102 protein-coding genes and 2 pseudogenes (1 of these 104 only partly in view) are annotated in these 114,720 nt (G+C 60.4%); 60 read left to right on the top strand and 44 right to left on the bottom strand.

The features are described from left to right. Positions 1-669, bottom strand: the 5' portion of a protein-coding gene (locus BTE54_RS14360; RefSeq protein WP_245316591.1) for a ferric iron reductase. 141 nt of this gene lie to the left of the window's left edge; 669 of the gene's 810 nt are visible here — the first part of the coding sequence; its start codon is at positions 667-669; its stop codon lies off the left edge, out of view. Between the two features lie 510 nt (positions 670-1,179). Here BTE54_RS14360 and BTE54_RS14355 point away from each other — a divergent pair. Continuing rightward, positions 1,180-1,860 (top strand): 4'-phosphopantetheinyl transferase superfamily protein, encoded by a 681-nt coding sequence (locus tag BTE54_RS14355; protein ID WP_078052907.1) that lies wholly within the window; start codon positions 1,180-1,182, stop codon positions 1,858-1,860. An 89-nt stretch (positions 1,861-1,949) separates the two neighbouring features. Here BTE54_RS14355 and BTE54_RS14350 read toward each other — a convergent pair whose 3' ends face one another. Both BTE54_RS14350 and BTE54_RS14345 read right to left on the bottom strand, forming a co-directional pair. After that, on the bottom strand, positions 1,950-2,570 hold the full coding sequence (locus BTE54_RS14350; RefSeq protein WP_143240719.1) for a GDSL-type esterase/lipase family protein: 621 nt from the start codon (positions 2,568-2,570) through the stop codon (positions 1,950-1,952). Between the two features lie 68 nt (positions 2,571-2,638). Continuing rightward, on the bottom strand, positions 2,639-3,550 hold the full coding sequence (locus BTE54_RS14345; protein ID WP_078052938.1) for a 2-dehydro-3-deoxygalactonokinase: 912 nt from the start codon (positions 3,548-3,550) through the stop codon (positions 2,639-2,641). Between the two features lie 115 nt (positions 3,551-3,665). Here BTE54_RS14345 and BTE54_RS14340 point away from each other — a divergent pair, with 115 nt between their 5' ends. The 9 genes from BTE54_RS14340 (at position 3,666) to BTE54_RS14300 (ending at position 13,393) form a co-directional block, all read left to right on the top strand. After that, the gene (locus BTE54_RS14340) at positions 3,666-4,574 is read left to right on the top strand and encodes a dihydrodipicolinate synthase family protein (protein WP_078052906.1); all 909 of its coding nucleotides are present in this window, start codon (positions 3,666-3,668) and stop codon (positions 4,572-4,574) included. Further along, a complete protein-coding gene (locus BTE54_RS14335; RefSeq protein WP_078052905.1) occupies positions 4,571-5,737 on the top strand; it encodes a mandelate racemase/muconate lactonizing enzyme family protein in 1,167 nt (388 codons plus the stop codon). Before BTE54_RS14340 ends, BTE54_RS14335 begins: the two co-directional genes overlap by 4 nt. A 24-nt stretch (positions 5,738-5,761) precedes the next feature. Further along, a complete protein-coding gene (locus tag BTE54_RS14330) occupies positions 5,762-7,033 on the top strand; it encodes a sugar ABC transporter substrate-binding protein (RefSeq protein ID WP_078052904.1) in 1,272 nt (423 codons plus the stop codon). Between the two features lie 83 nt (positions 7,034-7,116). Beyond that, on the top strand, positions 7,117-8,043 hold the full coding sequence (locus BTE54_RS14325; RefSeq protein WP_065116467.1) for a sugar ABC transporter permease: 927 nt from the start codon (positions 7,117-7,119) through the stop codon (positions 8,041-8,043). A 10-nt stretch (positions 8,044-8,053) separates the two neighbouring features. Then, complete coding sequence (locus BTE54_RS14320) at positions 8,054-8,884, top strand: carbohydrate ABC transporter permease (protein ID WP_078052903.1); 831 nt, start codon at positions 8,054-8,056, stop codon at positions 8,882-8,884. A 2-nt stretch (positions 8,885-8,886) separates the two neighbouring features. Beyond that, positions 8,887-9,969 (top strand): sn-glycerol-3-phosphate ABC transporter ATP-binding protein UgpC, encoded by a 1,083-nt coding sequence (ugpC, locus tag BTE54_RS14315; RefSeq protein ID WP_078052902.1) that lies wholly within the window; start codon positions 8,887-8,889, stop codon positions 9,967-9,969. Continuing rightward, a complete protein-coding gene (locus BTE54_RS14310; protein WP_078052901.1) occupies positions 9,966-10,949 on the top strand; it encodes an NAD(P)-dependent oxidoreductase in 984 nt (327 codons plus the stop codon). The genes ugpC and BTE54_RS14310 overlap by 4 nt, the downstream gene beginning before the upstream one ends. Beyond that, a complete protein-coding gene (locus BTE54_RS14305) occupies positions 10,946-12,628 on the top strand; it encodes an SMP-30/gluconolactonase/LRE family protein (RefSeq protein WP_078052900.1) in 1,683 nt (560 codons plus the stop codon). Before BTE54_RS14310 ends, BTE54_RS14305 begins: the two co-directional genes overlap by 4 nt. Before the next feature lie 3 nt (positions 12,629-12,631). Next, on the top strand, positions 12,632-13,393 hold the full coding sequence (locus BTE54_RS14300) for an SDR family oxidoreductase (protein WP_078052899.1): 762 nt from the start codon (positions 12,632-12,634) through the stop codon (positions 13,391-13,393). A 382-nt stretch (positions 13,394-13,775) separates the two neighbouring features. Here BTE54_RS14300 and gst read toward each other — a convergent pair whose 3' ends face one another. The 9 genes from gst to BTE54_RS14250 form a co-directional block, all read right to left on the bottom strand. Continuing rightward, positions 13,776-14,474, bottom strand: coding sequence for a glutathione S-transferase (gene gst, locus BTE54_RS14290; RefSeq protein ID WP_078052898.1), 699 nt, complete (start codon positions 14,472-14,474; stop codon positions 13,776-13,778). A gap of 266 nt (positions 14,475-14,740) precedes the next feature. Next, complete coding sequence (gene ggt / locus BTE54_RS14285; RefSeq protein ID WP_078052897.1) at positions 14,741-16,498, bottom strand: gamma-glutamyltransferase; 1,758 nt, start codon at positions 16,496-16,498, stop codon at positions 14,741-14,743. A gap of 307 nt (positions 16,499-16,805) precedes the next feature. Next, the gene (locus BTE54_RS14280) at positions 16,806-17,687 is read right to left on the bottom strand and encodes a carbohydrate ABC transporter permease (RefSeq protein ID WP_078052896.1); all 882 of its coding nucleotides are present in this window, start codon (positions 17,685-17,687) and stop codon (positions 16,806-16,808) included. Continuing rightward, entirely contained in the window at positions 17,684-18,772 is a 1,089-nt protein-coding gene (locus BTE54_RS14275) for a sugar ABC transporter permease (protein ID WP_078052895.1), read from the bottom strand. The genes BTE54_RS14280 and BTE54_RS14275 overlap by 4 nt, the downstream gene beginning before the upstream one ends. Before the next feature lie 13 nt (positions 18,773-18,785). Beyond that, on the bottom strand, positions 18,786-20,054 hold the full coding sequence (locus BTE54_RS14270; protein WP_078052894.1) for an extracellular solute-binding protein: 1,269 nt from the start codon (positions 20,052-20,054) through the stop codon (positions 18,786-18,788). An 83-nt stretch (positions 20,055-20,137) separates the two neighbouring features. Further along, on the bottom strand, positions 20,138-20,515 hold the full coding sequence (locus BTE54_RS14265) for an EAL domain-containing protein (RefSeq protein WP_245316590.1): 378 nt from the start codon (positions 20,513-20,515) through the stop codon (positions 20,138-20,140). A 17-nt stretch (positions 20,516-20,532) separates the two neighbouring features. Further along, entirely contained in the window at positions 20,533-20,838 is a 306-nt protein-coding gene (locus tag BTE54_RS14260; protein ID WP_078052937.1) for a hypothetical protein, read from the bottom strand. A 120-nt stretch (positions 20,839-20,958) separates the two neighbouring features. After that, on the bottom strand, positions 20,959-21,351 hold the full coding sequence (locus BTE54_RS14255) for a GFA family protein (protein ID WP_078052893.1): 393 nt from the start codon (positions 21,349-21,351) through the stop codon (positions 20,959-20,961). 84 nt (positions 21,352-21,435) lie between these two features. Further along, positions 21,436-21,798, bottom strand: a complete 363-nt coding sequence (locus BTE54_RS14250) for a hypothetical protein (protein ID WP_065654901.1) — start codon at positions 21,796-21,798, stop codon at positions 21,436-21,438. Positions 21,799-22,033: 235 nt separating this feature from the next. Between BTE54_RS14250 and BTE54_RS14240 the strand changes: the two genes are divergently transcribed. Then, positions 22,034-23,722, top strand: coding sequence for a dihydroxyacetone kinase family protein (locus tag BTE54_RS14240; protein ID WP_078052891.1), 1,689 nt, complete (start codon positions 22,034-22,036; stop codon positions 23,720-23,722). 55 nt (positions 23,723-23,777) lie between these two features. Here BTE54_RS14240 and BTE54_RS14235 read toward each other — a convergent pair whose 3' ends face one another. Then, a complete protein-coding gene (locus BTE54_RS14235; protein WP_245316589.1) occupies positions 23,778-24,254 on the bottom strand; it encodes an Lrp/AsnC family transcriptional regulator in 477 nt (158 codons plus the stop codon). A 104-nt stretch (positions 24,255-24,358) separates the two neighbouring features. Here BTE54_RS14235 and BTE54_RS14230 point away from each other — a divergent pair, with 104 nt between their 5' ends. From BTE54_RS14230 to BTE54_RS14220, 3 genes are all read left to right on the top strand, one after another. Beyond that, positions 24,359-25,642: a cystathionine gamma-synthase family protein gene (locus BTE54_RS14230; protein WP_065654904.1), complete on the top strand. Its 1,284-nt coding sequence runs from the start codon at positions 24,359-24,361 to the stop codon at positions 25,640-25,642. Positions 25,643-25,817: 175 nt separating this feature from the next. Further along, positions 25,818-27,215 carry a cache domain-containing protein gene (locus BTE54_RS14225; RefSeq protein WP_078052889.1) on the top strand — a complete coding sequence of 466 codons (1,398 nt, stop codon included), beginning with the start codon at positions 25,818-25,820 and terminating at the stop codon, positions 27,213-27,215. Then, positions 27,212-27,844, top strand: coding sequence for a response regulator transcription factor (locus tag BTE54_RS14220; RefSeq protein ID WP_059761235.1), 633 nt, complete (start codon positions 27,212-27,214; stop codon positions 27,842-27,844). The genes BTE54_RS14225 and BTE54_RS14220 overlap by 4 nt, the downstream gene beginning before the upstream one ends. Before the next feature lie 63 nt (positions 27,845-27,907). On the opposite strand, the gene BTE54_RS14215 is transcribed toward BTE54_RS14220, so the two are convergent. From BTE54_RS14215 to BTE54_RS14190, 6 genes and pseudogenes are all read right to left on the bottom strand, one after another. Beyond that, the gene (locus tag BTE54_RS14215; RefSeq protein ID WP_065654906.1) at positions 27,908-29,020 is read right to left on the bottom strand and encodes a TRAP transporter substrate-binding protein; all 1,113 of its coding nucleotides are present in this window, start codon (positions 29,018-29,020) and stop codon (positions 27,908-27,910) included. A gap of 68 nt (positions 29,021-29,088) precedes the next feature. After that, positions 29,089-30,594: a TRAP transporter large permease subunit gene (locus tag BTE54_RS14210; protein ID WP_174037429.1), complete on the bottom strand. Its 1,506-nt coding sequence runs from the start codon at positions 30,592-30,594 to the stop codon at positions 29,089-29,091. Between the two features lie 18 nt (positions 30,595-30,612). After that, entirely contained in the window at positions 30,613-31,161 is a 549-nt protein-coding gene (locus tag BTE54_RS14205) for a TRAP transporter small permease subunit (protein ID WP_059761233.1), read from the bottom strand. Between the two features lie 219 nt (positions 31,162-31,380). After that, positions 31,381-32,310: an MYG1 family protein gene (locus tag BTE54_RS14200; RefSeq protein WP_078052887.1), complete on the bottom strand. Its 930-nt coding sequence runs from the start codon at positions 32,308-32,310 to the stop codon at positions 31,381-31,383. A 265-nt stretch (positions 32,311-32,575) separates the two neighbouring features. Then, positions 32,576-32,734: pseudogene (locus BTE54_RS24705) on the bottom strand (ketopantoate reductase family protein); the annotation flags it as partial. Between the two features lie 10 nt (positions 32,735-32,744). After that, a complete protein-coding gene (locus tag BTE54_RS14190) occupies positions 32,745-33,995 on the bottom strand; it encodes an MFS transporter (protein ID WP_078052883.1) in 1,251 nt (416 codons plus the stop codon). Between the two features lie 91 nt (positions 33,996-34,086). Here BTE54_RS14190 and BTE54_RS14185 point away from each other — a divergent pair, with 91 nt between their 5' ends. Beyond that, positions 34,087-34,944, top strand: coding sequence for a LysR family transcriptional regulator (locus tag BTE54_RS14185; RefSeq protein WP_078052881.1), 858 nt, complete (start codon positions 34,087-34,089; stop codon positions 34,942-34,944). 101 nt (positions 34,945-35,045) lie between these two features. Beyond that, a complete protein-coding gene (locus tag BTE54_RS14180; protein ID WP_078052879.1) occupies positions 35,046-35,969 on the top strand; it encodes a dihydrodipicolinate synthase family protein in 924 nt (307 codons plus the stop codon). Between the two features lie 61 nt (positions 35,970-36,030). Here the strand turns inward: BTE54_RS14180 and BTE54_RS14175 are convergent, their stop codons facing one another. After that, positions 36,031-37,164 carry an ROK family transcriptional regulator gene (locus tag BTE54_RS14175; protein WP_078052878.1) on the bottom strand — a complete coding sequence of 378 codons (1,134 nt, stop codon included), beginning with the start codon at positions 37,162-37,164 and terminating at the stop codon, positions 36,031-36,033. 288 nt (positions 37,165-37,452) lie between these two features. Here BTE54_RS14175 and BTE54_RS14170 point away from each other — a divergent pair, with 288 nt between their 5' ends. The 4 genes from BTE54_RS14170 to BTE54_RS14155 all read left to right on the top strand — a co-directional run bounded on the left by BTE54_RS14170 (position 37,453) and on the right by BTE54_RS14155 (position 42,371). Next, a complete protein-coding gene (locus BTE54_RS14170; protein WP_065654914.1) occupies positions 37,453-38,445 on the top strand; it encodes an ABC transporter substrate-binding protein in 993 nt (330 codons plus the stop codon). 102 nt (positions 38,446-38,547) lie between these two features. Then, a complete protein-coding gene (locus BTE54_RS14165; RefSeq protein ID WP_245316588.1) occupies positions 38,548-39,645 on the top strand; it encodes an ABC transporter ATP-binding protein in 1,098 nt (365 codons plus the stop codon). Further along, positions 39,642-41,327, top strand: a complete 1,686-nt coding sequence (locus tag BTE54_RS14160; protein WP_078052877.1) for an iron ABC transporter permease — start codon at positions 39,642-39,644, stop codon at positions 41,325-41,327. The genes BTE54_RS14165 and BTE54_RS14160 overlap by 4 nt, the downstream gene beginning before the upstream one ends. A gap of 81 nt (positions 41,328-41,408) precedes the next feature. Then, on the top strand, positions 41,409-42,371 hold the full coding sequence (locus BTE54_RS14155; protein ID WP_078052875.1) for a hypothetical protein: 963 nt from the start codon (positions 41,409-41,411) through the stop codon (positions 42,369-42,371). A 53-nt stretch (positions 42,372-42,424) separates the two neighbouring features. On the opposite strand, the gene BTE54_RS25285 is transcribed toward BTE54_RS14155, so the two are convergent. Beyond that, on the bottom strand, positions 42,425-42,595 hold the full coding sequence (locus BTE54_RS25285; protein WP_244926241.1) for a helix-turn-helix transcriptional regulator: 171 nt from the start codon (positions 42,593-42,595) through the stop codon (positions 42,425-42,427). Positions 42,596-42,797: 202 nt separating this feature from the next. On the opposite strand from BTE54_RS25285, the pseudogene BTE54_RS25495 reads away from it, so the two are divergent. The 18 genes and pseudogenes from BTE54_RS25495 to BTE54_RS14055 all read left to right on the top strand — a co-directional run. After that, a pseudogene (locus BTE54_RS25495) lies at positions 42,798-42,965 on the top strand (phenazine biosynthesis protein PhzF); the annotation flags it as partial. Between the two features lie 28 nt (positions 42,966-42,993). Next, positions 42,994-43,590, top strand: a complete 597-nt coding sequence (locus BTE54_RS14140; RefSeq protein WP_078052933.1) for an NUDIX domain-containing protein — start codon at positions 42,994-42,996, stop codon at positions 43,588-43,590. A gap of 186 nt (positions 43,591-43,776) precedes the next feature. Next, a complete protein-coding gene (locus tag BTE54_RS14135) occupies positions 43,777-44,685 on the top strand; it encodes a LysR family transcriptional regulator (RefSeq protein ID WP_065654919.1) in 909 nt (302 codons plus the stop codon). Between the two features lie 147 nt (positions 44,686-44,832). Continuing rightward, the gene (locus tag BTE54_RS14130; RefSeq protein ID WP_059761162.1) at positions 44,833-45,615 is read left to right on the top strand and encodes a carbon-nitrogen hydrolase family protein; all 783 of its coding nucleotides are present in this window, start codon (positions 44,833-44,835) and stop codon (positions 45,613-45,615) included. Between the two features lie 15 nt (positions 45,616-45,630). Next, positions 45,631-46,296 carry an RraA family protein gene (locus tag BTE54_RS14125; RefSeq protein ID WP_003521976.1) on the top strand — a complete coding sequence of 222 codons (666 nt, stop codon included), beginning with the start codon at positions 45,631-45,633 and terminating at the stop codon, positions 46,294-46,296. A 62-nt stretch (positions 46,297-46,358) separates the two neighbouring features. Next, positions 46,359-47,399 carry an ABC transporter substrate-binding protein gene (locus BTE54_RS14120; protein WP_078052873.1) on the top strand — a complete coding sequence of 347 codons (1,041 nt, stop codon included), beginning with the start codon at positions 46,359-46,361 and terminating at the stop codon, positions 47,397-47,399. 277 nt (positions 47,400-47,676) lie between these two features. Then, positions 47,677-48,750 carry an ABC transporter ATP-binding protein gene (locus BTE54_RS14115; RefSeq protein WP_065654921.1) on the top strand — a complete coding sequence of 358 codons (1,074 nt, stop codon included), beginning with the start codon at positions 47,677-47,679 and terminating at the stop codon, positions 48,748-48,750. Beyond that, positions 48,747-49,625, top strand: coding sequence for an ABC transporter permease (locus BTE54_RS14110; protein ID WP_003521979.1), 879 nt, complete (start codon positions 48,747-48,749; stop codon positions 49,623-49,625). Before BTE54_RS14115 ends, BTE54_RS14110 begins: the two co-directional genes overlap by 4 nt. A 12-nt stretch (positions 49,626-49,637) precedes the next feature. Beyond that, positions 49,638-50,432 carry an ABC transporter permease gene (locus BTE54_RS14105; protein ID WP_078052872.1) on the top strand — a complete coding sequence of 265 codons (795 nt, stop codon included), beginning with the start codon at positions 49,638-49,640 and terminating at the stop codon, positions 50,430-50,432. Between the two features lie 144 nt (positions 50,433-50,576). Beyond that, positions 50,577-51,974 (top strand): NAD(P)/FAD-dependent oxidoreductase, encoded by a 1,398-nt coding sequence (locus tag BTE54_RS14100; RefSeq protein WP_078052932.1) that lies wholly within the window; start codon positions 50,577-50,579, stop codon positions 51,972-51,974. After that, on the top strand, positions 51,971-53,191 hold the full coding sequence (locus tag BTE54_RS14095) for an FAD-dependent oxidoreductase (RefSeq protein WP_078052871.1): 1,221 nt from the start codon (positions 51,971-51,973) through the stop codon (positions 53,189-53,191). Before BTE54_RS14100 ends, BTE54_RS14095 begins: the two co-directional genes overlap by 4 nt. Beyond that, the gene (locus tag BTE54_RS14090; RefSeq protein ID WP_078052870.1) at positions 53,191-54,636 is read left to right on the top strand and encodes an FGGY family carbohydrate kinase; all 1,446 of its coding nucleotides are present in this window, start codon (positions 53,191-53,193) and stop codon (positions 54,634-54,636) included. The genes BTE54_RS14095 and BTE54_RS14090 overlap by 1 nt, the downstream gene beginning before the upstream one ends. Before the next feature lie 142 nt (positions 54,637-54,778). Further along, positions 54,779-55,594 (top strand): DUF2189 domain-containing protein, encoded by an 816-nt coding sequence (locus BTE54_RS14085; RefSeq protein ID WP_078052869.1) that lies wholly within the window; start codon positions 54,779-54,781, stop codon positions 55,592-55,594. Between the two features lie 290 nt (positions 55,595-55,884). Continuing rightward, on the top strand, positions 55,885-56,700 hold the full coding sequence (locus tag BTE54_RS14075) for a cytochrome c oxidase subunit II (RefSeq protein WP_078052868.1): 816 nt from the start codon (positions 55,885-55,887) through the stop codon (positions 56,698-56,700). Between the two features lie 54 nt (positions 56,701-56,754). Further along, complete coding sequence (locus BTE54_RS14070; protein WP_078052867.1) at positions 56,755-58,533, top strand: cytochrome c oxidase subunit I; 1,779 nt, start codon at positions 56,755-56,757, stop codon at positions 58,531-58,533. After that, positions 58,530-59,234: a cytochrome c oxidase subunit 3 gene (locus BTE54_RS14065; protein WP_078052866.1), complete on the top strand. Its 705-nt coding sequence runs from the start codon at positions 58,530-58,532 to the stop codon at positions 59,232-59,234. Before BTE54_RS14070 ends, BTE54_RS14065 begins: the two co-directional genes overlap by 4 nt. Before the next feature lie 12 nt (positions 59,235-59,246). Further along, complete coding sequence (locus BTE54_RS14060; protein ID WP_078052865.1) at positions 59,247-59,972, top strand: heme-copper oxidase subunit III family protein; 726 nt, start codon at positions 59,247-59,249, stop codon at positions 59,970-59,972. A gap of 14 nt (positions 59,973-59,986) precedes the next feature. Then, on the top strand, positions 59,987-60,319 hold the full coding sequence (locus BTE54_RS14055) for a cytochrome C oxidase subunit IV family protein (RefSeq protein ID WP_065654931.1): 333 nt from the start codon (positions 59,987-59,989) through the stop codon (positions 60,317-60,319). Between the two features lie 16 nt (positions 60,320-60,335). On the opposite strand, the gene BTE54_RS14050 is transcribed toward BTE54_RS14055, so the two are convergent. Beyond that, positions 60,336-61,382: a GlxA family transcriptional regulator gene (locus tag BTE54_RS14050; protein WP_174040300.1), complete on the bottom strand. Its 1,047-nt coding sequence runs from the start codon at positions 61,380-61,382 to the stop codon at positions 60,336-60,338. Between the two features lie 85 nt (positions 61,383-61,467). Here BTE54_RS14050 and BTE54_RS14045 point away from each other — a divergent pair, with 85 nt between their 5' ends. The 6 genes from BTE54_RS14045 to purU all read left to right on the top strand — a co-directional run bounded on the left by BTE54_RS14045 (position 61,468) and on the right by purU (position 69,003). Then, positions 61,468-62,721 (top strand): sarcosine oxidase subunit beta family protein, encoded by a 1,254-nt coding sequence (locus tag BTE54_RS14045; protein ID WP_078052863.1) that lies wholly within the window; start codon positions 61,468-61,470, stop codon positions 62,719-62,721. Positions 62,722-62,731: 10 nt separating this feature from the next. Beyond that, complete coding sequence (locus BTE54_RS14040) at positions 62,732-63,052, top strand: sarcosine oxidase subunit delta (protein WP_003504489.1); 321 nt, start codon at positions 62,732-62,734, stop codon at positions 63,050-63,052. After that, positions 63,049-66,039, top strand: coding sequence for a sarcosine oxidase subunit alpha (locus BTE54_RS14035; RefSeq protein ID WP_078052862.1), 2,991 nt, complete (start codon positions 63,049-63,051; stop codon positions 66,037-66,039). The genes BTE54_RS14040 and BTE54_RS14035 overlap by 4 nt, the downstream gene beginning before the upstream one ends. A 116-nt stretch (positions 66,040-66,155) precedes the next feature. Next, the gene (gene soxG, locus BTE54_RS14030; protein ID WP_174040304.1) at positions 66,156-66,710 is read left to right on the top strand and encodes a sarcosine oxidase subunit gamma family protein; all 555 of its coding nucleotides are present in this window, start codon (positions 66,156-66,158) and stop codon (positions 66,708-66,710) included. A gap of 17 nt (positions 66,711-66,727) precedes the next feature. Further along, on the top strand, positions 66,728-67,996 hold the full coding sequence (glyA, locus tag BTE54_RS14025) for a serine hydroxymethyltransferase (protein ID WP_078052860.1): 1,269 nt from the start codon (positions 66,728-66,730) through the stop codon (positions 67,994-67,996). A 122-nt stretch (positions 67,997-68,118) separates the two neighbouring features. Continuing rightward, entirely contained in the window at positions 68,119-69,003 is an 885-nt protein-coding gene (gene purU, locus BTE54_RS14020) for a formyltetrahydrofolate deformylase (RefSeq protein ID WP_078052859.1), read from the top strand. A 37-nt stretch (positions 69,004-69,040) separates the two neighbouring features. On the opposite strand, the gene BTE54_RS14015 is transcribed toward purU, so the two are convergent. The 7 genes from BTE54_RS14015 to BTE54_RS13985 all read right to left on the bottom strand — a co-directional run bounded on the left by BTE54_RS14015 (position 69,041) and on the right by BTE54_RS13985 (position 78,322). Next, positions 69,041-69,790 (bottom strand): siderophore-interacting protein, encoded by a 750-nt coding sequence (locus BTE54_RS14015; RefSeq protein ID WP_078052858.1) that lies wholly within the window; start codon positions 69,788-69,790, stop codon positions 69,041-69,043. Continuing rightward, positions 69,787-71,757: a Fe(3+)-hydroxamate ABC transporter permease FhuB gene (fhuB, locus tag BTE54_RS14010; RefSeq protein WP_078052857.1), complete on the bottom strand. Its 1,971-nt coding sequence runs from the start codon at positions 71,755-71,757 to the stop codon at positions 69,787-69,789. The genes BTE54_RS14015 and fhuB overlap by 4 nt, the downstream gene beginning before the upstream one ends. Further along, the gene (locus BTE54_RS14005) at positions 71,754-72,644 is read right to left on the bottom strand and encodes an ABC transporter substrate-binding protein (protein ID WP_078052856.1); all 891 of its coding nucleotides are present in this window, start codon (positions 72,642-72,644) and stop codon (positions 71,754-71,756) included. The genes fhuB and BTE54_RS14005 overlap by 4 nt, the downstream gene beginning before the upstream one ends. Continuing rightward, positions 72,644-75,064 carry a TonB-dependent receptor gene (locus tag BTE54_RS14000; RefSeq protein WP_078052855.1) on the bottom strand — a complete coding sequence of 807 codons (2,421 nt, stop codon included), beginning with the start codon at positions 75,062-75,064 and terminating at the stop codon, positions 72,644-72,646. Before BTE54_RS14000 ends, BTE54_RS14005 begins: the two co-directional genes overlap by 1 nt. Positions 75,065-75,180: 116 nt before the next feature. Further along, the gene (locus BTE54_RS13995) at positions 75,181-76,137 is read right to left on the bottom strand and encodes a FecR domain-containing protein (protein ID WP_078052854.1); all 957 of its coding nucleotides are present in this window, start codon (positions 76,135-76,137) and stop codon (positions 75,181-75,183) included. Between the two features lie 151 nt (positions 76,138-76,288). Continuing rightward, a complete protein-coding gene (locus BTE54_RS13990; RefSeq protein ID WP_020812324.1) occupies positions 76,289-76,792 on the bottom strand; it encodes an RNA polymerase sigma factor in 504 nt (167 codons plus the stop codon). A 303-nt stretch (positions 76,793-77,095) separates the two neighbouring features. Further along, positions 77,096-78,322: an MFS transporter gene (locus tag BTE54_RS13985; RefSeq protein ID WP_078052853.1), complete on the bottom strand. Its 1,227-nt coding sequence runs from the start codon at positions 78,320-78,322 to the stop codon at positions 77,096-77,098. A 121-nt stretch (positions 78,323-78,443) separates the two neighbouring features. On the opposite strand from BTE54_RS13985, the gene BTE54_RS13980 reads away from it, so the two are divergent. The 10 genes from BTE54_RS13980 (at position 78,444) to BTE54_RS13935 (ending at position 88,988) form a co-directional block, all read left to right on the top strand. Further along, positions 78,444-79,037, top strand: coding sequence for a TetR/AcrR family transcriptional regulator (locus BTE54_RS13980; RefSeq protein WP_020812322.1), 594 nt, complete (start codon positions 78,444-78,446; stop codon positions 79,035-79,037). Between the two features lie 129 nt (positions 79,038-79,166). Then, complete coding sequence (locus BTE54_RS13975; RefSeq protein ID WP_078052851.1) at positions 79,167-79,616, top strand: DUF1801 domain-containing protein; 450 nt, start codon at positions 79,167-79,169, stop codon at positions 79,614-79,616. Positions 79,617-79,876: 260 nt separating this feature from the next. Next, positions 79,877-80,929 carry an NAD(P)-dependent alcohol dehydrogenase gene (locus tag BTE54_RS13970; protein WP_078052850.1) on the top strand — a complete coding sequence of 351 codons (1,053 nt, stop codon included), beginning with the start codon at positions 79,877-79,879 and terminating at the stop codon, positions 80,927-80,929. Between the two features lie 369 nt (positions 80,930-81,298). Further along, positions 81,299-82,183 (top strand): AraC family transcriptional regulator, encoded by an 885-nt coding sequence (locus tag BTE54_RS13965; protein ID WP_078052931.1) that lies wholly within the window; start codon positions 81,299-81,301, stop codon positions 82,181-82,183. 97 nt (positions 82,184-82,280) lie between these two features. Further along, positions 82,281-83,192: an ABC transporter substrate-binding protein gene (locus BTE54_RS13960; RefSeq protein WP_078052849.1), complete on the top strand. Its 912-nt coding sequence runs from the start codon at positions 82,281-82,283 to the stop codon at positions 83,190-83,192. 72 nt (positions 83,193-83,264) lie between these two features. After that, entirely contained in the window at positions 83,265-84,767 is a 1,503-nt protein-coding gene (locus BTE54_RS13955; RefSeq protein ID WP_078052848.1) for a sugar ABC transporter ATP-binding protein, read from the top strand. After that, positions 84,757-85,734: a ribose ABC transporter permease gene (locus tag BTE54_RS13950; protein ID WP_065654941.1), complete on the top strand. Its 978-nt coding sequence runs from the start codon at positions 84,757-84,759 to the stop codon at positions 85,732-85,734. The genes BTE54_RS13955 and BTE54_RS13950 overlap by 11 nt, the downstream gene beginning before the upstream one ends. Before the next feature lie 39 nt (positions 85,735-85,773). Further along, a complete protein-coding gene (locus BTE54_RS13945; RefSeq protein WP_059761100.1) occupies positions 85,774-86,505 on the top strand; it encodes an SDR family oxidoreductase in 732 nt (243 codons plus the stop codon). 89 nt (positions 86,506-86,594) lie between these two features. Next, the gene (locus BTE54_RS13940; protein WP_078052847.1) at positions 86,595-88,205 is read left to right on the top strand and encodes an FGGY-family carbohydrate kinase; all 1,611 of its coding nucleotides are present in this window, start codon (positions 86,595-86,597) and stop codon (positions 88,203-88,205) included. Between the two features lie 57 nt (positions 88,206-88,262). After that, positions 88,263-88,988, top strand: a complete 726-nt coding sequence (locus BTE54_RS13935) for an SDR family oxidoreductase (protein ID WP_078052846.1) — start codon at positions 88,263-88,265, stop codon at positions 88,986-88,988. A 91-nt stretch (positions 88,989-89,079) separates the two neighbouring features. Here BTE54_RS13935 and BTE54_RS13930 read toward each other — a convergent pair whose 3' ends face one another. Further along, positions 89,080-89,376 (bottom strand): PRC-barrel domain-containing protein, encoded by a 297-nt coding sequence (locus tag BTE54_RS13930; protein WP_078052845.1) that lies wholly within the window; start codon positions 89,374-89,376, stop codon positions 89,080-89,082. 275 nt (positions 89,377-89,651) lie between these two features. Between BTE54_RS13930 and BTE54_RS13925 the strand changes: the two genes are divergently transcribed. Then, the gene (locus BTE54_RS13925; protein ID WP_078052844.1) at positions 89,652-90,788 is read left to right on the top strand and encodes a polysaccharide biosynthesis/export family protein; all 1,137 of its coding nucleotides are present in this window, start codon (positions 89,652-89,654) and stop codon (positions 90,786-90,788) included. A gap of 11 nt (positions 90,789-90,799) precedes the next feature. Here BTE54_RS13925 and BTE54_RS13920 read toward each other — a convergent pair whose 3' ends face one another. The 14 genes from BTE54_RS13920 to tssA form a co-directional block, all read right to left on the bottom strand. Continuing rightward, positions 90,800-91,705, bottom strand: coding sequence for a protein kinase (locus BTE54_RS13920; protein ID WP_078052843.1), 906 nt, complete (start codon positions 91,703-91,705; stop codon positions 90,800-90,802). Continuing rightward, positions 91,692-93,098 (bottom strand): type VI secretion system-associated protein TagF, encoded by a 1,407-nt coding sequence (gene tagF / locus BTE54_RS13915; RefSeq protein WP_078052842.1) that lies wholly within the window; start codon positions 93,096-93,098, stop codon positions 91,692-91,694. The genes BTE54_RS13920 and tagF overlap by 14 nt, the downstream gene beginning before the upstream one ends. Positions 93,099-93,180: 82 nt before the next feature. Further along, on the bottom strand, positions 93,181-96,660 hold the full coding sequence (gene tssM / locus BTE54_RS13910) for a type VI secretion system membrane subunit TssM (RefSeq protein WP_078052841.1): 3,480 nt from the start codon (positions 96,658-96,660) through the stop codon (positions 93,181-93,183). After that, positions 96,657-98,159 (bottom strand): type VI secretion system protein TssL, long form, encoded by a 1,503-nt coding sequence (gene tssL / locus BTE54_RS13905; RefSeq protein ID WP_078052840.1) that lies wholly within the window; start codon positions 98,157-98,159, stop codon positions 96,657-96,659. Before tssL ends, tssM begins: the two co-directional genes overlap by 4 nt. Beyond that, positions 98,156-99,496 carry a type VI secretion system baseplate subunit TssK gene (gene tssK, locus BTE54_RS13900; RefSeq protein ID WP_078052839.1) on the bottom strand — a complete coding sequence of 447 codons (1,341 nt, stop codon included), beginning with the start codon at positions 99,494-99,496 and terminating at the stop codon, positions 98,156-98,158. Before tssK ends, tssL begins: the two co-directional genes overlap by 4 nt. After that, positions 99,486-100,691, bottom strand: coding sequence for an FHA domain-containing protein (locus BTE54_RS13895; RefSeq protein WP_198939148.1), 1,206 nt, complete (start codon positions 100,689-100,691; stop codon positions 99,486-99,488). The genes tssK and BTE54_RS13895 overlap by 11 nt, the downstream gene beginning before the upstream one ends. 4 nt (positions 100,692-100,695) lie before the next feature. Beyond that, the gene (tssG, locus tag BTE54_RS13890; protein WP_078052838.1) at positions 100,696-101,700 is read right to left on the bottom strand and encodes a type VI secretion system baseplate subunit TssG; all 1,005 of its coding nucleotides are present in this window, start codon (positions 101,698-101,700) and stop codon (positions 100,696-100,698) included. 9 nt (positions 101,701-101,709) lie between these two features. Next, on the bottom strand, positions 101,710-103,491 hold the full coding sequence (gene tssF, locus BTE54_RS13885; protein ID WP_078052837.1) for a type VI secretion system baseplate subunit TssF: 1,782 nt from the start codon (positions 103,489-103,491) through the stop codon (positions 101,710-101,712). Continuing rightward, positions 103,484-103,993 (bottom strand): type VI secretion system baseplate subunit TssE, encoded by a 510-nt coding sequence (tssE, locus tag BTE54_RS13880; protein WP_078052836.1) that lies wholly within the window; start codon positions 103,991-103,993, stop codon positions 103,484-103,486. The genes tssF and tssE overlap by 8 nt, the downstream gene beginning before the upstream one ends. After that, positions 103,986-104,810: a type VI secretion system accessory protein TagJ gene (locus tag BTE54_RS13875; protein ID WP_078052835.1), complete on the bottom strand. Its 825-nt coding sequence runs from the start codon at positions 104,808-104,810 to the stop codon at positions 103,986-103,988. The genes tssE and BTE54_RS13875 overlap by 8 nt, the downstream gene beginning before the upstream one ends. Beyond that, complete coding sequence (gene tssC, locus BTE54_RS13870) at positions 104,807-106,201, bottom strand: type VI secretion system contractile sheath large subunit (RefSeq protein WP_078052834.1); 1,395 nt, start codon at positions 106,199-106,201, stop codon at positions 104,807-104,809. The genes BTE54_RS13875 and tssC (BTE54_RS13870) overlap by 4 nt, the downstream gene beginning before the upstream one ends. A gap of 55 nt (positions 106,202-106,256) precedes the next feature. Next, on the bottom strand, positions 106,257-107,738 hold the full coding sequence (tssC, locus tag BTE54_RS13865; protein ID WP_078052833.1) for a type VI secretion system contractile sheath large subunit: 1,482 nt from the start codon (positions 107,736-107,738) through the stop codon (positions 106,257-106,259). 98 nt (positions 107,739-107,836) lie between these two features. After that, entirely contained in the window at positions 107,837-108,346 is a 510-nt protein-coding gene (gene tssB, locus BTE54_RS13860; RefSeq protein ID WP_078052929.1) for a type VI secretion system contractile sheath small subunit, read from the bottom strand. Positions 108,347-108,412: 66 nt separating this feature from the next. Beyond that, the gene (tssA, locus tag BTE54_RS13855; RefSeq protein WP_078052832.1) at positions 108,413-109,468 is read right to left on the bottom strand and encodes a type VI secretion system protein TssA; all 1,056 of its coding nucleotides are present in this window, start codon (positions 109,466-109,468) and stop codon (positions 108,413-108,415) included. A gap of 220 nt (positions 109,469-109,688) precedes the next feature. Here tssA and tssH point away from each other — a divergent pair, with 220 nt between their 5' ends. From tssH to tssI, 5 genes are all read left to right on the top strand, one after another. Continuing rightward, a complete protein-coding gene (gene tssH, locus BTE54_RS13850) occupies positions 109,689-112,343 on the top strand; it encodes a type VI secretion system ATPase TssH (protein ID WP_078052831.1) in 2,655 nt (884 codons plus the stop codon). A 57-nt stretch (positions 112,344-112,400) separates the two neighbouring features. After that, the gene (locus tag BTE54_RS13845) at positions 112,401-112,877 is read left to right on the top strand and encodes an Hcp family type VI secretion system effector (RefSeq protein ID WP_003504561.1); all 477 of its coding nucleotides are present in this window, start codon (positions 112,401-112,403) and stop codon (positions 112,875-112,877) included. 109 nt (positions 112,878-112,986) lie between these two features. After that, positions 112,987-113,376 carry a Rap1a/Tai family immunity protein gene (locus BTE54_RS13840; protein ID WP_078052928.1) on the top strand — a complete coding sequence of 130 codons (390 nt, stop codon included), beginning with the start codon at positions 112,987-112,989 and terminating at the stop codon, positions 113,374-113,376. 11 nt (positions 113,377-113,387) lie between these two features. Then, the gene (locus BTE54_RS13835) at positions 113,388-113,888 is read left to right on the top strand and encodes a type VI secretion system amidase effector protein Tae4 (protein WP_078052826.1); all 501 of its coding nucleotides are present in this window, start codon (positions 113,388-113,390) and stop codon (positions 113,886-113,888) included. A gap of 13 nt (positions 113,889-113,901) precedes the next feature. After that, positions 113,902-114,720 (top strand): type VI secretion system tip protein TssI/VgrG (tssI, locus tag BTE54_RS13830; RefSeq protein WP_143240718.1); only part of this gene is annotated, 819 nt, incomplete at its 3' end.

Raw genomic sequence — 114,720 nt, 5'->3', positions numbered from 1 at the left:
GTAGGTGAATGGTTCCTTCAATGCGATGTCGTGCAGGGTGAGGTCAAAATACCCCAGCTGGCGGTTGTTCAGCGGCGATCCCTGTACCTTGACGATCGCCATTGCTGTTGCAATTGCATCGGCGAGACAGCCGAACCGTCTTCCAACGTCGAGAAATCTGCCGGCGATGGCGTCTCCCACCAGCCGCCACTGCGCATTCTTCGAAAAGCCGGTTCTTTTTGCCAATGCTTCCACCAGCGGATGGAAATGTTGCTCGACGCCCATCCTGAAATGCTCGCACAGGCCTGCGTGGTCCGTGACCGTCGAATGCGGCCCGTCATCCCGATCCGCAAAAATCTGCGGCGACAACAGCCTCACGCGGGCACGCCGCACTGTCATCGGCTCCCCGTCATGCTCGCCATGATGGGTATAGAACTGCAGCGAAAAGGCATCAGGCGACATATCAGGCACAATGCCGCGGCTAACCAGCAACGGCACGGTGGCCATGAAGAAGATGTAGCAATAGTCGCTCATCAGAAATGCGGCGCGGCTTTTGAGATCTACGCCGGGATCGAACGACCCCTCATAATCAAGGAATTCCTGCAATGCCGAAGGGCTGGAAAACAGTTCGGCAGCGGTTGTCCAGCCGTGAAGCAATGCGCCGGTGCTGCACGGCACTTCGGGCCACATGGTCTGCTGGAGAACGGTCGCTTCCGTCAGAATATCGCTGGCTTCGGGGACGCCGGCAGTTTCAAGATGTCTCATCGTCTGCCGCATCCATCAGGTTCGCATCTCAAATCAGGCTCATGCCTCTCTCGCTGAAATAGCCCTTGCCTGCACCGCATCGGTTTGCCAAAGCTGGCCCAGTTTGCCGATGAAGCGCGCAAACGCTTGCGGGGCAAGCATATGCGACCCTTCGATCCGATGCATGGTGACACCGAGAAACGGAACATGCGAATTTCTTCTCGTTGTTTAGACGAACAGGATCGGCTCTTTAGGACTTGTCATGAAAAATATTGATGGACACCGGTGTTGGGGCGCTGACGTTTAGGGTTGATCGTCGCTGCCAAAAACTGTGATGACTGTTCTAGTGGAAGGGGGAGAATGATGATGATCTCGATTGTCTATTCTGCGATAGAAGCAAAAGAGCTTCTTCCGAAAAGAGATGCGCAAAAGTGGATGGTATGACCGACTTTGAAAATGTTTGATAAGGGTGAGGCCGACGCAGGTATTGTCGTTGCAATCCCTGTCTCCGAAATTCTTGCAGTTTACGATGCGGCTGCGGTTCTCAACGACGTCGAGTGGGCCCAAGCGCAGCGCTTCCATAAGTTGGAGGATAGTCTCCGTTTTCAAGGAGCGCATGTCCTCAAGCGCTTACTGGTCGGTGCGGCCGTCGGAATGGAAACCGCAGACCTTCATTTTTCGCGCGCAGCGGGTGGCAAGCCTTTCCTGGTAAACGCCGGCCCTCTGGATTTTAATCTCTCGCATGGCGGCAACTGGGTTGTCGTAGCGTTTTCGCGGTCGGGTCGTATCGGTGTTGATGTCGAATCCGAGAGGGAGGAAGATTTCTGGAAGGAAATTACCTCAGCTTTCCTCGCGCCAATGGATGCGAAAAACGTCGGATTTTTGAAGATGTGGACCGCGAAGGAGGCCGCTGTCAAAGCCAATGGGGCAGGTCTCGTGATTCCGCTCACGGAGGTTGTGATCGACACAGAAGATTCCGAGACCTTTATCGCGGCACTTCCGATTGAACGTTTATATGGACGATGGCGTCAACTTGATGCGACTCATGTTCTGGCCGTGGCTACTGAAAAGAATCCACCCGCGATTTGTGTATGTACCAGCGTCAGCATCTTAAAGCGTATTTTGGAGGTGATTTGAATTTCGTATCTCCTGTTCCCGGCATCTAAGCCGAAGTCAGGCAGAAATTCCACTTCTCCCCCCGTTCAAATTTCCCGAGCCAGCTCTGTTCAGCAGACCGACGTTTTTCTGAGCGCTTCCGACCAGACTGCATAGCCTGCTGCATTCAGATGAACCAGATCTGGCAAATAATAACGGAACATCGGCAGACCATTTTCACCGATGAGGCCGGCGTTCGGATTAAGCCATGTCGTGCGTTCGCGACCGTTGCACCAGTCGCGCGCCGTCTGGTTGAAAAGATCGAATTCATGACGGTAAATCCAGCGCGCCGGACTGTGCTTGATCGCCAGAACAAACACGTCCGCCTGCGGGAGCGCTCGAGAGACGCTGTCGCGCAAATCTTGCAGGTGCCGAAACGTCGTCTGAGCCTTGAGGCCGTCACTGGCAATATCGTTTTCGCCGAAATAAAGCACCACTCTGCCTGGCTTTAAGGGAACCAGGAGCTGGTGCAGGTAGTGGCTGGCGGAGAGGTAGGTGCCGCCGCCAAATCCCAGATTGACGATATCCAGCGAGCCGAGATCCTCGGTGACGGAGCTCCAGATTCGAAACGAGGATGAGCCATAAAAGGCTATCGGATTGTCTGGAAGGCCGATGCGCTGAAGGCGGGCCAGAATGGCAATGATATCGTTTTCGTGACGGCTGGTGCCGATATTGGCCGGGAAGTCGTACATGACGGTCCTAAAAACATGTGGGCTGAAATGCGGATGCCGCCATTTCGGCATCCCGCGGTCGGCTGAGGTTACGAAAGCGCTTGGTGCAGGACGGTCAGGGCCCCTTTCGTCAGGACGTCGTCCGCGCCAATCGATGTCCTGAGCGCGAACACATCTGCGGCAACCAGATAGAGATCGTTCAGCCCGTCATTGCCGACGATAGCTGCCTCGTCTCCTTCCGCATACCATCCAGCCTCACGGGCCTGCCTAAACTCCTGCCCGATGACCAGTCCCCGAACATAGGAGCGCAGCTGATCCGGCGAAAGCCGGCCGGCAAGCCCGCCGGTTCGCGCCGAAAACATGAGAGACAGCATGGCGGCGGATCGTTTTGCCTCTTTCAGACCCCAGCGATAGGCCTCCGGATCGTCGACCGGCGGCTGCGTGGAGCCGCGCGCGATGAAGGAATGATTGATGAGCAGGTTGAAGACTTCGCCGGTGACGAATGTCTGGAAACCGTCAAGCCGCCCCGCCTTCACCCGCGCCCATTTGCTGTGGGTTCCGGGGATGATGAGGGTGGCGTCTTCGCAGAGGCCGTGGCCGACGATCTGGGTTTCTTCGCCGCGCATCACGTCCGGAAAGGGCTGGCGCGCGGGGTCGTTTAGACCCGGCAGGAAGACGAGATCGGAGCCGTTCGGCAGCGACCTGCGCACAGTGCCGGCGGCAAGTTCCGTCGGGCCTGCCGGGCACGGCACATAAGCGACTTCGACCCAGCCGTTGCGGCTGGTGATCATGCCGAGCGCGGCGACGGGCAGGGGCCCGTGGCGCGAGAACCAGGGTGCGAGTGCCGCCATCAGCGCCGCCTCGTGCTCACCCTTGCCAAGGCTCGAAATACCGTCGGCGGTTTCCAGATGATCGAGTTCTTCGCCGTCTTCACCAACGAGCGTCGCCCTCAGTGATGTCGTTCCCCAATCAACGATGATCGATGCCGCCGCTGCTGCCATGCCTTGAACCTCCTCGTTCATTTCATCTTGGGGCTTGTCATAAGGTGCAAGTCTATGTAGTGTCAATTAGTGAATTCAAGGTATCAAAATATGATACTTAATTGGGAGGAGAAAGATGGTGGCTGGCCTCAAGGGGATTTTGCCTGTTCTGCCCACGCCGTTTCTGGCGGATGGCGGCATTGACGAAGCAGGTATGAAGCGGCTGGTGGTCTTTGCGCTCGACAAGGGCGTGGATGGTGTCGTGTTTCCCGGTTTCGCCAGCGAGGTGGAGGCTTTGAATGCCGCCGAGCGCGCAACGCTGCTGAAGATCGTCGTGGATGCGGTGGCCGGTCGGGTGCCGGTCGTGGCCGGCGCCAGTGCGGCCGACTGGCGTGAGGTGGTCGAGCACGGACGGACGGCATCGGCGCTCGGCATTCGCCACCTGATGGTGCAGCCACCCAAATCGGTCGGCACAGATGCGGCGGCGCTGATCGAATTCCTCGGCCGGATCGTTGAGGCACTGCCCGAGGTTGAAATCATCCTGCAGAATGCGCCTGCGCCGCGCGGCTCCGACCTCTCGCCGCAGGCGATCGTGGAAATCGTGCGGGCGTTGCCGCAGGTGGCCTATGTCAAGGAAGAGACCCTTCCGGCCGGCCCGGCCATCAGCCATATCATCGCCCATGCGCCTTCGACCCTGAAGGGCGTCATCGGTGGCGGCGGCGCGCGTTATATTCTCGACGAATATGCCCGAGGTGCTACGGCAGCCATGCCGGCGCTGGAGATCGCCGAGGAACATGTGGCCATCGACCGGGCGCTTGTTGCCGGGCGGCAGGAAGAGGCGCGTCGGATTTATGTCCGCACCCTGCCGCTTCTGGTGTTGCAGGCGGTCTATCGCATGCGGCTGACCAAATATGTGCTCGCCCGTCGCGGCGTGATCGAAGGCGTCGCTGTGCGTGCGCCGACACCCGAGCTTGATGCGGCGGCCATTGCCGATATTGACGCCAATCTGGTCGAACTCGGCCTTGTTGCCGCGGAGGCCGCATGAACAGCCCCATCGCAACAGTCGAAGTCTTCACACTGACCCAGCCGCGCAAGGTTCCCTATCTCGGCGCGCTCAGGGAAGGCGAGGTGGTCAATCCCAACGGCTACATCGTGCGCAAGGGCAATCGCACGGTCTATCCCACTTTCGACCGCAGCGTGCTGGTGCGCATGACCACCGGGGCCGGCACTGTCGGCTGGGGCGAGACCTATGGCATCGTCGCCCCCGGCGCGGTCGCCGCCCTCATTAATGATCTTCTCGCCGGTTTCGTGATCGGCCGCGATGCGTCCGATCCTTCGGCTGTTTATGACGACCTTTACGACATGATGCGGGTACGTGGTTATACCGGCGGCTTTTATGTCGATGCGCTTGCCGCGCTTGATATCGCGCTATGGGACATTGCCGGGCAGGAAGCCGGAAAATCCATCCGCGACCTTCTCGGCGGCGGGGTCGACAGCTTCTCGGCCTATGTTTCAGGCCTGCCCGAAAAGACACTGAAAGCGCGCGGGGAATTGGCGAAATATTGGCAGGATCGCGGTTTTGATGCTTTCAAATTCGCAACGCCGGTGGCTGACGATGGCCCGGCGGCGGAAATCGCCAATCTGCGGCAGGTGCTTGGGCCTCAGGCGAAGATTGCCGCCGACATGCACTGGAACCAGACGCCGGAGCGGGCGCTGGAACTCATTGCCGAAATGAAACCCTCCGACCCGTGGTTTGCCGAAGCGCCGGTCTGGACGGAGGATATCGCAGGGCTGGAAAAGGTTTCGAAGGGAACAGACGTCCCGATCGCTGTTGGTGAGGAATGGCGCACCCATTGGGACATGCGCGCCCGCATCGAACGCTGCCGCATCGCGATCGTGCAGCCGGAAATGGGCCACAAGGGCATTACCAATTTCATCCGCATCGGCGCTCTTGCCGCCGAGCACGGCATTGACGTGATCCCGCACGCAACCGTCGGTGCGGGCATCTTCCTCGCTGCGAGCCTGCAGGCGTCGTCGACATTGCCGACCCTGAAGGGTCACGAGTTCCAGCACTCGATTTTCGAGCCCAACCGCCGCCTGCTCGCCGGCGACATGGATTGCCGAGAGGGGAGATATCACCTGCCATCCGGCCCGGGACTTGGCGTCAAGCCGTCGGAGGCGGCGCTCGCCGTTATTGAACGTATCTGAACTGGTTTTCTGGAGGAGGAACCCATGACCAAAAGAATAAAAAAGCTGGCGCTTGGCACAGCGACCGCGATGCTGATGACCGTGGGGGGATTAGCGCCCGCCATGGCCGATACGGTGTTGAAATTCATTTCCTGGCAGACGGATGATGCCGGCACAGGCGAATGGTGGCGCTCCGCCATCGCCGCCTTCGAGAAACAGCATCCGGGCGTGAAAATCGAATTCACCAAGGCCGAGCGCAGCTCCTATGCCGACACGATGACGACGCTTTTTGCGGCCAACCAGCCGCCGCAGATCGTGCATCTGGCGTCGTTCGAATTCCAGATGTTTGCCGATAGCGGCTGGCTCGAGCCTCTCGACCCGTGGCTGAAGAAGGACGGCATCGACATGACCGGCTGGGCCGGCCAGCAGAAATGCGAATGGAACGGCGAAACCGTCTGCATCATGACCAACTATTTCGGTTTCGTCATGGCCTATAACAAGAAGATTTTGGAAGAGGCGGGCGTTGCGGTTCCGAAGACCTATGACGAGTTCCTGGCCGCTGCCAAAGCGACGACCAAGGATCTGAACGGCGATGGCATTATCGACCAGTTTGGTACAGGCCATGAAACCAAGGGTGGTCCGGGGCAATATCTGACGGAAATGCTGAACTACATCCTCGACGCCGGCGCCTACTGGACCGACAAGGACGGCAACATCACCATCGACACGCCACAGATGGTGGAGGGGTTGACCCGCTGGAAGACTGTGATGAAGAGCGGGATCAGTCCGGTGGACATGAGCGCCAGCGACGTGCGCAAGCTGTTTGCCGATGGCAAGATGGCCATGCGGCTAGATGGACCGTGGCTTTATGGCACGACCGAAAAGGGTTCGGCCAAGAGTGACATCGTTTATGTCGCGCCGCCGCTTCATCCGCCGCTTGGCGGGTCTTCCAACGTGCTTGCCATGCCGGCAGATATTCCCGACGACCAGAAGGCATTGGTCTGGGATTTCATCAAGCTAACGATGACGCCGGAATTCCAGCGCAGCTATGCCACCCTTGGCGGCAACACCCCGCCAGGCCCGAAGGCCGACGTCTCGGGTGTTGAAAAGACCATCCCTCATTTTCCGGTGCTGATCGAGACGATGAAGGCCGCGTCGGAAGCCGGTATCGACCGCATTCCGACCGGGCTTGAGCTTTTCTACAACGAGTTCAGCAAGATGGTGATGGAAGAAAGCCAGCGGATGATCATTCAGGATCTCGATCCGGCGGAGGTGGCGAAAACCATGCAGGCAAAGGCCGAAGCCATCAAGGGTTGATCCCCCATTGTCCTGATCCCGTTGTCCTGCCATGGCCCGTAAAGGGCCATGGCCATCATTCGCATCCGGCAGGAGGACCATCCATGACCGAACCCGTTCGGGCTGGGCGTCGCAAGTTCTTCGATCTTGCGCGTCCCAGCCGGCAACATCTCCTCGGCTATATTCTGATCGCGCCCGCGGTCCTGATGGTTGCCGCCATCATCGTCTGGCCGCTCGTGCTGGCCGTTGACCTGTCGTTCCAGCAGGTCAAGATACCAAGGCTTGGCGGCGCCAGCCGGCCGTTTTCGCTGAGCAATTACACCTGGCTGTTCTCGTCGCCGGAATTCTGGCTGGCCTGCTGGGTAACGCTAAAGCTGGTCATCGTCGTTACCGCCGGCAGCGTCGCGGTTGGCCTCAGCACGGCGCTTCTGGCCAATAACCGTTTCAAGGGCCGCACCGTCGCACGGCTGGGAATGGCGCTGCCCTGGGCCGTGCCGGAAATCATCGCGGTCGTCATCTTTGCGTGGATGTTCGACACTTCCTTCGGCCTGTTCGGCTGGCTGGCGATCAAGCTCGGTTTTACCGACCAGATGATCCCGTGGGTCAGCAGTTCCACGGCCGCCTTCTGGGCCGTGGCGATCACCATGGTATGGAAAGGTTTTCCTTTCGTCTCGATCATGTGTCTGGCTGGCCTGCAGTCCATCCCCGCCGATTATTATGCGGCGGCGAAGGTCGATGGTGCGAGTGTGTGGCAGCGCTTCCGCTGGATCACCATGCCGCTTTTGATGCCGGTGCTGGGCGTGACGCTGGTGCTGACGCTGCTTTGGGTATTCCGCGACTTTTCCATCATCAAGGTTCTGACCGGCGGCGGGCCGCTGCGTTCAACCCAGACACTGTCGATCATGACCTATGACCAGGCCTTCCAGTATCACAATTTCGGTCGTGCCGCCGCCGTGGGCGTGCTGACACTGGTGATCTGCATCGTCGCGAGCCTCCTGATGCTCGGCCGGCGTTCGAAATCGATCTATTGAGGAGGCTTTGATGAAACGGACATTTTTACAGAGCCTTGCCCTTTACGCGACTGTGATTTTCACGCTGGTGATGATCCTGTTCCCGGTCTACTGGCTGCTGGTCACGGCACTTTCCACCACCGATGAGCTTTACCGCCTGCCGCCGACCTTCTGGCCGAACGATCCGCAGTGGGACATCTTCGCCCGTGTCTGGGCGGCAAAACCGATCCTGCTGTGGCTTTGGAATTCCATGCTGGCGGCTATCGGCTCGGTGGCGCTGTCGATGCTGGTTTCGGTCAGCGCCGGTTATGCGCTGTCGCGTTATTCCATGCGGGGTGGCGCGACCATGGGTCTCTTCGTCCTGACGGCGAAGATGCTGCCCGCGACGCTGCTGGTCATTCCCCTGTTTTCGATCTTTTCCAGCTTCGGCCTGATCGGCAGCCTGTGGACGCTGGTTCTGGCGCATTCGACAATGATCATTCCTTTCGCCACATGGATGCTGAAAGGCTATTTCGACACCATTCCGAAAGAGTTGGAACAGGCTGCCATGGTCGACGGCTGCTCGCCGATCGGCGCGATGGTGCGCGTCGTGCTTCCCATCGCCACGCCGGGGCTTGCCGCCACTGCACTTTATGCCTTCGTGCTCAGCTGGGCAGACTATGCCTATGCGCGCACCTTCCTCGTCAACTCGCCGGACAACTGGACGGCCAATCTCGGCATCACCACGATGCAGGGCGAATATGTCACCTACTGGAACGACATCTCCGCCGCATCCGTGTTCATCGCGCTGCCGATCATCGCAATCTACCTGTTCCTTGAACGTTATTTGGTCGGCGGCCTCACCGCTGGCGCGGAGAAATAAGCATGGCCAATATTTCCATTCGCAACGTCAGCAAGTCCTATGGCGCGCTCAACGTGCTCAGGCCGTTTTCGCTTGAGATCGAGAACGGCGAGTTCGTGGTGCTGGTCGGGCCTTCCGGCTGCGGCAAGTCGACGATGCTGAAAATCCTCGCCGGCCTCGAACCGGCAAGCGAAGGCCAGATCTTCATCGGCGATAACGAAGTGACGGATCTGGCGCCGGGTGACCGCGACATCGCCATGGTGTTCCAGAACTATGCGCTTTATCCGCACCTGACCGTTCGCCAGAATATCGGCTTCGGCCTGAAGATGCGCGGCACCGACAAGGCCGAGATCGACCGCCGGGTTGATGATGCGGCGCGCATTCTGGAAGTGACACCCTATCTCGATCGCAAGCCCAAGGATCTCTCGGGCGGCCAGCGCCAGCGCGTGGCACTTGGCCGTGCCATCGTGCGCCAGCCCCAGGCCTTCCTGATGGATGAGCCGCTGTCCAACCTCGATGCCAAGCTGCGCGTCCACATGCGTGCCGAAATCGGCGCATTGCACAAGCGCATCGGTGTCACCACCGTTTATGTGACGCATGATCAGGTCGAGGCGATGACGATGGCGGACCGCGTCGTCATCATGCAGGGCGGCATCATCCAGCAGATCGCCGCACCGGACGAGCTTTTCAACAATCCGGCCAATCTTTTCGTCGCCGGTTTCATCGGCTCGCCGGGCATGAATTTCCTCAATGCGGAACTGCGTGACGGCACTGTTACCCTGTTTGGGCAACCGGTTTCCCTGCCGGGTGCGGTCGGCCGCCAGGGCAGCGTGATTGTCGGTCTGCGGCCTGAACATCTCGTTCTGGGCGATGCGCCGGTCACCTTCGATGTCCGTCCGACGCTGGTTGAGAGCCTCGGATCGGAAAAATACGTCTATTTCGATGCGGAGGGTGCAAGGGTCGCGGATGGCGAGGAGGGCAAGTCCAAGGGGCTGATCGCGCGCGTCTCGCATACCGGCAGCCTTCCCGGCAATGAGGCGCTCCGGCTCGGTTTCGATCCGGCCCAGCTTTATCTCTTCGATGCAAAGACCGGAGCACGGCTATGATCCTCGTCACCGGATCGGCAGGCCGTGTCGGCGGTGCCGTTGTCGCCGCCTTGCGCGCACAGGGCCGCGCCGTTCGCGGTTTTGATTTGAGGCCATCGGCAACCGGCGGCGAGGAAGTCGTCGGGTCGCTGGAGGATGCGCAGGCATTGTCCGAGGTCATCAAGGACGTGAGCGCCGTCCTGCATCTGGGCGCCTTCATGTCATGGGCTCCGGCGGATCGCGACCGCATGTTCGCCGTCAATGTCGAGGGCACGCGCCGGCTTCTGGATGCGGCGTCAGCAGCTGGTGTGCGGCGGTTCGTTTTCGCCTCATCGGGCGAGGTCTATCCGGAAAACCGCCCGGAGTTCCTGCCGGTCACCGAGGACCATCCGCTTTGCCCCAATTCGCCGTACGGTCTGACCAAGCTTCTGGGCGAAGAGCTGGTGCGCTTTCACCAACGAAACGGCACGATGGAAACGGTTATCCTGCGTTTCTCGCATACGCAGGATGCGGCGGAGCTGCTGGACGAGGACAGTTTCTTTTCCGGCCCCCGGTTTTTCCTGCGGCCGCGCATCCGCCAGCAGCAGAATTTCGGAAACACCGCCATCGCCGAATTGCTCCAGTCCCGCGATATCGGCGAACCCGCGCACATTCTGGCGCGCAACGAAAACGGCCGGCCGTTCCGTATGCATATAACCGATACGCGCGACATGGTGGCGGGCATTCTCCTTGCTCTCGATCACCCCAAGGCGGCGGGCGGCACCTTCAATCTCGGTGCCGATAAACCGGCCGATTTCGCCGCGCTTCTGCCGAAGATTGCCGCGCTGACCGGCCTGCCCATCGTGACAGTCGATTTTCCCGGCGACGGCGTTTATTACCATACGTCCAACGAGCGGATCAGAAACACTTTGGGGTTTGAAGCGGAATGGACGATGGACCGGATGCTGGACGACGCGGCGGCCGCAAGGCGGCAGCGGCTCGCGAAGGAGCAGAGGCAATGAAACCCGAGACGCCGGGGGGCACGGCGGCACTGGCCAAGGGTCTGACCCTGCTCGACATGGTTGCCGATGCGCCGGAACCGCTGCGTTTTGCCGAGCTGCTGCGGGCTTCCGGTCTGCCGAAGCCGACATTCGCGCGCATCCTGCGGACCCTCATCGCCTATGGCCTCGTCCGTCAGGATGAGGCCCGTGGCACCTACGTTCTCGGCCAGCGTTTTCTGGAAATGTCCCACAAGGTCTGGGAGAGCTTCGATCTCGTCTCGGCGGCGACCCCGGAACTGGAGCGGCTGGCCGCTGAACTGGGGGAGACGGTTGCACTGTGCCGGCTTGACGGCACCATGACGCAATATCTCGCCGAACGCTCGCCGAACGGTCTTTCGGTGCGCGTCGAGGTGGGGCGCCGCGTGCCCCTGCATTGCACCGCACCGGGCAAGGCGCTGCTCGCCTTTCAGGACCCCGCCTTTGGCCGCGCGCTGCTGGATCGCCTGACGCTCGATCTGCAGACACCCAAAACCATTACCACCCTCGATGCGCTGCAGGCGGATCTGACGCTGACGCGGGCACGGGGTTATTCGATTTCCTACGAGGAGCATCTGCCGGGCGTGAATTCGGTCGCCGCCCCTGTCATGGGCCGGGACAATACGCCGATGGGCGTGCTTGTTGCGCTCGGGCCGTCGTCGCGGCTGGATTCCTCCAATATCCATCCCGCCGGGCGTGAATTGATTGCCGCCGCCCGCCGCATTACCGGTGCCGCCGGGGCCGTGGCGATCAGCTCGCGACCGCGCCCGCGTTCGGCAACGGGCCGCCCCAGTGCCGAACTCAGCTGCATTCTGCCTTGGGGTGCGCAGCTGGGGGAAAGCCCGGTCTGGCACGAGGGGGAAAACGCGCTCTACTGGGTGGATATCCTGCATCCGGCGGTGTACCGCTTCGATCCCGCTACTGGCCGCAACGAAACCTGCGAGACCGGCAAGCTGGTCAGCGCCGTCATTCCGGTCACCGGAGGGCGATTGCTGGTGGCGTCGCAGGATGGCGTCGAATGGCTGGATTTCGCCTCCGGCCGGCTGACACCCTTCGTCAGCCCGGAGGCTGGCATTGCCGATAACCGCCTGAACGATGCCAAATGCGGGCCGGATGGCGCGATCTGGGTCGGCTCGATGCGGATCGATGCCTCCAAGCCCACGGGTGCGCTTTATCGCATCAATGCCAATGGCGCATCGGAGCGGAAGGAAGGCGGCATCATCGTCTCCAACGGTCTCGGCTGGAGCCCCGATGGCAGGACGTTCTATTTCGTCGATACAGTGCCCGGTCTCATCCACGCCTATGATTGCGATCCGGCGACGGGCGCGCTGTCGCAGCGCCGTGAATTCGCCCGCATTCCGGTGGCCGATGGCCGGCCGGATGGTCTGGCGGTGGATGCCGAAGGCGGTGTCTGGTGCGCCATCTGGGATGGCTGGTGCGTGCGCCGTTATCTTCCGAACGGCAAGCTGGACCAGGTGATCGACATGCCGGTGCCACGCCCTTCCAGCATCGCTTTTGGCGGGCCGGACCTGTCGACGCTGTTCATCACCAGCGCCCGCACGCGCCTGCCTGCCTCCACACTCGCCGATGCGCCGCTCTCCGGCGGCCTGTTTTCCTGCCGCCCGGGAATTGCCGGCGCGCGCATCTCGCTGTTTGAAGGATAAAGGATGCGTCTCGAAAGCGTCTTTGGATTGACGGGCCGCACGGCGCTCGTCACCGGTTCCAGCCGTGGCATAGGCGCCGCCATTGCCGAGGGGCTGGCGGGCGCGGGCGCCCGTGTCATCCTGCATGGCGTAAAGCCGGGCGCTGCTGCGCCCGTGCAGTACCGGATCGTCGCAAGCGGCGGCACGGCGCAGGAACTGGCGGGCGATCTGTCCGAACCCGGTGCCGGTCGTGATCTCATCGAACGGGCCGAGGCGATTGCGCCGGTCGATATTCTTGTCATCAATGCCAGCGCCCAGATCAACGCCGTGCTTTCGGAACTGACAGCGGACGATCTGGCGTTTCAGCTGGCGGTCAATCTGGGCTCGACGGTGGATATGCTGCAGGCGGCCTTGCCGCGCATGGCGGCCCGAAAATGGGGCAGGGTGGTTTCCATCGGTTCGGTCAATCAGCTGCGGCCGAAGGGCATCGTCACCGCCTATGCCGCCACCAAGGCTGCGCAGCACAATCTGATCCAGAGTCAGGCGCGGGATTATGCGCGCGACAATGTGTTGCTCAACACACTCGCGCCCGGCCTCATCGACACCGACCGCAATGCCCACCGTCGTGATGAGGATCCCGAAGGCTGGGGGGAATACGTCCGGACGCTGAACTGGATGGGCCGTGCCGGGCAGCCGGAAGAAATGGTGGGGGCCGCCATCTTCCTGTCGTCGCAGGCCTGCAGTTTCATGACCGGGGAGAACATTTTTCTGACAGGTGGATATTGACGGATTTGCCGGCACGGCTTGCTACTAGCATTCGCAACAAGGCTGCGTATCCCGAGATTCCTGCATATTCGGGATGCCGGCCCATCGCGCGGATCAGAGGACGACAGACACTTCAGACCCATTCCGTCAAACGGAGTCTGCAGCCTGCTAAGTGACAAATGGATTGTGCCGGTTCTTTGGCGTCGTTCTCTCGCGGAAGATCATCGGCTCCGCTTTTGAAAAGAGGTAGGCTTGCGCCATCGGACTTCTGTAATGACATTGGTGTTGGTTCGGGTTCCTTTCAACTGCGTGGCTGTGAAGTGGTGCGTCGGGGGTGCGTATCTCTTCAAGACTTTTGTCCGGCTGGATGGCAGACAAAGCGATGGCGCCGCGCAGACGTAAATCAACCCGCTACCTTCCGGAGCGATTTCTCAATCTCTCCTCCGCAATAAGCGTTGCCGTATTCCTCGAAACTTTTATCGTTCAAGGCGGCCAGCGAAGTTGTGGCTACCACTCTTCTGGAAAGGCCCCAGATTGTAGGTGACGTATCCTCAATGATGCCCTGAATGACAGGGAACCGGTCGGCGACCGTAGTCCAAAGGATTGCAGTCGCTATATCTGCTACGCCAATCTTTTCTGTTCCGAGCATAAAGCCGGAAGTAGGGCTCAAGCCGTTTCGTGCCCCGGTATCCGCGAAAATACGGATCCATTTTTGCAGGCGTGGGACGAACTCTTCCCATTTTTCAGGTGTCCACATTTCGCGCCCGCCGTTGAGAGTCAACTCATCAAGGACATCGTTGGCATCGTTAACGATCTTGGCGCTGCGTGCGCGGCCCTCAATAGTTGTCGGCAACATCTCCAGCCGTTCACCCAGGTAGATGGCGATCGCCGGCATCTGGGAGATCGCAAAATTGCGCTCACGGTCAATCAGAACCGGTGGCCCCATGAAGGCAACCGGCTGCTTTTCCACCGCACAATCCATAATATTTTCAATCGCATCGGCATCGTGTTCATCCCAGGAGTACCCACAATGGGCCAGAATTCCGCGGATGAACTGACCTCGAAAAGGAACTGGCCAGTAATAAAGGGCGAAGTTTTTCATGCCTTCCTCCATTGGTCATGCAAACATCGAACGGCGTTGGTTGTTACCAGTTCCCCGACGTGCACTAAGAGTAAAAATGGAACTCAAGGAATGCTCTGACGCTTTGACGGCTTCCATGGCGCAGCAAGAGTTGTTTTTGGACGTAAGGCCCTGTTATTTACGGTTTCCTCGCTAAAAACAGAACACCCTGCGGGGTAATCATCTAACCTCCACACGAACGCTATGCTCAGTCTCTTCAGGCCGCCGTTTTTCCGCAGGCTGAGCGTTCACTCCCCCATCACCACTCCCTCGCGTCGTGGGTCGGCGCTGCCGGCCAAGCCTTCGGCGGTGATTTCGACAGCATGCAGACCGGAATTCATCTCACCCGGTTTCACCTCGTAACCAAGCGCCTTCAGCGGACCGGCCAGTTCTTCCGCGCTGGTGCCGGCCTCGATGTCATAGGTACCGAACCGGTTGATGAGATGCGGCTGGGCGACGATCACTTCCACCGGCATGCCCCAGTCGATATAGGCGATCAGCGCCTGCGCCACATAGCCGATGATCTGGCTTCCTCCGGGCGAACCAATGGCGAGCAGCGGTTTTCCATCCTTCATCACGATAGTGGGGGCCATGGAGGAGCGCGGTCGTTTACCGGGTTCGACGCGGTTGGCGATCGGCAGACCGCCGTCATGCGTCTTGAAGGAAAAGTCCGTCAACTCGTTGTTCAGCAGGAAGCCATTCGTCATCAGACGCGAGCCGAAGCCGCTTTCGATCGTTGTCGTCATCGAGACCACGTTGCCTTCATTGTCGACGATGACGAAATGACTCGTCGACGGCAACTCAAGCGCGGCATCCCGGCCGAAAAGCAGCGCGTGGTCCCATTCCGGCTCACCGGCATTGACCGCGTCTTTGGCCAGCGCCTTGTCGCCGTCGAGCAGCTTTGCCCTCTCCCCTAGATAGGTCTTGTCCAGCATGCCCTTGACCGGTAGCGGCACGAAATCGGTGTCAGCGACGTAACGCTCGCGGTCGGCGAAGGCGAGACGCTGCGCGTCGCCGATAATGCGCCAGCTTTCGACATTTTTCGGCCCCAGCGACCTCAGATCGAAATTCTCCGCCATGCCGAGCATCTGGCCGATGGCGATTCCGCCTGACGAGGGCGGTCCCATGCCGCAAACGTCAAGTGCACGATAGATAAAGCAGACTGGCTCGCGCTCGATGACGCGATAGTTGGAAAGATCGGAAAGCGACAGTACGCCAGGATTGTCGGCTGCCTCGCGCACCGTCTTGACGATCGCCTCGGCAATTTTCCCCTTGTAAAAGGCATCGGCGCCGCCCTTGGCGATCGCTGCAAGCGTCTCGGCATAGGCCGGGTTCTTCAACAGAGCACCGGCCTGCAGCGCGGCCCCGGAGGTGTCGAAGAAATAGGACCGCGCTTCTGGATATGTCTTCAGCCGGTCACCCTCTGATGCGATCAGAGAGGCAAGGCGCGGCGACACCTGAAAACCTTCAGTCGCCAGCGTTTCCGCCGGCTTCAGCAGGCTTGCCCATTCCGCCTTTCCATAGCGTTTGTGAGCTTCCTCCAGAAGTCGCACCGTTCCCGGCGTGCCAACGGAACGACCGCCGATGACTGCGTTCATGAATTTAAGCGGCTGACCTTTGTCATCCAGGAAGAGCTTTGGCGTGGCATCCATCGGTGCCGTCTCCCGGCCGTCCAACGTCGTCAGCCTGCCGCTTTTAGCGTGGTAATAGACGAGGAAGGCGCCGCCGCCGAGACCGGAACTCTGCGGTTCAACGAGGCCCAGCACAGTCTGCACCGCCACCATCGCATCTATGGCGTTGCCGCCTGCGGCGATCACGTCGCGTCCCGCTTTGGTCGCCAGCGGATTGGCTGCGGCGACCATGAAGTTCTTTGACTGGACGCGTTTGGCGGTGGCAAGCCCGGTTGCCCTTTCCGGCGCCACCGCGTCGGACGCCTGCTGGGCGGAGGCGATTGCGGTGGAAAACATCAAGGCAACAACAGCCTCACAGAGAAATCTCATTTTCATCGGCCTCATCCTTCAGAGCGGCGCAAACCATGAATGTGAGAAGGGCAAATCTCGCAGGGCGCTTAAGATCAACTCTCGGGCGACTGCCCTTCCCGGTCAAACATTCGATTTTAATGGCAGTGTAATCAGCCAATCTGGAACGACGATCTGCCGGGCGCCGTTCAGCGTTCAAGTTCGTAAGAAAACACAACAGCCTCCGGGTTGGCCAGAATATTCGGCGCTAATGGAATGCAGCAAGCTCCCGCAAGTCCCAGTGTATTCTCACTAAAGCCCTGTGTCAGGCCTTCACCCCGTGCAGGATGAGGCGCTATCCCTTTATACCGCTTGCCGCGATACTGGAGATAAACAGCCTCTGCAGGCAGAGATAAAAGATCAGCACCGGCAGCGTGATGATGGTGAGATAGGCCATCACCTCACCCCAGGGTGTGTTGAGCTGGAAGAAATACTGCAGCCCCACCATCACCGGCCTGTAGGCCTCGGACTGGGTAACGAGAAGCGGCCATAGATATTGCTGGCTGTACATGACGAGAAACTTCAGGATCGCAGCCGTTGCGATGACCGGGCCGCTAAGCGGCATCACCACCTGCGCGTAAATCCGCAGCCAGCCGGCCCCGTCGATGCGCGCCGCCTCCAGCAACTCCTTTGGCAGATCCTTGAAATATTGCACGAAGAGGAAAATCGTCAGCCCGTCTGCGATCCATGGGATGATCTGCACATGCCACGAATTGAGCCATCCCCAGGTAAACCCGTTGCTGCCGATCCATGGCAGATTGTTGACCTCGAGCAGCAGCGGCACGGCAATGGTTTCAAAGGGAATGATGAGCGTGGCGAGGATGATCGAAAAGAGAACATCCTTTCCGCGCCAGTTCAAAAAGGTAAAGGCGAATGCGGCAAGCGAGCCAAGCAGCAGGGCGAGAAACACGGTAACGGCCGTTACCAGAACCGAGTTGAATATGAAGGTCGCAATCGGCGCCCGGGCGAAAGCGGCGGTGTAGTTTTGAAGCGACAGATCTCCAACCGGCAGGAAAGCGCGTATCGAGGTCGCATCACTGAGCAGCTGGTCGTTCGGTTTCAGCGACGAGAAGCCCATGAACAAGAGAGGCAAAATGAAGATCGCCGCGAAAGCGAGCATGAGCACATAGTTGCCGATGAGAAAAGCGAGGCTCTTGCGTTGTCCGGCCTGCATCATTGCTTCTCCCTTGTCAGGTATCGTTGGGTCAGTGAGATGCACAGGACAAGCAGGAAGAGGACGACCGAGATTGCCGAACCTGCCGCGATGTCCTGTTGTCGGTATCCCCGCTCAACCGCCTGATAGACGATGCTTTGTGTCGAATCGCGGGGGCCGCCCTTGGTCATCACATCGATCTGCGCAAAAAGGGCAAAAGCCTGCATGGTGATGACGATGATAATTAGCACGGCGGTGTTGCGCAGCAGCGGCCAGGTTATCATGCTGAACTTCTGCCAGCGGCTCGCGCCTTCGATATCGGCTGCCTCGTAAAGATCCGGAGAGATTGTTTGCAGGCCGGAAAGCCATATGACCATGTGGAAACCGACCCCCTGCCAGACGGACATGACCAGGATGGCCCACAGGGCGGTATCGGTTCTGCCCAGCCAGTCGACTGGCTGGAAAAGCCCGAAGCTCATGTAACTCAAAAGGCTGTTGAGGAGCCCGTTATCCGCCGCATAAATAAACCGCCAGAGCAACGCCACCACCACAACCGACAGCACGACGGGCATGAAGTAGACCGCGCGGAAAATCGTGACGCCGGGAATCTTCTGGTTCACCAACAGGGCAAGAAACAACGCCAGCGCCGCCTGAACCGGGGCAACGACCGCCACGAAGGAAAGCGTGTTGACGAGCGCTGTCAAAAACACGACGTCGCGCGCCAGAATGACGATCTGGTTCTCACCCCAGCTGAAGCTCCTATATTCCCGCATCCCGTCCAGATGGGGATAGTCTGGATTGTTGCGGGTGAAAGTGCGAATTCGCGGATAGGAGGTTGCGCCATCCGCATCCTGCTTGAGGCTCCCATCCGCCTCCCTTTCCGGCTCAAGCTTCAGCACGCCGATACCCAGCAGCCGGGTGTAATTTTCAACGCCGACAAACTCGGTCGGATTGGGAGATGTCAGCCGCTGGTTGGTGAAGGAAAACCCGAGCCCCAGCAGAAAGGGCGTGATCAGGAACAGCCCGATCAGCACCATCGCCGGTGCAGCCATGAACCAGCCCGTAAAGCTGTCCCGGGTCAATTTTCCCTTTGAAGACAAGAGCGCCATCGACAACCTTCCCCTATTTGGGTTGGTAACCGGAATTGCGTTCTATGTTGTTGTTTATCTCGTCGGCCGCGTTGTCCAGCGTATCGGCGACATCCGCGCCATTGGCAATGTCAGACACCGCTTTCGAAAACACCGGCGAGATGAAGGCGTAAGCCGGCGTCACCGGGCGCAACGTTCCCTGACGCTTGGAGAGCTCGAAGAAAACTTCGAGCGGGCCACCCTGTTTATAGTTCTCCGTCATCTGGGCTGCGGAAGACGTGGCCGGGATCAGGCCGATCGCATCGGAGAACTGCGCGAGATATTTGTCCTGTATGGCGAATTCGATGAAGGCGGATGCGCCTTGGGGATGCTTGCTGGTGGCCGATACACCAAACTGCCAGGATCCTGCACCGATCTTCGGACCGTTCCCGAAATCAGGGGCAGGCAGGAACAGCAGGTCGTCTCCATATTTCTCCAGAGCCTTCACCGCAACCCAGTTGCCCATCCATTGCAGCGCGTGACGGCCTTCCAGAAAGCCGGTTTCATGGTCGGCAGGCGATTGCGATGTTCCGGGTGCCAGTTTTTTCTGGAACAGGGACTGCCACCATTCTCCGAACTTGATGGCATTGTCTCCGTTAAGGGCGTTCTCGGCGGTTTGATAATTTTCCTTGTCGATCAGGCTTCCGCCGAAGCTTTCCAGAAATGGGCTGAAGGCATAGCTGTACCATTCGGTTTTATCGGCCATACCGAGGTCGATCGCATATTCGAACTTGCCGCTGGCCGCGAGCTTTTCGAGCGCGGCATTAAATTCCTCGCCGCTCCACGGCCGGTCCAGCGTTGGAATGCGAATGCCATTTTCATCGAGAACCGATTTGCGGGCAAAGACCGCGACAGCCGCGTCCCACAGGCCGACCGAATAGAGCTTGTCTCCCCACTTTCCCACCGCGCCGGGCAGGAAATTGGCAAGCTTTGCCTCGTCGATCTGCAGTGGCTGCAGATAACCGGACCAGGCCCAGTTCGGCATGTTCGGGCCGTCGACATCCAGAATGTCTGGCAGCTTGTTGGAGAGCGCGGCGGCGGTGACGGATTCGTTATAGGCGGTTTGGGGAAATTCCTGAAGCGAGACCCGCCAGTCCGACTGGGACGAATTGAAGTCCTCGATGATGCCGGCCAGAATCTTGCGTTCTTCCACATTGCCCGCGCCGTGATACCACATAGTCAGGTCGGTCTGCGCCAGTGCCACAGTGGAAAAAAGCGTCGTCAAGGCAGCGGCTGCCCCCACAAAAATGGCTTTGGTGATCATAGATTGTCCTCCTCCTGAAGAAGAGTAACTTCAACATCTACCGATTGTTCCGTAGAAAATTTGCGTTCTGGCGCTGCACCTTCTCAAGAAAGCGACCAGAAGAAGCGTTCGAAAAATAAACAGCACGGAGAAGTGAAGGAGCCGAGCGAAAGCGTTTCGGGGGCAGGCCGGGCCCTCGAAAAAAGCCAGCCCTGAGCGAAGTCCACGCCGTGTTCCCGCAGATACGCTGCCTGCTCCTCCGTCTCGATACCGTCGCAGAGGGTCAACAGGCTAAGTTCACGCGCCATTCCGGTAATATGCAGCGTAACGGTGCTGGTTGCGGATTTCCTGCCAGTCGTGTCGACGAAGGACTTGTCGATCTTCAGGGCATCCATGGGGAGCCCCTGCCAATATTGAAGGCTGGAATAGCCGGTGCCGAAATCGTCTATCGCGATGGAATGTCCCGCCTTGCGCGGGCTCATTGCTTTGGCGTTTATCCTCAGATCCCGGACCCATCAAGCTCCCGGGCATCGTCACCTTCCCAGGGAGCGGGCATCGCAAGGCCATCGGTATTGGCTGAGGGCATAGGCATCCAGCACTTCAATTCCGGCTCCGAGTATTCGATGATCCGCCCCGGCGAAGAGTCTGAGGCACGCCAGCCTTCTGAACCGTACTGGTCGCCCTTCGACCAGCACGCAAGGTCTACTTGGGATGGCCCTTGTTCGGACGGACGTATCGTGATGAGAATCCGATCTCCGTTTTTCGGCGCGCTTGCCATATGGCGCCATCGGTGTGGTTGATCCATCATTTCCCCCATCGTTCAGGCATTCAAGTCTCGCCTCACCGTCCAAGAGGGTCAACTCAAACTTTGTATGACCCTGTATCGATCCGACGGAATTCGACGTCCCTGCAATGAATTTGCCCGTTAACGTTTCTCTCCAGAATCTCGAAAAGAAAGGGAAACCCAAGCATGGCGGGTCTCCTCATAAACGCTCTGAGTTGGTTCCATAGCGCTTGCATCTTCAAAACAGCCCAAGGCGATGGCGACGAGATTGGGCCGAAATTCCGGTATCCAATAGACGGTCGATCCACAGACGGGGCAGAAGCGGAACTCCAGGCTCTTCCCGCTATCTCCGGGCCGCATGTAGGTTTGGTATTCTCCCGACGCAGTAACTTGATCGGCTTCATAAAATACCGCGACACCGAACGCTGAGCCGGTACGATGCTGGCACGCACGGCAGTGACAAACGGAGACCTTGCGGGGTTCTGCGTTTGTCACGACAGTTAGCTGACGACATGAGCAATGGGCCAAGCGCAAACTGTTGCTCCCAGTTCTAAATCCCCGAAATATGGCTTTCGAGGCCCCTCCACCACTCACCGGCAGGAACCGCCCCTCCGGATCTCAGGCTTCGACAGCTTCGCTGACATCATCCAGAAGAAAATGCACGATCACATAGCGTGTCGTGTATTTCTGACCGCTATCGGAGACGCTTTCGATACTGCCGCCGTCGGAAGGGTGCCATTTCTGGTAGTGGGGGTTGTTGGCGATCAGCGTAATCGCCTTGTCAGAGAACCTGCCGTTCAGCCGGTAGCGGGCCTCTGCGAGATGCCAGATATTTTCAAAATCCTGCTGGCTGATCCGGGCTTTCAAGGCCTTTCTGGATATTGTTTTTCCGGGCGAACCATCGTCATGCGCCGTCGATGGAATATGTAGGTCAACCTCTTCTGCACCGTCCAGCAGAAACGCAAATTCGTCTGGCCACATCCGTCTCACGTATCGCTCCTCCCAAAGCTTACCGTCCTACAGCGCGATCATGATAGCGCCTCCGCCGCCAGAGGCAATGGCGGATATGCACCTGTGTTTCCCTCGCGCGCCCTCAATCGATGTCGCGAGTTCGAATAGCTGGAACTTGAAATTGGCCGGGAGATCGTGCTTGTTCACGGTCAGCAGGGGCACGTGCGCGTCCCGCCGGCCAACGAACTGCATCGAGGAGTAAGGCATGAAGAAGCTCATCAACGATCCAGCCACCGTCGTGCGGGACATGCTCGAAGGCGTGGTGGCCCTCAGCCCCGCGACGGTCCTGCTTGCGGATGAGAATGTCGTTATCCGGTCTGGCCTTCAGGCCCCTGAAAAGCGCAGGGTGGCGGTGCTGTCGGGCGGGGGCAGTGGCCATGAGCCAGCCCATGCGGGTTATGTCGGCGCGGGCATGCTGACCGTTGCGGTGGCAGGCGATGTCTTCACCTCGCCAAGCACCGATGCGGTTCTTGCCGGGATCAGGGCTGCGGCCGGACCCGCCGGCGCTCTGGTTATCGTCAAGAACTACACGGGCGACCGGCTGAATTTCGGATTGGCGGCCGAACTGGCGCGGGCTGAAGGAATTCCGGTCGAGATCGTGGTCGTCGCCGATGATGTCGCCTTGAAGGACACAGTTCCCGACGACCGCCGCCGGGGTATTGCAGGCACAGTGCTCGTTCACAAGCTCGCCGGCGCGGCCGCGGAGCAAGGACTTCCCCTTCAAGAGGTGGCTCGCATCGCCCGGGAAGCCGCCGAAAAATTGTCCTCCATGGGAATATCGCTGGGCTCCTGCACGCTCCCTGCCGTCGGCAGACCGGGCTTCGTCCTTGGCGACGCTGAAATCGAAGTCGGGCTCGGCATCCATGGCGAACAGGGCGTCCGGCGGATGTCCATCGCATCGGCGGACGAGCTTGTGAAGCTGGTCCTCGAGACGATCGAAGCCGATGGCGGGCTGAAGAGCGGAGACCGGGTTGCGCTTCTGGTCAACGGACTGGGATCGACGCCGCCAATGGAACTTGCGGTCGTGGCGCGATCCGCCATCACACGCCTGGAAGCAAAGGGCGTCGTGGTCGAACGGGCATGGGCCGGTACCTTCCTCTCCGCCCTCGATATGCCCGGCTTTTCTTTGTCGGTCATGCATGTGGACGACGCAATGCTCAACCTCATCGATGCGCCGACCGACGCCGGCGCATGGCCGCGCGGCGGTGCGGTGAACCGCAACCGCGTCTTGCCTTCGGCAGGTGTCGAGAAGAGCGTGACTGCGGAAATCGAAATAACAGCAGCCGGTGAACGACTGCGTTCCGCGGCGGAGCGGGTCGCCCGAGCCCTGATCGCTGCAGAGCCTAAACTGACGCAGCTCGACAGTGTTACGGGCGACGGTGACCTTGGGACAAGCATGGTGCGAGGCGCCGAAGCAATATTGGCGCTGCCGGGGGAGAGCTTCGCAGATGTGTCCGGTGGCTTGATGGCGATGGCGAATGCGATGCGGAAGGCAATCGGCGGAAGCTCGGGCCCCTTTTACGCCACGGGCCTGATGCGCGCTTCGCGCCATCTTGCCGGGATCGAAAAGCCGACGGACCAACAGATGGCGGAGGCGTTCGTGGCTGCCGTTCTTGCCGTCTCGGAACTCGGTGGTGCGAGACCGGGGGACCGTACGATGATAGATGCGCTTAATCCGGCGGCGGAAACGTTCCGGGACAAGCTCGCAGCCGGAGCTTTGACCGACGAGGCCTGGCGATCCGCCTCGGCGGCAGGCATCGCAGGCGCCGAGGCGACCGCGTCTATGAAGCCGCGGCTCGGGCGCGCGAGCTATCTTGGCGAGCGAGCTATAGGACATCCCGATGCGGGAGCTGTCGCCGTCAGCATCTGGCTTGAAGCAATCGGGAACGATTAGCGCCGATGGGCGGCGGGCCTGATGAGAAAGCGGGTTACCGCCGTGGCCGCGAAGCTCAGATGCGCCGCGCCTTGATGGTGTTCATGACGAAGCTGGTCTCAATGGTCTCGACGCATTTCAGCTTTGCAATCTTGTCCTTGATGAAACGCTCGTAATCCTCCAGCCCACCGCACATGACCTTGAGCATGTAGTCCCTCGGACCCGTGACGAGATGACATTCGAGAACCTCGTCCCAGTCAAGCACGGCCGCCTCGAACATCCGGATTTCGTCATCGTGCTGGCGGCTGAGGCGGACGGACGCAAGGGCGGTCATGGTCCATCCCTCGATTGCCGGATTGATGATCGCGGAGTACCCTTTGATGGCGCCCATCTCTTCCAGGCGTCGAAGCCGCCGCAGGCACGCCGATGCCGACAGTCCGACCCGCTCGGCAAGTTCGTTGTTGGTGATCCGCGCATCGGCAGACAATTCCTTGAGTATCCGCCTGTCGATCGGGTCTGCAATTTTTGCGACATAAATGACCGTTCTCCGCAATATATTGCTTCATGAGATAACTTGACGCTTCAGAATGCAAGGTATTTTGGTTTCACTGCGTGTAACCTGCGGGTAGTTCAACGCCAGCTCAGGGATCATCGGAAATGACCGCGCCGCATCCGTCCAAAACCCATATCGGCAACCACGCTCTCCATCCTGAAACCCAGATGCTCAATTACGGTTATGATCCGGAATTGTCGGAGGGCGCCGTCAAGCCTCCCGTGTTCCTGACATCGACCTTCGTTTTCAAATCGGCGGAAGACGGGCGCGACTTCTTCGACTACGTCTCCGGCCGCAAGGAGCCGCCGGAGGGCAGGGGCGCGGGCCTCGTCTATTCGCGCTTCAACCATCCAAACAGCGAGATCGTCGAGGATCGTCTTGCGGTTTATGAGCGCACCGAGAGCTGTGCGCTGTTCTCCTCGGGCATGTCCGCCATTTCGACAACGCTTTTCGCCTTTGTCCGGCCCGGTGACACCGTGCTGCATTCCCAGCCGCTGTATGGCGGCACGGAGACGCTGCTGGCCAAGACCTTCCATAATTTCGGCGTCTCGGCGGTGGGTTTCGCCGATGGTGTCAGCGAAACCTCGGTGATGGCTGCCGCAGAAGAGGCGATGGCGAAAGGCAGGGTCTCCGTCATCCTCATCGAGACCCCCGCCAATCCGACAAACAGCATTGTCGATATTTCGATGATGAGCCGGGTCGCCGATGTGATCAGCGAAAGGCAGGGGCACAGGCCAATCATCGCCTGCGATAATACGCTTCTCGGCCCGGTGTTCCAGCGGCCCATCGAATACGGTGCGGACATCTCGCTCTATTCGTTGACGAAGTATGTTGGCGGGCATTCCGACCTCATTGCCGGGGCAGCGCTCGGCCGGAAGGATGTCATGAAACAGGTGAAGGCATTGCGTGGAGCAATCGGCACGCAGCTCGATCCGCATTCGTGCTGGATGCTCGGACGTTCCCTTGAGACGCTGCAGATCCGGATGGAGCGGGCGGACAGCAACGCCAGGGTCGTGGCGGAATTCCTGAACACGCATCCCAAGGTCGAGAAAATCCATTACCTGCCGTTCAGCGATCCGGCGTCCGCGGTTGGCAGGGTATTCGCTGCTCAATGCTCCGGCGCGGGATCGACCTTCTCGTTCGACATCGTCGGCGGGCAGGCCGCATCTTTCAAATTTCTCAATGCGCTCAACATATTCAAACTCGCGGTAAGCCTCGGCGGCACGGAGTCTCTTGCGTCTCACCCTGCAACGATGACGCATTCGGGAGTTCCTGCCGATGTCCGCCAGCGCATCGGTGTGCTGGATTCCACGATCCGGCTGTCAATCGGCATCGAACATCCCGACGATCTTGTCGCCGACCTGACGCTTGCCCTGGATCAGGCCTGACGAGGGAACGCGGCTTACCCCACGCGCCACAGAAATGATTGAAAGCTGCCCTCAGGTTGCAAACCGGGATAGGGTCACTCACGGTCGCGTCGCGCGGCTCGCTTTCCAACGTCGCCGATTTGCGGCATTAAGTGTTGTGAAGTGAAGTGTGCAAGATGAATGTGTCGGGGGGCGCATGAAACTCAGGAGCCAGATTCTCGCATTGGCCATCGGGCCTCTCGTTCTTGCGATTATCGTCATCACAGCGCTGATTACGTGGCAGTCCATGACGCTGGCGCGCACGAGCATCGATGCGTTCGAACGAAACATGCTCGCGGCAAAGGAGGCTGAACTCCTCAACCTCACCAATCTTGCCCTTTCGGCGATCCGCTCGGTCTATGACAGGGCAGGACCTGATGACGAGGCCGCGAAGGAAGAGGTCAAGCGCATCCTGACCGGTCTCGACTACGGCACTGACGGCTATTTCTTCGTCTATGACTATGACGGGCTGAACGTGGTCCATCCGCGACAGAATTTCCGTCCGGGGAACAACTGGCTGGATCTCCACGATCCCGATGGCAACCGGGTGATCTACGATCTGATCGTCGAGGCGAAAAAGGGGGGAGGACTGGTCCAGTACAAGTGGGAAAAGCCTTCCACCAAAAAAATGGCCGACAAGCTTTCCTTTGCGGCCGGCCTCGACAAATGGCGCTGGATGATCGGTACCGGCGTTTACCTCGACGACGTTTTTGCGACGACGGCAGCGGCGAAGGAGGAGTTGCGGCATTCGATCACCTGGAACTTCCTGATCGTCGCCCTGTTTGCGGTTCCCGCCGTATTGCTGGTGTTTGCCACCTGCATGTTGCTCAATCTGCGCCAGCAGCGGCTGGCGGATGGCCGGCTCAAGGAATTGATGCAAAGGATCATCGATACCCAGGAGGAGGAGCGTCTGCGCATTGCCCGGGAACTGCATGATGGCATTTCCCAAAATCTTGTCGGCGTGCGTTTTGCGATCGATCTCGCGCGGCGCAAGGTCACGCCGGATAATGTCGGCGCTGTCGAGGCAATCGGCAAAGGCGCCATTGCGCTGAACGAAGCGATCAAGGAAGTCCGCCGCATCTCGCACGATCTTCGCCCGCGTGTTCTCGACGATCTGGGGCTGACGGCAGCTCTGGAATCCCTGATCTCGAGTTTTTCCGAACGCACGGGAATCGCGGCGACGCTTGAATCGGTAGCCTTCAAGCATATGCTTGTCCCGGAGGCACGGGTTGCGCTTTACCGTGTCGCACAGGAGGCGCTGACCAATATCGAGCGCCATGCCGACGCGACGCAGGTCGCCATCCGGTTTTCCAGTCGCGACGAACGGGTGCAGATGGATGTCAGCGACAATGGCCGCGGCTTTCCGGCCGTTCGGACGGAAAACGGGATGCCGGCGAGCAAGGGGCTCGGTTTGAGAAACATGCAGGAACGCATGACGCATTTCGGGGGCAGGCTGGATGTCGAAAGCTCGGCAAAGGGAACCGTTCTGCGGGCGGTGCTGCCCATCACCGCCATGAAGGATCGCAATGGCGGCTTGCAGGAGGCCGCCGAGTGACCGTTCATCCGATCCGTGTGTTGTTGATAGACAACCATCCTCTCGTTCTGGATGGGTTGAGGGCCGTCCTCGAGACTTACGAGCATCTCGCGGTCGTTGGAACCGCCGTGTCCGCCATGGCCGGTATCGACGCGGCTGTCGCCACGCGGCCCGATGTGGTGCTGATGGATATCAACATGCCGCAGATCAATGGCATCGATGCCCTGGAGCTGTTCAAGGAAAAGCAGCTTTCCGCCCGGGTGCTGATGCTGTCGATGCATGACAGCCGGGAATATATATCGACCTCGGTCATGTATGGTGCGGCCGGTTACATTCTGAAGGACGTGGCGACCGAAGAAATAGTCGCCGCAATCGAAACCGTGGCTGCCGGCGGCACCTATTTTTCCTCTGGCGTTCGCGATGTGCTGATGGAAGGGTCTTCCGGCAGGCTGAAGGCGCTGACGACACGCGAGCAGGAAGTTCTGCTGCTGATCGCGCGCGGAAAGAGCAATCGCGACGCTGCCCTGGCGCTCGACATCGCCGAGCGCACGATGGAAACCCATCGCAAGAACATCAAGAGGAAACTGGATATAGCGACGACCGCCGGTCTCATCCGCTATGCGATCGATAACGGGCTTATCAAAGAATAGCCGCCAAAGGGTTGAGGCCCCGGAATGTCGCCATTCGGGGGCCTCAGTAAAGTCTATGTCGGCTTATTTGCCGGCCGTCTGCATGGCATAGCCGTAGCTGTCATAGGTATATTCGGCGACGCGGAACCATTCGAAGCTCTCGTCGCGGAACTTCTTCCAGCCCGGATAGATCTTGGCCCATGCGGGATGCTTCTGGGTGTACTCGTCATAAAGCTCGAAGGTCGCCTTATAGGCGGCGTCGAGCACATCGCGGGGCAGCGGGCGAAGCTGCGTGCCCTTGGAAACCAGCGAGCGGATCGCATCCTTGTTCTTGACGTCGTAAAGCGCCTGCATGTTGATGTTGGCGGCCTTGCAGGCGGTGTCGAGGGCTGCCTTGTATTCATCAGGCAATGCTGCGTACTGGTCCTTGTTGACGAAGAAGTGGATCGTCAGTCCGCCTTCCCAGAATGCGGGATAATAGTAGTATGGCGCGATCTGGTAGAAGCCGAGCTTTTCGTCGTCATAGGGACCGACCCATTCCGCGGCATCAATCGTGCCCCGCTCCAGCGCCGGATAGATGTCGCCGCCCGGAAGCTGCTGCGGCACCGCGCCAAGCTTGGCGAGCACCTGTCCGGCGACGCCGGCAATACGCATCTTGAGGCCCTTGATATCCTCGAGGCTCTTGATCTCCTTGCGATACCAGCCGCCCATCTGGGCGCCCGTTGCTCCACCGGGAATGCCGATGACGCCGTAGTCGGAAAGGAATTCGTTGTAAGCCTCGTTGCCGCCGCCGTGGTAGAGCCATGCGTTCTGCTGGCGGGCGTTCAGGCCGAAGGGGATGGTCGAACCGATGGCGAATGTCGGATCTTTCCCGGTGAAATAATAGCCGCAGGTATGGGAAATCTCGACGGTATTGGCTTTTACGGCGTCGATGGCCTGGGCGCCGGGAACGATTTCACCGGCCTGGAAGACCTGGATTTCGAACTTTCCGCCTGTAATCGCCTTCAATGCATTGGCCATGACGACGGCGCCGCCATAGATCGTGTCCAGATTGTTCGGGAAGCCGGACGTGAGACGCCAGCGAACGGTTGGCAAAGACTGGGCTATGGCGGGTGTCGCAAGTGCCGAAGCAGCCGCAGCAGCCCCTGCAAGTACGCCGCCCGACAAGAGTTGTCTGCGACCTGGGTTGACCTTCATAGATTACCTCCTCCTATTGAACGTCAGCGATTTTTGTTGCGGCGGGCGCTTTTGCGCCCGGCCGATTGTCATGGGGTGGCCGGCTTTCCGAAGCTCGGTGCGCTGTTGCCGGGTGCCGAGAAAGGATTGGCGAAGGGATCGGCGTCCGTTCCCGCACTCGGCATGGGAACGTTGATATGGACGGACGAAGGATCCGCCACCTTGGCGCCTGACTTGTAGTGCATCACGATGCCGGGGAAGGCGATGATGATGACGACCATGGTCAGCTGGATGAACAGATAGGGAATGGCGCCCAGGTAGATCTGGGACGAGGTGACCGGCTGGATCGTCTGTCCCGTGATCCGATCCTTGTAGGCCCGCGTCGGTGCGACGGATCGCAGGAAGAACAGAGAGAAACCGAAGGGCGGGTGCATGAACGACGTCTGCATGTTGACCGCTAGCATCACGCCAAACCAGATCAGGTCGATGCCAAGCGCATCGGCGACCGGCGCCAGCAGCGGGATGATGATGAAGGCCAGCTCGAAATAATCGAGGAAGAAGGCCAGGAAAAAGACCAGCAGGTTGGCGACGATCAGGAAGCCGATCTCGCCGCCCGGGATCGATGTCATCAGATGCTCGACCCAGACGTGGCCGTTCACGCCATAGAAGGTCAGGGAAAAGACGCGCGCGCCGAGCAGGATGAGCAGCACGAAGGACGACAGCTTCGCCGTGGCGTGCAGCGACTGCTGGATCAGACCGAAATTGAGCTTGCGGTTGGCAAACGCAAGGGCAAGCGCGCCGACAGCACCCATGGCACCGCCTTCCGTGGGGGTGGCGATCCCAAGGAAGATCGTGCCGAGCACGAGGAATATCAAGACGAGCGGCGGCACCAGCGAGGTGATGACCTTTAGCAGCAGCTTGGTGCCGCGCAGGGTCCGCGCCTCCAGCGGCAGGGCCGGGACTTTCGTGGGGCTGATGATCGAGGTCACGATGATATAGAGCGCATAGGCCGCCACGAGCATAAGACCCGGAACGAGCGCGCCCTTGTACATGTCGCCCACCGAACGGCCAAGCTGGTCGGCGAGCACGATCAACACGAGGCTGGGCGGGATGATCTGCGCCAGCGTGCCGGAAGCCGCGATCGTGCCGGCGGCGACCTTGCGGTCATAACCATAGCGCAACATGATGGGAAGCGAGATGAGGCCCATCGAGATAACCGAGGCGGCGACGACGCCGGTGGTGGCGGCCAGAATTGCCCCGACGAAGATCACGGCAAACGCAATGCCGCCGCGGACCGGTCCAAACAGCTGGCCGATCGTGTCCAGCAAATCCTCCGCCATGCCGCTCTTTTCAAGAATGAGCCCCATGAAGGTGAAGAACGGTATCGCCAGCAGCGTTTCGTTCGACATCTGGCCGAATATGCGATCGGGAATGGCCTGGAACAGCGTCGCTGGCAGCAAGCCGAGTTCGATCCCGATGAAGCCGAAGAAAAAGCCGACAAAGGCTAGCGCGAAGGCCACGGGATAGCCGAGCAACAGCACGATGATGAGCGCCGCAAACATGATGGGCGCGAGATTTTCCGCAATGAATGCCATTGTTGTTTTTTCCTTCGATCAGAGCATTGCCGCCGCGGCGTCAGCCTCTGCAACGGGATCGGGGATATCGCCGCGCAGGATCGCGACACGCTTGATGAGTTCCGAAACGCCCTGGATGGCGAGAAGGCTGAAGCCAATCGGTATCAGCGCCCAGACGGGCCATTGAATGAGGCCGCCCGTGTTGTTTGAAACCTCACCGGAAGCAAGTTTCTGCAGAAACACCGGCCAGGAGAGATAGACCGTGATGAGGCAGAAGGGCATGAGAAAGAAAATGGTCCCGAGAATGTCGACCCACAGCTGTCCCTTGCGCGGAAGATTACCGTAGACCAGATCGACCTTCACATGCTCGTTGTTAAGAAGCGTGTAGGCGGCGGCGATCAGAAACACGGCGGAAAACAAATACCACTGCGATTCAAGCCAGGCGTTGGAACTCATCGAAAACGCCTTGCGCATGACGGCATTGATGGCGCTGATGAAAATGGCCGCGAGAAGCAGCCAGGAAATGCCTTTGCCAATGGCTGCATTGGCGGCATCGATGGCGCGCGAAACGGCCAACAGAAACTTCATGGTATCCTCCCCGAAAGCGGCCGCGTACTCCTCAATACGTGTGTGACCGCCATAATTCGGGCAGGATAACCATGGGTGCCTGACGCTCAAGGGCGCGCGACGGCGAATTTCCTGAGACGTACCGAGAACTGGGTATGGGCGAGATCAAAACCCGCACCCGGGCTTAATTTCGCCTCCTGCTGCCGGGCCGAATGCGTGGTTGCATGGTCGGCTGCGATGTCACTGTTTGGCTGCGGTCGCCTCTTTTACCGCCAGTTCCGCCATGGCGAGTGCCGCATCGCGGGTTCTGGCCGCCGCGACAAATCGGCCGTTGTGGCAGAAGCTCGCGCCTTCGACGCCGCAAACCGCTTCCAGATCTTTGTCCGTCAGGCCGGCCCAGGCCGCCGGTAAATCCGCCCGCAGTTCAAAGCCTTCATCCTCGCGGCGGATGCCCGTCAGGCACCAGTCATTGTTGCGTGGATGAACGACGAAGAGCAGATGGTCGGCGCCCGCCTTCTTGATGGCGGGCCGAAACGGCATTCCCATCGGCAGTTCCAGAATTTGTCTCTCGCCGGCATCAACGATAGCCCGGCTCACGAGCGCTTCAGCCCGCAATTTCGCGGCGCTGTTGGCAATCTTTGCCTCCACGAAGCTGCGGGCGATGGCCAGCGCCGCGTGGAAACTGCGATTGTCCGCTTCGGGATCTGTCTCGTCGAAAACAGGTTTCAGAGTTTCCAGCAGGACTGGCAGGGTCAGCCCGGCGAGTGCCCCCGCGGTGGAGGGGCTGAGCGCGCCATTGTCGACCAGATCGACCGGCAGCACGAAGCTGGCATCGAAAGAGGCGTGAACGGTTTCGATATGGTCTTCAGGAACGCCGAAGGCGGCGAGATAATCGCGGCCGAAATGCTTCCAGATCAGTCCGAACGAACTATAGGGCTGACCGTCTTCGCGCAACGGCGCACCGCGCTGGTGGTGATCGAAGGCGCCCTTCGCCGCGTCATAAACACCGCCGACGTCGTAGACGATGCGGTCTGCGCCGGGTGCGATCCATTCGGGCGCCCTGCTGCGGATCAGGCGTGCCTGCGGGAAAAGCCGGGTCAGCACGACGCTCGACAGCAGTTCGTCGGCATGGAAGCCACCGGAATGGGTGACGAGGAAGTCCGGGATCATGTCAGGATGCGCCTTGTTGCTTGCGGAAGCTCCGCCTGGGAGTGGCACCTCATACCCTTTGCCGGACTGCATCTCAACCCGCCATTCGCAATGGAGGCTAAAAGCAACGATATGCTGGACGTCGTGATCCGAAGGAAAGGCGGTTTGTCACCGCGTTTCAAGCCGTCTTCAGGATCCACAGGTTGGGTGCCGACCGGTCATTCCCGCTCGTTTTCCAGCGGTCAAAGGCGGCGCGTCCGAGAATGGCGACGGAGGTGTCCTCATGGATGTCGTCGCTTGCCTCGGCAAGATATCCTGCCCTGTTGAGGTCCGCCGTGACCTGCGCGGTCACGTCATCCTGTCCAAGCGGAAAACGCCCGACTGTCACGATGCCCAATTGCGGCTCGCCGCGCACCACCACCTTGCCGGTTTCGGTGAACCGCGCCTATCCCGTTTCATGAAGAGCCGATCTGAGCTTTCGGCAGGCGCGGCGATGAGATTGTGAGGGGCAGCGCTGTTGCGACCACCGGCACGATCAGTGCGGACCATGCTGCCCCGTAGCCGAGATGATCGACCAGAAGGCCGAATATATAGGGGCCGATTGCCATGACACCCAGGCAGATCGTGGAAGCGAAGGCAATCGTCGACGCTATCGAACCTTTCGGTGCGCTTTCGGCGATCTGCAAAAGATAAAGTGGAAACCACCCGATCCCGAATATTCCCAGCACGACAAGCACGATGAGGATAATCGGCGTCGGAACGCCGATGGGCAGTGCCGCGAGGATTGCGGCAGCGCCTGCGGCAATGACGGATACCAGGCCGAAGGATTGCGTACGAAGGCCGGGCCTGAAACGGTCGCTGAGCCATGGCAGCAAAATCCGGCCGGGAATGCCCGCAAGCTGCGTTGCGGCAAACATGGACGATGCGGCAAAAAGGCCAAGCCCCAATCCATCCGCCATGAAGCCGATGACGTGCGCGGTGAGGGTGAATTGAAACGCGGACATGGCGATACCAAGCCGTAATACGGGCCAGAAGCTCGAATTCTGCCCGACCTCGCGGGCGAGTTTTGCCAGGGAAAGCGGGCGCTCGGTTTTTGCGGCCACATCGCCTCCCTCGCGATAGAGACCCCAGAAGAGTGCGGCGCCCGTGACGGAAACACCGGCGCAGAGCCATGCTGCCGCATGCCATCCGTAACGAACCGCCATGAACGGGAGGAGGGCGGCCGCGATCATCGTTCCGAAAGGAACCGCAGCCTGCCGAAACCCAGTCGCTATGCCGCGCTTGGCAGGCGGGAACCAGCGCATGATCGCCCGCGTGCCGCCCGGTTGGACCGCAGCATAGGTGCCGCCCAGAAACGTGATGCACAAAAGCAGCGCCGGCAGGCTGTCTGCGAATGCCGCCGCGCAGGCCATTGCGAGCGCCATGCCGAGCATGGCAATGCCGACGATGCGGCGCTCACCGTGAATATCGATGGCGCGGCCGAGCGTGAACATCGTCACGATCTGCACACCGTTCATGACGGTCACGGCCAGTGATGCGGATGCAAGGGAGATGCCGAATGCTTCCCGCCAGAAGGGCACGAGGATGTAAATCCCCTGCGATACGAACGAGCCCGCGGTTTGCGTTGCGACGGCGACCGCAAGGACTGCCCAGATCCGGCGGTCGGTGGCGGGCGTGGGCGAGGTCGAGGAAATCTGTGAAGACACGAAAAGCTCCTATCGAGTGTTTTCGTGCAATAGCGCTCGCGAGAACCCGATAGAATTAGGGGCTTGCGCATTTCAGCGATAACAGCTTGTTATGCAAAACATGCGCTCATTGGATCCCGAGGCCGTCGAGGCTTTTCTTCTCGTTGCCGAATTGCAGTCTTTCACACGGGTTGCAGGCGTGATGAACACGTCACAGGCTGCGATATCGCTGCGCCTGCGCCGGCTTGAGGACATGCTGGGGCATCGTCTCGTCGAACGGACGCCGCGTCGCGTGCGTTTGACGGCGGCCGGCGAACGCTTTCTGGAGCCCGCGCGGGCTTATGTTGCGGCCGGCCGGCGTGCGCTCGATGTCTTTGGGCAGGAGCCGACCCGCCTCGCAATCGGTTTCACGCATCATTTGATCGGGGCCGATTTGCCCCGGATACTCCGGGTGATCAGCGAGCGTGAGACGAGCGTTACGCTTCATTTGCGCACCGCCGGCACCAGGACCCTGCTTGAGCTCTACGATGCCGGCGCGCTCGATGCGATCGTCGTGTTGCGGCATGACGATATCCGACGCGATGGCGAGTTGCTGTTTCAGGAAAGTTTCGGCTGGTACTGCAGCGCGGATTTCGATCTGCCTTCCAACCTGCCGGTGCCGCTGGTGCTTCAACCGGAGCCCTGCAATTTGCGAGCCATGGCCCTTCGGGCGCTGGAGGCGGCAGACATCGCCTGGCGTGAGGTGTTCGTCGGAACCGGGGCAACGGCGGTGGGAGCGGCTGCCGAAGCCGGGATCGGCGTCGCACTGCTGGCGCGAAGTGTAGCGCCCGCCGGTCTGCGGGAGGTGAGGGAAGGCCTGCTCCCACAGCTTTCGAAACTGGACGTGGTGATGATTTCCGCGGTCACAGGCGATCATGCGAACGCCGTGCTGCGACGGATCACGCGGGCATTTCAGTCCCCACGAGCCTGAATGGCCTATTTTCGAATTTCATCTTCGACAGCTCTGATCCACGCCGGCAAGGCTTCCGCATCGGAATGCCGGAACCACATATGTTTGACAGGACGAAAACAATGACCAAGCGTATCGAAGGCATCATTCCCGTGATGATCACCCCCTTCAGGGGCGGCAAGATAGATTTCGAGGGCGTCGCCAATCTCGTGGAATGGTACATCGCCAATGGATCGGACGCGCTGTTTGCCGTTTGCCAGTCTTCTGAAATGATGTTCCTCACCCTTGAGGAGCGCGTGGAACTGGCTGCTTTTGTTAAGAAGGCCGCAGCCGGCCGCATTCCCGTCATTGCCTCGGGCCATATCAGCGAGACGCTTGAGGATCAGCAGAAAGAGCTCAATGCCATCGCGCAGACGGGAGTTGACGGCGTGGTGCTTGTCACCAACCGGCTGGATGCCCGGCAGCAGGGCGGCTCGAAGTTTCTCGACGATCTCGGCTGGCTCCTTGAGCGTCTGCCTTCCGACCTGCCGCTTGGTCTCTACGAATGCCCGGCGCCCTATCGCCGTCTCATGACCGATGCTGAAATTTCCTTCTGCGCCAATAGCGGTCGCTTCGTTATCCTGAAGGATGTCTCCTGTGATCTTGAAACGGTCAAGCGGCGTGTAGCCCTCACCGCGAATACACCGCTCGCCATCGTCAACGCCAATGCGGCAATTGCATTCGACGCCATGAAAGCGGGATCGCGCGGTTTCACCGGGGTCTTCACCAATTTCCATCCCGATCTCTACAAATGGCTGCTGACGGAAGCCGGCCGGCAACCGGAACTGGCTGACGAGCTGTCGGTCTATCTGGCGCTCGCCGCCATGGCGGAGCCCATGGGGTATCCCAAACTGGCGAAGCTCTATCACCAGCGCCTCGGCACCATAAGCGACATCGAAAGCCGTGCGGTGACGTTCGATATTCAGGAGCGTTTCTGGGCGATAGAGGCTCTTCTGGACAAGATCATGCAGGGCACGGAGGAATTCCGGCGGCGCATATCAAGATAGCGGCTTCCCCTGTCATCAACAGGGAGGCCAATGGGGAAAGAGTTCTGGCGGCCATGGCATGTCATGCCCAGCCTTTCAGCGCCCGCCCGGAATAATAGCTGGGCGTGGTGGCGCGGTAGATCGGTATGCTGGCGGCGCCCAGATGAGGCAAGTCGCTCATGATCGATTTGCGTATTTCCGGCGGCTCGACGAAAAAATCTTCGCCGAGTATTTCCAGAGAACCGATACGCCCCACGATATGTTCGAGAATCCAGTCCGGCAGCGATCCACCGAAAATGATGGCTGCCGGATCCATCGTGCGGGCGACCGTCAGTGAAAGAAGGCGAAGCTGATCCGTTGCCCGCTCCAGCCACGACACCACGGCGGGGTGGTCGGCATAACTTTCGTCAATGTCCTTCAGGCGTCGAATGCCGATGCCTTGAGCAGCCAGAGTGTCGCACAGGTCCTGTCCCGAGGGGCGGGGATGGGATTTTGGAAACAGTCCGCCGAACTCGCCGGCATTGCCATTGGTGCCGCGGTAGAGATGGCGCTGCACCACCAGGGCGCCACCGATGCCATATGTCAGCCAGATCATCGCGAAATTGCGAATATTGCGGCCTGCACCATAATAGAGTTCGGAAAGAATGACGGTGTTGCCGTCATTTTCGTGAAAGACCGGGAAATCGAAATAGGGCTGGAAGTCCTTTTCGACGTCGATATCGCGCCAGCTTTCGAACTGCTTGATGCGGAAGACATGGCCGCGATCCCGCTTGAAATGGCCGGGAAAGCTGATACCGCAGCCCAGCACATCTTTCTTTCTTATCTTTGCTTTTTCAAGAACTTGCCGGGCGGATGCCTCGGCCATCTCCATAATATGTTCGAAACTGTGCCCTTCCAGTTCCGATCTGATTTCCTGCCTTATCGTGCCGTTGAGATCGGCCACGCAGACACGCAGATCGTCTGGATTGAAGTAGACCCCCAGCGTGAAAAGCCCGTTCGGGTTGATTTCGATGGCGGTGGAGGGCTTCCCCCGTTTACCGTCATTGCGTGCCTCCTCCGCTTCGACGATGAGGCCGGATTCCAGGAGATTGGCCGTCAGGCGGGTCAGCGTGGGTGCGGAAACATTCATCTCCCGCGCCAGCTCGATACGCGACATGCCTCCCTTGCCGCGCAAAATCTCGAGCAGACGCCGCTCATTGTAGCCGAGATCGATCAAAAAAGTCTCCCGCGAGAAATTATGCCGGATGATTAGCGAAAATTACGCGATTGTACACGCGTTTCGCCGGAAATCCCGCCATTGAAATTGGGTGGCTGTAAGTCAAAATCAGGAAATAATGTGTTTTTTCAATATGATATTTTATTGTCATATTCGAAATAAATTCCGGCTTGACTAATTAATTTACGTAACGAAAATAAATCGCAGACGGCGGGTGGCGACGGCAAAATCAAAAAGAAATCATGTCGCAGGGCCGGTCTGTCAGGGAACAAAAAACGGAGCCCCCTTATGCGTCAATCATGCACTATTTTCGCGCGCCTTTTTGCCGGCGCCACTTTCCTTGCCAGCGCGGCTTTCGCTCATGCGGAAGGTACCGTCGTGGTCTATTCCGCCGCCCCGCAGCAGCTCATGGATGAGTTGTTGCCCATGTTCGAAAAGAAAACCGGCACCAAGGTCGAGCTTGTCAAAGCCGGGTCCGGCGAGCTGATGAACCGCATCAAGGCGGAGAGCGGCAAGGCGGCGGGCGATGTGATCTGGAGCGTCGACGGAACGGTTATCGATTTCTCCGCCGACCTTTTCGAGCCATACAAGCCGGTTGAGGCTGCATCGATCAACCCAGCCTTTTCACCGAGCGCGAACTGGGTGCCTTTCACGGCTGTCGTCACGGCCTTTATCGTCAATAAGGAAGCCTTGAAAGGCGCTCCCGTTCCGACGTCCTGGGCCGATCTTGCAAAGCCGGAATATAAAGGTCTGATTTCGTCGGCCCGCGCCGATCAGTCCGGCTCGGCCTATATTCAGATGGCGACGGTATTGCAGGATTTCGACAGCGAGGAAAAAGGCTGGGAAATTTATACCGGCATCCTCGGCAACTCGGTTCTTTCCACCTCGTCAGGCGCGGTGCCGCGTTTCGTGAACGACGGCGAGCAGGCCGTTGGCATTACGCTGGAAGATGCCGCGCTGCGCTACAAGCTCGGCAGCGCGCCGGTCGAAATCGTGTATCCGAAAGAGGGTACGGCAATTGCGCCTGACGGCATGGCGCTCGTGAAGGGAGCGCCGAATGCCGACAATGGCAAGGCCTTCATCGATTTCATCGTCTCCAAGGAAGCGCAGGAAATCGTGGTGAAGGCGGGTCGTCGCTCGGTTCGAACCGATGTCCCCGCCAATCCGGCACTCGTTCCGCTTTCCGATGTTCCAGACGCCAAATACGATTTCAAATGGGCTGCGGACAACCGCGCGCGCCTGATGGAAAAATGGAACGAGACATTGCTCGACGTTCAGTAAGATAATTGCCGGGGACGGCGCAGAGGCTGCCGTCCCCCTTTATCCCATTCACAATTCGCTTTCGTTTTGTCCAGCGTGGTCACCGGCCGTGCAGGATCTGTCATGGAGCAGCACATGGCCGCCGTGGAAATTACCAGCATCAAGAAGAGTTACCGGGATGTCGTTGCCCTCTCCGACATCAATATCTCCATCCCCTCGGGATCGTTTTTTACGCTTCTCGGTCCAAGCGGATGCGGCAAGACGACCCTCCTGCGCACGATTGCCGGGTTTCACCAGCAGGATAGCGGCAGCATCAGTATCGAAAGACAGGCGATCGAACATGTGCCTGCGCATAAGCGTGACGTCGGCATGGTCTTTCAGGATTATGCGGTCTTCCCGCATATTTCCGTATTCGACAACATCGCCTTCGGTTTGAAGCAGCGCAAGGCGTCTTCCGCCGAGATTCGTGAACGTGTCGGCAAGATTCTCGATATCGTGCAGCTCGCTCCCTACGCCAAGCGCATGCCGCATGAATTATCCGGCGGTCAGCAGCAGCGCGTCGGTCTGGCGCGAGCGCTCGTCATCAATCCGAAAGTGCTGTTGATGGATGAGCCATTATCCAACCTCGATGCGAAACTGCGCGTGGATCTGCGGCGCGAGCTGCGCGAAATCCAGCAGGCCATGAACATTACCACGGTTTATGTGACCCACGATCAGGAGGAGGCGCTTGCCATGTCCGATCTGGTCTGTGTGATGTATGGCGGCGTCATCCAGCAGGCAGCTGCACCCTGGGAGGTTTATAACAATCCCGCCAACCGTTTCGTCGCCTCCTTCGTGGGTGCGAACAATTTCCTGACGCTGGATCGTTCGGGCGGACAGACCTCCATTTCCGGGCACGTGGTGGCGCTACCGCAGGTCGACGCCATTGCGCCGCAACGAACGGTCGTTGCCGCCATCCGTCCCGAAGCGATTACCGTTGGCTCGCCCGCGACCGAAGATGAACGCCGCATCGAACTGCCTGTCACCATAAGGCAGGTCAGCTTCACCGGTCGCGAGATGAATGTTGCCGCGGTACTGTCGTCGGGAGAGGAAATCGAGGCGATCACCAAGCCGTCGCCCGATATCATCGCCCTTCAGCCCGGCCAGAAAACGGTTTTCTCCTGGTCTGCGGGCGATACCAAGCTCTTCGGTGAGGGCGTTACCGGGGAGCGCCTGTCATGACGGATATGACCGCGACCGCAACGACGGGCGGCTTCCGCCTGAGACTGCCAGGCTTCTGGACCAGCGTGACGGCATTTGCCGTTGTCATATTGGCGATCTTTTTGATCCTGCCCATTTTCAGCGTGTTCTTCATCAGCTTCTTCGACGCCAAGACGGGTGATTTCGGTTTCGGCAACTATGTTCAAGTGCTGACGCGGCGTTTTTATACCGTGGCATTGTGGAACACGCTTGTCATCGGCGTGCTCGGCATGTTGGGGGCCTGCCTGCTCGGTATTCCGCTTGCCTTCTGCACCTCGCGTTACCGCATAAAGGGCCGCACCTTCATTGCGACTTTCGCTGTGCTGGTTCTGTGCGCACCGCCCTTCATCGGCGCCTATGCCTGGATCATGCTGTTCGGCGCCAACGGCGCGGTTACCAATCTCCTGTCTTTCGCCGGTATTTCATTGCCGACGATTTATGGGATACCCGGCATCGTGATGGTCTTCAGCCTGAAGTTCTTTCCCTATATCTTCCTGATGACGGAAAATGCGCTGAACACCATCAACAAATCCTATGAGGATGCGGCGGAAAACCTCGGCTGCACGGCGTTCCAACGGTTCCGCAAGATCACCTTGCCGCTGGTCTTTCCGGCAGTCAGCACCGGCGCGATCATCTGCTTCGTATTGTCGATCGCAGACTTCGGAACGCCGGCAATCCTCGGCAAGGGCATCAGGACGCTCTCGACCATCGCCTATGCGCAATACACCTCCGAAATGGCCGGCACGCCGACCATGGCAGTCACGATTTCCATGGTGATGATTGCGATTTCCATGGCCGCACTTCTCTTGCAGCGGCAGATTCTCGCCAAGCGCCGTTATGCCAGCTCATTGACGAACCGGCCGGTAAAGCGCTCCATGCGCCCGCTGAAATCGTTTATCGTGCACGGTTTCTGCTATCTGGTCGTCTTTGTTGCCATGCTGCCGTCTCTCACGGTCATCTACACATCGTTCCTCGCAACGAACGGTCCCGTTTTCACCGGCGGTTTCGGGTTGGACAGCTATGCCCGCATTCTCCGCGATTCACCGCAGGCGATTGCCAACAGCTTCACCTTTGCGCTTGCCGCGGTGGTGTTGATCGCCATCGTTTCCGGCCTGCTCTCTTTCATCGTTGTCAGGCGAGACAATGCAGTATCAGGCTCGCTCGATCTTCTATTGATGGTGCCCTATCTGATACCCGGTGTCGTCATGGCGATCGGTTACGTCACGACGTTCCGTTATCCGCCTTTCGACATTACCGGCACGGCATTGATCATCATCCTGCTGGTGTTTATCCGCCGCCTGCCTTACGGCGTCCGCTCCACCACCTCGATCCTGCGGCAGATCAAGCCTTCCATCGAGGAGGCCGCGGTCAATCTCGGCGCTTCGCCGGCAAAGACGTTCATATCGGTGACGGTGCCGCTGATGTTGCCGGGGCTCATCATCGGTTCCTTGATGAGCTTCATCACCGCCATCAACGAATTGTCCTCGACGCTGATCCTCTATACGGCGCGGACGATTACGATGCCGGTCCTGATCTATATTCAGGTGATTGACGGCGAGTTCGGCACGGCAGCCGCACTTTCGACGCTGCTTCTCGTCAGCACCGGACTTTGCGTCTTCGTCGTCTTCCGGCTTTCGGAAGACAAGGAAGCCTCTTTCGTCTGAAGCCATCAAATATCATTCAAAACTACAGCAGCGGCGACCCATGTGTCGCCGCCAGCCTCCCTCTGCAAGGACACCAGAAAGATGAATATCGCGAGCTTTTCGCAATCGAAATACAAGAACGCCGCAAAGCCGGGGGACGATGTGGCGCTTCTCATTCCCGGACGGGTTCTGGCCGTTTTCGACGGCGCGACCGACCCGACCGGAGCAAGTTATGATGGGCTGAGTTCCGGCCGCATCGCGGCCCTTGCCGCTGCTAATGCCGTGGCTGAGATGAGCCTTGACGGCAGGCTGGAAACACTCGCCGCGCCCGCGCTTTTTCAGAATATCAGCGATATCCTGAAAAAGGAGGCGCAGCGCATCAATGCTGGCCATCCGCCATCGACCACCCTGGCGATCGTCGCGGATATGGGCGACAGCTTCCGCCTGCTGCTTGCTGGCGATTCCGGCGTCAGGATCAACGGCACCCGTCTGTTTCAGCACACAAAGCTTATCGATACGGTAAGCACTTCGGCGCGTATATTCGTGTTCAAACAGCTTCTCGCCGCCATCGGCGATGGCGACGCGGCCGAGGCGCGCACGCGCGCGACGATCTTCTCAGGCCTGCGTTCGGCTGTCGCAAACGGTATCATGACGGCGCGGGATGCGGAAAATGTCGTTATTGCCGCGGCCGGGATGAGCGGCCTTGAGAACGAGATTGAAACGGTCGAGGAATTCCTGATGGGTGGAATCCGTGTCCAGCCGCAATTCGCAAACCGGCATGGGCATGTACTGGGTTACGCCTCGGTGAATGGCGGAACCGTCATGCAGGAGGGGACGGTTGACGTCCGTATCGCCAAAGACGGGCTCTCGAGCATTGAAATATTCTCCGACGGCTATTTGTCACTGCCAACGGGGACGGATGTTGCGGCCTGGGAAGCGGAATTCGCGCGTGTCGAGGCGGCGGATTTTCACAAGCTGCGTGAGTATCCGTCCGTCAAAGGTTCGACAACGGCGGAATTCAGCGATGACAGGACCGTCATTTGCCTCAACCTGGTTCAAGGGTAGTCCAGTCTACGAACCTCATGTGAGCCGGCCGACATCGCATATCGATTTCGGCGTCATTCGCGGTCGGTCAGCTTGAAGTGTTTGCTGACGGAGACAGCCATGCCGCGCCGGCTGACGCCAAGCTTCGCATAGATGTTCTTCAGGTGGAATTTCACGGTCGCTTCGGAAAGGCCGAGATCGCGGGCCATTTCCTTGTTGCTGCGGCCTTCGGAGAGAAGTTTCAAAAACGGTGGTTTCCCGCCCGCTCAGCAGTCCGGCTCCATGTGTTGCACCGTCGTCATTACCGCCCAACGGCATCACCATGCGTGGCTGGCGGCCAAGGCCGTGTCCGACGATGCGGCTCATGAATTCCATCGCGTTCGGGCTAAATATCTTCAGCCCGAAACGGCGCACGATGGCGCGCAATGTGGTGGCAAGATCGTGCCGGCGCAATGGCTTTTCGCGACGGGTGTGGTTGACGAAGACTATGTCGCGGCGCAGGGAACGTACCTTGGCCGCCACGGCCGCATTTATCTGACCCGCGACGATGCCGGCCAGATATGGGTTGGCGGCGAAACGCGCACGCATGTCGAAGGCCGGTTGCATGGCCTTTGAAAAGACAGACGAAAACGAGGTGAATTTGATGACTAGCAGTGTTTACCGCCCCATTTCCGAACGCGTATTGGCGGATGATTGGGGACGGCTGACCAAGTATGAGTATGAACTTCAGCTGAGGGACGGAAGCTGGCAACGGCAGACCCGGGAGGCATATGATCGCGGCAACGGCGCGACATGCCTTTTGTACAATCCGGCAAGCGACAATGTGCTGCTGACCCGCCAGTTCCGGTTGCCGGTACTTTTGAATGGCGGTCTGGAATCGCTGATCGAGACACCGGCGGGGCTGCTGGAAGGCGCTGACCCGGCGACGCGCATGCGTGCGGAACTGATCGAGGAAACCGGTTATGAGGTTTCCGAACTTACGCATCTGTTCGATATCTATATGAGCCCCGGATCGGTCACGGAATATCTCGCCTTTTTCTACGGCGAATATGCCGAGAAACATAAGGTCGGGGCAGGTGGCGGTTCAGCGGACGAGGGCGAAGACATCGACGTGCTGGAAATCGCCTTGCCCGAGGCGATGCGGATGATCGGCCGCGGCGATATTCGCGATGCCAAGACGATCATTCTGATCCAGCATCTTGCCATCCGGCTCTTGCAGGAAAAGATCACGGCACGCTGATCCCCATCCAATGCCTCCATTCAGGGAGGCCGGCGCAATCCCTTGAGAAAGGGAGGCGCCGGCTTTGATCGCTTGCCTATGGGCGCGCGCATCGGACATACTGCCCCTTGAACCACAAAGGCCAAGGGCAAGACGAAGCCAGAGACTTGGAGCTGGATCGCGGAGCCATGCGAGAAGATTGAGCCCATGAATACGCGATTCCTCGAAACTTTTCTCTGGGCTGCCCGATTGAGCAGCTTTTCGGCAGCCGCGGAACGTTTGCACACAACGCAAGCATCGGTGTCCAACCGGATTGCCGCTTTGGAGCGGGAGCTTGGTGTCGTGCTGTTCACGCGCGATGTGCGCTGCGTCAACCTCACGCCCGCGGGTCGTCTGGCGCTGCAACATGCCGAAAAGATCGTCAATCTCACCGGCGAGTTCCGGCAGATCGTCAGTAACCGGGAGGCGCTGAGGGGTACGGTGCGGATCGGTGCCGCCGATACGATCGTCTATGCCTGGCTGCCGCTGCTCATCCGCCGCGTGAACGAACAATATCCCGGTGTCAGCCTCGATCTGACCATCGATACCAGCCTGAAACTCTCGCAGCGCATTCAGAACGGCGAGGTGGATGTCGGTTTCATCATGGGGCCGATCATGGCTGCGGATATCTATAACTCACCGCTCTGCACCTTCGAATCCTGTTGGGTCGGCGCCGTCGAGCTGCCGCTGCCGGAAACCGGTGTGACGCTTGAAGATATAGCGCATTTTCCGCTGCTTACCTTCTCGACCGGCTCACAGCCGCATCAGGCGTTGCGGGCGCTTCTCGATTCCCACGGACTGTCCGATAGCCGCATCTACAATTCCAATTCGCTGTCGATCATGACGCGCCTTGTGGCCACGGCTGTCGGGGTGGGCGCCTTGCCGCGCGTTTTGGTGGACGGCATCATCAAATCGGGCGAAGCGCGTATTCTCGACATCACGCCGGCGGTGCCGCCTCTTACCTTCCACACGGTTTATCAGGAGCGCGGCGACAATGCGCTTGCCCGTGCCATTGCCGACATGGCGACGGAAATCGTCAGTGAAACCACCACGCAATGGATGACGGTCGCAGCTTAAATTTTATGCTGCAACGCAAAATGATTAATCTATAAGCTTACCTTATGGGTTTCGATAGAGTTTTTCCGTTTGTCAGGAAAACAGTTCCCGTTCTTAATTCTCCTCGCAACATGAGAGGAGAGCAACGTGAAAGTCTCACTTGTTCAAATGAATACCCAGAACGACAAGGCAGAAAACCTCAAGGTTGCTGCCGATTTAATTGAGAAGGCAGTCAAGGCGGATAGTCCTGATCTTGTTGTTCTTCCGGAATACTTCGCATTTCTTGGAGATAATCCTCAGGAAATGCATGAGAGCGGGGAAGAATTCCCCGGCGGCGAGATCTACTCGCTGCTTTCGGATCTGGCCAGAAAGCACGCGATCACGCTGCATGCCGGTTCCATCGTCGAGAAGGAAGGCAACCGCTTTTACAATTCGACGCTCGTTTTCGGCCCGGACGGCAAACAGATCGCCCGCTACCGTAAAATTCACCTGTTCGACGTCGATACGCCGAACGGCATCAGCTACCGTGAATCCGATTCCGTTGCCCGTGGTGAAGAGGTCGTGACCTACAAGGTTGGCGACAGGACGGTTGGCTGCGGCATCTGCTACGATATCCGCTTCCCGGAACTGTTCCGCGCCCTGCGGGACAAGGGTGCAGATGTCATCGTTCTGCCGGCCGCTTTCACGCTGATGACCGGCAAGGACCATTGGGAAGTGCTGGCCCGCGCCCGCGCTGTCGAAACCCAGACCTATTTCCTCGCTGTCGGCCAGATCGGCACCCATGCGGGCGGCAAGAAGGCCTGCTGGGGTCATTCCATGGTCATCGATCCGTGGGGTCACATCGTCGCGCAATGCTCCGACACCGTTGGAACTGCCGGCGCCGCTCTCGACTTCGACTATTCGGCCAAGGTGCGCGCCAACGTGCCGGTGGCGAACCACCACGTTCTCTGATCGGAGAAAGACCAAATGTTTATCGTCAACCCCATGCCGGAACAGATCGGCGCCGACATCATCGAGCTTCTTGAAAAGGTCGAAGTCGCAACGATCGGACATGTGCTTCATTCCGGTTTCGTCGATCCTGAAATCCGGGCCGTTCTTCCGGGCAAGCGCGTGGCGGGCACCGCCGTCACGCTGCGCATCCCGAATGCGGATTCGACCATGCTCCACTACCTGACGCAACTCGTGCGTCCGGGCGATATCGTTCTCATCGACCGTTGCGGCGATACCCGCCACGCCTGCTGGGGCGGCGTCATCACCAACACCATGAAGATGGCCGGCGTCAAAGCCGGTGTCGTCGATGGCCCGGCGACCGATTTCTCGGAGTTCACCAAGGTCGACATGCCCATGTGGTGCCGCGGCCCGTCGCCGATCACCACCAAGATCCTTGGTCTGGAAGGTGCGATCAACGTTCCGATCAGCGTCGGCGGCCAGATGATCAATCCGGGCGATGCGATCCTGTGCGACGAAAGCGGCGTTGTCGCCCTTCATCCGAGCCAGGCCCGCGCCATGGCGGAACGCGCCATCGGCATGCAGGAAGCCGAGATCGTGCTTTTGGAACGCCTGCGCAACGGCGAGAAGCTGCCGGATATTTCCGGCGCCAACAAATTCGTCCAGGCGAAGCTCAGCGCCTGACACAATCTTTCGGGTGGCGGATCCGTTCGCCACTCCCAATAACAATAGAGGAGAACAGGACAATGAAGAAATCGATACTTCTGAGTGGGATTCTCATGCTGGGCGCGGCCGCCATGCCGGCGCACGCCCAGCAGACCGTGACGTTCCTCGGCTATAGTGGCCTTTTCCAGGAGCGTTACACCAAGGCCGTCATCGAGCCTTTCATGGCCGCCAACCCGGATATAAAGGTCGACTATTTCCCGCAGCAGGGTTCCGCCGCCATGCTCGGCTCGCTGCGCGCCCAGAAAGCTGCTCCGCAATCCGATATCGCGCTGATGGACGTCTCCGTCGCCAAGACCGGCACGGATGAAGGCCTGTTCGACAAGGTCGATGAAAGCGTTACCAAGAACGTTGCCGACCTCTATCCGAACGCCCGCTTCAAGGGCGTCGCCGGTGTCGGCGTGACCTTCGACAACCTCGTTCTCATCTATAACACCGATGCAATCAAGACCGCGCCGAACAGCTGGAATGCCCTGAAAGACAGCGCCTTCAAGGGCAAGATCGCCATGCTGAGCGCTCCTGACATCGTGGGTATCGGCACGACCATCATCATGGACCACATGAATGGCGGCACCGATTTCATCAAGAATATCGACGCCGGCATCAATGCCATGGCGGAAGTCGCGCCGAACGTCCAGACCTGGGAACCGAAGCCGGAAGTCTATCCGACTGTCGTCAACGGTCAGGTGTCGCTGGGCGTGGGCTGGAACGCCCGCAGCCAGGTGAATGCCGATGGTTCCAAGGGCAAGATGAAGGTCGTTCTTCCGAAGGAAGGCACGATCCTGCAGATCAACACGCTCAATCTCGTCAAGGGCGGCCCGTCGTCCGAGGCGGCCCGCAAGTTCATCGATTACGCGCTGAGCCCGGAAGCCCAGGCCGCCTTCACCGCCGCCATGTATTATGCGCCGACCAACGCCAAGGCCACGGTGGCTCCCGATGTCAGCGATCGCACGGTCGTCAAGGCGATGGACAAGGTTATCCCGGTCGACTGGATCGGCCTCTCGAAGGTTCGTGACCAGATCACGCAGGACTGGCGCCGCAAGGTCATCCCGCTCAGCCGCTAAGGCTTTCGCGTCTCTGTCGTGAAAAATGGCAAGTCTTCCGCATCCCCTTCGGGCGGATGCGGAAACGGCATAGGCCCCGGCTCATTTCCTCCGTCGGTGTTGGGATCGATGGAGGGGTGGGTGGCCCGAAGGCCTGCTTGGGGAAAGCGCCGCGCAGAGTGCAGGTGAATTTCCGCCGCGATTGCATAGATCAAGGGACAGGGCATGTCCGCGACCCCGCCGGGATGGGACATGTTCTGGAGAAAGGCAAAAAGCCAGAATGGGAACTTCAGACATCATGCAGCCAGGATTTCTCTCGATTCGTTCATTGACCAAGCGCTACGAAACCATGGTCGCCGTGGATAATCTCAATCTCGAGATTCCCAAGGGCGAACTGGTTGCCTTCCTCGGTCCATCCGGCTGCGGCAAGTCGACATCGCTGCGCATGATTGCCGGCCTTGCCCCCGTGACGTCGGGTTCGATCCTGATCGACGGCAAGGATGTGACCCAGCTTGCTCCCTACAAGCGCGATATCGGCCTCGTTTTTCAGAGTTACGCGCTTTTCCCGCATATGACGGTTCTCAAGAACGTCATGTTCGGTCTTGAAATGCGCAAGGTACCGGCTGCCGAAGCGGAACGGCGTGCACGCGAAGCGATTGCCATGGTGCGGCTGGAAGGGCGCGAGGATCGCCGGCCCGCCCAGCTTTCCGGCGGCCAGCAGCAGCGCGTCGCACTGGCGCGTGCACTGGTCATCCAGCCCTCCATCCTTTTGTTTGACGAACCTCTTTCCAATCTCGACGCCAAGCTGCGCGACGAGATGCGCTCTGAAATCCGCCGCATCCAGAAACAGCTCGGCATCACCTCCATCTTCGTCACCCATGATCAGGTGGAGGCGCTCAGCATGTGCGACAAGGTTGCCGTGCTCAATGGCGGGCGTCTGGAACAGCTCGGTACGCCGCATGATCTTTACGAGCGCCCGGCAACGGCTTTCGTCGCCTCTTTCGTCGGCCGCACCAACAGGCTGGTCGGAAACGCGGTCGGCGATCACATCACGGTCGGGGATGCGGTGTTGCGTGCGCCCGGCTCGCACAGTGGCAAGATCGACCTTATGGTACGGCCGCACCGTATGGCCATGACGGTTGCCGGTGACGCCGCACCCGATTTCGAGGGGGCGCCGGTCAATCGCATCGCCGGTGAGGTTCGCGATGTCTATTATGCGGGCGATATCCTTCACTACGAGATCGCTGCGGGCGGACAGACATTGTCGGTGGAGCGCGCGACTTCCGGCGGGGAAACACCTGTGGCGGCGGGCAGCGCGGTCAGCCTAGTCTGGCGGGTGGAGGACACGCTGGTCTTCGGAGCAGGCCAATGACAGCGGCGGTCATGATCACGGCTCCCGGCAGCCGCACATCCTCCATGGTGTTTCTCGCAACGCTTCTTCTCGGGCCGATCATTGCGGTCAATGGGCTGGCCTTCGTCATGCCCGTCTTCAACCTGCTCCTGCTTTCCTTCCGTGAAAGCCTTGGCGGCGGCGGTCTTGGCGAAGCCCACACGCTCGACAACTGGTCGTCCACCCTGACCGACGGTTTTTATATTGAACTGATCGGCCAGAGCATCCTGACCAGTCTTCTGATCACGGTTCTCACACTCATCGCCTCCTATCCCATCGCGCTTTATCTTCACCGGGCGCAGGGCCGCTGGAAGACGCTGCTGCTGGTGCTCGTCATTTCGCCGTTGCTCACATCGGCCGTGGTGCGCACCTATGGCTGGATCGCGATCCTTGCCGATGACGGCCTCATCAACAACATCCTCTTAGCGCTCGGTGCCGAAAGCGGCGTGCGGTTGCTGTTCAACAAGGTCGGCGTCGTCATCGGTCTCACGGAAATCCTGATGCCCTATATGATCCTGGCGCTGCTTGCCGGTTTCGGCAGGCTCGATCCGCGTGTCGAAGAGGCGGCGGAAACGCTTGGCGCATCGCCGTGGAAGGTCTTCTGGCGGATCATCGTGCCGCTCACCATGCCCGGCGTCGCGCTCGGTTGCCTGCTTTCCTTCGTTCTCGCCGTCAGTTCGTTCATTACCCCCAAGCTGCTTGGCGGCGGGCGCGTCTTCCTTCTCGCGACGGAAATCTACGATCAGGCCATCGTGACGCTCAACTGGCCGCTCGCCGCGACCCTGTCGATGATCATTCTCGTTATTTTCGGCGCTGCCCTGGTGCTCTATTCCCGGCTTCTGCGGGCCATTCTTTAAAGGAGATCGAAGATGGAAGAACGTCCCGCTCCGCTGGCGCTGAAAATCGTCGCCTTCATCATGTTCCTTTTCCTGCTGGCGCCCGTGGTTCTCGTCGTGCCGATCTCATTTTCGGCCGACAGCTACATGACCTTTCCGCCCTCCGGCTGGAGCCTGCGCTGGTATGTCGATCTCATGCATAATTCCAAGATGATGGAAGCACTCGGCACCAGCACCCTTCTCGCCATCATCGTCACCGCGCTCTCCATGCTGATAGCGCTGCCGGCCTCCTATGCCATCGTGCGCATGCGGGTCATCGGCGCGGACGCGCTTCTCGCCTTCTTCACCGCGCCGCTGCTGCTGCCGACAATCGTTCTCGGCCTTGCGATCCTCATCGTCTTTGCCGGTGCCGGTCTGCTCGGCACCTTCACCGGTCTGGTGATCGCGCATCTCATCATCGTGCTGCCTTATGCGCTGCGTGTGCTTACCACCTCGCTTGCCGGCCTGCCGCTGATCTTCGAAGAGGCCGCTTCCACCCTGGGCGCATCGCCGCTCACGGTTTTCCGCCGTGTGACCATGCCGATGATCGCGCCGGGTGTCGTGGCGACGGCGGCACTTTCCTTTCTGGTGTCGTTCGATGAAGCGGTAATTTCGCTGTTCCTCACCGGCCCGCGCATCACCACGCTTCCCGTCGCCATGTATCAGCATGTGGAAACGCAGGCCGATCCGCTCGTTGCGGCCATTTCCGTTCTCTTGATCGTGCTCACCCTTGCCGTCGTCCTCATCGTCGACCGCACGGCGGGCTTGACCAAAACTTTCGTGAAATAAAGTCGTGGGGCTGCCGGCTGGCGCTGGCTGCCCCTACTGGCACAGGCGCGAATTTCACTCCCGTTTATGAACGCTGCTGCTGCATCGGCGCGATCCGTCGCGCCTGCTGATTTCGCTTTGAAAGACGAAGGCAAAGGGAAGGCCATGGCTGAAACCCCCTCCACGGAATTTGATGTCGCCGTCATCGGCGCCGGTGTGGTCGGTTGCGCGGTCGCCCGCCGTTTCGCGCTGGCCGGTGCGAAGGTGGTGGTCATCGAAAAAGGCCCCGATATCCTCTCCGGCGCCTCCAAGGCCAATAGCGCCATCCTCCATACCGGTTTCGATGCGCCAGAAGGCAGTCTGGAATTGGAACTGGTGAAGGCCGGCCGGGAGGAATATCTCTCCATTCATGCGCAGATGGGCCTCAGCCTCGTCGAAACAGGCGCGCTGGTCTGCGCCTGGAACCCGGACGAGGCGGAAAAACTGCAGGCGATTGCCGATCAGGGGCGGCGCAACGGCATTGCCGGGCTTGAGCTTCTCACAGCGGGGCAGGCTCGCGAAACCATGCCGGGCCTGTCCGACCGCCTTGTCGCCGCGCTCGACGTTCCGGGTGAACATATCATCGATCCTTGGTCCGCACCGCTTGGCTATCTTACGCAGGCGGTGGCGCTCGGCGCGCAGCTGGTGCGCAACGCGGAAGTCCTGTCCGGTGCGTTCGACGGCGCGTGGCGGATCGAGACGACGGCCGGCGTTATCCTTGCCGCAAGCATTGTCAATGCCGCCGGGCTGTTCGGCGATATTGTCGACGCGCGTCTGGGGCTTTCGCCTGACTTTGCCATCAAGCCCCGCAAGGGGCAGTTCGTGGTGCTGGACAAGGCTGCCCGCCGGCATGTGCCGCGCATCGTCCTGCCCGTTCCGACCGAAATCACCAAGGGCATCGTCGTGTGCCCCACCGCCTTCGGTAATGTTCTCGTCGGCCCGACGGCGGAAGAGCAGGAAGACCGCGAGCGCGCGACGGTCGAGACGGCGACGCTGGAAGTACTGCTGGAGCGCGGTGCGGAGATCGTTCCGGCGCTTGCTTCCGTTTCCGTGACCGCCGTTTATGCCGGTCTGCGCCCCGCGTCTGAAAAGAAGCATTACCGCATTTCCGCCCGGCCGGACCGGCGCGCGATCATGCTCGGCGGCATTCGCTCCACCGGCCTTAGCGCCGCACTCGGTCTGGCGCAGCATGCGCTGAGGCTTCACGAAGGTTTCGACACACATTTTATCCCGCCGCCATCGGTTCCCGATGTGACGATGCCCAACCTGACTGAAACCTGCGAGCGGGACTGGCAGCGTGCCGATCACGGCGAAATCGTCTGTCATTGCGAACTCGTCACGCGGCGCGAGATTGAGGCGACCTTTTTAAGCCCGGTGCCGCCGGGCGATTTCGGTGGGCTGCGGCGCCGCACCCGCGCCGGCATGGGCCGCTGCCAAGGCTTTTATTGTAACGCCCGGCTGGCCGCGATGACGCGCGACCGCCTGGCGATCCCGCTTGCCGTTCACGAGGGAGGCGACCGATGAGTGCGGATGTCATCGTGGTCGGCGGCGGCCCGGCGGGTGTGGCGGCGGCGCTGGAGCTGAAAGCGCGCGGTACCGCCCGCGTGATGATCCTCGAGCGTGAGCCGGCCCTTGGTGGCGCAACCCGGCATTGCCTGCATTCGCCCTTCGGCATGCGTGAATTCGGACGCGTCTATTTCGGCCCGGCCTATGCGCAACGCCTGCAGCGGCAGGCGCAGGATGCGGGTGTCGATATCCGCACCGGTCATTCCGTGGTGGAACTCGGGCAGGATGGCGCGCTGCTCGTGACGTCGGCGCGCGGCGTCGAGACGCTGAAGGCCCGGCGTATCGTGCTTGCGACCGGCGCGCGGGAAAAACCACGCTCCGCGCGGCTTTTACCCGGCGACCGGCCGGTGGGTGTGGTTACCACCGGCACGCTGCAATCCTATGTCGCCTTTCACGGCATAATGCCCTTTCGCCGGCCGCTTATCGTCGGTTCGGAACTGGTTTCCTTTTCCGCGCTTCTAACTTGCGTGACGCATCGCGCCCGGCCGGTGGCGATGATCGAGCCGGAACCGCATCCGCTGGCGCGGTCGCCTTTCCATTGGTTTCCGCGACTGGCCGGGGTGCCCTTTCATTGTGGCGCGGTACTTACGGATATTCGCGGACGCGGCCGGGTGGAGGAGGCCGATATCCGTCTGGCGGACGGTCGCATCCTGACGGTTCAATGCGACGGTGTTCTGCTCACCGGGCGGTTCACGCCGGAGGCAGCGCTTCTCAATGCATCCCCCGTGGATGTTGCGGCAGGCAGCGCCGGGCCGCTGATCGATCAGGACGGACGGATGCCCAACCCGATATTCTTCGCCGGCGGGAATGTCTTGCGAGCCGTGGAAACGGGCGGCTGGGCGTTTCGCGAAGGCCGTCGGGTTGGCGCGGCGGTGGCTGACGATCTCGCCCGGGAACCATGCGGCGCACCGGGGGTGCCCGTCACCTTCGCCGATCCGCTCAAGCTGGCGGTTCCCGCCATGTTGCGGCCGGGTGGGCTCGACAGACCCGCATTTCGCGATTTTCAGCTTCGTTTCACCAGACGTATTCAAGGCCGGCTTTCGCTTCATCTCGACGGAACGGACGTGTGGAGCAAGACCGGCCGTTGGCGTCCTGAACGCCGTGTGCTGGTGCCCATTCCCGGCGCTGCGTTTGAAGCGGGGCAGATTGCTTTTCACTTTCAGGAGGCCAATTGATGCGCATTGCCGCAATCGATCAGGGAACGACATCGACCCGGTGCCTTGTGGTGAGCGATGGCGGCACGGCGGAGGTCGTGGCCAGCCGGCGTCACGCACAATTTTATCCGGCCGCCGGCCATGTGGAACATGATCCGGAAGAACTGCTGGGCAACATCCGCGCAGTGCTGGCTGCCGCCGGGCCGGTGGATGCCATCGCCATCGCCAATCAGGGCGAGAGTTGCCTGGCGTGGGATGCCGTGAGCGGCGAGGCGCTGTCGCCGGTCATCGTCTGGCAGGATGCCCGCACCGCCGAAGCGCTCTCCGCCCTGCCGCCTTCGGCAACGGATCGTTCGAAAGAGATTTGCGGGCTGCCGTTAGATCCCTATTTTTCGGCCAGCAAACTGGCCTGGCTGGTCAGGCACAATCCGGCAGTGGCACAGGCACGCGCCGCAGGCCGTTTGCGGCTGGGCACCACCGATGCTTTTTTTCTGGACCGGCTGACGGGCTGTTTCCGCACCGACCTTGCAACGGCGTCGCGCACGGGTCTGCTTGATCTTTCAACCGGAGACTGGAGCCCGGAACTCTGCGCGCTTCACGGCGTGCCGCTGGATTGCCTGCCCACAATCGGTCCTGTCGATGGCGGCTTCGGCGCGGTTGACGGAACGCCCATCCGCGTTTCCATCGTCGATCAGCAGGCAGCGCTTTATGGGCATGGCTGCCGCAAGGCCGGCGATTGCAAGATAACCTTCGGAACCGGAGCTTTTCTGCTCGCCGTTGCCGGTCACGGGCGGCCGTTGACGGGAGAGCTTCTGCCGACCGTTGGCTGGCAAATGCAGGGCGCACCTGCGGTTTTCGCCATCGAAGGCGGGATCTATGATGCCGGCGCGGCGCTCGAATGGGCTAAAAAGATCGGCCTCTATGCTGAAAATGCCGAACTCGACGGTTTCGAGGGACCATCGGCCATTCGCCGCGGCCTTGTCTTCGTGCCCGCCCTTTCGGGCCTTGCCGCGCCCTATTGGGACAGGCAGGCGGTGCCTTTGTTCATCGGCATGGACCACGCGACCGAGCGGCGTGACATGGTGCGCGCCGTGCTGGAAGGCATTGCCCTGCTGACGGCGCGGCTGATCGAGGCGGCATCGGCGGTCGCCCCCATAGGCGATACGATCTCCATCGATGGCGGCTTGTCGAACAGCCGCTATTTCGCCCGCTTTCTGGCTGCCGCCAGCGGTCGAACCATCTGCGTGCCCGCCATGCGCGAGTTGACGGCGCTCGGCCTGGCGGAACTGTGCGGCGTCGATGTCGCAGCCCTGCGAGGCGATGCCGAGATATTCGCGCCCGACGGATCGGTCGATGCCAAAGACCATGCTCGCTTCGCACGCGCTATAGACAGTGCACGGAGCTGGCAACGATCCAAAACCTGCACGAGTTCGGTTCTGTCGACCACGCCGGCAGCAGGCATCTGATTTCTCCAATTTAAAGAACAGGCGACAAAGGCGACAGAATTTGATAAATTACAAAACAGCCGGTTGCGGTTTGACGCGTCGATAGAGGTCACCGAGCGTTCCTGTACCGCCAGCCGGATCATGGCGCAGGAGGAGAAGTGCTATGACGGCATTCCATGTCATGGCCGGTGCGAGTGGCGAATTTGCCCGCCCGGAAGTCCGCAAGATTGGCATCCCGGATATTGTGGATGCGTTGAAGCTGGGACTTGAGGACTTTAAAGAAAAGCCGTCCCACTATGTTTTTCTCTGTCTTATGTATCCGATCGCCGGTGTTTTTCTGGTGATGTGGAGTTCCGGCGCCAATCTGCTGCCGGTTATTTATCCGCTGATGTCGGGTTTTGCACTGATTGGTCCGATCGCGGCCATCGGGCTTTATGAAATCAGTCGACGACGCGAGCAGGGGTTGGATAGCTCCTGGCGGCACGCACTGGAGGTTCGGCACTCTCCGGCCCTGCCGTCGATCATCGCGGTCGCCGTCATGCTTTTCGTGCTTTTCGTCGTCTGGTTGATTGTTGCGCAGAGCATCTACACTGCGACTTTCGATGCGACCGGTCCGGTCTCCCTCTCCACCTTTCTGTCGGACGTATTGACGACCTCGCAAGGTCTCTCCCTCATCGTCTGGGGCAATCTGGCCGGCTTCGTTTTCGCGGTCGTCGTGCTGGCGACAACGGTGGTGGCGTTCCCGTTGCTGCTCGACCGGGATGTCGGCGCAGTCGCGGCGGTGGATGCGAGCATCCGCGCCACGCTTGCCAACCCGGTTCCTGTGGCGCTTTGGGGATTGATCGTTGCGGCCTTGCTCGTCGTCGGTACGATCCCGGTATTTATCGGCCTCGCGGTCGTCATGCCCATCCTCGGCCACGCGACCTGGCACCTCTATCGGAAACTGATCGTGTCCGATTATCCACGCCGTACGCCCTGAATTCATAGAGGAAATCTATCCGTAGATCATCCTTACTGCCGTTGCGGCCCCGCTGAGGAAGCCGCAGCGGTTGGGATGACCATGGAGAGTGCGGGGATGCCATGTGGTATCGTTTTGTTCCGATCTGTCTGCTTTCCGCGAGTGCCTTCCTGATTGAGGCCGTAGCACAGAAAGGGGACGCTGCCGCAGGCGCTACCATAATTGCTCGCCCGATCAATTTATGAGATAATTCTAATACACCTCGCGATGGAGTTGTAGAAGTAATCGTGGCCGGGTCACGGGAGGAGACGATGGCTGTCGTTGTGATTCTCGTTCTGCTGGTGGTGGGATCGATCGTATTCCACCTGCTAAGCCCGTGGTGGTGGACGCCGATAGCCTCGAACTGGAGCTATATCGACAATACGATCATCATCACTTTCTGGATCACCGGCTTCGTTTTCTCGGCCGTCGTGCTGTTCGTCGCCTATTGCGTGTTCCGCTTCAGGCACCGCGCCGGAAACCGGGCTGCATACGAGCCCGAAAACAAGCGCCTGGAATGGTGGCTGGCGGGCGGAACCGGGGTTGGGGTGGCGGCAATGCTTCTGCCGGGCCTCTTCGTATGGAACCAGTTCGTGACCGTACCGGACGGTGCGAGCGAGGTGGAAGTCGTCGGTCAGCAATGGCAATGGAGTTTCCGGCTGCCGGGAGCGGACGGACGGCTCGGGCGGGCGGATACGCGCGCTATTGGACCCGGCAATCCGCTTGGCCTGAACAGGAACGATCCCGCCGGAATGGACGATGTCATCGTTGAAGGCGGCGAGTTGCATCTGCCCGCCGGCAGGCCGGTGAAAATGCTGCTGCGCGCGGTCGATGTCGTGCATGATTTCTATGTGCCGGAGTTCCGGGCCAAAATGGACATGATCCCCGGCTCGGTCACCTATTACTGGTTTACGCCGACCCGGACGGGAACTTTCGAGGTTCTCTGCGCGGAACTGTGCGGTGTGGGCCATCCGCAGATGCGCGGTACCGTCGTCGTCGATACCGCGACCGATTATCAGGCCTGGCTGCAGCAGCAGCCGACTTTCTCGAAACTGCTGGCTTCGGCGGAAACGTCGGCGGCCAGATAAGCGCCGTGCAGATTGGAAGGGAAGGCCGCATCGGGAGAACAGGGAGGATGGAACATGGTCGAGATTGGATCCGGCGCCGGGCAGGTCATTCAGCCCGCTGAAGTCGAGGACGTCGAGCTTTATCACCCGAAAAGCTGGTGGACGAAATATGTCTTCAGCCAGGATGCCAAGATCATTGCCATTCAATATTTCCTGACAGCCATCGCAATAGGCATGGTGGCGCTGGTGCTTTCCTGGCTGATGCGGCTGCAGCTCGCTTTTCCCGGCTATTTCTCCTTCATCGACGCGGAACATTATTATCAGTTCATCACCATGCATGGCATGATCATGGTGATTTACCTGCTCACTGCGCTGTTTCTCGGCGGTTTCGGCAACTACCTGATCCCGCTGATGCTCGGCGCGCGCGACATGGTGTTTCCGTACGCCAATATGCTGAGCTACTGGCTATACCTCTCCGCCGTCCTTGTGCTGGTGGCCGGTTTCTTCGCACCCGGCGGGCCGACTGGCGCCGGCTGGACGCTCTATCCGCCGCAGGCGCTTCTTTCTGGAACGCCGGGCGGGCGCGACTGGGGCATCATCCTGATGCTGTCATCGCTGATCCTGTTCATCATCGGCTTTACTTTGGGCGGGCTGAATTACGTCGTCACCGTGTTGCAGGGACGCACGCGGGGCATGACGCTGATGCGCATGCCATTGACGATATGGGGCATATTCACGGCGACCGCCATGGCGCTGCTCGCTTTCCCGGCGCTCTTCGTCGCTGCGGTCATGATGCTGTTCGACCGGCTGCTCGGCACGAGCTTCTTCATGCCGGCCATCGTGGAGATGGGCGAACAATTGAAGCAGGAGGGCGGCAGTCCCATCCTGTTCCAGCACCTGTTCTGGTTCTTCGGCCATCCGGAAGTCTATATCGTCGCACTTCCCGCCTTCGGCATCGTCTCGGATCTGATCAGCACCCATGCGCGCAAGAATATCTTCGGCTACCGCATGATGGTCTGGGCGATCGTGATCATCGCGGCGCTGAGCTTCGTCGTCTGGGCGCATCATATGTATGTCAGCGGCATGAACCCGAATTTCGGGTTCTTTTTCGCAACCACGACGCTGATCATCGCCGTGCCGACGGCGATCAAGGTCTATAACTGGGTGCTGACGCTCTGGCGCGGCGATATCCATCTCACCCTGCCGATGCTGTTTGCGCTCGCCTTCATCGTCACATTCATCAATGGCGGATTGACCGGTCTCTTCCTCGGCAATGTCGTCGTCGATGTGCCGCTTTCGGATACGATGTTTGTGGTCGCCCATTTTCATATGGTGATGGGGGTCGCGCCGATCATGGTGATCTTCGGTGCGATTCATCACTGGTATCCGAAAGTCACGGGCCGGATGCTGAACGAGGCGATGGGGCACGTCCATTTCTGGATCACCTTCCTTGGTGCCTATGCCATCTTCTTCCCGATGCATTATCTCGGGCTGATGGGCGTGCCGCGCCGCTATTACGAGCTGGGCGAAACCGCTTTCATTCCAGATTCGGCGCACACGTTGAACATATTCATCACCGTGGCCGCGCTCATCGTCGGTGCGGCTCAACTGCTGTTCGTGTTCAATCTCGAGTGGAGCCTGCGCTGGGGCAAAAAGGCGGTCGGCAATCCGTGGCGGGCCACGACACTGGAATGGCAGACGCCGCAGACCCCGCCGGTTCATGGCAACTGGGGCAAGGAACTGCCGGTCGTTTATCGCTGGCCGTATGATTACAGCGTGCCCGGCGCGGCTGAGGACTTCCTGCCGCAAAACCAGCCGGCGGATGCCGGGCCTTCCGAAAGAGCCGTGTCATGAGCGCCATCCTCGTCTTCATGGCCGGGATCGCCGGCATCATCGGCTGGTGGATGGCGCGGCAGCGGCTGGCCTCGAAGCCCTGGCTGGAAGTCGGTCTGGCAGGTGATGCGCCGCAGATGCAGGGATCGTCGGCGACAATTGCGAAAGTCGGACTTGGGATATTTCTGGCGGTTGTCGGTGCCTTGTTCACCTTGCTCATCAGCGCCTATCTCGGCCGCATGGGCGGCGCCGACTGGTGGGGTATCCCGATCCCCGGACTGTTATGGGTGAATACTGCGGCGCTTGCCGCCAGCAGTCTGGCGCTGCAATGGGCGAAAACCGAAGTCCGTCCAGATCATCGCGACAGGCTGAATGCGGCTCTTGTGACAGCCTTTGCGACGGCTGTTTTCTTTGTCGCCGGTCAATTCCTGGCGTGGCGGCAACTCATCTCCGCAGGCTATGTTCTGGCGGATAACCCATCGAACAGCTTCTTCTACATGATCACCGGCCTGCACGGCCTGCATATATTGGGCGGGCTTTTCGTGCTTGGACGCACCGCAATCCGTGCCCGGAGCGAGCCCTTGTCGGCAAGGATGCTCCTGAGTGTGGAGCTGTGCGTCATCTACTGGCATTTCATGCTGGTCGTCTGGCTGGTTCTTTTTGCGCTTTTCGCCGGCTGGGCGAACAGTTTCGTCGATCTCTGCCGTCAATTGGTCACCTGAGGAGTGTCGATCATGGCCGCATCCATGGAGGAAAGACCGGTAAGTGATCCGCATCTGCGGCCGGCGGGATTGCGCGGCATCGCCGCCGATCTGTCATCGGACCAGCGGGCGTTCAAGAACGTCTCCTGGGGCAAGGCGATGATGTGGATATTCATCCTGAGCGATATCTTCATTTTCGGCTGTTTCCTGCTGGCCTATATGGCGGCGCGCATGTCGGCCACCGCGGACTGGCCCAATCCGAGCGAGGTTTTCGCGCTCACGATTGCCGGCAGGCACATTCCGCTGATCCTGATTGCCATCATGACCTTTGTTCTCATCAGCAGCAGCGGCACGATGGCCATGGCCGTCAACTTCGCATATCGCCGCGACCGTCGCAAAACCGCCGCGCTGATGGTGGCGACGGCAGCGCTTGGCGCGACATTCGTGGGAATGCAGGCATTCGAATGGAGCAAGCTGATCGCGGAGGGCGTTCGCCCCTGGGAAAACCCGTGGGGTGCGGCGCAGTTCGGTTCGGCTTTCTTCATGATCACGGGCTTTCACGGCACCCATGTTTCCATCGGCGTCCTGTTTCTTCTCATCGTCGCGCGCAAGGTGTGGCGGGGAGATTTCGATGAGGAAAGGCGGGGGTTCTTCACCAGCCGCAAGGGGCAATATGAGATCGTCGAGATAACCGGGCTCTACTGGCACTTCGTGGATCTGGTGTGGGTCTTTATCTTCGCATTCTTCTATCTGTGGTGAGTGAGGATGGCATCATGGCACAGCAACAGTCACAACAGGGACAGCAGCATCCGATAAGACTTTACATGGTGGTCTGGGGACTGCTTTTCGTCCTCAGCGCCTTCTCCTATATGGTCGATTATCTTGGCATTCAGAGTTATCCGAGATGGTCTCTCATCATCCTCTTCATGATCCTGAAGGCGGGGCTGATCATGGCGATTTTCATGCATATGGCCTGGGAACGGCTGGTTCTGGTCTACGCCATCCTGCTTCCGCCGGTTCTCGTGCTCGTCTTCGCAGCTCTGATGGCCTCGGAATCCAGCTATACGGCTCTTACCCGGGTGACCTTCATGGGGGCGGGTTCCTAGAACCGAGGCAAGATGTTCAGGATTGTGGAAGCAGCACGCCGACGGCGAATTCCTCTTCGGTTGCGACGTGGCCGGCCTGAGTCTTGCGATATTCGCTGGGGGTGAAACCGCGCTCGGCTCGTAGCGTGCGGGAAAGGTGCGGCGCATCGCAAAAACCGGTGGCGAGCGAAATCTGGGTGATGCTGTCACGCGTCGTGCGCAGCAGCGACAGAGCGCGATCCAGTCGAAGCTCGAGATAGACCTTCGAAGGCGTTGCGCTGAGGTCGTTCAGGAAACGCCGTTCGAGGCTGCGGCGGCCAAGGCCGAGATCATTCGCCAGTTCCAGCACGGTTCTCGGAACCTCGATATTCTGCTGCATCCGCAGGATTGCTTTTTTGACGAGGGGATCGTTGGCCTTGCGCGTGCTCTGCTGGCCGGGTTGAGGCTTTTCGCCGCTCAGCGCGCTGTCGATCATCATGATGTTGAGGCTTTTGATGGCGGCGGACTGGCCGACATGACGCTCGACGAGGAAGGCTGCCAGATGCGCTGCGCCGTGGCCGCCGGAACAGGTCAGCCGGTCGCGGTCGATGACGAAAATCTGGTCGGAGATCATCTGTACGGTATCGAAACGGTCGAGAAAATCCTGGTGGTGGAACCAGCTTACGCAGCAGCGATAACCATCGAGCAGGCCGGCCTCGTGCAGGATGAAAACGCCGGTGCATAGCCCGACGATGGGAACGCCCGCCGCCGCCCGTTCCTTCAGGAAGCGCAGCGCCTCCTGCGGCAGGGCGCTGTGATCGCTGATCAAGCCACCGACGACGACGATATAGTCGTAGTGCCCGGCGTCCATCAGCCGTGTATCCGGCTGCACCTTCACGCCGCAACTCGACTGCACGCTGCTCATGGTCGCCGAGAGCACCGACCATTCGCACAGGATAGGCCGCGAACGGTCCGCCTCATCGGCCGCAAGGCGCAGCACATCGACGAAATTCGCGAAGGCCGACAGCGTGAAGCGGTCGGCAAGCAGGAAGGCGACGCTGAGGCGTTTTCTGGCGCGGGGTGAGGTCATGACGCAAATATTCATGCAAACAGACGCGATTGTCCAGCCGGGGCGCGGCAAATGCTCCTAGCTTTTGCGACACGAGATTTTCCAACCATCGGGTCCGCTCATGACGCGTTTTAATGCTTTCAATCTTTTGCGGAATGCCGTGACCGGCCACAAGAACTGGGACGAGCAATGGCCCGACAGTCAGCCGAAAGCCGAATATGACGTGGTCATCGTCGGCGCCGGCGGCCATGGTCTGGGCGCTGCCTATTATCTGGCCAGCCAGCACGGCATCACCAATGTCGCCGTCATCGACAAGGGCTGGCTCGGCGGCGGCAATACCGGCCGCAACACCACGATCATCCGCTCGAACTATCTCTATGACGAGAGCGCCCGTCTTTACGATCACGCCGTCGATCTGTGGGAGAATTTGAGCCAGGAATTGAACTACAACGTCATGTATTCAAGGCGCGGCGTGCTGATGCTGGCGCATAACGTCCATGACGTGCAGAGCTTCAAGCGCCACATCCATTCCAACCGTTTGAACGGCGTCGACAATCGCTGGCTCACCCCGGAAGAATGCAAGGAATACTGCCCGCCGCTCAGCATTGCGCCGAATGCCCGCTATCCGGTCATGGGCGGCGCGCTTCAGGAACGGGCCGGCACGGCGCGCCACGATGCGGTCGCCTGGGGTTATGCGCGCGGCGCTGCCGCCCGCGGCGTCGATATCATCCAGAACTGCCCGGTCACGGCCATTCGCCGCAATGCCGATGGCTCGGTCGCGGGCGTCGAGACGGCGAGGGGCTTCATCAAGGCGAAGAAGGTCGCGGTTTCCGCCGCCGGCCACACCTCGGTCGTCATGGACACGGCCGGCGTGCGCCTGCCGCTCGAAAGCTATCCGTTGCAAGCGCTGGTGTCGGAGCCGATCAAGCCGATCTTCCCCTGCGTGGTAATGTCGAACGCGGTTCACGCCTATATCAGCCAGTCCGACAAGGGCGAGCTGGTGATCGGTTCAGGTACGGACCAATATACCTCCTATTCGCAGCGCGGCGGCCTGCCGCTGATCGAGCATACGATCGCGGCCATCGTCGAGATCTTCCCGATCTTCAACCGCATGCGGATGCTGCGCAAATGGGGCGGCATCGTCGATGTGACGCCGGATCGCTCGGCCATTCTCGGCAAGACGCCGGTTGCCGGCCTTTACGTCAATTGCGGCTGGGGTACCGGCGGTTTCAAGGCCACGCCCGGCGCTGCCCATACCTTCGCCTGGACCATCGCCAAAAACGAACCGCACCCGATCAACGCGCCTTTCACGCTGGAACGCTTCCGTTCCGGCCGCCTGATCGACGAGGCCGCCGCCGCAGCCGTGGCGCACTGAGGATACGACGATGCTTTTGATCCGCTGCCCGTATTGCAACGAAACACTGCCGGAAGCCGAATTCACCTATGCCGGGCAGGCCCATATTACCCGCGCCGCCGATCCCTCGTCGCAGACCGATGAGCAATGGGAAGAATTCCTGTTCATCCGCGAAAACGTCAAGGGCCCGCATTTCGAGCGCTGGCGGCACCTGCATGGCTGCGGCCGCTTTTTCAACGCCGTGCGCGACACGGTGAGCGACCGTTTCCTCACGACCTATCGGGCGGGCGAGCCGCGTCCTGAACTTTCTTCCCTGACCCGTGCACCAGCCAGTTCCGAGGTGTCGAAATGAACTCTTATCGCGTTTCCGGCCGTGGCCGTGTGGATGCCGCCCGCTCCGTGAGCTTCACCTTCGACGGCAAGACCTATCGCGGTGTGAAGGGCGATACGGTCGCCTCCGCACTTCTCGCCAATGGCGTGCATCTGATGGGCCGCTCGTTCAAATACCACCGCCCGCGCGGCCCGGTGGCGGCGGGTTCCGAGGAGCCGAATGCGCTGATCGGCACCCGCCGCAGTGCCGGACGTTTCGAACCGAACACCCGCGCCACGGTGCAGGAAATCTGGAACGGGCTGGAAACCACCTCGCAGAACAAATATCCGAGCCTGAAATTCGATATCGGCGCGGTAAACGACATGGCCTATATGCTGTTTTCGGCGGGCTTCTATTACAAGACCTTCATGTGGCCGAAGAGCTTCTGGAACAAGGTCTATGAGCCCTTCATCCGCGCGGCTGCGGGTCTCGGCGTTTCGCCGACGGAGGAGGACCCCGACACCTATGCCTCGCGCAACCTGCATTGCGATGTGCTGATCGTCGGTGCCGGTCCCGCCGGTCTTGCGGCAGCGCGTGCGGCGGCGGTCGATGGTCTGAAGGTCGTGCTGGTCGATGAAAATGCCGAAGCCGGCGGTACGCTTCTGTCCGAGCCGCAGGCGAAGATCGACGGCAAGCCCGCATGGAACTGGCTGGCGGATGAGTTGAAGGCGCTGAAAGAGCGCGGCGTCAGGGTGATGACCCGCACGACGGCGATTGCCTATTACCACCAGAACATGATCGGCCTTTGCGAAAAGCTGACCGACCATCTGGAAACCGTGCCGAAAGATACGCCGCGCGAGCGCCTGTGGCGCGTTCGGGCGCGCCAGGTGGTGCTGGCGCAGGGCGCGCTGGAAAAGCCGCTGGTCTTCCACGGCAACGACCGTCCGGGCGTGATGCTGGCGGGGGCTGCCCAGACCTATCTCAACCGTTACGGCGTCAAGGTCGGTAACCGGCCGGTGGTGGCGACGAGCCATGACAGCGCCTGGTATGCCGCCTTCGATCTTCAGGGCGCGGGTGCCCGTGTTCAGGCCATTGTCGATACCCGCGCCAAGGTGCGCGAGGAACTGGTGAACGAAGCGCGCGCGCTCGGCATTCCGGTCAAGCTGTCGCATACGGTCACGGCGACCTCGGGCCGGCTGCGGGTCAAGTCCGTCCGGGTCAATGCGGTTAATGGCGCGTCGGTCGGTGCGGGACAGGAGATTGCCTGTGATGCGGTGCTGATGTCGGGCGGCTGGACGCCGTCGCTGCATCTCTTTTCCCATACGCAGGGCAAGATCGCCTGGGACGATGAACGGACTACGTTCCTTCCTGCCCTCACTAACGAGGATTGCGTCATTGCCGGGGCCGGGCGAGGGCTGTGGGGCATCGAGGCCGCGTTGAAGGACGGTGCGGAACGGGGTCGCGAAGTCGCCGCCGCACTCGGCAAGGCCGCCAATAGTTCCAGCCATGCGGTGGAACATGACCGTACCGGCAGCGGCGTCTCGCACACGGAACTGCCGAGCGACCGCGATGCCGGCAAGGCCAAGGCCTTCGTGGATTACCAGAATGACGTGACCGCCAAGGATCTGCGGCTTGCCGTGCGTGAGGGCATGCGTTCCATCGAGCATGTCAAGCGCTATACCACCAACGGCATGGCGACCGATCAGGGCAAGATGTCCAACATCAACGGCCTCAACATCGCGGCAGAAGCGCTGGGCAAGCGCCAGCCGCAGGTGGGGCTGACCACCTTCCGTCCGCCCTATACGCCAACGACCTTCGGCGCTTTTGCGGGTTATCACCGCGGTGCGCATTTCGAAGTGACGCGCAAGACGCAGATCGACGGTTGGGCTGAGGAGCACGGCGCGGTTTACGAGCCGGTCGGGCAATGGCGTCGCGCCTGGTATTTCCCGAAGCCGGGCGAAGACATGGATGCGGCGGTCAGCCGTGAATGCCGGGCGGTGCGCCAGAGCGTTGGCATTTTCGATGCCTCGACGCTCGGCAAGATCGAGGTTGTCGGTCCCGATGCGGTCGAGTTCATGAACCGCATGTATACCAATCCCTGGACGAAGCTTGCCGCCGGCCGTTGCCGTTATGGCCTGCTGCTCGGCGATGACGGCTTCATCCGCGATGACGGCGTCATCGGCCGCATGACCGAGGACCGTTTCCATGTCACCACCACCACCGGCGGTGCCGCCCGCGTGCTGAACATGATGGAGGACTACCTCCAGACCGAATGGCCCGATCTCAATGTCTGGCTGACCTCGACCACCGAACAGTGGTCGACCATTGCGCTGAACGGCCCGAACGCGGCAAAGCTGCTCGCGCCGCTGGTGCAAGGCGTCGAACTGACGGAAGAGGCTTTCCCGCATATGTCCTGCGTGGAATGCACCGTGGCCGGCATGCCGGCGCGGCTGTTCCGCGTCAGCTTCACCGGCGAGATCGGCTTCGAGGTCAATGTGCCTGCACCGCTCGGCCGCAAGCTCTGGGAAATCCTGTGGGAAGCCGGTCAGGAATATGGGATCACGCCTTACGGCACCGAGACTATGCATGTGCTGCGTGCGGAAAAGGGCTACATCATCGTCGGCCAGGACACCGATGGCACGGTTACGCCCTATGATGCGGCGATGGGCTGGGCCGTGGGCAAGAACAAGCCGGATTTCATCGGCAAGCGCGGCCTTGCCCGCCCCGATCTCGTCGCCAAGGGTCGCCGCCACCTCGTCGGTCTTCTGACCGAAGACCGCTCCAAGCTGGAAGAGGGCGCGCAGATCGTCTTCGATGCGAAACAGCCGATCCCGATGAAAATGGTGGGTCACGTCACCTCGTCCTATCACTCGGATGCCGCAGGCCAGCCGATTGCGCTGGCTCTGGTTGAGGGCGGCCATGAGCGGATGGGCGAGACCGTCTACATCCCTATGCTGGATCGCACCATTGCCGCGAAAATCACCGGAATGGTCTTTGTCGATCCCGAAAATACCCGCCTGAAGATTTGACTAGCGCATATCCGGCGAACACAAGTTCGCCAAATATGCTATAACTCTTTGTTTTTGCGCATTTTCCGGACGTAAAGGCGAATTCGCCTTTACTGGAAATGCTCTAGGAGATGACAATGAACATGCGCGTTTCCTCCCCCGTTCCCGGCACGCTGGCCGAGAGCAAAGCAGCCCGGGTCAGCATTCTGGCCGCGCAGGCGCGGCTGTCGCTGCGGGCGCGTGGCGATCTCGCCCCGCTCAACGCCGCCCTTGGCCTTACCCTGCCGGACCGGATCGGCCTCCGCGCCGCTTCAGGCGACATCGAGGTCCTGCGCCTTGGCCCCGACGAATGGACCGTGCTTGCACCTGTCAGCGCGGTCGACAGGCTGATTGCCGCCTGCGCAGGCGTTTACGCCAGCCATCCGCATAGTCTCGTCGATATTTCCGGACGAGAAATGACGCTCCTGATCGAAGGTCCGCAGGCTGCCGAATTGCTGACGCTGGGCTGCGCCCGCGACATCGATACGATTGCCGTCGGCGAGGGACGCCGGACGATTTTCGATGGCGTCAGCGTGGTGCTCTGGCGCGATGCGGAAAATCGTTTTCGCATGGATGTCTGGAACAGTTTCGTATCGCATCTTGGCCATCTGCTTGAAACCGGCTGCAAGGAACTTGCGGCGGACATCGCCTGATCTCGAAGGAGGAAACAATGCTCAACCGACTGTCGCATAATACCGTTTCGGACACGGTGATCGCCGACGCCATCGCCGAGGAACTCGACCGCCAGAAGACGCAGATCGAGCTGATCGCTTCGGAAAACATCGTTTCCGCCGATGTTCTGGCGGCGCAAGGCTCGGTGCTGACCAACAAATATGCCGAGGGATATCCCGGCAAGCGTTATTACGGTGGCTGCGAATTCGTCGATAAGGTCGAGGCGGTCGCCATCGACCGGCTGAAGCAGCTCTTCGGCGCGGAATTCGCCAATGTGCAGCCGCATTCCGGCGCGCAGGCCAATCAGGCGGTGTTTCTGGCGCTGCTTCAGCCCGGCGACCGGATCATGGGGCTTTCGCTGGCCCATGGCGGCCATCTTACGCATGGTTCGCCGGTCACCATGTCCGGCAAATGGTTCGATGTCGTCTCCTATGAGGTCAACGCCGAAACCCATCTGATCGATATGGAGAAGGTACGGGCATGGGCGCTGGAGACGAAACCGAAGCTGATCGTGGCGGGCGCATCGGCCTATCCGCGCCAGATCGATTTCGCCGGCTTCCGTAAGATCGCTGACGAGGTAGGCGCTTATCTAATGGTCGATATGGCCCATTATGCCGGGCTGATCGCCGGCGGCAAATATCCGAACCCCGTGCCGCACGCCCATGTGGTCACCTCCACCACCCACAAGACCCTGCGCGGTCCGCGCGGCGGCGTTATCCTCACCAACGATGCCGATATCGCCAAAAAGCTCAATTCGGCGGTATTCCCCGGCAATCAGGGCGGTCCGCTGATGCATGTCATCGCCGCCAAGGCCGTGGCTTTCGGCGAGGCGCTGCGCCCGGACTTCGCGGATTACGCCGGCCAGGTCATCGCCAATGCGCAGGCGCTTGCCGCCGTGTTGACAAAGGGTGGTCTGGGGATCGTCTCTGGCGGAACTGATAGCCATATGGTGCTGGTCGATCTGCGCCCGAAAGGCGTGACCGGCAAGATCGCCGAAATCGCGCTGGAGCGGGCGGGGCTTACCTGCAACAAGAACGCCATTCCCAACGATCCGGAAAAGCCCTTCGTTACCTCGGGTATCCGGCTCGGCAGCTCCGCCGGCACCACGCGCGGCTTTGGCGTCGCCGAATTCGAACAGATCGGTGCGCTGATCCTACGTGTCATCGATGCGCTGGCGGCGAATGCCGAGGGTGACGCCGCAGTCGAGGCCGACGTGCGGGCGCAGGTCGCAGCACTTTGCGACGCCTTCCCGATCTACGGTTCGTAAGCGGCCCTGCCGGGCTTCGGCAAGTCTCAATCGCCGTCCTGGTCACGGCCGGCGGTTCATCGGCAATCGGCGCGAAAGCGCGGGCGATCCGTCCGCGCCGCAAAGACCCAGGGGAGCAGGATTTGACCACCTATATCATGAAAGTCGCGTGTCCGGCGCGCAGAGGCATCGTCGCCGCCGTCTCCGGTTATCTTGCCCGGTCCGGCTGCAACATCAACGACAGTTCGCAATTCACCGACCAGGAGACCGGCCGCTTCTTCATGCGGCTGAGCTTCGTTTCCGAACAGGGATCGGGACGCGATGCACTGCTTGACGGGTTTGGTTCCGTCGCGGCCGATTTCGATATGGATTACGATATTCATGACCTTTCGCGAAAGACGAAAGTCGTGATCATGGTCTCGCGCTTCGGCCATTGCCTGAACGATCTGCTGTATCGCTCCCGCATCGGTGCGCTGCCGGTCGAGATCGTAGCCGTGATTTCCAATCATCTGGATTATCAGAAGCAGGTGGTGAACGAGGATATTCCCTTTCACCACATTCGTGTCACGCCGGAAACGAAGCCCGAGGCGGAAGCCGCGATCCTGCAGGTGGTGCAGGATACCGGAGCGGAGCTCGTCGTGCTGGCACGCTACATGCAGGTCCTGTCGGACCGGCTATGTCAGGAAATGTCAGGCCGTATCATCAACATCCACCACTCCTTCCTGCCGTCTTTCAAGGGCGCCAATCCCTACAAACAGGCCTATGAGCGCGGCGTGCGGCTGATCGGCGCGACGGCCCACTACGTCACCGCCGATCTCGATGAAGGGCCGATCATCGAGCAGGATACGATCCGCGTGACCCATGCCCAGAGCGCGATGGATTATGTCAGCCTCGGCCGGGATGTGGAAAGCCAGGTGCTTGCGCGGGCCATCCACGCCCATATTCATCACCGGGTCTTCCTGAACGGAAACAGGACGGTCGTCTTTCCCGCCTCTCCCGGAGAACATGTGTCCGAACGCATGGGCTGAATGCGGGTTCTTGCGGAACCGCGATTTGCGTCTTTCCTCAGTGGCTCGTCGTCATGTCGTCCCGCCAGTAACAGGCGTTGAGATAACGTTTCTTGGACAGGACCGACAACTTGTCCCGAAAGTCCTGCCATTGGGAGAATGCATTGGCGAGCCACAGGAAATAATCATTGGTGGAAGCGGCTGTCTCCATCGCTGCACCGCCAACATGTTCGATGAATTTTGCGGGTGATACCGTCGAGCGCGGCAACCAGCATATTTGCATGCCGGGCGGGGCGACGATGTCATATCGGCAATTCTCGGCCCGAAGGAAAATCTGGCCGTTAACATCCCCGGGCAGGTTCTCGCAGATGCGGGCAATGGCGGGTAAGGCCGTTTCATCCCCGGCCAGCAGATAGTTTTTTGCCGGCTTCATTCCCAGTCCGCATGGGCCGGACATGCCGCAAAGCGCGCCGGGACGTGCATTCCGGGCAAAGGAACATCCCGGCCCCGCATCCTCATGCAGAACGAAATCGATATCGATAAAACCGCTATCGGGATCTATCGCCCGGATCGTGTAATAACGGACAGCAAAGGCATCTGCGTGTTCCGCAGCATTTTTCGTGGCGGGCAGATTGCGGTCGAAGCTCTTGTTCTGCTTTGAGAAATAAAGCCTGACATGGAGGTTTTTCAGCGTATTGAAACGGTGAAGCCCGGTGCCGGTAAAGCGCAGACGCTGCATGAAGGGGGCGAGGCGCTGGCTGTCGACCACTGTCAGAATCCTGAAGCTGTCATCCGCGAATATGGTCATGCGCGACTTCCGATAAGTAAAAGCAAAAACGGCCCGCCAACCACCGTCGCCAGGAGGCCCGCGGGTATCTGAAACGGGAAGATAAGGTTGCGCCCCAGCCAGTCGGCGATGAGCAGGATAAGTCCGCCGATCAGCGCCGCTGCCGGCAATTGCGTGCCGGCGCGCTGGAAACCCGCAAGCCGCGCCAGATGCGGTCCCATCAGTCCCGCGAAACTCAAGGGTCCGACGAGGATCGTCGCGCTTGCGGTGAGAATGGCGGAAAGCGAATAGAGACCGTTACGGCTCGCCACGACAGAGACGCCGGTATTTCGGGCGATATCTTCGCCAAGCGGCAGCACTTCCAGCCAGCGGCGAATGAAGGGAACGAGGGCAAGCCCGCCGGAAAGCAGGAGCGTCGCCATGATGGCTTCGCCCGGCGCGACGGCATAGGTGGAGCCGGAAAGCCAGGCGAGAAGCTGACCGAGCCTCGGGTCCTGCGATGTCATCAATACCGCCATGACGAAACCGGAGACGGAACTGAGCGCAATGCCGATCAGCAGCAGCCGGTCGCCGGAAAAACCCGGCTTGCGCGACAGGGTCAGCATCAGCAGCAAAACCGTCAGCGAACCCACCGCACCTGCGAGGATTTGTGCGCTACGGGTGGGGGCGGCAAGGGTGAGAAGAACCAGAATGACGCCGAGCATCGCCCCGGAAGAGACACCCAGCACCTCCGGCGATGCCATGGGATTGCCGGTGACGCGCTGCAGAATGGCGCCGGCAAGCGCCAGCATCGCCCCGCCGCTGAAGGCCGCGAGCGCCCTCGGCCAGCGCCAGCCGAGGCCATGCAGATCGTAAAGTCCCGATAAAAACCAGCCCTCCGTGTTTTTCCCGACGGAGAGTGCGACACCTGCGGCGACGCAGAAAATGGCGATGAGACCGAGCAAAGCCGGAATGGGTGAGGCGAGACGCGCTGCCGCTGGCTGCGCGCTTGGCTGCGGTGGGGCCGGCATCTCCAGCCGCCGGATCAGCGCGAACATCAGCGGCGCGCCGAGAAGAGCGGTGACGGCGGCGGTCGGGAACAATCGATAGGTGACGGGAAAAAACAGGACGATCTGGTCGGTCAAGGTCAGCAGCAGCGCGCCAAGTGCTGCCGAATAACCGAGCTGCGCCGCCATTCGTCTTGCGCCGCAGGCGCGCGCCAACGCAGGGGCGGCAAGGCCGATAAAGCTGATGATGCCGACGGAGGCGGTGACCACCGCCGTCAAGGCCGCCGCTACCACCAGCGTCATGAGCCGATAAGTGGCAAGCGACAGGCCGAGGCTTTTTGCATTGGCGTCCTCAAGCGTCATGATCGTCAGGGGGCGAAGAAGCAGCACGACTGCAAGGGCGAGCACGGCGAGACGAGGGGCCAGAAAGGAGACGGCGCTCCAGTCCTGCTGATCTAGATATCCAGCACCCCATAAGAAGATGCTGACGAGAAAATCGTGGTTGAACAGCACCAGAACGGCGCTCGCAGCACCGCAATAAAGGCTTACGATCATGCCTGCCAGCGTGAGGGTGACGGGCGACAGGCCTTTGCGCCAGGAGAGTGCGAGGATTGCCAGAAGCGACAGCGCCGCGCCCGCAAAGGCGATCCATTCCCGTGCGCCTATCCATTGCGGGAACCAGAGCGTGGCAATGGCAAGCAGCAGATAGGAACCGGCCGAAATGCCGAGCGTCGCCGGCTCGGCAAGCGGATTGCGCAGAATGTTTTGCAGTATCGCCCCGACAAGTCCGAGCGTCGCACCAGTCATCAGCGCCACCACGATCCTCGGCAGCAAGGTATTGTGCAGCAGCACCTGCGCCGTCATGTCGGGATCGGGGAAAAACAGGGCTGCAAGCGGCGTCCCATCGGGCATGCGCAGGAACAGGTTGAAGCCGGTAAGGCTGGCGCAGACGATGGCGAGCGATGTGACGACGATCGCGGATATGTTCGCCGTCCTCTTCATGGCGATGCCTCACCGACAAGGGCTTCGGAAACGAGGCGGGCGAAACGTCTTGCCGGCGGCAATCCGCCGTAAAACAGCACGTCCCTGATACGCACCAATCGGTTTTCGCGAATGAAGGGCAGGCTTTTGATGACCGGCGCGTTGAGAAGCGTATCCAGCTTCTCGCTGCTGGTATCGCCGATGCACAGAAGCCGCGCCTGCGGATGGCGGGAAAGCTGGTCGGCCGTCACTGTCGTATGATCATATTGCGAGGTGTAGCCATCCCAGGCGTTCTCGATGCCGAATTGATCGAGAACATTCTGGAAAAGGCTGTTCCTGCCGAAAACCAGCAGTCGCCTGCCATCTATGACCGTCGCCAGCAGCAGAGGCCGTCCGTCATAGGCGGAGAGCCGTGCTCGTGCCTGCCGCATCTCCGCGTCGAAACTTTCCTGAAACGCGTCAAACCGGCCGGGATCGCCGATCCGCGCGGCGAGCGCGATGAGAGCGTTTCTGCCACTGACTAAATGGTTTTCACCCGCAGTGACGCCGGAATCGAAAAGGTGGGTGGGGGCGATGGCGGCAAGCCGGCCGGCAGCCATGGTGAAATCGTCGCTGTGCAGGATGAGGCTTGGCCGAAGATAGTCCACAAGTTCCAGATTGGGCTCGGACCGCAATCCAAGCTCGGCGACCGAGGGCGACAGCGCCGGTTCGACGACGAGGCTGCCATAACGTTCCAGTTCCGGCATGGCTGCGGGCTGCACGCCAAGCGCCAGCAGGTTCTGCCCGCTCACCCAGTCCATGGCGACGATGCCGCCGGAACGGGCGGCCGATGACGGCCGGTTTGTAAGGAAAAAAGCACCTGTCCCGCAGAGCAGCGCTCTGCGGGACAGGGAACCGCGCAGCATCATCAGAATTTCGCCTGAACCGAGAAGGAGACGGTTCTCGGCGCACCGAGATAATAGCTGTTCTGCCAGTAGTTCTCATCGGTGATGTTGCTGACATTCAGCCGGAATGTCAGCGGATTGCCGAAGTTTTCGGTGGTGTAACGCAATCCGAGATCGGCGGTGACATAGGAGGAAAGGCGGTCGTTGTTTTCGGATGTCGCCCATTGTTTGCCGGTGTAATAGAGGCCGCCGGTCAGGAAGAGACCTTCGACGGTGGGAACCTCATATTCGGCATAGACCTTGGCGAGAACATTGGCGACGTTCATGGGCCGCTTGCCGTCATAGGTTCCGCCTTCGACCTTGGCGTCAAGGAATGTCACGCCGCCGAGAATGGTAAGGTCATCCGTCACCTTGCCGGTCGCCGTGAACTCGATGCCGCGATGGCGCTGGCGGCCGTCCTGCGTGTAGACATTGGCATCCGTCGTCAGTTCGTAGGCCTTGGAGATGTCGAACAGCGCCGCCGTCAGCAGCATGTCGCCGACATCGCCCTTGATGCCGATTTCCTTCTGCTTGCTGACCATGGGGGCGAGAATCTGCCCGCTATTTGCGGCCGTGTCCGGCGCGACGCCGCCCTGCTCGAGGCCTTCGATATAGCTGCCGTAGAGCGTCACCGCCTCCACCGGCTTGAAGAGCAGCGACGCCGAGGGCGAGAGCCTTGCTTCATCGTAATCCGGTGCGGAGCGGGCGCCGCTGCTGTCCAGCGACTGGCTCTGGATCATGCTGTAATTGGCGCCGACGAGGGCCGACCATTGTTCGTCGAATTCGATCTGGTCGCCGACGACGAAGTTATGATTGCGCACATAGCCGGACTTGTAGAGCGTACCGGTGTTTGGCGGGAAAGTCGGCTCGGCAATATGCCGGGGAGAAGACAGGGGGAAAGACGGCTGCCAGCCGGTATTGGGATTGTAAGTCGTACCCCAGTCCTTGCCCTGATACATGTAATATCCGGCGGTCAGCTTGTGGGAGACCGCGCCGGTCTCGAAGGAGACGTCCGCGAAAATATTCGCGGCGTCGAAGACGTTTTTTGTCCTGCCGGAGCGAATTGCGATCTGGGAATATTCCTCCGCGGACTGGACAAGATTCATCGTATGATCCTGAACCGGCCGGTCGATATATTCCCGCATATATCCACCGCGCAGGGTAATGGCGTCGTTCACATCGTAGGTGAGCTTGGCCGAGTATCGTTTTTTCTCGATTTCGTCGTGAATCCAGGGCTGGCTCCAGTTCCTGCTGGCGTCGGGCGCATCGCCATGCAGCACGCCGTCTGCGAAAGCCCAGTAGGAGTTGGCGGCGTCCAGCTTGTATTTGCTGTAGGAAGCATTGAGTTCGAGCTTCAGCCGGTCGGTGATGTTCCAGTCGAAAGCGCCGCTTGCCAGAAAGCGGTCGACATTCTGGTCGTCGATGGCCGTGTCGCCCGCCGAACGGACGATATTGAGACGATAACCCATGTCGCCTTCCGGATCGATGCGGCCGCCGAAATCGCCATGGACGAAGGCCTGCGCGCCGCCGTAATTGCCGACCGTCACGCTGTTCAAACGTTCCTGCGTCGGGCGCTTGTAGACATAGTTGATCATGCCGGCCGGCGAGGCCGCGCCATAGAGAAAGCCCGAAAGGCCGGAAAGAACCTCGGTGCGTTCCTTGTCTTCCAGCACCGTCGCGTGGCTGTAGGAGCGGCGGAAGCCGTCTTCGGCGGTGTCATAGGTGGTGAAACCGCGAATATTGGCCATCGGCGCCCAGCCGGACATCTGCGGCGTCTGGCTGCGGATGGTCGGCAGGACGCGGTAGATGTCTTCCGGGGATTGCGCCTGGATATTCTGGATCAGCTCCCTCGGCGCGACAGTGACGGAAAACGGCGTATCGCGAATGGCCGTCTGTCCAAGCAGGCCGAGAGAGGACAGTGTCTCTGTCCGGTAACCATCCTGCGCCAGCCCGTCCTGCTGCAATATGGATGCGCCGCGGGTGCCCTGAACCGTAATAGGTGCGAGAAGGGTGGAGTTTCCGGCTGCCGCAGCACTTGCCGCGCTGACCGGCGCGGCGATGACGACGGAGGTGGCGTCGGTGAAGGAATAAACGAGGCCGGTGCCGCGCAGAAGCTCCACGATCGCCTGCTCGCGGGTTGTCGCGCGGCTGACGCCCTGCGAAAGTTTTCCGCGCGCAATCGAGGCATCGTAGGAAATCTGCGTTCCCGACAGTTTTCCGAAGGTTGCCAGCGATTTGTTCAGCGGGCCGGCCGGAACCGAATAAACCGCCTGCGCAAAGGCCGGCTGTGCCGCGATGCCGGCGGCGAGCGCAGTGGTCGTCGCCAGAAAGGCGAAAAACAGCGCGACACGACCCTTACGACCCCTGTTTGTACCCTTATGAGCCGATGAGAACTCATTCCCCATGTGAAAGCCACTCCATTAAATCTGTCCCCGGAGACCGGCCGGCCTATGCTGGCGACGGGATCTCTGAGGACAATACGAATGGCGTTCGAAAATTTTCCTCTTTTTCTCAAGTTTTCTTAGATAGAGGAAATAACGGTCAAAAACGGCGTGACGGCCCGCACCTTGCCGCCGAATGGCCGCACTACTGCATCGAGCGCGCGGATGGGGTCGGCAAGATCGAAGACGCCGCTGACGACGTTGTTTTTCAGGGCAGGGGTGGCGATGACCACCTTGCCTTTTTGCCAGCGGGCGATGCGATTGACCACCGCCGCGACCGTCTCCTTTTCGGCAATGAGCATGCCGGTGCGCCATGCCGCAATTTCTGAGGCCTCCCTGACGCCGCGATCCATACGGCGCGATGCCTGGTCGTAGGTCAGCCAGTCGCCTGCCGCCAGTCTCTCTCCCGCGGGAGAAGGCAGATCGGGCGATGTGGCCAGAACCAGCCCATGATCGACGGAGACGAAGATGGAGAGATCATCGCCTGAAACGTCGAAAGCGGTCCCGAGCGCCGTGGCGGTCAATGGTCCGTAGGCGACGGAGAAGGGGCGCGAGGCATCGGGCCGGACATTGAAATAGGCCATGCCGGCAAGGAGGTTCACCCGTCTTGCCCGCTCACCGAAATCGATGGCGATTGCGCTGTCCGGTCCGAGCGTGACCATGCTGCCGTCCTCGAGGGGAATTTCTCTGATCTCGGCCGTCGATGTCAGATAATCGGCGCGGGCGCGTAACGTCACATAGGGTGCCAGCACCGAACCGCCTGCCGCCGCACCGAGACAGAGCACGCCTCCGACAAGCAGAAGACGCCGGTTGGGGTCGAAGCCCTTTTGCGAGGAACGGGCCTCCTCGGCCAGAATCTGGCCGGTCATGCCGTGGATTGCGGCGACCTTCGCCCAGGCGGCGGCATGGGCCGGTCCGCGCTCGACCCAGGCGCGTGCCGTTTCGATGGCGACAGGATTGCCGGGATCGTTCTGCAGGCGAATGGCAATATCCGCAGCTTTACGAAACAGGCGCCGTTCTTCCGACACTTCGTTCATAGCGAGCCTTTCAGGATTGCCGGAGACCGGACAATGTCACAGCCTTTGATATATACGAATGAGAGGCCGCATATTTCCGAATGAAAGAAGTTTAATGCGCAGGCCGGCGATTAAACGGCGATATCTGGAGCAAGACAACGGTTCCCGTCCTCTACAGACCGTTCAGCCGATCCTCTATGTGTTCATAGGCGTCGCGGATCAAAACCCAGGTGCGGGTGGTGGACATGCCGAGCTTCTGCGCCACTTCGCTGATCGTCAGGCCGCCCATCCGGTGCAGCTGGAAGGCCTCGCGTACTCGCCGCGGCAGTTCCGCAAGCGCCTGTTCCACCAGCTGCAGCCGCTGGCGGTCATAGACGATGGTTTCGGCCGATGGCGACGGATCGATGATGGCATCGAAGGCATTTTGCGGCAGGTCAACACGGCGGAGACTGCGTTCGCGGCGATAATGATCGATGCTGAGATTGCGCGCCACCGTATAGAGATAGGATTTGGGATTGTGGGAAGCGGCACTTGCCGGCGGCGGTGAGGCAAGCACCTTCAAAAACGCATCCTGCGCCAGATCGGATGCCGTTTCAGGATCGATGCCCCTGCTGCGCAGGGACCTGACAATGCCCTTCGCATATAGCCGGAACAATTCCTGCAGATCCCAACTCAAGAGCCTTGCCTTCCGGTAATCGACCCCGTGCCTGCCCGGTGAAGGGACGGTCGGTGTGTCGAACGATGCAGCCGTCGGTCGATTATGTGCAATCGGTGCAGAATTCGAGAATATGCGAAGCGACGGCTTCGATAAGCAGGATCGCCCCGCAGGCATGACATCATCGGCCGTTGATGTTGCCGGTATCATGCTTGCGGGGCGACGGTAAAGTAAAACAGTCGCTGTATTATGGATTAGTCTGTGACCTTTCCTCCGTATATATCAATTACCGCGATGAACGATGCAGACTGCGAGTAAAGGTTGTTATTCGGCGGGCTGCGCCACGGCCTCCATATCCGACCGTCCGCGATCTCCGGAGAGGCTGCGCTGGCCGAGCGCGATGATGGCGACTGTCGAAAGGCTTGCGACGACGGACACCCAGAAACCGTTATCCGGGCCGAAATTGTCGATCACCCAGCCGGAGACGAAGGCGCCGAGCGCCATGCCGATACCGATGCCGGTCATTACCCAGGTCACGCCTTCCGTCAGCATCGATTCCGGCACGCGGCGCTCGATCAGGCCGAATGAGGTGATGAAAATCGGCGAGATTGCAACGCCGCTGAGGAAAACGGCGAAAGCGAGGAGTGCTACCGAGGTGTTGGCGACAAGCAGCGGCAGGGCGGTGAGTGCAAGCACGCTGACGGCGATCAGCAATTGCCGTTGCAGTGGCATTTTGGGGTTGAGCGCGCCGAGAATGAGGCCGACCACGAAGGAGCCAATGGCATAGACGCCGATGACGAGGCTGGCGGCTTCCGGTTGACCAAGCGCCTTGGTGATTGCGACGGCGCTCACCTCGGCCGTGGCGAAAGTGGAGCCGACGAAGATCAGCGCAAGCGTGATGATCTGAACCGGGCGCAGGAAGATGGCCGAACGCTGCCGGCGGCCGCTTTCAACCGGCCGCACCTTGGGCTCGGTCGCGCGTTGCAGAAGGAAGGCAAAGGTGCCAAGCGCCAGGAAGGTGGTGCTGATCATCATGCCCGCTTCCGGAAAGAGCGAAACCGCAAGGCCAACGGAAAGCGAGGCGCCGGAGATGTAGACAAGTTCGTCGGCGGCGGATTCAAAGGCGAAGGCGGTGTTCAACTCCGGCCGGTCGCGGAAGATTTCCGTCCAGCGGGCGCGCATCATGGCGGGAATGCTCGGCATGGCGGCGGCGAGGAAGGCGGAAAGGAACAGTGTCCAGGCGGGCCATCTCTGATTTGTCGCGATAATCAGCGCCGCAAAGGCGATGACCGAGACGATGGTGGCGGGGATGAGGACCTTGCTCTGCCCCTTGCGGTCCACCAGCCGGGAGATTTGCGGGGAGAGGGCGGCATTGGTCAATGCGAAGGTTGCCGAGACGGCGCCGGCCAGCCAATATTCGCCATGAGTCTGGGAAAGCATGGCGACGATGCCGATCGGGGCCATGGCAATGGGAAGGCGGGCGAAGAAACCGGCGGCGGAAAAGCCTTTTGCGCCTGGAGCCCGGAAAATTTCTCTGTATGGATTAGACATCGGGATGCACCTTGTTCTAAGGGTGTCCACCACATACATACGTGGCGTATGTGAATGAGATAATTGCATACGACGCGTATGTCAACTAATATACGCGTCGTATGTGGAAAATGGAGAAGAAATGCGCAAACCTCGCAGTGAAATGATTGCCGAGACGCGGGCGAAGCTTCTGGCTGCCGGCCGCAAGGCCTTTGGCAGCATCGGTTATGCGGAAGCGTCGATGGACGACTTCACCGCCGAAGCCGGTCTCACCCGTGGCGCGCTCTATCACCATTTCGGCGACAAGAAAGGCCTGTTGCTGGCGGTTGTGGCCGAGATCGATGCGGAGATGACGAAGAGGCTCTGTGACATCTCCTCGAGGGCCGCGACCCGATGGGAGGGTTTCGTCGAGGAGAATGTCGGTTATGTGCGCATGGCTCTCGAACCGGAAATCCAGCGGATCATGTTTCGTGACGGGCCGGCCGTGCTCGGCGATCCGTCGCGCTGGCCGAATGCCAATGGCTGTATCTCGGCTGTCGCCCGAAGCCTGGATGCGCTCCGGGAAGAAGGCACCATCGGCGACATCGATCCGGAGGCATGCGCCCGCTTCATCAATGCGGCGAGCAGCAGCGCCGCCCAATGGATAGCCAATTCCGACGATCCCGAAACGACCTCGAAACGGGCTGTCGGCAGTTTCCGGACCTTTCTGGAGGGATTGCGTGTCAGGAAAGACTGACCCGCCCAGCTGCCTATCTGTTATTCCGGGTCGGCTAGGCGGTCATCACGGAAAATGTGTAAAAATATCTGGAATAGACACAGATCATGTTACTGGTAGCACCTGTTTGACACCTCTGAGGTCAAGGTTATGGTCGACAAGCCGTCGGAAAAAGCGTCCGGAAGCGCGCCATCGGATCAATCGCCAAAGCTTCTTTCGGGCGGGAATCCCCAGATTGCAAAAGGATATGGCGACGCGCCGGTGCGGGCCTATATCGCCGCCATGCCGGGCTGGAAAAGCGCGGTCGGTGGCCGTATCGACAGGCTGATCGAAGGTGTCGTGCCCGGCGTGCGCAAGGCTGTGAAGTGGAATTCGCCCTTCTATGGCATGGAGGACGATATCTGGTTCCTCAGCCTTCACTGCTTCACGAAATATATCAAGGTGACCTTCCTCAATGGTGCATCCTTGCAGCCTTTGCCGCCCGGCACCTCCAAACATCCGAAAGTCCGTTACCTCGATATCCGCGAGGATGCGTTCGATGAAGCGCAGTTCGTGGAGTGGGTGAGGCAGGCAAGCGTGTTGCCCGGCGAAAAAATGTGAGCGAACGGGTTTACCGGTCCCCGAGGCTTTCAAGCACGCGATGATCGCGAAATGGGCGGACGAATCATGCCGGTTTTCCTGCCTCTTGAGGATAGTGTCGCGCTGCGGATGATGAGAAATCGCGGGCTGTCCGATACAGTTTTTCCGGAGTGAAGAAAAACCCGCCGTTCCGGCCGATTTCTGTTTACTTTTGCCGGGGTTGCACGCCATCACGCTCACTGAATTCGCTGCCAGACGTATCGCAAACCACGGAGGATGAGATGAAGGCACTGGTGCTGGAAGAAAAGGGCAAGCTCTCGCTCAGGGATTTTGACATTCCGGGTGAAGCAGGATCCGGTGAACTCGGGCCCAGGGATGTGCGCATCCGCACCCACACGGTCGGTATCTGCGGCTCGGACGTCCATTATTACACCCATGGCAAGATCGGTCATTTCGTCGTCAACGCGCCGATGGTGCTCGGCCATGAAGCGTCTGGAACGGTGATCGAAACCGGCGACGAGGTGACGCATCTGAAGGTGGGCGACCGCGTCTGCATGGAGCCCGGCATTCCCGATCCCACATCGCGCGCCACCAAGCTCGGCATCTACAATGTCGATCCGGCTGTCCGCTTCTGGGCGACGCCGCCCATCCATGGCTGCCTGACGCCCGAGGTCATTCATCCCGCCGCCTTCACTTATAAGCTGCCCGACAATGTGTCCTTCGCCGAAGGCGCCATGGTCGAACCTTTCGCCATCGGCATGCAGGCGGCGCTCCGGGCACGTATCCAGCCGGGCGATATCGCTGTCGTCACTGGAGCTGGTCCGATCGGCATGATGGTAGCGCTGGCGGCGCTTGCCGGCGGTTGCGCCAAGGTCATCGTTGCCGATCTCGCCCAGCCGAAGCTCGATATCATCGGTGCATATGATGGCATCGAAACCGTCAACATCCGCGAACGCAATCTCGCCGAGGCCGTCTCGGCGGCGACCGACGGCTGGGGCTGCGATATCGTCTTCGAATGCTCGGGCGCAGCACCCGCCGTGCTCGGCATGGCAAAGCTGGCGCGGCCGGGCGGCGCGATCGTGCTGGTCGGCATGCCTGTCGATCCGGTTCCGGTCGATATTGTCGGCCTGCAGGCCAAGGAACTGCGGGTCGAAACGGTTTTCCGTTATGCCAATGTTTACGACCGGGCAGTTGCGCTCATCGCCTCCGGCAAGGTTGATCTGAAGCCGTTGATTTCCGCGACCATTCCCTTTGAAGACAGCATTGCCGGTTTCGACCGTGCGGTTGAAGCACGGGAAACGGATGTGAAACTGCAGATCGTGATGCCGCAGTAACGAAGCAAGCCGCTGATGATTGAGCGGCAAAGACGTTGCGGAAAAGTATGAGTGTAGCCTGCCGGCATCCGGCAGGCTACACGTCAAAATTTCAACGAAAATCGCTTCTGGTTGCGCATTGTTTGAGCGCATCACGCCAAATTGAGCGGAAAAATCGGCCCCATCGCCGCGTTTATGGTCAGCCCTTTCGGGCGACTCTTCAATTTTCGACAAAAAAGAGTCAAAAAAGTATCGGCAATTTCTTCGGCGTGATGTGGATGTACCGCAGCCGCCCGCCATATGCTCCTCATCAACGCCTGGGACGAGCCATAAAGAGGAAATGGCTCCTGTCCGCAAATACGGCGGACGCGACTGATGGGAGGAACTATGATGCAGCCCGATCTGGAACTGGTGCACATCCGCAAGGGCGAATCCTTCGCCGCCTGGCGGCATGGCTATCCGTTCCGTACCGTGCGCTGGCATTATCATCCCGAATACGAAATCCATCTGGTCGTCGCCACGTCAGGCACGTTTTATATCGGTGATTTCGTCGGCCGTTTCGGCCCCGGTCAGCTCATCATGACCGGTCCCAATCTCCCCCAGAACTGGATCAGCGAGATCGAGCCGGACGAAATCGTGCCGACACGCTCTCTCGTGATCCAGTTTCCGGAGGCTTTTATCGAGGATGCCTGCACCTCCATGTCCGAGATGGAGGTGGTGCGTGCGCTGCTGGACCGCAGCCGCCGCGGCATTCTGTTCGACGATGAGACAAGTGATCGTGTTCGTCCGCTGATCCTTCGGCTGATCGAGGCGCAGGGGCTGACGCGGCTCGCGCTTTTCTGGGAAATTCTCGATCTGCTGGTCAACGCGCCGTCTTCCGAGGTGCTTGCAAGCCTTAGCTACGAGCTGGACCTGACCGGCATCGGCGACAGCGGCATCAACCGCGCACTGTCGCATCTGCGCCAGCACCTGACCGAACAGGTCGAGGAAATCGACCTCGCCGACATGGTGGGCCAGAGCCAGAGCGCCTTTTCCCGCGCCTTCAAGCGTCACACGGGAACGACGCTGGTGCGGTATCGCAATCAGTTACGCATCGATCTTGCCTGCCAGATGCTGCTGGCGGATCAGGAGGTCAAGGTGGCGGAGGTCTGCTACGATGTGGGCTTCTCCAATCTTTCGAATTTCAACCGGCATTTCCTGAAATTGAAGGGAATGTCGCCGTCGAGGTTCCGCACGATATTCGCAGCCCAGAAGGCAGCGGTCATGGCGGATTAAACCAGCGACACATCGCCAATTTCTAAGAATTCGGGCAGAGGGCTGTCCGGAAACGGGGTCTTGTTGCCCCAATTTTCCAACCGGGAGGAAGAGTGAGATGAAAATGAAGTCCAAGTTTCTGATGGCGACAGCCGCAATTGCAATGATGGCCGCTCCGGCGCTGGCGCAGGAAAAGCTGAAGATCGGCATGACCTTCCAGGAGCTGAACAACCCCTATTTCGTGTCGATGCAGGAAGCGCTGAAGGAAGCCGCCGCAAGCATCGGCGCAGATGTCGTCGTGACCGATGCCGGCCACGATGTGGCAAAGCAGATTTCCGACGTCGAAGACATGCTGCAGCAGAAGATCGATATCCTGCTTCTGAACCCCACCGACAGCGCCGGCATCGAAGCCGCCGTTCACGCTGCCAAGGCTGCCGGCGTAATCGTCGTTGCGGTTGACGCCAACGCTAACGGTCCGGTCGACACCTTCGTCGGCTCGAAGAACCGTGACGCGGGTTACAAGTCGTGCAAGCATCTCGGTGAGGCGCTCGGCGGCAAGGGTGAAGTCGCAATCCTCGACGGTATCCCGGTCGTGCCGATCCTTCAGCGCGTCGAAGGATGCAAGGCAGCGCTTGCCGAATTCGCCGACATCAAGCTGGTCGACACGCAGAACGGCCGTCAGGACCGCTCCGTTGCTCTCGGCGTCGTTGAAAACATGATCCAGTCGCGTCCGAACCTCGCCGGTATCTTCTCGGTGAATGACGGCGGTGCGATGGGCGCTCTGGCTGCGATCCAGGGTTCCGGCAAGGACATCAAGCTGACCTCGGTAGACGGTGCTCCGGAAGCGGTGAAGGCGATTGCCGAGGGTGGTCCTTTCATCGAAACCACCGCACAGTTCCCGCGTGATCAGGTTCGCGTCGGCCTTGCCATGGCGCTCGCCCAGAAATGGGGTGCTCGCGTCGTGCCGAAGGAAGTCCCGATCGATGTTATGGTCGTCGACAGCAAGAACGCCGGCGAGTTCAGCTGGTAAAGAACTCCTCCCAGGCCCCGTCCCCATCTAGTATGGGGGCGGGGTTAAGTCCCGACCATTGAGGAGGGTGAAATGCTGGAACTGAATGGAATAAGAAAAAGCTTTGGCAAGATCGAAGTCCTGCGCGGCGTCGACCTTGAGGCGCGCGCCGGTGAGGTGCATGCGCTTCTGGGAGAAAACGGCGCTGGCAAGTCGACGCTGATGAAAATCCTGTGCGGCATTTTGCAGCCATCGGAGGGAACGATCCGCATTGACGGCAAGGATCGCCGCTTCGCCAATTACGATGAGGCGATTGCCGCCGGCGTCGGCATCGTGTTTCAGGAATTCAGCCTGATCCCCTATCTTAATGCCGTTGAAAACATGTTCCTCGCCCGCGAAATCCGCGGGCCGCTGCGCCTTCTGAACAAGGGCGCGATGCGCAAGCGCGCGGCCGAGATCATGAGCCGTCTTGCCGTGGATGTTCCGCTCGACGTGCCGGTGCATCGTCTCTCCGTTGCCCAGCAGCAATTCGTCGAAATCGCCAAGGCATTGTCGCTGGATGCGCGTATCCTCGTGCTCGATGAGCCGACGGCGACGCTCACGCCCTCCGAGACGGAACACCTGTTCAAGGTCATGCGCGAGCTGCGGCGTCAGGGTGTGGCGATCATCTTCATTTCGCATCACCTCGAAGAAATATTCGAGATCTGCGACCGCATCACCGTTCTGCGCGATGGCGAGTTGATCGGTTCCTGCCTGACGTCGGAGGTCGACAATGACCGTCTGGTCGAGATGATGGTCGGCCGGCGCATCGAAGCCAGTTTCCCGCCGAAGCCACAGCTCGATCCTGCCGCCGCAAGCGTGATCGAAGTCGAAGAGCTGCAATTGAAGAAGGGCGGTCCTGTCTCGCGTTTCGCGCTGCGCAAGGGCGAAATTCTTGGTTTTGCCGGGCTTGTCGGCTCGGGCCGTACGGAAACGGTTCTCGCCATGCTGGGCGCGCATTCCGCCTCGCGCCGCAAGATCAGGGTCGACGGTGTGGACACGCGTTTTTCCGGACCGGATGAGGCGCTGATGCGCGGCATCGGCCTGCTGCCGGAAAGCCGCAAGGAGGAGGGGCTGATTACCAGCTTCTCCATCCTGCAGAATATTTCGCTGAACAATTATCGCAAATACCGCAAGGCCCACTGGTTCCTCGATCTCAAAAAGGAACTGGAGCATACGACGAAGGCCATGGCGCAGGTGCAGGTCAAGGCGCAGGGACCCTTTGCCCGCGTCGATACGCTATCGGGCGGCAACCAGCAGAAGATCGTCATCGCCCGCTGGCTGAACCATGACATGCGCGTGCTGATCTTCGACGAGCCGACACGCGGCATCGATGTCGGCGCTAAGGCGGAAATCTATGCGCTGATGCGGGAATTCGCCGCCAGGGGCCATTCGATCATCATGATCTCCTCGGAGCTGCCGGAAGTGATCGGCATGTCCGACAGGGTCTGCGTCTTCCGTTCCGGCGGCATCGTCGCCACGGTCGAGGGAGACGACATCAATTCAGAAACAATAATGACAAACGCCACCACCGGGAGAGTTGAACATGTCGCTTGATGCAAACACCGGCGTTGCCGCGAAAACGGGCGGTTTCAGTCTCAGTGCCATGCTGCGCTCGCCGCTCGCCCTGCCGCTGGCGGGTCTTATCGTCGTATCGATCCTCATGGGGCTTGCGAGCGACAATTTCTTCAGCCTCAACAACATCATGAACGTGCTGCGGCAGGTTTCTGTCGTCGGCATCCTCGCCGTCGGCATGACCTTCGTTATCCTCACCGGCGGCATCGACCTGTCGGTCGGCGCGGTCATGGCGCTGATCGGCACATTGTCCGCTGGCCTGATGGTGAATACCGGCCTCTCGCCTGCAATTGCCCTGCCGGCCGGCCTGTTCATCGGTCTCGGCATCGGCATCTTCAATGGCGCGCTCGTCGCCTGGGGCAAGATGCCGGCGATCATTGTCACGCTCGCCACCATGGGCATGGCGCGTGGCCTCGGCCTCATCTATTCCGGTGGCTACCCCGTCAGCGGCATTCCGAGCTGGATTTCCTGGTTCGGCGTCGGCCGTATCGGTGTCGTTCCGGTGCCGGTCGTCATCATGGTGGCGATCTATGCCATCGCCTGGGTGCTGTTGCAGCGCACGGCTTTCGGCCGCCATGTCTATGCTCTCGGCGGAAACGAACTGGCGGCCCGTCTTTCGGGCGTGAAGACGCAGCGCGTCAAGCTCGCCGTCTATGGCATTTCGGGTGTGACGGCCGCTTTCGCCGCGCTCATCCTCACCGGTCGCCTGATGAGCGGTCAGCCCAATGCCGGCGTCGGCTTCGAACTGGACGCCATCGCAGCGGTGGTTCTCGGCGGCACGGCGATTGCCGGCGGCAGGGGCCTCATTCTCGGCACGCTCATCGGTGCGGTGCTGCTCGGCATACTCAATAACGGCCTCAACCTGATGGGTATCAACCCCTATCTGCAGGATGTCATCAAGGGCGGCATCATCCTGCTGGCCATCTATATCGGGCGCGAATGGCGCTGAGCCGGCCCGGAAACATCTTCATAAACGCAGGAGAATTAAATGTCTGAATCGCTGCAAGGCAAGATTGCGGTCATCACCGGCGCCGCATCCGGCATCGGGCTTGCCACAACGGAAGCTCTGCTGGAGCAGGGCGCAACCGTGGTCATGGTCGACTGGAACGAGAAAGCCTTGAATGAACTCGCTACCAAGCTTGGCGACCGCGCCATCCCGCAGGTCACCAATCTGCTGGATGCCGACAGCTGCAACGCCATGATCCCCGAAATCCTCGGGAAGGTCGATCATATCGACATTCTCTATTGCAATGCCGGCACCTATATCGGCGGCGATCTTACCGAGACGACGCCGGAAGCCATCGACAAGATGCTGAACCTCAACGTCAACGCCGTCATGAAGAACGTCCATGCCGTCGTGCCGCATATGTCGGAGCGCAAGACCGGCGATATCGTCGTCACCTGCTCGATTGCCGGCCACTTCCCCACCTATTGGGAGCCGGTCTATTCGGGCTCGAAATGGGCGATCACCAGCTTCGTTCAGGGCATGCGCCGCCAGATGATCCCGCACGGCGTGCGTGTCGCGCAGGTGTCTCCCGGCCCGGTCGTTTCCGCACTTCTGGCGGACTGGCCGGAGGAAAACCTCCGCAAAGCCAAGGAATCCGGCAGCCTTATCGACGCGAGCGAAGTGGCCGATGCCGTTGTCTACATGCTGACGCGCAAGCGCACGGTCACCATCCGCGACATGCTGGTCTTGCCGACCAACTTCGACCGCGTTTAAAAATCTCTGGAGCGGCGGAAAGACCGGAAACGGTCCCGCCGCTCAACCCTGTTCAAGCACCGGATGATCCGCTCCGAGGAGTATCGCAAATGCCTTCCTATCTGATTGGCGTCGATGTCGGGACCGGCTCGGCGCGCGCCGGTGTCTTCGATGTCGCAGGAAAGCTTCTCGCCACCGCCAAACGCCCGATCGGCATGCATCGCGAGGATGGCGGCATTGCCGAACAATCGAGCGGCGAAGTATGGCAGGCCGTTTGCGACAGCGTCCGGGAAAGCGTTTCCCGCGCCGGCATCGATCCTGCCGAGGTCGCCGGTATCGGTTTCGATGCCACCTGCTCGCTGGTGGTGCGCGGACCGGAAGACGAGACCCTGCCGGTTGGCGCGCCCGATCATCCCGAGCGCGACATCATCGTCTGGATGGATCACCGCGCCGTCGAACAGGCGGAGCGCATCAATGCCGGCGAACACGCCGTGCTGAAATATGTCGGCGGCCGTATTTCCCCGGAAATGCAGACGCCGAAACTGCTGTGGCTCAGCGAAAACAGGCCGGACATCTATGCCCGGGCAGAGCACTTCTTCGATCTCACGGACTTTCTGACATGGAAGGCTTCGGGCGCGCTTGATCGCTCCGCCTGCACGGTGACCTGCAAATGGACCTATCTGGCCCATGAGAAGCGTTGGGATGCGGAATATTTCACCCGCATCGGGCTTGGCGATCTCGCCGAACAGGGTTTTCGCCGCATCGGTCAAAGCGTCGTCCATCCCGGCACGGCGCTGGGTAACGGTTTGACGGAAGACGCTGCAAAAGCCATGGGTCTGGTTGCGGGCACCGCGGTTGCGGCAGGTCTGATCGATGCCCATGCCGGCGGCGTCGGCACGGTGGCTGCGGGCGGCGATGCGTCGCGATGCCTCGGTTATGTTTTCGGCACTTCGTCCTGCACCATGACGACCACCGCCGAACCCGCCTTCGTGCCTGGCGTCTGGGGACCCTATTATTCGGCCATGGTTCCGGGCGCCTGGCTCAATGAAGGCGGCCAGTCTGCCGCCGGCGCGGCCATTGATTATCTGGTGCAGCTGCACCCGGCCTATGCCGAGGCGAAGGCGCTTGCCGCTAAGGAAGATAAAGCATTGCCGGTTTGGCTCGCTGACCGGGCGCTCAATCTTGCCGCATCCGCTTCCGCTGCCGCAAAGATCGCCGAGGATTTTCACGTGGTGCCGGAATTTCTCGGTAACCGCGCGCCGTTTGCCGATCCCCATGCCCGCGCTGTCATTGCCGGTTACGGTACCGAGACCGGCGTGGATTCCCTTGTGGCGCTTTATGTGGCCGGCCTTCTCGGCCTCGGTTACGGGCTTCGCCAGATCATCGAAACACAGGCCCACAATGGTGCGCCGGTGGAAACCATCAGCGTCAGCGGCGGGGCGGGTGCGCATCCGCTTGCCCGACAACTGCTCGCGGACGCGACGGGGCTTCCCGTGGAACTGACTGAATGCGAGGAGCCGGTGCTTCTCGGCTCGGCAATGCTGGGCGCCGTCGCCGCCGGAACCTATCGTGACCTGATGGTCGCCATGCCCGCGATGTCGCGTATCGACAGCTGTGCTGCGCCAGATCCAGATTTTCAGAACGTTCATCAGGCGCGTTACGACGCGTTTCTGGCGCTGCAAAATGCGGCGCGCGCCATTCGTTCTGCCAGTCCTTCCTGAGCGCTGTCAAAAGTTTAGATCATCCGGCCGTCATGGCCGCAAAATAAAGAGGATTCCATGCAGTTTTCCGGAAAATCCGTCATCATCACCGGCGCAGGCAAAGGCATCGGCCGCGCCTGCGCTCGCCTGATGGCCGCGCGCGGTGCGGAAGTGGTGGCGATCAGCCGCACCCAGTCCGATCTCGACAGCCTGAAAAGCGAAATCGGCGGCCGTTCGATCCGCGTCGATCTTGCCGATGTCGCCGCCACCCGCGCCGCCATGAAGGAAGGCGGCCCCTGCGATTTCCTGATCAACAGCGCCGGCATCAACGTGCTCGAAAGCGTGCTGGATATGAGCGATGCGGGTTATGAAGCCGTTCTCGGCATCAACCTGCGCGCGGCTTTGGTCGCATGTCAGGAATTTGCCCGCGCCCGCGTGGCGAAGGGCGGCGGCGGCGCCATCGTCAACATCACCTCCATCGCCGGTCACCGCGGTTTTCAGGATCACCTCTGCTACGCGGCGTCCAAGGCCGGGCTGGAAGGGGCGACCCGCGTACTTGCCAAGGAGCTTGGCCCGCACGGCATCCGCGTCAACGCGGTTGCGCCGACCATCACCCTCACCGAACTGGCCGCGGAAGCGTGGAACGACCCGGCGAAAAGCCAGCCGATGATGGTTCGCCATCCGCTCAACCGGTTTGCCGAAGCGGAAGAGGTGGCTCAGAGCATCGCGCTGCTCCTGTCGGATGACAGCCGCATGATTTCCGGAGCCGTGTTGCCTGTCGATGGCGGTTTCCTCGCCGTTTGACATTTGCGAGGGGGGCTGATGCGCAAGCACCCCGAAAATAAAAGAACGCCCGGCAATCAGCCGGGCGCCCTCCTAATGAATGACAATGCTGTTAATGACGATGCTCGGGCATTTCTTTCAGCTGGTCCTTGGTCCATGAAGTGACCGCGTGGACATCGCCGTCCTCATCCCGCATGAAATCAAGATCGCTGAGCGGTACTGCGACCGGCTTTGCGCCGATACCAAGAAAGCCGCCGACATCGATGATGGCGGTGCTGCCGGCCCCAACGCCGTGGACATGATCCACCTTGCCGACCTTGTGATCGTCTGCACCATAAACGGTGGCGCCTTCAAGAACGGAGGGCGTCAGTTCGGTTTCAACCAGGCGTACGTGATTGGTGTGATCCATTGTTCTTGCTCCTGTCTTGGTTTGCAGAAAACAAACTCCTCGACTGCAAAACCGTTCCATCGAATGTCGACGGGACGGTGCCAGTCGCTGAGGACTGGTGATTTCTCATCGGTACATTGTTGGGGTTTGCGACGGGCGGTTCCGAAAAGGTTGCGGAATGGTCACACCTTTTCTCCGGAAGACAAGTTTTCGCTAAATTGCAACCGCTAAAGTTGTTGCGATGACGTGTCTGGATGTTATCTCTGCGTCAGGTTGAATCATCAAGGGGATGAGGGATGAAAAAGTTGGGGGCGGTTTTGCTGGTGGCTCTTTTGAGCGCATGTGCAAAGCCATCTGACGGACCGACCGCAGGCAATATCCGATCTGCGACTTTCCCTCGAACCAACGAAAAAATCCCCGTCATCGAGCTGGCGAATGCGCCGGCGGCCACGGTATCCGCCGGAAGCCTGCAGAATGCCTCCGGCCCCGGCCTCACAGCACTTCGCAACACCGGTTACAACGCCCAGAGATTGCGTCGCGGCGACGTGATCGACATCACCGTGCTCGATACCGGCGAAGACGGGCTTTTCTCCCCAACGCAAAGCAAGACGCTCAATCTCGGACGCTTTACGGTGGACCAGAGCGGATCGGTGAATATCCCCTTCGTCGGCAAACAGAGGGTGGTGGATTCGACGCCCGAGGGGCTGCAATCGCAGGTCGTTGCCGGGCTCAAGGGATCGGCCGTGAACCCGCAGGCCGTCGTCACCGTCGTTGACAAGCCGACGAGCGCCGTCATGCTGAGCGGTGCGGTGAAAAATCCCGGAAAAATAACGCTCACCGCCCGTCAGGAGCGGGTGCTCGATGCGCTCAATCAGGCCGGCGGCCCGACCGTCGCTCCGGGCGCTGCCACGGTTACCGTCGTTCGCGGCTCGCACAGGGCGAGCGCGCCGCTTGACCGCGTCATGCGGGAGGACCGCCAGAATATCCGCCTGTCGCCGGACGATCAGATCATGATCGATGGCGATGCGGCGAGCTACACCGCGCTCGGCGCTTTCAAGAGCGCCGGCGAATTCCAGTTCGAAGCCGGAAAACTGACCCTCGCTCAGGCTGTCGGCCGCGCCGGCGGGTTGCTGGATGACCGTGCGGACGCGCGCAATGTCTATGTCTTCCGCAACGAGATCGTTCAGGTGCCGTCGGCAACCGTATCGGGCGCGAAAGGCCCGGTCGCGACGGCCACGACCATGCGGCCGGTGATTTATCACGTCAATATGCGCGATGCTTCCAGCATTGCGCTCATGCAGCTCTTCCAGATGCAGAAGGGCGATGTACTCTATGCCAGCAACGCACCGCTGGTGGATTCGGCCAAGCTCCTGACCGTGTTCCAGAAGAGCGTGCCGACGGCGGCAGCACCGCTTCCCGGCAGCGGCAACTGATCAATGAAGCGCTACAGAAGCTGTAGCGCTTCCATTGCCGATTGCGGACGCGACGCGGGTTCGTCCTGGCAACAGGCGTCCGCAAAATCCGCCAGTCTTTGCGTTGTTCGCATCTCATCCGTCGCGATAAGCCGCCGGGCAAGCCGCCCCACGGAGAATATATCCTGATCCGGCTTCGCGGTTGCGTCCCGCATCCGTTCCGGCGCTGCAAATTCGCGCGAGGCGGCAAAGCTCATGCCCCGGTCCGCGTGTTTTTGGCCAATCTCCAGCGCAATGCCGAAATCGCCAAGTCTGCCCGTTTCGAAACCGCCGTCCTCCAGTAGAATATTGGCTGGCGTGACATCGCAGTGGACATATCCCCGTGCATGCATGGCGCTCAGCCCTTCCAGCAGGCGGCGAAGGATTGTGATCGCCTGCGGCGCGCTAACCGGCGGCTGCGATGCAAGCGAGGCCAATGATTGCGGGAACCATGGCTGCAACAGGCCTGGCCGGCCATCGGCCAGCCTCAGCAGCGCCGATGTTTCCACCAGGCAAGGATGGCGCAATGTCAGGCCGAGCTGCGCCTCCTCGCGTAATCTTTGCAGCAGCGCCGCGTCGTTTCTCAACGCCGGCGGCGTGGTTTTCAGTGCGTGAAGGGAGCCGAGATCGCGGTGCCGCACCTGCAGCAGCAGCGTGTTTTCGCTTTCGTAGGCAATCCGTTCAAGGGCAAAACTATCGGCGATCCAGTCGGGTTTCGCATCGGAAAAATGCGAGACTTTCCGGTCCAGCGCATTTCTGACCTGATCGATCAGGTCTTTCTGTTCTTCGGTGGGCCTTTCCCGCGTGCCGTCATGGCGGATGGTTTGCCACAGATCGGAAAAGCGCTCGGCGACCTGCGGGTAGGCAGGCCCGTCGCCCGGTTGTTTACCCTTGCTCAAGCCGGTTTCCAATCACGATGGCGCTGACATTCTCGCGTGCGTCCTCGATCAGCGCTTCCTGGATCAGGGCGCTGGCGCAGTCCTTGATCGGGGTTTTGCCGACAATCTCGGCAATGGCCCGCTCCTTCAGGATTTGTACCAGCGGATAGCTGCACAGGAGCAGCCTGTCCTGCGACCCCCAGTCTTCTCCGACGATGTCCGGGCGGAACTGCTGGGAAAGGCCGACGCATTGCGCGAGCTGCCTTTTCATGCCGACAACGACGTGATCGCGCGAAAGCTGGTGCATGGTTCCGTTTTTCAGGAGATAGGCGCGCGCGTCGCCGGACCACAGCACACTCAGCCTGCGGCCGATAATGGAGGCAATGATGACGCTTGTCATCGGCCTGCCGTCGGCGCCCATGGTTTGCCGGGAAAGAAGCAGGCTGTTGACGGTGCCGAGCTTTCCCCTGATCTGCTGCGCCATCACCTCGGGGCTTTCGGCATCGGGGGTCTCGGCAAGAATATTGGTGGCCAGACGCGCTGCTTCCACGGCGCTGTGCGTGTCTCCCTGTCCATCTGCTATGGCAAAGAGGGCAGGGCTCTGGGAAACGAAGAGCGAATCCGCGTTCAGGGAAAGTCGTGTTCCCGGGTGCGTGGCATAGCTGTAGATGACCGATGGCGGCTGTTCGGTTGCCGGCGCGGGCGGTTGCGTCATCACCGGCGGAGTTTTGTGTTTCGCACTTTCCTGCGTCTGTACGGGTGTCGAGCCGTCCTCATCGCCCTTGCCTGCCATGTCGCTGAAGAGGCGCAGGAAATCGGAAGCTTTCGGTTTGCCGTCGAATTTGAGACCGCGGGCGCGGCGGCTGACGGGATCGATGCGCCACCAGAGGCTGGTCGGTGCGCGGCCGCGCACCATTTCCGGGGCGTCATCCTCTTCCTGTGGTTTCGGCAGGCGCAGTTTTTTAACGGAGGTGTTAAACCGGGACATGTCGAAATCGCCCGTCATGGATGTTTCGGCCAGCGCCTCTGCGGCCATGAACCAGGTGTCGTCGAGATAAAGTGTTCTCGGATGTTTCCGGAAGCTATTGAGCTGGGCAATGATGGCAAGCGGATATTTGCGCCCCACCCGGTCTGCACTGGGCACCAGCACGCCGGCATAGGCGCAGTTTCCCCATATGCCGCTTTCGATGATGAAGCGTATGGGCGGCGATGACGTGAATATTTCGGGCCATCGGCCCGAAAACAGGTCCGCGCAGGCGTGCAGGCCGGATCGCATCCAGTCGTCAAATGTCCCGATCAGCTCCCGTTCAAGCCCGTCGGAAATGAAGTCGCCATGGCTGGGGACCTTGCCGAAGAAGCCGATGCGATCGCTTTCCGCTGCGGTTTCTGCGGGCCTCGATGCCTGATTGGCCATCAGTCGTTATTGACCGCGGTGCTTTTCGTCGTTGCTTTCATCATAGATCCCCTCCTTAAAAAAACGGTGCGCCGCCCCGCCGCTAAAATTGTGCGGGGCAGGCAAAGCCGGCGATGGCGTCCAGCCTGAACGGGTTGAGAACCGAGCCGAACTGAATATCGAATTCGGCAGCCTGAGCGCCATTCGCAAATCGCACCCGCAGCAGGTCGCCCGACTGGTTTTCGATATCGGCGCCGTCGAACAACCGGAATGGCGACCAGTCGCCGTTTTCGGTTTTCGCCTGCTGCCAGCCGCCCGGCTGGAAAGCGATGCGCGACAGGCTCGTCGTGTTTTCACGCGAGGGCCAGGTGATCGATTTCGCCTGAATGGGCCCGTGATAATAAACCACCCGCTCGCCTTCGATTTCCAGCATCACCGCGCTGGAGGCATTGGTGAGCGAAACGGGTTTGACATTGATCGACACCGCCGGCGTCTCGCTGCCATTCGGGAAAAAGGCGCGCGAAATCTTGTCGGCATTCTCGAACTGGGCGACGGCGGTGCTTGGAATGCCGGCGGCGCCGAAAGTGCCTTTCCAGCTCCAGGGGTTGGTGGTCTTGTCGACAAAGGCTTCCATTCGCTGTTTGAAGAAGGACTGGAAAACCCCGGTCGGCCCGAAGAGACGGGTGAAATCCGCGATGGCGACATCGCGGGAAGACGACCTGTCGAAAGGATAACGCCCGGTCACGATGGAAGAGCACAGCGATGCCGCATCGGCCGCCCAGAGTTCGGCAATGCGGCTGCGGGCGGATTTGACCGCAAGCGAGCCGACATCCGCCGCCACGCCCGCCACCCACACATCGAGGGGTGCCGGCAATTCACGGGCCTGCTGCAACAGATCCTGATTGGCCTTGGTGAGTTGACTATCCACGTCGAACACCTTGGCGACTTCGTCGGAGGTGGTCGCCGAGCGGGCAAGCTGCTCGTTCAGCATCTTGAAGTGCGTGAGCAACTGTTCCGATGGCGAGCCTCCGGCCTTGCCGCCATTGGCCTGCTCGCCCGTTGTGGCCGCGCCTTTCGCCGCCAGCATGTCGCGCAGTCTCGCATAGGGATCGGCCGCGTTCACCGTGGCGGCCAGAACGGCCGCGGTCGCGTCGCCTTCAGCGGCGGAGGCGAGGGCGGCGGGGTTTGCTCCGGGGCGCAGATCGGTCGCCTCCGCGATCGATCTGGCAGCCTCCGCCACGATATTGCGTTCATTGGCAAGCGCGCGGGTTGTTTCCACCGCGTCGCCAAGGGTCTGGGACGGCTTGACCCGAAGGTCGGCCAGCGTATCGGCCCATTTTTTCTCGAAACGGTCGAAATAGATTTGCAGCGCGGCCTGCGCCACCTGCTCGACGGTTGCGCCACGGAGTGCATCATCGGAACCGCGCACCCACCCTTCGGAAAGCGCGATACGCGCCGCATGGGCGACCTGCGGAATGACGACGCTGCGATATCCCTCCGCCGTGAAAAGACCTTCGATGCCTTCCGCCATCGGCGCTTTGCTGCGCCGCTCGAAGGCGCGCTCTCCCAGCGGGCCGAAGGCCGTGGCGGGTGTCCATTCCATCAGTTCCCGCGCCTGCGGAAGACCGGCGAGAATATCATAGGCGCGCGTGCCGGCGGCCTGGTCGCGGATGGTTTCACGGGCAGTGGCGATGAGCCGTGCATCGAGCTCAATCGGGGCGAGCACGCCGTCCGCCAGCGCTTTCGCATGCTGGTCGAGCGCTTCTCTCGCCGCCGCCCTTCCATCGCCGGGATAGAGGGATGCGAACATCTGGTGCGTCTGCACGGTCAGGAAATCGGGGTCCAGTGTACCCATGCCGCCAAGCATTCCGTAGAGCTTCAGCGAATTGAAGGTGCGCGTGACATCCTTTTCATCCTTGAGCTGTTTCTGAAGCTGCACGATCATGCGCGGCAGGAGCAGGGCATTGAGCGCGCGCTGATAGGCGTCACGCTGCCGTCCGGCGATCTTGTCTTCCTGATCAAGCCCGAAGCTGACATTCCAGACTCTCTCGCGGGCAAAGCCGGAATTGACGTCACGCAGATTGTCGAGCGCCGGAAGGATGCGGAGAAAATCGGCGTCGGAAACATCGCGCACGGGAACGCCCTGAACGAGCTGTTCATAAGCGCCAAGTTTGCGATCCGCTTCGGCAAGCGCCTGCGTATTGGCGAAATAGGTGAAAATCCAGCCGGTGAAGACGATGGCGACTGCGGCGGCCGATATGCCATAGGCGATGCGCCGCACCAGCAATTGCCGTCCGGAAAGGCGCTTGTCGCGCATCACCAGCGCGGCTTCGGGGAAGATGACATCCTTGAACAGCCGCGACAGGAAGTAGCTTCGGCGGGTCCTGGCCGCTGCGGGAGACCTTTCCGTTTCCGGCTGCGTTCCCGAAGCGAGATAAACGCCCCGCAAAAGCGGGGCTTCGATCAGCGGAGACCGTGCGCAAAGTTCGGTCAGGGCCTCATGGAGCCGGTCTTTCAACCGCGCAAGTTCGGCGGGGAAGCGGAAGATGCGCCCGCGCGTCTCGGCATTCTGCTCCTGCTGCAGGCGCTCGATCAGCATCGCATCGACCCGCTGTTGCAGCAGTTCGAACTCTTCCGTCAGGCGTTGCGGCAGGTTCTCGGCGGTATAGCTCTCATCCAGCTCGAAGGTGGTGCCCCATACCTGCTGGCGGTCGGTCTTGTTGAAACCGTCGAAGAATTCCACGAAACCATGCAGCAGATCGGCCTTGGTCAGCACGATATAGACTGGAACGCGGGCGTGCAGATATTCGTCCAGTTCCGAAAGCCGCTGGCGGATGGAGCGCAGTTCCTGCCGTTGTTCCTCGGGATCGCGGGTGAGAAGATCGGGGATGGACAATGTCACCAATGCGCCGTTGATCGGCTGCGACCGGCGATAGCGTCTCAGAAGACCGAGGAAACCTTCCCAGCCGGCTTTGGATGAGCCATCGAGATCGTCCTGTGTGGTGTAGCGGCCGGCGGTGTCGATCAATATCGCCTCATCGGCGAACCACCAGTTGCAGTTACGCGTGCCGCCGATGCCCTTTACCGCGTTTTCGCCAAGCGCATCGCCGAGCGGAAATTGCAGGCCGGAATTGGTGAGCGCCGTCGTCTTGCCGGAGCCGGGTGCGCCGAAGATCACGTACCAGGGAAGGTCGTAAATATAACCGAAACGCTTTTTCGTGACCCGTCGCAGCAGCGCCAGCGCTTCCTTGAGACGCATCTGGATTTCGCCGACTTCGGCCTGGCGGTTGGCCAGGGCTTCGCGCTCGATACTATCGACAAGTTCCTTGTCCTGCTTGCGCCCGCGATAAATCGTGACGGCGATATAGACCAGCCATATCGCCACAATGATGCCGATAGCGATGAGCCGGGCCTGCGTCGTTCCCAATGGCTTGAAATCGCCCAGCGCGACCAGATAGCCGTAAAACCAGATGACGATGCAGAGCGCGACTACCCATAACAGGGACAGGAAACGGCGGCCGATGAGAGCGGCATAGCTCTCGACATAGGATCGGATCGTATAAAAATAGCTCAATGGATTCATGGCTGTGCCTCTTGCGGCTGCTGTCCCGAACTGTTCTCTATGGTCGGCGAGAGAATGCCGGCGTCGCTCAGTTTTTCATCGGGATTGGTCAGGACCATGATTTCCGTTCTGCGGTTGATCTGGCGGCCTTCCTCCGTTTTGTTGTCGGCGATCGGGTCGCTGTCGGCACGGCCTTCCGTCAGGATTGCTTCCGGGCCGGTGAATTGTGAAAGAATGTCCCCGACTGCCTTGGCGCGGGCTTCGGAAAGGTGCCAGTTCGATGGAAATTCCACCGTCTTGATCGGCACGGTATCGGTATAGCCGATGACGACGGCGCGGAATTTTTCGGCCGCAAGGGCGCCGCCGATACGCTGGATGAGATCGCGGAACTGCGGGCTGACATCGGCGCTGCCGGTGGAGAACAGGCCCGAATTGTTGATGCGAATGCGCAGCCGCCCGTTTACATCCGCCAGCGTGACCAGCTTCTTTTCGACTTCCGGCTGAAGGAAGGCCATCAGCTTTTCAAGCCGGGAGGGTTGCCGTGGCTCCACCGGCTTCGGCGGTTCCACGACCTTGGGCGTTTCGACCTGCACCGGTGGCTGGGGCGGGCTTGCGATCAGCACGCTCGGCGTCTCGTTCGGTGGCAGATGGGCGAGCCTCTCGAAAGTGACATCGGATGCGTTGTTTAGCGACAGCGTGAAGAAGAGATAACCAAGCGCGAAGGCAAGCGCCATCAGGGACAGCAGGGTCCACAGCGCGGCCATCGTGCGCAATGGCGTATGACGGGCTTCCACGCCTTTCCAGTGTGGCGAAAGCTCCCGTTCGAAGGTGCCGTATTGGCCGATCAGCGTCTTGTAGAGGCTGTCGCGGATGCGCGAAAGCTCTAGCGCACCCTTTGGTGAAACGCGGGTGCGCCCTTCGAAAGCCAGCGACAGGCACAGATAGATCAGCAGCAGCAGATCCTTGCTGGCGCCGGGCGACTGATGGAAATGGTCGAGAATGTCGAAAACCCGGTCGCCGCCGGTGACATCGTTGTGGAAGGTGGAGACAAGGCCGGAGCGCGCCCAGCCTGCCCGCACGCCCCAGGGTTTGCTCAGAACCACATCATCCACCGTGGCGCAGACGACATAATGCGCCGCTCTTGCCCGCTCGGGGCTGATGCGGGCGGAAGCGAGATCGCGCTCATAGCGGGTGATCGCCTCAATGCAGGCGCGGCGAAGCTGATCGGGATCCGGCTCCGCATCGCTGAAGCGCAGGAGATGCGCTAGGTTGAGGAGGGGAGCGGCCGATTGCACGAGCGTCGGCACATCGCCGCCGCCGAAATGGAAACCGGAGAGCAGCTGATCGACCGGCATGGCGGCCCCGCTTGCCTTCGGTCGCCCGGCCGGCCCATCGGTCTCGACAATGTCTTCGAGGATCGCCGCCATGTTGCGGGCGTTCTGGTTGCGTCTGCGGCTTTCCTCGGTGATTTCGACCACCGTCGGCAAATCCTGCCAGGAAGAGGGGTTTTCCTTGCTCATTCGCGTAACGCCCACATTTCCATCTCAAGACCGGGGAACTCGCCCGCCAGATGCAGGGCAATCGCGCCGGAGGTCTCAAGCTGCTTCCAAAGGGGTGATTGCGTGTCGATCTCGAAATAGACGGTGCCGGACCGATAGGGCAATTGCCGCGGCAGGACCGGCAGGGAGCGCACGGGAATGCCGGGCAGCGCTACATTGACCAGTTCGGAAATCCGCTCCACCGGCCCGACCTTGATCTGTGCCGGCAGGCGGCGGCGAATGTCTTCGGCGGCCATATCCGCGCGCACGGCAAGCACGAAGCCGGCATCGCGCAGCAGTGTGCGGTCGTGGATGGTGCCGACGCGGACGCCGTGGCGGCGCTCCACCAGCTCGATCGCAACGGCCGCCTGTTCCAGGACCGCTGACAGCGATGTGCGCAGATCGTCGAAAACTGCCGCGAAGGTGGCTTTCAAGTCCTCGTGCCGATAGGGCGGGAAATCCGTCGCCCGCTTTTTGTCCGTGGTGAAGGTTGCAAGCTCGCCAGCAAGCTGGATGCAGTCTTCGTAAAACCGGATGGGGTGAAAACGCGTGGCGTTGGCGCAGCGATGCGCCAGCAGCGGATCGGCCCGGTTGAGGATTTGCAGCAGGAAATAATCGCCCACTTCCGCCGTTCCCCTGATCGTCGGATCGCCGATGCGTTCGGCAATCGCCTGGGCGCGGTGGCGCACGATCCCCAGAAGCTCCGTCAGCAATTCGTTGAGGCGGGGCGCCGCCGCGCAGCTCAGGCTCGGAGGAATGAAATCCGGGTCAAGAATGACCGCGCGGTCTGAGCGGACCTCGATGACCCTTGCAAGGCCGATGAGATCGTAACCGGAAAGATCGTCGCCGGTTTTCAGGAATTTCAGGCTGAGACGGCCGACATCGATGGGGGCCACGAAGTCCGTCTCGATATTGGTGTCGGAGACCTCATAGCTTGAGGCGGTGAAGCGCACATTGTTCGCATCGTTGCGGCCGCTGGCGGACATGTCGGCCTTGCCGGGTTGCCGGGCCGGCAGGGCGAGATAGATAACGGCGTTTTTGACGCTTTCGTCGAGATCGAGCGGCGGCGGCAGGTCGGAATCCTCCGGCGCCTCGAAGGGCGTTCCATCGGGAAGAACGCCGCGCAGGTTCGACAGGGCGAATTGCCCTATCGACAGCGCGCTACGGTCCACGCCGATTTCGGCGATGCCCCACGGGTAGGGCGAGAGGTTGCGCGTGGTGTTGCGCACCAGCCGTTCGGTCCATCGGTCGGATTGCTGAAAATGCTGAACGCGAAGAAACATGCCCTCGCTCCAGGCAACACGGTTCTCATGTCTCATCGTGGTTGTTTACCCCCTTTGCATCGGCCGTTATCGCGTCAGGTTCCTGCGTGGGCGCGGCCTCACCGCGCGCTGCCCGCTGCAGGAACTGCCTGACCGGCAATGGACGGCCGTTTTCCTCAAATTGCTTTTTGTAAGTGGACCAGTAATCGGTCTTCATGATCAGTCCCTGCCAGTCGCGGCGCTCGATTTTGGCACGAAGATCGTTGCCGGCATCGACGGAGGCTTCGAGAAGCCTCGGCTCGAGTTTTTGCGTGCAGCCGTGGATAAGGGTTTCAAGAGAGGCGGCGAGCCGCCGCTGCTGGCGGATGAGCGTTTCCACCCGCTCGCTCAGGGAGGCTGACGAACCGTGGCCGGTGCGCTCGCCTTCAATGTCGAGAATGGCCAGACAATCGGCGCTTTCCTGTTCCAGCACGGTCAGAAGATCGCCGATCTCCTGCGCAGTCGAAGCATCGGCAGTTGATGCGTTCTCCAGGGTCAGGTCTTCGCCCGTTTCCGGGAAAACGCTGTCGAAATCCTCGTTACCTGAGGCCGAAACCGGACGTGAGATCATCACCGGCGTGTTCAGCGCGTCGGTATGTTCGTGCTCGCTGCTCGCAACCGGTTCCTCGTCCCAGTTATCAGGCAGAACAGCGCCTATTGCGCGCGCTGCGGGCGGTTCGCTCCAGCCGATCTCGACATTTCGCGAAATGGATTTCGCCTTCCGCTTCGCGCCCTCGCGCCATGTTTCGGACCAGTCGTCGGCGGAAGCGGTGTTGCCCATCACGCCGCCGGCCGAACGGCCGTTCGGGGCGATGTCGGCAAGGATCGCCGAAATGGTCAGCGGCTCGTCACTCATGCGCAGGGAGGCGTCGGGATCGGAAAAGTCCAGCTCGGCATCGCCGCTGATGGCGACCTGGAAAACCTGCCCGCCAATGTTGATTTGCGAACCGTCGCGGAGACGCGCGCTTTCGCCTTCCAGCAGCAGGCGGCCATCGACCAGCGTGCCGTTCGCGCTCTGGTCAAGGATCGTAAAACCTTCGCCATCGCGGCTGAGCGTGCAGTGCAGCTTGGAAACGCGCCGCTCATTGTCATCGATCTGCCAGTCGCAATCGCGTGACCGGCCGATGACGCGGCGGCCGCGCTCGAAGCTCCACTGACTGGCTCTTGCGGCTCCGATATTTCGTGTGTCCTTGAGTGCAAGCTTCATATCCATGCCCTCACGCGGAAACCGCCGAGCCTTCGCGCTCGGTCACCACAGCATCGGCGCTGTCTTTTTCTGCGGGCGCCACGCGAGCCCAGCTGTTCCAGCCGAGGCGGGCGGGGGCATCGGACTGGCCAAGGCGGCAAAAGGGAATGTCCTCCTTTTTCAGGATCACCTGCACATCGAAATGCAATGCGCTTCCGACGAACAGGCGTGTCAGCGAAAATATCTCCGCAAGCCGTTTCGATCCGGGCGTCAGAGCCAGATAATCCGCGTAGGCGACGGGACCGATCACGATCCGGAAACCACCGCTCATATCTTCGACAGCGCTTCCCGCCGTCGTGTTCTGTCCGAGCCTCAGCCCGGATGCCTGCCCGAGCTGGCTTTGTTCGTGAAGCGGCAAAGCCACCCATCGCCGGCGAAACTGTTCGACATTCACCGGAAGTCCCGTGAATTCACAAAGCATGGAGGTCAGGGCCGAGACATTGCGGTTGCGGCCGGCCAGAAGACCGCTGAAACGCAGAAGCGCTTCTTCGCTCACGCCTGCTTTATCGACCAGACCGGCAGTGCGGAACCCGGTGAGTGCAAGCAGGGTTTTGCGAAAACCGTTCTCCCTCTGATCGGCCGACCAGCGCAATCCCCTTGCAAGGCGGTATTTTTCCGTCGCGGATACGAACAGTTCGCTGAACCTTGCGGCGAACAGATTGAAGAAGCTCGCCAGCGCGCCGGAGCGATTGCGCTCTTCCCGCTGCAGCAATTCGCCATAGGCCGGCGGCAGCGAACCGAGCGGCCCGACAATGGGCGCGAAGGCGGATTTCAGTTCGGCCTGGCCGCGTTTGTGGTTGAAACCGCTGATCGCCAGCGGGGTCGGCTGTGTTCCGCCATGAGCGCCGACGACAATCCCGTCATCCGCCGAAACCAGCTGGGCGACGCGAAACGCGGTGGCGGGCTCAAAACGGCCGGGATCGTCGCTGAGAAGCGCCGCCTGCCGGTCTTTCATGGTTGGCGTCTGCTGTTCCATCCCGGTCTCCTAGAGCAGCGGCCGGTCTGCCGCGCGGGCAGGCCAGCGGGCAATCGGTTTGGAGTGGCCGCGCATCGTCGCCGTCAGCCGGGTGAAACTGTTGATCGAGGTGTAAAGCCCGAAGAAATGATTGAGGACATTGGCGAAAACAAATGCGGCAGGCCGCGCGATCAGCGCGGGGTCGAACTCCACGGTGATGTCCGTTCCCGGCACCATCGCCGAGCCGATCCGGGCATGGGAATTCTGCGCCTCGACATTGCTGATCGCCTCCACCAGCTGCCGGGTTTCCGGGCTGTCCCTGAAGGAATAGAGCGACAGAATGTCCTTCAGCGGCGCGCCGCCGCTGTCGGTGAGGGAGAGATGGTTGAGGAGGAGATGCGAGATCAGCCGCCATTCACGCGCCGAGCGCTCGTTGACGCGGATCGCCGCCGTCGGCGGCATCAGCGCATGGATGGATTTTATAGCCTCGTTGCCGGACGAAAGCTGCAGGAAGGGGTGGCCGCCGCCAAAGGGAAGCTGGCTCGGCAGTTCACGATTGATGCACAGCGTATCGATGCTCGCCACCATGTCGAGCGGTCCAAGCGGTCCGCGCTTCTGATCCACGAAAGCGATGTCCGTATCGGAGGAACCATCGTCGTCGAAACGGCGCTGTATCTGCCAGAAAACGTTTGCACCGTTGTTGCGCTGGGTGCGGCCGAAGAACGGGGAGGTCTTTTCGGTCTGCCCGGAACGGCTGGTCAGTTGAACGTTTTCGACGGCATAGATTTCGCGGGTCCGCTGCCGCCGTGCATCAGGCAGCAGGCGGTATTCCGTGCGCGTGCCATCGAGGCTCAGCGGTTCGCAGCTTTGTTTGAACAGGTTGATGACCGGCGAGGCGTTCAGCACGAAATCCCGGATCGACACCATGCGCTCAAGCTGCGTGTCCGCCGCATCCAGATAGATGTAGAGTTCGCAATCGCCGCCGCTCCATCTTCCCAGCCCGTGGATATCGAGAAAGAGAAATTTCTGCGGCAGCGCGAAGAATTCCGTGAGAAGCCGGTATCCGTCAAAACTGTTGGCCGGATAGGGCAACATGGCCTGATCGCGCGTATAACCCGATGGCGTGAGATTGCCGGCGGGCAGGAAAACGGCTTCCTTGTCCTCGGCGTGCCGCGCAAGCGCCATGCCCACGCAATGATTGGTCAAAAGCTCGTAAAGCGCCGTGGCCTGCTGCCATGCGGCAGCCAGGAAAATCTGAAGCTTCGTCAGGCCCATTTCCGGGAAAGTGCCGCCGCGCGGCGCCGTGCTGCGCAGCGAAAGCCGCAGGCAGCTGGCGGCGCCGGCAAACGAGGCCGAAAAAGGCGCGTCGATCGGCTGGCCGGACAGCGTTGCGGCTGCGATTTGCAGCGGCGCGATTTCCACCGCCTGCGTGGTGCGAAAACGGCAGCTTTCACCACCCACCGGCTCGGCAAGGATTTCGCTGTGCCGGGGAAGTGTCTGCACGGTTGCGAGCGCCGTGCTTGGGGTGAACTGAACCACGCTCATGGACGGGATCGGCGCAAGATAATGCGGGTAGAGCGTTTCCAGGAGGCTGTCCGACAGTTCCGGAAACTCGTCGTCCAGCTTCTGGCGCACACGGGCGGCGGAATAGGCGAAACTCTGGATCAGCCGCTCGACATGCGGATCGTCGGCGACATCGCCCGTCATGCGCAGCCGGCCGGCGATCTTCGGAAACGCCGCCGCAAAACGCGATGCGCGTTTTCGGAGCGCGAAGAGTTCATCATTGTATTTTTCGAGAAAGCCGTCAGCCATTCGTCGCCTCCACCAGGAAACGCTGCGTTGACGGGTCGATCCGGGATTCGAAGCTGATCGGCGGCATGCCTTCCTGAAGGCGGAAACTTGCCTGTATGCGCATGCGAAGCGCCCGGTCGCCATCCGTGCGGTTTTTCAGGATCGTCACATGCACATCGCCAAGGCGTGTTTCGAACAGGGAAATCCGTCGCTCGATGCTGCGCGCGAGCCGCGCCTTGGCGGCATCCGTCACCAGATTGGCCGAAAGAATGCCGTCCACGCCATAGCTCACCAGCGCATCGGTAAGCTCTTTCAGCGCTGCCGGCGGGCCGGCGGGGTTACGGCGGGTATTGAGCAATGCCTCGAGATCGCGGCGGATCACCTCGCGCATCTCGCGCGCCTGATCCTTCAGGCTGACGAGCATATCCGTTTCCGCATCCGGTGCGTCATCGAGCAGCCGATCCAGAACGGAGCGCGAGAGCGTTCGCTGCCGCGCGCGATATTGCTCCAGCGGATCAACCACGGGCGATCTGCCTTTCATCGTCGGAGGCGGCGGAAAGGGAGCCGATCTCGTGGAACGGCACCACATCGTCGCCAATCAGCAGGCAGCGCTGGCCTTGCCCGGTTGCCAGAGGCTGGTCTTCCTCGCTCCATCGGGTTTCCCGGCCGAGGAGGAGGCCGACATCGTCCTTCGCGCCGTGATAAATGGCCGGAAGCAGCACGGATGCGACCGCGCCGTCGCGCAACGTTAGCTCAGCCCCGCGAAAAGCGAGGTCGCGCGGGCGGCTCATCGGGTCGATGGCGAGGCTTTCTATGCGACCGTAATCGATCCAGAGGTAGCGGCCGCCATTGGTCAGCACCTCCAGCGCATGCGGAATCCGGTCGTCCAGATCGCGAATATCGCCGGCGCTCTTGCCGTTGCGGCCGATCGGCACATCGCCGCGTTTATCATCGAGTTCAGCCAGTGCGGTTCTGGCGGCATCCGCATCGCCGCTGCGCGCGGCGATATTCGCCCGGATGGCCAGCTGATCGAGTTCGGACGGACCGCCGGGGAAATCCGGCACCGCGCCGTTTTCGAACCACGCATTGCGTGCGGCCATGGCGCGCAGCTGATGGCGAAAGAGAGAAAAGCCTACGCTTTCCTGCGGCGAGAATGTTGCGGCCAGATTGCATTGCGCATCGGCCTTCTCGTAGTCGCCGGCAAGGACCAGCAGGTCGATGTAGAAATGGCGGCCATCCTTGTCGGTTGGCTTCGTTTTGACGTGTTCGCGCGCAAGCCCGATCGCGTCCTGCAGCCGGTCATCGTCGAGAAGGCGGGAAATATCGTCGCGCAGCGTCATGCGGGTATCCTTTGCGGCTCGGCTGGAGACCGGGATGCAGCGGCGGGCGGCATCATGGTTTCGGCAATGAGGTGGAAGCTCGTAGAGACGTCATCTAGCTGGAAATGCGGCTGGAGGCGCACGGTGCAGGAGAATGTTCCGGGCTTGCCGGGAACTTCGAAGACGTTGATGCCGGCGGAGCGCAGCGGGTAGCGCGTGCGCAGCGCAGCTTCCGCATCGTCATTGCCGAGCGTGTAGGAGGAAAGCCAGCCTTCCAGCTTGCGCTCTATCGTCGAGGCATCGCTCAGCTGGCCGATATCGTCGCGCATGATGACCTTGAGGTAATGCGAGAACCGGGAGGCGCACAAAACATATTGCAGCATGGCCGCCAGGCGGGCGTTCTGTCTTGCCGCTTCGCTGGAATAATGGCCGGGTGCATGCAGGGACTGGTTGGCGTTGAAGATCGCCATGCCGGAGAGATAGGTAGTGGAGACGGGCACGATGCCGAGATCGGAAAATTGCTGTTCCTGTCCGGTCGTCAGCTGCACTTCGACGGGTGGCTGCGCGGAAAGGCCGTTGCTTTCGATGCCGAGATCGAGCGGTGGCAATTGGCGAGAAGAGAGCATGCCGCCATCCACGGCGTCCTGCGTCACACCGCGCAGATCCGCAAACCAGCCGGAATCGACGAAATTGCGCACCACCACCGTTGCAAAAGCGAAGGCGGCATTGCCCCACAGCAGGGTCTCACCGCTTTCCGCCACATGCTCGCGGAATGGAAATCCGTCATCGCGCCCCCGCGCATAGGGCCTGTAGGGTGAGCGCAGCAAAACGCGTGGTGCGACAAGGCCGACAAAGCGGGAATCGTCGCGTGCGCGAAGCGCATTCCACCGCAGGCGCGATTTATCCTGCTTCAGCGAGGAAAAATCGTGAACCCGGCTGAGTTCGGCGAAGTCCTGCAGGCCGACGGCGGAAGGTGCCGCCGCCGCGACGAAGGGGCAGAAGGCGGCCGCAGCCACCATGCCGATCTGCGACAGCGTCGTGATGGAATCTGCGCCCTGAATATCATCGGGGGAAAAGGCGTAGTCGCCGATCAAAAGGCCGACCGGCTCGCCGCCCGGCATGCCGAATTCGCGATTATAGACGACTTCGAAAAGATGGCTCTGGTCGAAGTCGGTAGCGCGTTCCGTGTTGCGGGCAAGATCGCGCCAGCTGGCGTTCAGCAGTTTCACCTTGACGTCTGCGCCGCGGCCAGCCTCACGCACGACCATGGCCAGACCGCGCCATCTCGCTTCCATCGCCTGAAAATCAGGGTGGTGCAGAATGGCGTTCACCTGGCCGGTCAGCGCATCGTCGATGAGAGCGATGAGCTGGTCGGCGAAAATGCGGGCATCCGGAAAGGACTGATGCGCCATGAGCGGGCTCCGGGTGACGAACGGGGCCGGGGTGGCGGACCACCCCGGTCCGGGCTCAGTTCTTGGACGGAATACGGGCGACCATGCGCAGCGAGGTCGTCAGTTCTTCCATCTGCAACCAGGGCCGCATCCATGCGACCGCATTGTAGGCGCCGGGTTTGCCCGGCACTTCCTGCACGGTCACCTTGGCGTCGCGCAGCGGATATTTCGCCCGGCTTTCTTCGCCCGCTTCGTCATTGGCGTTGACGTAGTTGGCGATCCAGCGATTGAGCCAGACTTCGCAATCGGACGCCTCCATGAAGGAGCCGATCTTATCGCGGCCCATCACCTTGAGGTAATGCGCGAAGCGCGACGTGGCCATGATATAGGGCAGGCGGGCTGAAACGGCGGCGTTGGCCGTGGCTTCCGGCTTGTCGTAGAGCTTCGGCTTATGTGCGGTCTGGGCGCCGAAGAATACCGCATAATCCGTGTTCTTGTAGTGGCAGAGCGGCAGGAAGCCGAGCTTGCCCAGTTCCGCGTCGCGGCGGTCGGTGATGCCCACTTCGGTCGGGCATTTCAGATCGAGATCGCCGTCATCGCTGGAGAAGACGTGCATGGGCAGATTTTCCACCCGGCCGCCATTTTCCGCACCGCGGATAGCCGTGCACCAGCCGCTTTTTGCAAAAGCGTCGGTCAGCTTCGTGCCCATGACATAGGCGGCGTTCATCCAGCAATATTCGTCATGTTGCAGATCGCCATTCACCGCACCCCTGGTTTCGTCATAGGCGAAATCGTCAATCGGGTTGGTTTTCGGGCCATAGGGCATGCGCGCCAGAACACGCGGCAAAGCGAGCGTGACGAAACGGGAATCGTCGCTTTCGCGGAAGCTGCGCCACTTGGCATACTCCACGGTGTCGAAAATCTTCTCCAGATCGCGCGGACGGGCGAGATCGCGATAATCCTCGAAACCGAACATGTGCGGGCTTGCCGCCGAGATGAAAGGTGCGAAAGCGGCCGCCGCAATCGATGAAACCCCCTGAAGCAGCTGTACGTCATCGAAGGAATTGTCGAATTCGTAATCACCGATGATCGCGCCGAGCGGTTCGCCGCCGGGTGTGCCGAATTCGTCTTCGTAGATCGCCTTGAAGAGACGCGACTGATCGAATTCCACGGCCTTTTCCAGATCGCGCGCCAGTTCCCGCTTGCCGGCGTTCATGACGCGGATCTTCAGGTTGACGCTCGTTTCGGAATTCTTGACGAGATAGTTGAGCCCGCGCCAGGTGCCTTCAAGCTTGGCGAATTCCGGCGCCTGCATGATGGCGGCGAGCTGTTCGGAAATCGTTCGGTCCAGTTCGGCAATGGCGTGGTTGAGGGTGACGGTGAGGTTGCGGTCGTATTTGATCGTTCCCTTCAGCGCCTGGTCTGTCAGCGTGCGCAGAAGATTTTGCGCGCGGTCCGGTTCGGTCTGGCGGGTTGCGGCAACCACCTTGGACAGCAGTCCCTGATCTTCGGCGGTCGTTGCCTGTGCTTCGTTTTTCAGCAGGCTTTCAGCGCTCATGTTTCAGTCCTTCCACATGCGGCTTCGAGAAATGCCGCTTGAACAGTTGAAGCCCCGCAATCGGGGCCGTTCGGGGAGGTTTTCCTCCGCACAGGCGATTATTTGCTCTCGCCGTTCTTTTCCTTGAGTTCGGAAACCAGCGTTGCGAGATCGGTCTTGTTCTGCAGAATATCTTCCAGCATCCGCTCCAGATCTTCCGAACGGTCGGCCTTGGAAAGCAGGTCGCGCAGTTCGTTGCGGGCGTCCAGAAGCGCCTTGAGGGCGGGAACCTGCTGCACCACGGCGCCGGGTTCGAAATCGTCCATGCTTTCGAACTTCAGGTTGACCTGCATGTCCGTGCCGTCTTTCTGCAGCGTGTTGGCAACGGCAATGTTGAGGCCAGGCGTCATGCGGCGCATCACCTCATCGAAATTGTCGCGGTCGATCTGAACGAATTTGCGTTCGCCGAACGGCTTCAGCGGCTGGGTCGGATTGCCCGAGAAATCGCCGAGTACGCCGACGACGAAGGGCAGTTCCTTGACCACCATCGCGCCTTCGGTTTCGACTTCGTATTTGATGTGGACGCGGGGCTTGCGAACCCGTTCCAGCTTTTCGTGTACACTTGCCATTTCAACCTCCTTGATGCCCCTTGGCATGGCTGACTGTGAGGGGACGGGTTTCCGCCCCTTGCCTCGTTATTTTCCGTTGTTGTCTCCGCCGGGCTTGATCCCGGCGGCCGTCAGAACTGCATTGCGGGCCTGTGCCTCGGGCAGAAGCTCCGCCAGCAGTTCGGAAAAATCCATGCGTCCCCTGCGAACCAGCGTTTCGATGGAAAGAGAGATCGGCGAATGCGGTTCGGTTCGGCGAAAGTAACGCGCAACCGAAAGAAGAGTTTCAAACGCTTCATCGCGTGAAGATATGCCTTCCGGTGACGTCGCTGCTGTTCGTATCGCCGGTTGTCCGTTGTCGTTGGTTCCAGGAACCGCGGCTGCCGACTGCTCGACCGGTGCCGGCTCCTGCTCGCGCCCGCCCAGCGTGCGAATGGCCGCAGCAGCTTCGATGAGCGTGTTGCGGATGTTGGAGCTGGGGGGTGCGGACTGGCCGCAGCGTTCGGAAAGAACCGCCATGATGGCGTCGAAGCTGGAGAGGCAGGCGTTGACCTCGGCCAGATGGGAAGACATGGCGGCAACGCCTGCTTCCGACGCCAGCCGATACAGTTCTTCGCGCCGTTTGCTCTCGTTGGGTCGCTGCGCTAGCTGGAAATCCCAGAGGCTGTGCTCTCCAAATTTCCCTCCGGGGATCAGCGGCGCAAGCCGGAGCGGCTGCACAAGCGTTCCCTCGGTGCCGATGCCGTTCAATCCCGCAAAAGGTGCAAATTTTTCCTCATCATTATCGTCGCTGATGGAATGCAATGAGTCCCAGTGGTTGTAAAAAAGATCGCCACAAAGCTCATAGATTTCTCGCAATCCAGGAAAGCCGCGCAGCCGCAGGCTTGCTTCGGCAAGCCACGCCAATATTTCTATGTCCTTGCTTTCGGAATATATAATCTGCAATCCAAGATTGCTGACATTGTCCCAGCTACTGGAAATCTTTAAGTTATCCTGTGGGGACGCGGCACGCTCTTCTGTGCGTGCCTGGTTTCTTTCATCCTTAATTCTGTAGTATATTTCACGCGTTCTTGAATCGATGCGGATGTTTTCTCCGCAATCTCCAAAAAACTCTATATCTCTTTTAACATGCGGCGCGTTCAAGAGCAGTCTATCCCCAGAAAATAGTAATGGATTTTTCGTAGTTACTTCCCTTACGTAAGGCTATTCCTCAGACAGACTTATTCAAAATGTGTCTAAATTGTGGCGTCTACTGCCTAATCTAACCCGATAAAAAATAAACTTCGGGGTGGACAACCCGGTTTCATCATCATAGTTATTCCACGTCACGTTGTGGAATGAACCCGGGCAGGAGGCTCATTGCATGTCGCATATCGATCTCAATCGCCTCGTTGAAGCGCTTGAGCCTGACCTGCGCGTCACGCTTGAAGCAGCGGCTTCCGTTGCGGTGCGTATGGGGCACAGGTACGTGGATATCCCGCATTGGCTGCTGGCGGTTGTAGATGCCGGTATCTATGCGAAAACATTCGAGGAATTAAAAATTCCACTTCCGGTATTGCAGGCGGAAATCGGCCGCAGCCTGGAAGAGGCCGTTATCGGCGATGGCGAGGCTTTGTCGCTCTCACAGAACATTCTGACGGCGGGCCGTGAGGCATGGGTTCTCGCGTCGCTGGAGGCCGGGCGCGACCGCGTTACGCTTTGCGATCTGCTTCTGGCGATGGACGAGGAAACCTCGCTTCGCTCTTTCGTCCGCTCGGCATTTCCGTCGCTGAAGGCGATGGATCGCGCGGCTCTCGAACGCCTTCGCAGTTCGGTTGAAGACAGCAGCGGAAGAGAAGTTCCTGCCGCGGCGGCGGGTGCCGCGACGGCCGCCGGCCAGAACGATTTTCTGCGCCTTTACACCCAGGACATGACAGCCGACGCCCGGAACGGCAAGGTCGATCCGGTGATCGGGCGCGATGATGAATTGCGCCAACTCGTTGATATTCTTACGCGCCGTCGTCAGAACAATCCCATTCTGGTGGGTGAAGCCGGGGTTGGCAAAACGGCGGTCGCCGAAGCGCTGGCGCTCGAAATCGCTTCCGGAAATGTGCCAGAAAAATTGCGCAACGTCCGCCTGCTAAACCTCGATATTTCGCTGCTGCAGGCCGGTGCCGGCGTGAAGGGCGAGTTCGAGCGCCGTCTTCATGGCGTGATCGATGCGGTAAAACGCTCGGCCGAGCCGGTCATCCTGTTCATCGACGAGGCGCATGGCCTTGTCGGCGCCGGTGGTGCAGCCGGACAGGGCGATGCGGCCAATATTCTCAAGCCCGCTCTGGCGCGCGGCGAAGTGCGCACCGTCGCGGCCACGACCTGGAGCGAATACAAGAAATATTTCGAAAAGGATGCGGCGCTGACGCGTCGTTTCCAGCCCGTGCATGTGCGCGAGCCGGATGAGACGACAGCGATCCGCATGTTGCGTGGTGTCGCCGACAGCTTCGTCAGCCATCATAACGTTGTGGTTCGTGACGAGGCGATTGTGGCGGCGGTGCAATTATCGGCGCGTTACATGCCGGCGCGGCAATTGCCGGACAAGGCCGTCAGCCTTCTCGATACGGCCGCGGCTGCCGTTTCGCTGGCGCGGCAGACCCTGCCGGAACGGCTGCGCGCCATGGAAAGCGAGCGGCGTCTTCTGACCGATGAGTTGAACTGGCTTCTGCGTGAACCGCAGGATGACGAGATGCAAAGCCGTATCCAGTCGATACGCGACGAAGTCGAGAAGCTCGAGAGCGGGATCGACGATCTGCGCGGCCGTTACGATGCGGAAATGGCTGAACTCAGCGAAGAGCAACCCGTTGAAACCGGCGCATCGAATGTGTCGCGTCTGCGGCCTGCGGCTGAGACCAAACCGGTAAATGCCGAAAGACTCGTGCCGACGGTGGTCGACCGTGAAGCGATTGCATCCGTCGTATCGCGCTGGACCGGTATTCCGCTCGGTAAGCTTCTGGCCGACCAGATCGAAAGCGCGCGCACATTGGATGCGCGCATGCGCCAGCGGGTCGTGGGGCAGGATGCTGCAATTACCCGCATTGCCGATGCCATGCGCACCGCCCGTGCCGGATTGTCCGATCCGCGTCGCCCGCCCGCCGTGTTCTTCCTCGTGGGCATGTCCGGAACGGGAAAGACCGAGACGGCGCTTTCGCTCGCCGATCTGCTTTATGGCGGCAACAGCCATCTGACGACGATCAACATGTCGGAGTTTAAGGAGGAGCACAAGGTTTCGCTGCTTCTCGGTTCGCCGCCCGGTTATGTCGGTTTCGGCGAAGGCGGCGTGTTGACGGAAGCGGTGCGCCGCCGACCGTTCGGCGTTCTCCTTCTCGATGAGATCGACAAGGCCCATCCCGGCGTCCAGGATATTTTCTATCAGGTGTTCGACAAGGGCGTGCTCCGCGATGGCGAAGGCCGCGATGTCGATTTCAAGAACACCACGATCTTCATGACGGCCAATACCGGTTCGGAGCTGCTGGCCGCGCTTTCCGCCGATCCGGATACGATGCCGGAAGGCGAGGCGCTGGAAGCGCTGCTGATGCCGGAACTGACCAGACAGTTCAAGCCCGCATTCCTCGGGCGCACGATCATCCTGCCCTTTATGCCGCTCGGTGCGGAAGAGCTCGCAAGGATCGTGGATATGCAGATCGGCAAGATCAGGGAACGCGTTCTCGCAACATACGGCGCCGACCTGACCCTTTCCGATACCGCGCGCGACGCGTTGGTGGCGCGCGCCGGTGCAAGTGAAATTGGCGCACGCGCCATTGAAATCATGATCGGCAAGGATCTCCTGCCGCCTCTTTCCAGCTTTTTCCTCGAAAAAGTCATCGCGGGAGAACGCGTGGGCAAGATCGTCGTCGATTTTGGTGAAAACAGGTTCGGCATTCGTGCCGAAGCGGCTGGGGAAACAGATGAATTCGCCACGCCCGAAGAGGGTGGGGTGGGTGAAGTTGCCGCGTCGGAAGGGGCTACCCGACGCATGCGGCATTAAACGAAGGGTAACGCGGCCTCGAAGCAAGAGGTCATTTCAGCTACAGGAGCTTACAGCATGCCAATTTATCTGCAGATTGACGGTATCCAGGGCGACGCCACGCATGAGGAACACCGCAAGTGGATGGACATCGAAGCCATTCACTGGAACGTAGCGCGCAACATGAACACTTCTGCCGGTTCTGCTGCAAACCGCGAAGCATCCGAACCGACCATTTCGGAAGTCATTCTGACCAAGGTTAGCGATTCTTCTTCCACCAAGCTTTTCCAGGAAGCCTGCGCTGGCCGCACTGGCAAGCTCGCAACCATCCATCTGGTGACAACGGGTAATCCGGGCAACACCTATATCGAGTATCTGCTGACGAATACGCTCATCGCCAGCTACTCGGTGGATTCCAGCGGTGACCGTCCGGTGGAAACCATCAAGCTCAACTTCACCAAGATGGAAGTGAAGTACACGCCGTTCGACGACAACAACTCGCCGCAGTCCCCGATGATCGCCTCTTACGATCTGGCGACGACGAAGGCCGCTTGATAGCGACGCGACCCGGTGCCGGTATTTGCCGGCACCGGAACGTTTTCATTGCAGTTTTGCGGCTCACGTCGTGATGTTTCTCATCCACGTTGGACGAGGCGGGTTTTTCATGCGCTCCCTATATGCGTTTTTTGTTTCCGTGCCGGTTGTTCTGGCTCTGTCCGGTCTTTCGCCGGCGGGTGCCGAGGAACGGACTTGGATATTCTCCGGTGCTGAACTCAAGCAGGCCATCGAGGGCAAACTTGCCCCGGAAGTGTCTGATCCGGAAATGCGGCGGCTGGTTTCCGTCGCAAAATCGAGCGCCTATATCGCCGGTGTGGCCGATCTGACAAGCGGATCGGACTGGTGCGGTGCGGGCGCCGTGGCGCCCCATGAACTCACCGACCGGATCTACACCTATCTCGGCGATCTTCCTGCGGAAAAACTGGATGAACAGGCAGCCCCTCTCGTGCGGGAGGCGCTCAAGGTCTCCTTTCCCTGTGAGCAGAAAAGTAACTAGTGGGACGAACGATGCGCGTTAACTTTGACACTCTCTATAAGAATTATCCGAGCAGCGACCCGTCGCATCCAAACTATCTCAGCCAGCGTGATCTGTTCACGGAAATCGGCTGGGACGATTTCATGGGCAATCCGAACTACCACAATACCTGCGCCATTCGCGTCAGCATCGCTTTCGTGAAGTCGGGCATCAACATCGTGCCCGCCTCGCACCGCATCCAGAAGGGCCCCTATGCCGGAAAGGGCATAGAGGTGAACATGCGCCGCCTTGCCAGCCTGATGAAGCGGACGAGCTATCTTGGCGAACCCGAGCCTTTCACCCCCGCGACGGCGCGCAACGGCATCGGCGCGCGCAATGGCGTCGTGGCGTTCAACAATATCCCCGGCTACACAGGCGGCGGTCATATCGATCTTGTGCGGGGTGGCTCCGAAGCCACCCAATGCGCTTCGGCCTGCTACTACAATTCGGAAACGATCTGGTTCTGGCCCCTGCAATCCAGCCGCGGGTCCTGATTAGGAGTATCCCATGAACGACCAGCCGTCTTTTTCCGATTTCGTTCAGGCGAGCCGCGTTCTGAAGGTGTCTTCGCCACTCGGCGAAGACCAGCTTCTGCCAGAGCGCCTGTCCGTCGAGGAGGGCGTATCGCAGCTCTTCGACATTCGTCTGACGGTGCGTGCCAAGAAGGAAGCGGTCAAGCCCGAAGAGCTGATCGGACGGCTGGTCGATATCTCCATCGAGATCAGCCAGGGCGACGGCGATGGCGGCGGTGTTCGCCGCCCCTTCAACGGCCTGGTGACGGAGCTGCATGAAGGCCCGCCTATCACCCGCGGCATGCGCTCCTATGCGCTGACGATCCGCCCGCAAATGTGGCTTCTGTCGCGCCGGTCGGATTGCCGTATCTGGATGGACAAGACGGCGGTGGAGGTCGTCGAGACGCTGTTTTCCGAACACGGCATTCCCGCTCCCGATACATCGGGCATCATCTCGCCGCCGCCCGCACAGCATTACAGCGTGCAATGGAACGAGACGGATCTCGATTATCTCACCCGCCGTTTTGAAGAGGACGGCCTGTTCTACTGGTTCAGCCATGAGGATGGTTCCCACAAGCTGCATGTGGCCGATAGCGCCAGCGGCTGGCTTGGGCCCTCGCCGGCCGCGCAGGGGGAGGGGACGGTGCGTCTGGCGCAGGGGTCTTCGGATCGCAATCACATCAACGACTGGGCGCGGCGTTTTTCCTATGTTTCGGGCCAGCGCGCTGGCGCGGACTGGAATTTCGAGACGCCGGGCATGGTGCCGGGCACGATGACACCGTCGCTGGTGCAGATGCCGGATGCGACGAAGCGC

This window comes from Agrobacterium sp. YIC 4121, assembly GCF_002008205.1.
Classification (GTDB): Bacteria; Pseudomonadota; Alphaproteobacteria; order Rhizobiales; family Rhizobiaceae; genus Agrobacterium; species Agrobacterium leguminum.
Note: the sequence above shows the minus strand (reverse complement) of the source record. Positions and strands in the feature narration are given on the sequence as shown.

What these genes read in the sequence shown, in the direction of transcription:
- BTE54_RS14355 (WP_078052907.1), top strand. Translation starts at nt 1,180, where the DNA reads ATGTTTGATAAGGGTGAGGCCGACGCAGGTATTGTCGTTGCAATCCCT.
- BTE54_RS14350 (WP_143240719.1), bottom strand. Translation starts at nt 2,570, where the DNA reads ATGTACGACTTCCCGGCCAATATCGGCACCAGCCGTCACGAAAACGAT.
- BTE54_RS14345 (WP_078052938.1), bottom strand. Translation starts at nt 3,550, where the DNA reads ATGGCAGCAGCGGCGGCATCGATCATCGTTGATTGGGGAACGACATCA.
- BTE54_RS14340 (WP_078052906.1), top strand. Translation starts at nt 3,666, where the DNA reads ATGGTGGCTGGCCTCAAGGGGATTTTGCCTGTTCTGCCCACGCCGTTT.
- BTE54_RS14335 (WP_078052905.1), top strand. Translation starts at nt 4,571, where the DNA reads ATGAACAGCCCCATCGCAACAGTCGAAGTCTTCACACTGACCCAGCCG.
- BTE54_RS14330 (WP_078052904.1), top strand. Translation starts at nt 5,762, where the DNA reads ATGACCAAAAGAATAAAAAAGCTGGCGCTTGGCACAGCGACCGCGATG.
- BTE54_RS14325 (WP_065116467.1), top strand. Translation starts at nt 7,117, where the DNA reads ATGACCGAACCCGTTCGGGCTGGGCGTCGCAAGTTCTTCGATCTTGCG.
- BTE54_RS14320 (WP_078052903.1), top strand. Translation starts at nt 8,054, where the DNA reads ATGAAACGGACATTTTTACAGAGCCTTGCCCTTTACGCGACTGTGATT.
- ugpC (WP_078052902.1), top strand. Translation starts at nt 8,887, where the DNA reads ATGGCCAATATTTCCATTCGCAACGTCAGCAAGTCCTATGGCGCGCTC.
- BTE54_RS14310 (WP_078052901.1), top strand. Translation starts at nt 9,966, where the DNA reads ATGATCCTCGTCACCGGATCGGCAGGCCGTGTCGGCGGTGCCGTTGTC.
- BTE54_RS14305 (WP_078052900.1), top strand. Translation starts at nt 10,946, where the DNA reads ATGAAACCCGAGACGCCGGGGGGCACGGCGGCACTGGCCAAGGGTCTG.
- BTE54_RS14300 (WP_078052899.1), top strand. Translation starts at nt 12,632, where the DNA reads ATGCGTCTCGAAAGCGTCTTTGGATTGACGGGCCGCACGGCGCTCGTC.
- gst (WP_078052898.1), bottom strand. Translation starts at nt 14,474, where the DNA reads ATGAAAAACTTCGCCCTTTATTACTGGCCAGTTCCTTTTCGAGGTCAG.
- ggt (WP_078052897.1), bottom strand. Translation starts at nt 16,498, where the DNA reads ATGAAAATGAGATTTCTCTGTGAGGCTGTTGTTGCCTTGATGTTTTCC.
- BTE54_RS14280 (WP_078052896.1), bottom strand. Translation starts at nt 17,687, where the DNA reads ATGATGCAGGCCGGACAACGCAAGAGCCTCGCTTTTCTCATCGGCAAC.
- BTE54_RS14275 (WP_078052895.1), bottom strand. Translation starts at nt 18,772, where the DNA reads ATGGCGCTCTTGTCTTCAAAGGGAAAATTGACCCGGGACAGCTTTACG.
- BTE54_RS14270 (WP_078052894.1), bottom strand. Translation starts at nt 20,054, where the DNA reads ATGATCACCAAAGCCATTTTTGTGGGGGCAGCCGCTGCCTTGACGACG.
- BTE54_RS14265 (WP_245316590.1), bottom strand. Translation starts at nt 20,515, where the DNA reads ATGAGCCCGCGCAAGGCGGGACATTCCATCGCGATAGACGATTTCGGC.
- BTE54_RS14260 (WP_078052937.1), bottom strand. Translation starts at nt 20,838, where the DNA reads ATGGATCAACCACACCGATGGCGCCATATGGCAAGCGCGCCGAAAAAC.
- BTE54_RS14250 (WP_065654901.1), bottom strand. Translation starts at nt 21,798, where the DNA reads ATGTGGCCAGACGAATTTGCGTTTCTGCTGGACGGTGCAGAAGAGGTT.
- BTE54_RS14240 (WP_078052891.1), top strand. Translation starts at nt 22,034, where the DNA reads ATGAAGAAGCTCATCAACGATCCAGCCACCGTCGTGCGGGACATGCTC.
- BTE54_RS14230 (WP_065654904.1), top strand. Translation starts at nt 24,359, where the DNA reads ATGACCGCGCCGCATCCGTCCAAAACCCATATCGGCAACCACGCTCTC.
- BTE54_RS14225 (WP_078052889.1), top strand. Translation starts at nt 25,818, where the DNA reads ATGAAACTCAGGAGCCAGATTCTCGCATTGGCCATCGGGCCTCTCGTT.
- BTE54_RS14215 (WP_065654906.1), bottom strand. Translation starts at nt 29,020, where the DNA reads ATGAAGGTCAACCCAGGTCGCAGACAACTCTTGTCGGGCGGCGTACTT.
- BTE54_RS14210 (WP_174037429.1), bottom strand. Translation starts at nt 30,594, where the DNA reads ATGGCATTCATTGCGGAAAATCTCGCGCCCATCATGTTTGCGGCGCTC.
- BTE54_RS14205 (WP_059761233.1), bottom strand. Translation starts at nt 31,161, where the DNA reads ATGAAGTTTCTGTTGGCCGTTTCGCGCGCCATCGATGCCGCCAATGCA.
- BTE54_RS14200 (WP_078052887.1), bottom strand. Translation starts at nt 32,310, where the DNA reads ATGATCCCGGACTTCCTCGTCACCCATTCCGGTGGCTTCCATGCCGAC.
- BTE54_RS14185 (WP_078052881.1), top strand. Translation starts at nt 34,087, where the DNA reads ATGCAAAACATGCGCTCATTGGATCCCGAGGCCGTCGAGGCTTTTCTT.
- BTE54_RS14180 (WP_078052879.1), top strand. Translation starts at nt 35,046, where the DNA reads ATGACCAAGCGTATCGAAGGCATCATTCCCGTGATGATCACCCCCTTC.
- BTE54_RS14170 (WP_065654914.1), top strand. Translation starts at nt 37,453, where the DNA reads ATGCGTCAATCATGCACTATTTTCGCGCGCCTTTTTGCCGGCGCCACT.
- BTE54_RS14165 (WP_245316588.1), top strand. Translation starts at nt 38,548, where the DNA reads ATGGAGCAGCACATGGCCGCCGTGGAAATTACCAGCATCAAGAAGAGT.
- BTE54_RS14160 (WP_078052877.1), top strand. Translation starts at nt 39,642, where the DNA reads ATGACGGATATGACCGCGACCGCAACGACGGGCGGCTTCCGCCTGAGA.
- BTE54_RS14155 (WP_078052875.1), top strand. Translation starts at nt 41,409, where the DNA reads ATGAATATCGCGAGCTTTTCGCAATCGAAATACAAGAACGCCGCAAAG.
- BTE54_RS14140 (WP_078052933.1), top strand. Translation starts at nt 42,994, where the DNA reads ATGACTAGCAGTGTTTACCGCCCCATTTCCGAACGCGTATTGGCGGAT.
- BTE54_RS14135 (WP_065654919.1), top strand. Translation starts at nt 43,777, where the DNA reads ATGAATACGCGATTCCTCGAAACTTTTCTCTGGGCTGCCCGATTGAGC.
- BTE54_RS14130 (WP_059761162.1), top strand. Translation starts at nt 44,833, where the DNA reads ATGAATACCCAGAACGACAAGGCAGAAAACCTCAAGGTTGCTGCCGAT.
- BTE54_RS14125 (WP_003521976.1), top strand. Translation starts at nt 45,631, where the DNA reads ATGTTTATCGTCAACCCCATGCCGGAACAGATCGGCGCCGACATCATC.
- BTE54_RS14120 (WP_078052873.1), top strand. Translation starts at nt 46,359, where the DNA reads ATGAAGAAATCGATACTTCTGAGTGGGATTCTCATGCTGGGCGCGGCC.
- BTE54_RS14115 (WP_065654921.1), top strand. Translation starts at nt 47,677, where the DNA reads ATGCAGCCAGGATTTCTCTCGATTCGTTCATTGACCAAGCGCTACGAA.
- BTE54_RS14110 (WP_003521979.1), top strand. Translation starts at nt 48,747, where the DNA reads ATGACAGCGGCGGTCATGATCACGGCTCCCGGCAGCCGCACATCCTCC.
- BTE54_RS14105 (WP_078052872.1), top strand. Translation starts at nt 49,638, where the DNA reads ATGGAAGAACGTCCCGCTCCGCTGGCGCTGAAAATCGTCGCCTTCATC.
- BTE54_RS14100 (WP_078052932.1), top strand. Translation starts at nt 50,577, where the DNA reads ATGGCTGAAACCCCCTCCACGGAATTTGATGTCGCCGTCATCGGCGCC.
- BTE54_RS14095 (WP_078052871.1), top strand. Translation starts at nt 51,971, where the DNA reads ATGAGTGCGGATGTCATCGTGGTCGGCGGCGGCCCGGCGGGTGTGGCG.
- BTE54_RS14090 (WP_078052870.1), top strand. Translation starts at nt 53,191, where the DNA reads ATGCGCATTGCCGCAATCGATCAGGGAACGACATCGACCCGGTGCCTT.
- BTE54_RS14085 (WP_078052869.1), top strand. Translation starts at nt 54,779, where the DNA reads ATGACGGCATTCCATGTCATGGCCGGTGCGAGTGGCGAATTTGCCCGC.
- BTE54_RS14075 (WP_078052868.1), top strand. Translation starts at nt 55,885, where the DNA reads ATGGCTGTCGTTGTGATTCTCGTTCTGCTGGTGGTGGGATCGATCGTA.
- BTE54_RS14070 (WP_078052867.1), top strand. Translation starts at nt 56,755, where the DNA reads ATGGTCGAGATTGGATCCGGCGCCGGGCAGGTCATTCAGCCCGCTGAA.
- BTE54_RS14065 (WP_078052866.1), top strand. Translation starts at nt 58,530, where the DNA reads ATGAGCGCCATCCTCGTCTTCATGGCCGGGATCGCCGGCATCATCGGC.
- BTE54_RS14060 (WP_078052865.1), top strand. Translation starts at nt 59,247, where the DNA reads ATGGCCGCATCCATGGAGGAAAGACCGGTAAGTGATCCGCATCTGCGG.
- BTE54_RS14055 (WP_065654931.1), top strand. Translation starts at nt 59,987, where the DNA reads ATGGCACAGCAACAGTCACAACAGGGACAGCAGCATCCGATAAGACTT.
- BTE54_RS14050 (WP_174040300.1), bottom strand. Translation starts at nt 61,382, where the DNA reads ATGAATATTTGCGTCATGACCTCACCCCGCGCCAGAAAACGCCTCAGC.
- BTE54_RS14045 (WP_078052863.1), top strand. Translation starts at nt 61,468, where the DNA reads ATGACGCGTTTTAATGCTTTCAATCTTTTGCGGAATGCCGTGACCGGC.
- BTE54_RS14040 (WP_003504489.1), top strand. Translation starts at nt 62,732, where the DNA reads ATGCTTTTGATCCGCTGCCCGTATTGCAACGAAACACTGCCGGAAGCC.
- BTE54_RS14035 (WP_078052862.1), top strand. Translation starts at nt 63,049, where the DNA reads ATGAACTCTTATCGCGTTTCCGGCCGTGGCCGTGTGGATGCCGCCCGC.
- soxG (WP_174040304.1), top strand. Translation starts at nt 66,156, where the DNA reads ATGAACATGCGCGTTTCCTCCCCCGTTCCCGGCACGCTGGCCGAGAGC.
- glyA (WP_078052860.1), top strand. Translation starts at nt 66,728, where the DNA reads ATGCTCAACCGACTGTCGCATAATACCGTTTCGGACACGGTGATCGCC.
- BTE54_RS14015 (WP_078052858.1), bottom strand. Translation starts at nt 69,790, where the DNA reads ATGACCATATTCGCGGATGACAGCTTCAGGATTCTGACAGTGGTCGAC.
- fhuB (WP_078052857.1), bottom strand. Translation starts at nt 71,757, where the DNA reads ATGAAGAGGACGGCGAACATATCCGCGATCGTCGTCACATCGCTCGCC.
- BTE54_RS14005 (WP_078052856.1), bottom strand. Translation starts at nt 72,644, where the DNA reads ATGATGCTGCGCGGTTCCCTGTCCCGCAGAGCGCTGCTCTGCGGGACA.
- BTE54_RS14000 (WP_078052855.1), bottom strand. Translation starts at nt 75,064, where the DNA reads ATGGGGAATGAGTTCTCATCGGCTCATAAGGGTACAAACAGGGGTCGT.
- BTE54_RS13995 (WP_078052854.1), bottom strand. Translation starts at nt 76,137, where the DNA reads ATGAACGAAGTGTCGGAAGAACGGCGCCTGTTTCGTAAAGCTGCGGAT.
- BTE54_RS13985 (WP_078052853.1), bottom strand. Translation starts at nt 78,322, where the DNA reads ATGTCTAATCCATACAGAGAAATTTTCCGGGCTCCAGGCGCAAAAGGC.
- BTE54_RS13980 (WP_020812322.1), top strand. Translation starts at nt 78,444, where the DNA reads ATGCGCAAACCTCGCAGTGAAATGATTGCCGAGACGCGGGCGAAGCTT.
- BTE54_RS13975 (WP_078052851.1), top strand. Translation starts at nt 79,167, where the DNA reads ATGGTCGACAAGCCGTCGGAAAAAGCGTCCGGAAGCGCGCCATCGGAT.
- BTE54_RS13970 (WP_078052850.1), top strand. Translation starts at nt 79,877, where the DNA reads ATGAAGGCACTGGTGCTGGAAGAAAAGGGCAAGCTCTCGCTCAGGGAT.
- BTE54_RS13965 (WP_078052931.1), top strand. Translation starts at nt 81,299, where the DNA reads ATGCAGCCCGATCTGGAACTGGTGCACATCCGCAAGGGCGAATCCTTC.
- BTE54_RS13960 (WP_078052849.1), top strand. Translation starts at nt 82,281, where the DNA reads ATGAAAATGAAGTCCAAGTTTCTGATGGCGACAGCCGCAATTGCAATG.
- BTE54_RS13955 (WP_078052848.1), top strand. Translation starts at nt 83,265, where the DNA reads ATGCTGGAACTGAATGGAATAAGAAAAAGCTTTGGCAAGATCGAAGTC.
- BTE54_RS13950 (WP_065654941.1), top strand. Translation starts at nt 84,757, where the DNA reads ATGTCGCTTGATGCAAACACCGGCGTTGCCGCGAAAACGGGCGGTTTC.
- BTE54_RS13945 (WP_059761100.1), top strand. Translation starts at nt 85,774, where the DNA reads ATGTCTGAATCGCTGCAAGGCAAGATTGCGGTCATCACCGGCGCCGCA.
- BTE54_RS13940 (WP_078052847.1), top strand. Translation starts at nt 86,595, where the DNA reads ATGCCTTCCTATCTGATTGGCGTCGATGTCGGGACCGGCTCGGCGCGC.
- BTE54_RS13935 (WP_078052846.1), top strand. Translation starts at nt 88,263, where the DNA reads ATGCAGTTTTCCGGAAAATCCGTCATCATCACCGGCGCAGGCAAAGGC.
- BTE54_RS13930 (WP_078052845.1), bottom strand. Translation starts at nt 89,376, where the DNA reads ATGGATCACACCAATCACGTACGCCTGGTTGAAACCGAACTGACGCCC.
- BTE54_RS13925 (WP_078052844.1), top strand. Translation starts at nt 89,652, where the DNA reads ATGAAAAAGTTGGGGGCGGTTTTGCTGGTGGCTCTTTTGAGCGCATGT.
- tagF (WP_078052842.1), bottom strand. Translation starts at nt 93,098, where the DNA reads ATGGCCAATCAGGCATCGAGGCCCGCAGAAACCGCAGCGGAAAGCGAT.
- tssM (WP_078052841.1), bottom strand. Translation starts at nt 96,660, where the DNA reads ATGAATCCATTGAGCTATTTTTATACGATCCGATCCTATGTCGAGAGC.
- tssL (WP_078052840.1), bottom strand. Translation starts at nt 98,159, where the DNA reads ATGAGCAAGGAAAACCCCTCTTCCTGGCAGGATTTGCCGACGGTGGTC.
- tssK (WP_078052839.1), bottom strand. Translation starts at nt 99,496, where the DNA reads ATGAGACATGAGAACCGTGTTGCCTGGAGCGAGGGCATGTTTCTTCGC.
- BTE54_RS13895 (WP_198939148.1), bottom strand. Translation starts at nt 100,691, where the DNA reads ATGGATATGAAGCTTGCACTCAAGGACACACGAAATATCGGAGCCGCA.
- tssG (WP_078052838.1), bottom strand. Translation starts at nt 101,700, where the DNA reads ATGGAACAGCAGACGCCAACCATGAAAGACCGGCAGGCGGCGCTTCTC.
- tssF (WP_078052837.1), bottom strand. Translation starts at nt 103,491, where the DNA reads ATGGCTGACGGCTTTCTCGAAAAATACAATGATGAACTCTTCGCGCTC.
- BTE54_RS13875 (WP_078052835.1), bottom strand. Translation starts at nt 104,810, where the DNA reads ATGACGCTGCGCGACGATATTTCCCGCCTTCTCGACGATGACCGGCTG.
- tssC (WP_078052834.1), bottom strand. Translation starts at nt 106,201, where the DNA reads ATGGCGCATCAGTCCTTTCCGGATGCCCGCATTTTCGCCGACCAGCTC.
- tssC (WP_078052833.1), bottom strand. Translation starts at nt 107,738, where the DNA reads ATGAGCGCTGAAAGCCTGCTGAAAAACGAAGCACAGGCAACGACCGCC.
- tssB (WP_078052929.1), bottom strand. Translation starts at nt 108,346, where the DNA reads ATGGCAAGTGTACACGAAAAGCTGGAACGGGTTCGCAAGCCCCGCGTC.
- tssH (WP_078052831.1), top strand. Translation starts at nt 109,689, where the DNA reads ATGTCGCATATCGATCTCAATCGCCTCGTTGAAGCGCTTGAGCCTGAC.
- BTE54_RS13845 (WP_003504561.1), top strand. Translation starts at nt 112,401, where the DNA reads ATGCCAATTTATCTGCAGATTGACGGTATCCAGGGCGACGCCACGCAT.
- BTE54_RS13840 (WP_078052928.1), top strand. Translation starts at nt 112,987, where the DNA reads ATGCGCTCCCTATATGCGTTTTTTGTTTCCGTGCCGGTTGTTCTGGCT.
- BTE54_RS13835 (WP_078052826.1), top strand. Translation starts at nt 113,388, where the DNA reads ATGCGCGTTAACTTTGACACTCTCTATAAGAATTATCCGAGCAGCGAC.